115 protein-coding genes and 2 pseudogenes (2 of these 117 only partly in view) are annotated in these 111273 nt (G+C 71.1%); 70 read left to right on the top strand and 47 right to left on the bottom strand.

The features are described from left to right. From NNW99_RS17980 to NNW99_RS17970, 3 genes are all read right to left on the bottom strand, one after another. Window positions 1-197, bottom strand: the 5' end (the start) of a protein-coding gene (locus NNW99_RS17980) for a glycoside hydrolase family 97 protein (protein ID WP_215120161.1). The gene continues 1768 nt to the left of window position 1, outside the view; 197 of the gene's 1965 nt are visible here — the first part of the coding sequence; the start codon lies at window positions 195-197; its stop codon lies off the left edge, out of view. A gap of 206 nt (window positions 198-403) precedes the next feature. Continuing rightward, window positions 404-2062 carry an alpha/beta hydrolase gene (locus NNW99_RS17975; RefSeq protein WP_215120160.1) on the bottom strand — a complete coding sequence of 553 codons (1659 nt, stop codon included), beginning with the start codon at window positions 2060-2062 and terminating at the stop codon, window positions 404-406. A 169-nt stretch (window positions 2063-2231) separates the two neighbouring features. Then, on the bottom strand, window positions 2232-3164 hold the full coding sequence (locus NNW99_RS17970; protein WP_215120159.1) for an amidohydrolase family protein: 933 nt from the start codon (window positions 3162-3164) through the stop codon (window positions 2232-2234). 166 nt (window positions 3165-3330) lie between these two features. Here NNW99_RS17970 and NNW99_RS17965 point away from each other — a divergent pair, with 166 nt between their 5' ends. Both NNW99_RS17965 and NNW99_RS17960 read left to right on the top strand, forming a co-directional pair. Beyond that, the gene (locus NNW99_RS17965; protein WP_215120158.1) at window positions 3331-3489 is read left to right on the top strand and encodes a hypothetical protein; all 159 of its coding nucleotides are present in this window, start codon (window positions 3331-3333) and stop codon (window positions 3487-3489) included. A gap of 105 nt (window positions 3490-3594) precedes the next feature. Beyond that, window positions 3595-3927 carry a hypothetical protein gene (locus tag NNW99_RS17960; RefSeq protein WP_215120157.1) on the top strand — a complete coding sequence of 111 codons (333 nt, stop codon included), beginning with the start codon at window positions 3595-3597 and terminating at the stop codon, window positions 3925-3927. A gap of 113 nt (window positions 3928-4040) precedes the next feature. Here NNW99_RS17960 and NNW99_RS17955 read toward each other — a convergent pair whose 3' ends face one another. From NNW99_RS17955 to NNW99_RS17945, 3 genes and pseudogenes are all read right to left on the bottom strand, one after another. After that, the gene (locus NNW99_RS17955) at window positions 4041-4613 is read right to left on the bottom strand and encodes a S1 RNA-binding domain-containing protein (protein ID WP_215120156.1); all 573 of its coding nucleotides are present in this window, start codon (window positions 4611-4613) and stop codon (window positions 4041-4043) included. 46 nt (window positions 4614-4659) lie between these two features. Beyond that, window positions 4660-5117: pseudogene (locus NNW99_RS17950) on the bottom strand (hypothetical protein); the annotation flags it as partial. 210 nt (window positions 5118-5327) lie between these two features. Further along, window positions 5328-5513 (bottom strand): hypothetical protein, encoded by a 186-nt coding sequence (locus NNW99_RS17945; protein ID WP_251057848.1) that lies wholly within the window; start codon window positions 5511-5513, stop codon window positions 5328-5330. Between the two features lie 317 nt (window positions 5514-5830). Here NNW99_RS17945 and NNW99_RS17940 point away from each other — a divergent pair, with 317 nt between their 5' ends. Further along, the gene (locus tag NNW99_RS17940; RefSeq protein ID WP_215120155.1) at window positions 5831-6379 is read left to right on the top strand and encodes a DUF1062 domain-containing protein; all 549 of its coding nucleotides are present in this window, start codon (window positions 5831-5833) and stop codon (window positions 6377-6379) included. Between the two features lie 742 nt (window positions 6380-7121). After that, complete coding sequence (locus NNW99_RS17930) at window positions 7122-7829, top strand: AAA family ATPase (RefSeq protein ID WP_215120154.1); 708 nt, start codon at window positions 7122-7124, stop codon at window positions 7827-7829. On the opposite strand, the gene NNW99_RS17925 is transcribed toward NNW99_RS17930, so the two are convergent. Then, on the bottom strand, window positions 7819-8991 hold the full coding sequence (locus NNW99_RS17925) for an epoxide hydrolase family protein (RefSeq protein ID WP_215120153.1): 1173 nt from the start codon (window positions 8989-8991) through the stop codon (window positions 7819-7821). The two genes, NNW99_RS17930 and NNW99_RS17925, sit on opposite strands and share 11 nt — an antisense overlap. Before the next feature lie 82 nt (window positions 8992-9073). On the opposite strand from NNW99_RS17925, the gene NNW99_RS17920 reads away from it, so the two are divergent. The 3 genes and pseudogenes from NNW99_RS17920 to NNW99_RS17910 form a co-directional block, all read left to right on the top strand. After that, window positions 9074-9649: an ABATE domain-containing protein gene (locus NNW99_RS17920; RefSeq protein WP_215120152.1), complete on the top strand. Its 576-nt coding sequence runs from the start codon at window positions 9074-9076 to the stop codon at window positions 9647-9649. Window positions 9650-9718: 69 nt separating this feature from the next. Continuing rightward, window positions 9719-11062, top strand: a complete 1344-nt coding sequence (locus tag NNW99_RS17915; RefSeq protein ID WP_215120151.1) for a BTAD domain-containing putative transcriptional regulator — start codon at window positions 9719-9721, stop codon at window positions 11060-11062. Between the two features lie 486 nt (window positions 11063-11548). Further along, window positions 11549-11644, top strand: a pseudogene (locus NNW99_RS17910) (transcriptional regulator); the annotation flags it as partial. Window positions 11645-11703: 59 nt separating this feature from the next. Here the strand turns inward: NNW99_RS17910 and NNW99_RS17905 are convergent. After that, entirely contained in the window at window positions 11704-12192 is a 489-nt protein-coding gene (locus NNW99_RS17905) for an Lrp/AsnC family transcriptional regulator (protein WP_215120150.1), read from the bottom strand. Window positions 12193-12358: 166 nt separating this feature from the next. On the opposite strand from NNW99_RS17905, the gene NNW99_RS17900 reads away from it, so the two are divergent. The 4 genes from NNW99_RS17900 (at window position 12359) to NNW99_RS17885 (ending at window position 16420) form a co-directional block, all read left to right on the top strand. Continuing rightward, a complete protein-coding gene (locus NNW99_RS17900) occupies window positions 12359-13798 on the top strand; it encodes an aminotransferase class V-fold PLP-dependent enzyme (protein ID WP_215120149.1) in 1440 nt (479 codons plus the stop codon). Window positions 13799-13859: 61 nt separating this feature from the next. After that, window positions 13860-14708, top strand: a complete 849-nt coding sequence (locus NNW99_RS17895) for an SDR family oxidoreductase (protein ID WP_215120148.1) — start codon at window positions 13860-13862, stop codon at window positions 14706-14708. Window positions 14709-14813: 105 nt separating this feature from the next. Further along, window positions 14814-15425, top strand: a complete 612-nt coding sequence (locus tag NNW99_RS17890; RefSeq protein WP_215120147.1) for a TetR/AcrR family transcriptional regulator — start codon at window positions 14814-14816, stop codon at window positions 15423-15425. Then, window positions 15422-16420 (top strand): DMT family transporter, encoded by a 999-nt coding sequence (locus tag NNW99_RS17885; RefSeq protein WP_255961288.1) that lies wholly within the window; start codon window positions 15422-15424, stop codon window positions 16418-16420. The genes NNW99_RS17890 and NNW99_RS17885 overlap by 4 nt, the downstream gene beginning before the upstream one ends. A gap of 89 nt (window positions 16421-16509) precedes the next feature. Here NNW99_RS17885 and NNW99_RS17880 read toward each other — a convergent pair whose 3' ends face one another. After that, on the bottom strand, window positions 16510-17496 hold the full coding sequence (locus NNW99_RS17880) for a LacI family DNA-binding transcriptional regulator (RefSeq protein ID WP_215124331.1): 987 nt from the start codon (window positions 17494-17496) through the stop codon (window positions 16510-16512). Between the two features lie 290 nt (window positions 17497-17786). Between NNW99_RS17880 and NNW99_RS17875 the strand changes: the two genes are divergently transcribed. Both NNW99_RS17875 and NNW99_RS17870 read left to right on the top strand, forming a co-directional pair. After that, window positions 17787-19844, top strand: coding sequence for a glycoside hydrolase (locus NNW99_RS17875; RefSeq protein ID WP_215120146.1), 2058 nt, complete (start codon window positions 17787-17789; stop codon window positions 19842-19844). Window positions 19845-20054: 210 nt separating this feature from the next. After that, window positions 20055-20921 (top strand): LLM class flavin-dependent oxidoreductase, encoded by an 867-nt coding sequence (locus NNW99_RS17870; protein WP_215120145.1) that lies wholly within the window; start codon window positions 20055-20057, stop codon window positions 20919-20921. A gap of 129 nt (window positions 20922-21050) precedes the next feature. On the opposite strand, the gene NNW99_RS17865 is transcribed toward NNW99_RS17870, so the two are convergent. Next, window positions 21051-21671, bottom strand: a complete 621-nt coding sequence (locus NNW99_RS17865) for a TetR/AcrR family transcriptional regulator (protein WP_215120144.1) — start codon at window positions 21669-21671, stop codon at window positions 21051-21053. Between the two features lie 157 nt (window positions 21672-21828). On the opposite strand from NNW99_RS17865, the gene NNW99_RS17860 reads away from it, so the two are divergent. From NNW99_RS17860 to NNW99_RS17850, 3 genes are read left to right on the top strand one after another with little or no spacing between them, the layout of a single operon-like run. After that, complete coding sequence (locus NNW99_RS17860) at window positions 21829-22599, top strand: SDR family NAD(P)-dependent oxidoreductase (protein WP_215120143.1); 771 nt, start codon at window positions 21829-21831, stop codon at window positions 22597-22599. Window positions 22600-22646: 47 nt separating this feature from the next. Continuing rightward, window positions 22647-24452 (top strand): NAD(P)/FAD-dependent oxidoreductase, encoded by a 1806-nt coding sequence (locus tag NNW99_RS17855; protein ID WP_215120142.1) that lies wholly within the window; start codon window positions 22647-22649, stop codon window positions 24450-24452. Then, window positions 24449-26068 carry a hypothetical protein gene (locus NNW99_RS17850; protein ID WP_251057847.1) on the top strand — a complete coding sequence of 540 codons (1620 nt, stop codon included), beginning with the start codon at window positions 24449-24451 and terminating at the stop codon, window positions 26066-26068. The genes NNW99_RS17855 and NNW99_RS17850 overlap by 4 nt, the downstream gene beginning before the upstream one ends. Before the next feature lie 185 nt (window positions 26069-26253). On the opposite strand, the gene NNW99_RS17845 is transcribed toward NNW99_RS17850, so the two are convergent. Continuing rightward, on the bottom strand, window positions 26254-27693 hold the full coding sequence (locus NNW99_RS17845) for a DEAD/DEAH box helicase (RefSeq protein WP_215120141.1): 1440 nt from the start codon (window positions 27691-27693) through the stop codon (window positions 26254-26256). A 162-nt stretch (window positions 27694-27855) separates the two neighbouring features. Beyond that, window positions 27856-28059 carry a cold-shock protein gene (locus tag NNW99_RS17840; RefSeq protein ID WP_003991681.1) on the bottom strand — a complete coding sequence of 68 codons (204 nt, stop codon included), beginning with the start codon at window positions 28057-28059 and terminating at the stop codon, window positions 27856-27858. Window positions 28060-28408: 349 nt separating this feature from the next. On the opposite strand from NNW99_RS17840, the gene NNW99_RS17835 reads away from it, so the two are divergent. The 3 genes from NNW99_RS17835 (at window position 28409) to NNW99_RS17825 (ending at window position 32640) form a co-directional block, all read left to right on the top strand. Beyond that, entirely contained in the window at window positions 28409-30619 is a 2211-nt protein-coding gene (locus tag NNW99_RS17835; protein WP_215120140.1) for an MMPL family transporter, read from the top strand. Between the two features lie 108 nt (window positions 30620-30727). After that, the gene (locus NNW99_RS17830) at window positions 30728-31963 is read left to right on the top strand and encodes a sensor histidine kinase (protein WP_215120139.1); all 1236 of its coding nucleotides are present in this window, start codon (window positions 30728-30730) and stop codon (window positions 31961-31963) included. Beyond that, entirely contained in the window at window positions 31960-32640 is a 681-nt protein-coding gene (locus NNW99_RS17825) for a response regulator transcription factor (protein WP_215120138.1), read from the top strand. Before NNW99_RS17830 ends, NNW99_RS17825 begins: the two co-directional genes overlap by 4 nt. A gap of 11 nt (window positions 32641-32651) precedes the next feature. Here the strand turns inward: NNW99_RS17825 and NNW99_RS17820 are convergent, their stop codons facing one another. The 5 genes from NNW99_RS17820 to NNW99_RS17800 all read right to left on the bottom strand — a co-directional run bounded on the left by NNW99_RS17820 (window position 32652) and on the right by NNW99_RS17800 (window position 36832). Then, window positions 32652-33821: a serine hydrolase gene (locus NNW99_RS17820; RefSeq protein ID WP_215120137.1), complete on the bottom strand. Its 1170-nt coding sequence runs from the start codon at window positions 33819-33821 to the stop codon at window positions 32652-32654. A gap of 96 nt (window positions 33822-33917) precedes the next feature. Continuing rightward, window positions 33918-34631, bottom strand: coding sequence for a response regulator transcription factor (locus NNW99_RS17815; protein ID WP_215120136.1), 714 nt, complete (start codon window positions 34629-34631; stop codon window positions 33918-33920). Continuing rightward, a complete protein-coding gene (locus NNW99_RS17810; protein ID WP_215120135.1) occupies window positions 34628-35794 on the bottom strand; it encodes a sensor histidine kinase in 1167 nt (388 codons plus the stop codon). The genes NNW99_RS17815 and NNW99_RS17810 overlap by 4 nt, the downstream gene beginning before the upstream one ends. Window positions 35795-35826: 32 nt before the next feature. Beyond that, window positions 35827-36147, bottom strand: coding sequence for a GYD domain-containing protein (locus NNW99_RS17805; protein ID WP_215120134.1), 321 nt, complete (start codon window positions 36145-36147; stop codon window positions 35827-35829). Between the two features lie 52 nt (window positions 36148-36199). Beyond that, a complete protein-coding gene (locus NNW99_RS17800) occupies window positions 36200-36832 on the bottom strand; it encodes a MerR family transcriptional regulator (protein WP_215120133.1) in 633 nt (210 codons plus the stop codon). A gap of 234 nt (window positions 36833-37066) precedes the next feature. On the opposite strand from NNW99_RS17800, the gene NNW99_RS17795 reads away from it, so the two are divergent. Both NNW99_RS17795 and NNW99_RS17790 read left to right on the top strand, forming a co-directional pair. Beyond that, window positions 37067-37978 carry a hypothetical protein gene (locus NNW99_RS17795; protein WP_215124329.1) on the top strand — a complete coding sequence of 304 codons (912 nt, stop codon included), beginning with the start codon at window positions 37067-37069 and terminating at the stop codon, window positions 37976-37978. After that, window positions 37975-38460, top strand: coding sequence for an ABA4-like family protein (locus tag NNW99_RS17790; protein WP_215120132.1), 486 nt, complete (start codon window positions 37975-37977; stop codon window positions 38458-38460). Before NNW99_RS17795 ends, NNW99_RS17790 begins: the two co-directional genes overlap by 4 nt. On the opposite strand, the gene NNW99_RS17785 is transcribed toward NNW99_RS17790, so the two are convergent. Next, window positions 38445-39104 (bottom strand): response regulator transcription factor, encoded by a 660-nt coding sequence (locus NNW99_RS17785; RefSeq protein WP_215120131.1) that lies wholly within the window; start codon window positions 39102-39104, stop codon window positions 38445-38447. The two genes, NNW99_RS17790 and NNW99_RS17785, sit on opposite strands and share 16 nt — an antisense overlap. Next, window positions 39083-40210, bottom strand: a complete 1128-nt coding sequence (locus NNW99_RS17780) for a sensor histidine kinase (RefSeq protein ID WP_251058110.1) — start codon at window positions 40208-40210, stop codon at window positions 39083-39085. Before NNW99_RS17780 ends, NNW99_RS17785 begins: the two co-directional genes overlap by 22 nt. A gap of 157 nt (window positions 40211-40367) precedes the next feature. Between NNW99_RS17780 and NNW99_RS17775 the strand changes: the two genes are divergently transcribed. After that, on the top strand, window positions 40368-41141 hold the full coding sequence (locus NNW99_RS17775; protein ID WP_215120129.1) for an ABC transporter ATP-binding protein: 774 nt from the start codon (window positions 40368-40370) through the stop codon (window positions 41139-41141). Further along, window positions 41138-43519 carry an ABC transporter permease gene (locus tag NNW99_RS17770; protein WP_215120128.1) on the top strand — a complete coding sequence of 794 codons (2382 nt, stop codon included), beginning with the start codon at window positions 41138-41140 and terminating at the stop codon, window positions 43517-43519. Before NNW99_RS17775 ends, NNW99_RS17770 begins: the two co-directional genes overlap by 4 nt. Before the next feature lie 31 nt (window positions 43520-43550). Here NNW99_RS17770 and NNW99_RS17765 read toward each other — a convergent pair whose 3' ends face one another. Beyond that, complete coding sequence (locus NNW99_RS17765) at window positions 43551-44465, bottom strand: hypothetical protein (RefSeq protein WP_215120127.1); 915 nt, start codon at window positions 44463-44465, stop codon at window positions 43551-43553. Between the two features lie 95 nt (window positions 44466-44560). Then, on the bottom strand, window positions 44561-44923 hold the full coding sequence (locus tag NNW99_RS17760) for a helix-turn-helix transcriptional regulator (RefSeq protein WP_215120126.1): 363 nt from the start codon (window positions 44921-44923) through the stop codon (window positions 44561-44563). Window positions 44924-45019: 96 nt separating this feature from the next. On the opposite strand from NNW99_RS17760, the gene NNW99_RS17755 reads away from it, so the two are divergent. The 4 genes from NNW99_RS17755 to NNW99_RS17740 all read left to right on the top strand — a co-directional run bounded on the left by NNW99_RS17755 (window position 45020) and on the right by NNW99_RS17740 (window position 50859). Next, window positions 45020-46243: an MFS transporter gene (locus NNW99_RS17755; protein WP_215120125.1), complete on the top strand. Its 1224-nt coding sequence runs from the start codon at window positions 45020-45022 to the stop codon at window positions 46241-46243. Between the two features lie 172 nt (window positions 46244-46415). Further along, window positions 46416-48455, top strand: a complete 2040-nt coding sequence (locus NNW99_RS17750; RefSeq protein ID WP_215120124.1) for an FAD-dependent oxidoreductase — start codon at window positions 46416-46418, stop codon at window positions 48453-48455. After that, window positions 48452-50326 (top strand): thiamine pyrophosphate-binding protein, encoded by a 1875-nt coding sequence (locus NNW99_RS17745; RefSeq protein ID WP_215120123.1) that lies wholly within the window; start codon window positions 48452-48454, stop codon window positions 50324-50326. The genes NNW99_RS17750 and NNW99_RS17745 overlap by 4 nt, the downstream gene beginning before the upstream one ends. Window positions 50327-50349: 23 nt before the next feature. After that, a complete protein-coding gene (locus NNW99_RS17740; protein WP_215120122.1) occupies window positions 50350-50859 on the top strand; it encodes an inclusion body family protein in 510 nt (169 codons plus the stop codon). A gap of 15 nt (window positions 50860-50874) precedes the next feature. Here the strand turns inward: NNW99_RS17740 and NNW99_RS17735 are convergent, their stop codons facing one another. Beyond that, window positions 50875-51894, bottom strand: a complete 1020-nt coding sequence (locus NNW99_RS17735; protein WP_215120121.1) for an aldo/keto reductase — start codon at window positions 51892-51894, stop codon at window positions 50875-50877. 94 nt (window positions 51895-51988) lie between these two features. On the opposite strand from NNW99_RS17735, the gene NNW99_RS17730 reads away from it, so the two are divergent. Continuing rightward, window positions 51989-52594 (top strand): TetR/AcrR family transcriptional regulator, encoded by a 606-nt coding sequence (locus NNW99_RS17730; protein WP_215120120.1) that lies wholly within the window; start codon window positions 51989-51991, stop codon window positions 52592-52594. A 16-nt stretch (window positions 52595-52610) separates the two neighbouring features. Here the strand turns inward: NNW99_RS17730 and NNW99_RS17725 are convergent, their stop codons facing one another. Continuing rightward, on the bottom strand, window positions 52611-52799 hold the full coding sequence (locus tag NNW99_RS17725) for a hypothetical protein (RefSeq protein ID WP_215120119.1): 189 nt from the start codon (window positions 52797-52799) through the stop codon (window positions 52611-52613). Between the two features lie 188 nt (window positions 52800-52987). On the opposite strand from NNW99_RS17725, the gene NNW99_RS17720 reads away from it, so the two are divergent. Beyond that, window positions 52988-53422, top strand: a complete 435-nt coding sequence (locus NNW99_RS17720; protein WP_215120118.1) for a hypothetical protein — start codon at window positions 52988-52990, stop codon at window positions 53420-53422. Here the strand turns inward: NNW99_RS17720 and NNW99_RS17715 are convergent. After that, window positions 53419-54078, bottom strand: a complete 660-nt coding sequence (locus tag NNW99_RS17715; protein ID WP_215120117.1) for a TetR/AcrR family transcriptional regulator — start codon at window positions 54076-54078, stop codon at window positions 53419-53421. The two genes, NNW99_RS17720 and NNW99_RS17715, sit on opposite strands and share 4 nt — an antisense overlap. Window positions 54079-54178: 100 nt before the next feature. Between NNW99_RS17715 and NNW99_RS17710 the strand changes: the two genes are divergently transcribed. Further along, window positions 54179-54817: an SRPBCC family protein gene (locus NNW99_RS17710; protein ID WP_215120116.1), complete on the top strand. Its 639-nt coding sequence runs from the start codon at window positions 54179-54181 to the stop codon at window positions 54815-54817. 17 nt (window positions 54818-54834) lie between these two features. Here the strand turns inward: NNW99_RS17710 and NNW99_RS17705 are convergent, their stop codons facing one another. Continuing rightward, on the bottom strand, window positions 54835-55782 hold the full coding sequence (locus tag NNW99_RS17705) for a LysR family transcriptional regulator (protein ID WP_215120115.1): 948 nt from the start codon (window positions 55780-55782) through the stop codon (window positions 54835-54837). A gap of 154 nt (window positions 55783-55936) precedes the next feature. Between NNW99_RS17705 and NNW99_RS17700 the strand changes: the two genes are divergently transcribed. The 7 genes from NNW99_RS17700 to NNW99_RS17670 all read left to right on the top strand — a co-directional run bounded on the left by NNW99_RS17700 (window position 55937) and on the right by NNW99_RS17670 (window position 60335). Beyond that, window positions 55937-56632 carry a type 1 glutamine amidotransferase domain-containing protein gene (locus NNW99_RS17700; protein ID WP_215120114.1) on the top strand — a complete coding sequence of 232 codons (696 nt, stop codon included), beginning with the start codon at window positions 55937-55939 and terminating at the stop codon, window positions 56630-56632. A 46-nt stretch (window positions 56633-56678) separates the two neighbouring features. After that, window positions 56679-57194, top strand: coding sequence for an SRPBCC domain-containing protein (locus tag NNW99_RS17695; protein ID WP_215120113.1), 516 nt, complete (start codon window positions 56679-56681; stop codon window positions 57192-57194). A 167-nt stretch (window positions 57195-57361) separates the two neighbouring features. Then, on the top strand, window positions 57362-58039 hold the full coding sequence (locus NNW99_RS17690) for a hypothetical protein (RefSeq protein WP_215120112.1): 678 nt from the start codon (window positions 57362-57364) through the stop codon (window positions 58037-58039). A gap of 451 nt (window positions 58040-58490) precedes the next feature. Continuing rightward, window positions 58491-58889, top strand: coding sequence for a DUF5994 family protein (locus NNW99_RS17685; RefSeq protein ID WP_215120111.1), 399 nt, complete (start codon window positions 58491-58493; stop codon window positions 58887-58889). A gap of 23 nt (window positions 58890-58912) precedes the next feature. Next, entirely contained in the window at window positions 58913-59380 is a 468-nt protein-coding gene (locus NNW99_RS17680) for a DUF5994 family protein (RefSeq protein WP_215120110.1), read from the top strand. Window positions 59381-59529: 149 nt separating this feature from the next. Next, complete coding sequence (locus NNW99_RS17675) at window positions 59530-60099, top strand: DUF5994 family protein (protein WP_215120109.1); 570 nt, start codon at window positions 59530-59532, stop codon at window positions 60097-60099. 5 nt (window positions 60100-60104) lie between these two features. Next, complete coding sequence (locus NNW99_RS17670; protein WP_215120108.1) at window positions 60105-60335, top strand: hypothetical protein; 231 nt, start codon at window positions 60105-60107, stop codon at window positions 60333-60335. Between the two features lie 24 nt (window positions 60336-60359). Here NNW99_RS17670 and NNW99_RS17665 read toward each other — a convergent pair whose 3' ends face one another. Continuing rightward, window positions 60360-61286 (bottom strand): helix-turn-helix transcriptional regulator, encoded by a 927-nt coding sequence (locus NNW99_RS17665; protein WP_215120107.1) that lies wholly within the window; start codon window positions 61284-61286, stop codon window positions 60360-60362. Between the two features lie 298 nt (window positions 61287-61584). On the opposite strand from NNW99_RS17665, the gene NNW99_RS17660 reads away from it, so the two are divergent. Next, on the top strand, window positions 61585-62433 hold the full coding sequence (locus NNW99_RS17660; protein ID WP_215120106.1) for an aldo/keto reductase: 849 nt from the start codon (window positions 61585-61587) through the stop codon (window positions 62431-62433). 8 nt (window positions 62434-62441) lie between these two features. Here NNW99_RS17660 and NNW99_RS17655 read toward each other — a convergent pair whose 3' ends face one another. After that, window positions 62442-64415: a protein-arginine deiminase domain-containing protein gene (locus NNW99_RS17655; protein ID WP_251057846.1), complete on the bottom strand. Its 1974-nt coding sequence runs from the start codon at window positions 64413-64415 to the stop codon at window positions 62442-62444. A gap of 64 nt (window positions 64416-64479) precedes the next feature. Between NNW99_RS17655 and NNW99_RS17650 the strand changes: the two genes are divergently transcribed. Then, window positions 64480-65931, top strand: coding sequence for an MFS transporter (locus NNW99_RS17650; RefSeq protein WP_251058109.1), 1452 nt, complete (start codon window positions 64480-64482; stop codon window positions 65929-65931). Between the two features lie 25 nt (window positions 65932-65956). Here NNW99_RS17650 and NNW99_RS17645 read toward each other — a convergent pair whose 3' ends face one another. Together NNW99_RS17645 and NNW99_RS17640 are read right to left on the bottom strand one after the other, a co-directional pair. Continuing rightward, entirely contained in the window at window positions 65957-68098 is a 2142-nt protein-coding gene (locus NNW99_RS17645) for a regulator (protein ID WP_215120104.1), read from the bottom strand. A 128-nt stretch (window positions 68099-68226) separates the two neighbouring features. After that, window positions 68227-68895, bottom strand: coding sequence for an alpha/beta hydrolase (locus NNW99_RS17640; protein ID WP_215120103.1), 669 nt, complete (start codon window positions 68893-68895; stop codon window positions 68227-68229). A 223-nt stretch (window positions 68896-69118) separates the two neighbouring features. Here NNW99_RS17640 and NNW99_RS17635 point away from each other — a divergent pair, with 223 nt between their 5' ends. Together NNW99_RS17635 and NNW99_RS17630 are read left to right on the top strand one after the other, a co-directional pair. Beyond that, on the top strand, window positions 69119-69703 hold the full coding sequence (locus NNW99_RS17635; RefSeq protein ID WP_215120102.1) for a sigma-70 family RNA polymerase sigma factor: 585 nt from the start codon (window positions 69119-69121) through the stop codon (window positions 69701-69703). Beyond that, window positions 69700-70452, top strand: coding sequence for an anti-sigma factor domain-containing protein (locus NNW99_RS17630; protein ID WP_215120101.1), 753 nt, complete (start codon window positions 69700-69702; stop codon window positions 70450-70452). Before NNW99_RS17635 ends, NNW99_RS17630 begins: the two co-directional genes overlap by 4 nt. 3 nt (window positions 70453-70455) lie before the next feature. On the opposite strand, the gene NNW99_RS17625 is transcribed toward NNW99_RS17630, so the two are convergent. The 5 genes from NNW99_RS17625 to NNW99_RS17605 form a co-directional block, all read right to left on the bottom strand. After that, window positions 70456-71253 (bottom strand): DUF1295 domain-containing protein, encoded by a 798-nt coding sequence (locus tag NNW99_RS17625; protein ID WP_215120100.1) that lies wholly within the window; start codon window positions 71251-71253, stop codon window positions 70456-70458. After that, window positions 71250-72563, bottom strand: a complete 1314-nt coding sequence (locus NNW99_RS17620) for a cyclopropane-fatty-acyl-phospholipid synthase family protein (RefSeq protein WP_215120099.1) — start codon at window positions 72561-72563, stop codon at window positions 71250-71252. The genes NNW99_RS17625 and NNW99_RS17620 overlap by 4 nt, the downstream gene beginning before the upstream one ends. After that, window positions 72560-73831, bottom strand: a complete 1272-nt coding sequence (locus NNW99_RS17615) for a class I SAM-dependent methyltransferase (protein WP_215124327.1) — start codon at window positions 73829-73831, stop codon at window positions 72560-72562. The genes NNW99_RS17620 and NNW99_RS17615 overlap by 4 nt, the downstream gene beginning before the upstream one ends. A 503-nt stretch (window positions 73832-74334) precedes the next feature. Beyond that, window positions 74335-75105, bottom strand: a complete 771-nt coding sequence (locus tag NNW99_RS17610; protein ID WP_215120098.1) for a DUF1365 domain-containing protein — start codon at window positions 75103-75105, stop codon at window positions 74335-74337. After that, window positions 75099-76391, bottom strand: a complete 1293-nt coding sequence (locus tag NNW99_RS17605; RefSeq protein WP_215120097.1) for an NAD(P)/FAD-dependent oxidoreductase — start codon at window positions 76389-76391, stop codon at window positions 75099-75101. Before NNW99_RS17605 ends, NNW99_RS17610 begins: the two co-directional genes overlap by 7 nt. Before the next feature lie 462 nt (window positions 76392-76853). On the opposite strand from NNW99_RS17605, the gene NNW99_RS17600 reads away from it, so the two are divergent. From NNW99_RS17600 to NNW99_RS17590, 3 genes are all read left to right on the top strand, one after another. Beyond that, on the top strand, window positions 76854-77513 hold the full coding sequence (locus NNW99_RS17600) for a fasciclin domain-containing protein (protein ID WP_215120096.1): 660 nt from the start codon (window positions 76854-76856) through the stop codon (window positions 77511-77513). 155 nt (window positions 77514-77668) lie between these two features. Next, window positions 77669-78595: a YihY/virulence factor BrkB family protein gene (locus NNW99_RS17595; RefSeq protein WP_215120095.1), complete on the top strand. Its 927-nt coding sequence runs from the start codon at window positions 77669-77671 to the stop codon at window positions 78593-78595. Window positions 78596-78770: 175 nt separating this feature from the next. Further along, window positions 78771-79427, top strand: a complete 657-nt coding sequence (locus NNW99_RS17590) for a DUF4232 domain-containing protein (RefSeq protein ID WP_215120094.1) — start codon at window positions 78771-78773, stop codon at window positions 79425-79427. Between the two features lie 83 nt (window positions 79428-79510). On the opposite strand, the gene NNW99_RS17585 is transcribed toward NNW99_RS17590, so the two are convergent. Both NNW99_RS17585 and NNW99_RS17580 read right to left on the bottom strand, forming a co-directional pair. Further along, window positions 79511-79687 (bottom strand): hypothetical protein, encoded by a 177-nt coding sequence (locus NNW99_RS17585; RefSeq protein WP_251057845.1) that lies wholly within the window; start codon window positions 79685-79687, stop codon window positions 79511-79513. A 179-nt stretch (window positions 79688-79866) separates the two neighbouring features. Next, complete coding sequence (locus NNW99_RS17580) at window positions 79867-80145, bottom strand: glutaredoxin domain-containing protein (RefSeq protein WP_215120092.1); 279 nt, start codon at window positions 80143-80145, stop codon at window positions 79867-79869. 208 nt (window positions 80146-80353) lie between these two features. Between NNW99_RS17580 and NNW99_RS17575 the strand changes: the two genes are divergently transcribed. From NNW99_RS17575 to NNW99_RS17565, 3 genes are all read left to right on the top strand, one after another. Then, complete coding sequence (locus tag NNW99_RS17575; RefSeq protein ID WP_215120091.1) at window positions 80354-80614, top strand: CopG family transcriptional regulator; 261 nt, start codon at window positions 80354-80356, stop codon at window positions 80612-80614. Next, a complete protein-coding gene (locus NNW99_RS17570; RefSeq protein ID WP_215120090.1) occupies window positions 80611-81054 on the top strand; it encodes a PIN domain-containing protein in 444 nt (147 codons plus the stop codon). The genes NNW99_RS17575 and NNW99_RS17570 overlap by 4 nt, the downstream gene beginning before the upstream one ends. 81 nt (window positions 81055-81135) lie before the next feature. Continuing rightward, window positions 81136-81783, top strand: coding sequence for a GntR family transcriptional regulator (locus tag NNW99_RS17565; RefSeq protein WP_251057844.1), 648 nt, complete (start codon window positions 81136-81138; stop codon window positions 81781-81783). On the opposite strand, the gene NNW99_RS17560 is transcribed toward NNW99_RS17565, so the two are convergent. The 3 genes from NNW99_RS17560 to NNW99_RS17550 are packed head-to-tail and all read right to left on the bottom strand — an operon-like array spanning window position 81780 to window position 84296. Continuing rightward, window positions 81780-82127, bottom strand: coding sequence for a cupin domain-containing protein (locus NNW99_RS17560; RefSeq protein WP_215120089.1), 348 nt, complete (start codon window positions 82125-82127; stop codon window positions 81780-81782). The genes NNW99_RS17565 and NNW99_RS17560 overlap by 4 nt on opposite strands. Continuing rightward, entirely contained in the window at window positions 82124-82921 is a 798-nt protein-coding gene (locus tag NNW99_RS17555) for a carbon-nitrogen hydrolase family protein (protein WP_215120088.1), read from the bottom strand. Before NNW99_RS17555 ends, NNW99_RS17560 begins: the two co-directional genes overlap by 4 nt. Before the next feature lie 13 nt (window positions 82922-82934). Then, window positions 82935-84296: an MFS transporter gene (locus NNW99_RS17550; protein WP_215120087.1), complete on the bottom strand. Its 1362-nt coding sequence runs from the start codon at window positions 84294-84296 to the stop codon at window positions 82935-82937. A gap of 162 nt (window positions 84297-84458) precedes the next feature. Between NNW99_RS17550 and NNW99_RS17545 the strand changes: the two genes are divergently transcribed. After that, on the top strand, window positions 84459-85145 hold the full coding sequence (locus tag NNW99_RS17545) for a DUF2848 domain-containing protein (RefSeq protein ID WP_215120086.1): 687 nt from the start codon (window positions 84459-84461) through the stop codon (window positions 85143-85145). Between the two features lie 12 nt (window positions 85146-85157). On the opposite strand, the gene NNW99_RS17540 is transcribed toward NNW99_RS17545, so the two are convergent. From NNW99_RS17540 to NNW99_RS17530, 3 genes are all read right to left on the bottom strand, one after another. After that, on the bottom strand, window positions 85158-86858 hold the full coding sequence (locus NNW99_RS17540; protein ID WP_215120085.1) for a methyltransferase: 1701 nt from the start codon (window positions 86856-86858) through the stop codon (window positions 85158-85160). Between the two features lie 79 nt (window positions 86859-86937). After that, window positions 86938-88140 carry a 4-hydroxybenzoate 3-monooxygenase gene (locus NNW99_RS17535; RefSeq protein ID WP_251057843.1) on the bottom strand — a complete coding sequence of 401 codons (1203 nt, stop codon included), beginning with the start codon at window positions 88138-88140 and terminating at the stop codon, window positions 86938-86940. 116 nt (window positions 88141-88256) lie between these two features. After that, window positions 88257-89030, bottom strand: coding sequence for a polysaccharide deacetylase family protein (locus NNW99_RS17530; RefSeq protein ID WP_215120084.1), 774 nt, complete (start codon window positions 89028-89030; stop codon window positions 88257-88259). Window positions 89031-89283: 253 nt separating this feature from the next. On the opposite strand from NNW99_RS17530, the gene NNW99_RS17525 reads away from it, so the two are divergent. From NNW99_RS17525 to NNW99_RS17515, 3 genes are all read left to right on the top strand, one after another. Beyond that, window positions 89284-90267 carry a helix-turn-helix domain-containing protein gene (locus NNW99_RS17525; protein WP_215120083.1) on the top strand — a complete coding sequence of 328 codons (984 nt, stop codon included), beginning with the start codon at window positions 89284-89286 and terminating at the stop codon, window positions 90265-90267. 302 nt (window positions 90268-90569) lie between these two features. Next, entirely contained in the window at window positions 90570-91412 is an 843-nt protein-coding gene (locus tag NNW99_RS17520) for an RNA polymerase sigma factor SigF (RefSeq protein ID WP_215120082.1), read from the top strand. 59 nt (window positions 91413-91471) lie between these two features. Further along, window positions 91472-91900: an ATP-binding protein gene (locus NNW99_RS17515; RefSeq protein ID WP_251057842.1), complete on the top strand. Its 429-nt coding sequence runs from the start codon at window positions 91472-91474 to the stop codon at window positions 91898-91900. Between the two features lie 86 nt (window positions 91901-91986). Here NNW99_RS17515 and NNW99_RS17510 read toward each other — a convergent pair whose 3' ends face one another. Then, complete coding sequence (locus NNW99_RS17510) at window positions 91987-92610, bottom strand: hypothetical protein (protein WP_215120081.1); 624 nt, start codon at window positions 92608-92610, stop codon at window positions 91987-91989. A gap of 425 nt (window positions 92611-93035) precedes the next feature. Here NNW99_RS17510 and NNW99_RS17505 point away from each other — a divergent pair, with 425 nt between their 5' ends. After that, on the top strand, window positions 93036-93680 hold the full coding sequence (locus tag NNW99_RS17505) for a LysE family translocator (protein WP_215120080.1): 645 nt from the start codon (window positions 93036-93038) through the stop codon (window positions 93678-93680). A 314-nt stretch (window positions 93681-93994) separates the two neighbouring features. Here NNW99_RS17505 and NNW99_RS17500 read toward each other — a convergent pair whose 3' ends face one another. Beyond that, a complete protein-coding gene (locus tag NNW99_RS17500) occupies window positions 93995-94768 on the bottom strand; it encodes an SDR family NAD(P)-dependent oxidoreductase (RefSeq protein ID WP_215120079.1) in 774 nt (257 codons plus the stop codon). A 43-nt stretch (window positions 94769-94811) separates the two neighbouring features. Here NNW99_RS17500 and NNW99_RS17495 point away from each other — a divergent pair, with 43 nt between their 5' ends. Both NNW99_RS17495 and NNW99_RS17490 read left to right on the top strand, forming a co-directional pair. Further along, a complete protein-coding gene (locus tag NNW99_RS17495; RefSeq protein ID WP_215120078.1) occupies window positions 94812-95477 on the top strand; it encodes a TetR/AcrR family transcriptional regulator in 666 nt (221 codons plus the stop codon). Window positions 95478-95511: 34 nt separating this feature from the next. Further along, a complete protein-coding gene (locus NNW99_RS17490) occupies window positions 95512-95802 on the top strand; it encodes a hypothetical protein (protein ID WP_215120077.1) in 291 nt (96 codons plus the stop codon). Window positions 95803-95837: 35 nt separating this feature from the next. Here NNW99_RS17490 and NNW99_RS17485 read toward each other — a convergent pair whose 3' ends face one another. Beyond that, window positions 95838-97244, bottom strand: coding sequence for a hypothetical protein (locus NNW99_RS17485; RefSeq protein WP_215120076.1), 1407 nt, complete (start codon window positions 97242-97244; stop codon window positions 95838-95840). A 1150-nt stretch (window positions 97245-98394) separates the two neighbouring features. Between NNW99_RS17485 and NNW99_RS17480 the strand changes: the two genes are divergently transcribed. Genes NNW99_RS17480 through NNW99_RS17470 form a run of 3 tightly spaced genes read left to right on the top strand, consistent with a single transcriptional unit; the run spans window position 98395 to window position 101503 of the window. Next, a complete protein-coding gene (locus tag NNW99_RS17480) occupies window positions 98395-99666 on the top strand; it encodes a DNA methyltransferase (protein ID WP_215120075.1) in 1272 nt (423 codons plus the stop codon). Then, entirely contained in the window at window positions 99663-100808 is a 1146-nt protein-coding gene (locus tag NNW99_RS17475) for a DUF262 domain-containing protein (protein ID WP_215120074.1), read from the top strand. The genes NNW99_RS17480 and NNW99_RS17475 overlap by 4 nt, the downstream gene beginning before the upstream one ends. A gap of 11 nt (window positions 100809-100819) precedes the next feature. Continuing rightward, entirely contained in the window at window positions 100820-101503 is a 684-nt protein-coding gene (locus NNW99_RS17470; RefSeq protein ID WP_215120073.1) for an MAE_28990/MAE_18760 family HEPN-like nuclease, read from the top strand. 349 nt (window positions 101504-101852) lie between these two features. On the opposite strand, the gene NNW99_RS17465 is transcribed toward NNW99_RS17470, so the two are convergent. Then, window positions 101853-102950 (bottom strand): DUF1152 domain-containing protein, encoded by a 1098-nt coding sequence (locus NNW99_RS17465; RefSeq protein ID WP_215120072.1) that lies wholly within the window; start codon window positions 102948-102950, stop codon window positions 101853-101855. Window positions 102951-103093: 143 nt separating this feature from the next. On the opposite strand from NNW99_RS17465, the gene NNW99_RS17460 reads away from it, so the two are divergent. The 3 genes from NNW99_RS17460 (at window position 103094) to NNW99_RS17450 (ending at window position 105378) form a co-directional block, all read left to right on the top strand. Beyond that, on the top strand, window positions 103094-103834 hold the full coding sequence (locus tag NNW99_RS17460; protein ID WP_215120071.1) for a GntR family transcriptional regulator: 741 nt from the start codon (window positions 103094-103096) through the stop codon (window positions 103832-103834). Between the two features lie 288 nt (window positions 103835-104122). Then, window positions 104123-104587 (top strand): ATP-binding protein, encoded by a 465-nt coding sequence (locus NNW99_RS17455; RefSeq protein WP_215120070.1) that lies wholly within the window; start codon window positions 104123-104125, stop codon window positions 104585-104587. 62 nt (window positions 104588-104649) lie between these two features. Further along, complete coding sequence (locus tag NNW99_RS17450) at window positions 104650-105378, top strand: GntR family transcriptional regulator (protein WP_215120069.1); 729 nt, start codon at window positions 104650-104652, stop codon at window positions 105376-105378. Window positions 105379-105400: 22 nt separating this feature from the next. Here the strand turns inward: NNW99_RS17450 and NNW99_RS17445 are convergent, their stop codons facing one another. Beyond that, window positions 105401-105622, bottom strand: coding sequence for a hypothetical protein (locus NNW99_RS17445; protein ID WP_251057841.1), 222 nt, complete (start codon window positions 105620-105622; stop codon window positions 105401-105403). Window positions 105623-105989: 367 nt separating this feature from the next. Between NNW99_RS17445 and NNW99_RS17440 the strand changes: the two genes are divergently transcribed. The 10 genes from NNW99_RS17440 to NNW99_RS17395 all read left to right on the top strand — a co-directional run. Then, on the top strand, window positions 105990-106340 hold the full coding sequence (locus tag NNW99_RS17440; RefSeq protein WP_215120067.1) for a hypothetical protein: 351 nt from the start codon (window positions 105990-105992) through the stop codon (window positions 106338-106340). A 5-nt stretch (window positions 106341-106345) separates the two neighbouring features. Continuing rightward, on the top strand, window positions 106346-107719 hold the full coding sequence (locus NNW99_RS17435) for an FtsK/SpoIIIE domain-containing protein (RefSeq protein WP_215120066.1): 1374 nt from the start codon (window positions 106346-106348) through the stop codon (window positions 107717-107719). An 84-nt stretch (window positions 107720-107803) separates the two neighbouring features. After that, window positions 107804-108442 carry a DUF2637 domain-containing protein gene (locus tag NNW99_RS17430; protein ID WP_215120065.1) on the top strand — a complete coding sequence of 213 codons (639 nt, stop codon included), beginning with the start codon at window positions 107804-107806 and terminating at the stop codon, window positions 108440-108442. 18 nt (window positions 108443-108460) lie between these two features. Beyond that, a complete protein-coding gene (locus tag NNW99_RS17425) occupies window positions 108461-108652 on the top strand; it encodes a hypothetical protein (RefSeq protein ID WP_104783024.1) in 192 nt (63 codons plus the stop codon). Further along, a complete protein-coding gene (locus NNW99_RS17420) occupies window positions 108652-108843 on the top strand; it encodes a mobile element transfer protein (protein WP_215120064.1) in 192 nt (63 codons plus the stop codon). The genes NNW99_RS17425 and NNW99_RS17420 overlap by 1 nt, the downstream gene beginning before the upstream one ends. A gap of 9 nt (window positions 108844-108852) precedes the next feature. Continuing rightward, window positions 108853-109047 carry a hypothetical protein gene (locus NNW99_RS17415; RefSeq protein ID WP_215120063.1) on the top strand — a complete coding sequence of 65 codons (195 nt, stop codon included), beginning with the start codon at window positions 108853-108855 and terminating at the stop codon, window positions 109045-109047. Window positions 109048-109073: 26 nt separating this feature from the next. After that, window positions 109074-109370, top strand: coding sequence for a SpdD protein (locus NNW99_RS17410; RefSeq protein WP_251057840.1), 297 nt, complete (start codon window positions 109074-109076; stop codon window positions 109368-109370). Between the two features lie 62 nt (window positions 109371-109432). Continuing rightward, window positions 109433-110737, top strand: coding sequence for a replication initiator (locus NNW99_RS17405; RefSeq protein WP_215124323.1), 1305 nt, complete (start codon window positions 109433-109435; stop codon window positions 110735-110737). Continuing rightward, window positions 110734-110946 (top strand): excisionase family DNA-binding protein, encoded by a 213-nt coding sequence (locus NNW99_RS17400; protein ID WP_215120062.1) that lies wholly within the window; start codon window positions 110734-110736, stop codon window positions 110944-110946. Before NNW99_RS17405 ends, NNW99_RS17400 begins: the two co-directional genes overlap by 4 nt. Then, window positions 110946-111273: the beginning of a site-specific integrase gene (locus NNW99_RS17395; protein ID WP_215120061.1), read on the top strand. Its footprint extends 842 nt past the window's final position; the window shows 328 of its 1170 coding nt (coding positions 1-328); the start codon lies at window positions 110946-110948; its stop codon lies off the right edge, out of view. The genes NNW99_RS17400 and NNW99_RS17395 overlap by 1 nt, the downstream gene beginning before the upstream one ends.

The following is a 111273-nucleotide window of genomic DNA, read 5'->3' as shown; positions in this document are numbered from 1 at the left end:
GTGCTGACCGACAGGGTGACGGAGGTGCCGCCCATGCGGGCGGTCACGCTCTCCGGGCGGTGGGGGCGGCCTTGGGGGCTGTCGGCGTCGGCGGCGTACGCGGGGCGCGTGGTGACGATCCCCGCCGCGGCCAGCCCGGCACCGGCGGCCGCGCCCTTGAGCACGTCCCGGCGGGCCCGTTCTCCCGAAGCTCTCATCGTGAGGGACCTTTCCCTTGCGGTAAGTGGTGCGCGGCGGTAAGTGGTAGTAACCGGTTTCTGTCAGTAGCGAGAGCAGTTGTACGCGCCGCCGCGAAGGCGGGTCAAGAGGCCGGAGCCACCGGGATACGCGAACACCCCGGGTGCCGGGCCTGGTGCGGCCCGGGCACCCGGGGTGCCGTCGTGCACGGTCTTGCGGGGGTCGGTCAGCGCAGGGCGCCGATGCGGTCGAGCCGCTCGTTGACGCCGTTGCGGAGTTCGCCGAGGGTCGTGCCGGGCGGGGCCACCTTCGGTGTGGAGGACGGCGGCTGGGTCTCGTCCGCGCAGGTCGTACCGCGCGCCGGGACCTTCAGATCCACCAGATATCCGGTCACGGCGTCGGTCGCGCAGGCGCTGCGCCCGAAGGCGGTGTGCCCCTCGGCCTTGAAGGTGAGCAGCCGGCCGTTGTCCAGCTCCCGGGACAGGGCCACCGCGTCCTGGTACGGGGTGTCCGGGTCGCCGGTGTTGCCGACGACCAGGATCGGGGCGGAACCCTTCGCGCGGAAGGAACCGTCGTAGCGGCTGACCTGTTCGCCCTTCCACTGGACGCAGGCGGTGGCGTGCTGGTGGTCGTAGAGCGGCGGGCCGTAGGCGAGGGCCGGGCCGAGGAGCGGCGCGGCCTTGGCGAAGCCGGTCACCTTCCGCTTCAAGAGGGCCGTGTCGCGCGGGTAGGCCTTGTCGGTGCACTCGACGACGACGTTCGGGTTGAGGAAGTCGTAGCTGGCGGCGGACGGCGGCCGGAGCAGGAACGAGGTGTTGTCGCGCTGCTGGGCCTTGCGCAGGGCCTCGCCGAGGGAGGGCCAGATGACCTTGCCCTCGTTGATGTTGAACAGGATGCGGTAGACGAGGGTGTAGCCGCCCGCCTGCCCGCCGTTCGCGGTCGGTACGGGGCTGGCGTCGAGGTCGGCCTTGAGCTTCTCGAACGCGCCCCGGGGGTCGCCGTCGCCGAACCCGCAGGTGGCCTGGTCCGCCTTGCACCAGTCGAGGAAGCGGCCCATCGCGCCGTCCAGGGCCAGGTACTGGGGCCGGTCGTAGGCGTACGGCTGGTTCGCGTAGTGCTCGGGGTCGTAGGCGCCGTCGAGCGCGAGGGCGCGCACCCGGTCGGGGAACAGGGCTGCGTAGACGGTGCCTATGTAGGACCCGAACGACCGCCCGTAGTAAGTCAGTTGGTCTTCGCCGAGAGCCTGGCGCAGCAGGTCGATGTCCCGGGCGACGTACTCCGTCCCGACGTACGGCAGCAGATCGCCGGCGTTGTCCTGGCAGGCCTGGTCGAACTCGGCGGCCTGGCGCACGGCGGGCTCGTAGGCGTCCGGGCCGGGGACGCCCTTCGCCGAGGTGATGGCCCGGGTGTACGTCGGGTCGTCCCAGCACTGGACCTGCGAACTGCGCCCGACGCCGCGTACGTCGTACCCGAACACGTCGAAGGAGTCGCGCAGGGCGGCGGGCAGCTCGGCGTAGTTCCCGCGCACGAAGTCCACGCCGGAGTTGCCGGGGCCGCCGGGCTGGAGGAAGAGGGTGCCCTTCTTCTCGGCCTGGTCCGGGGCCTTCTTGCGGATGACCGCCAGGGTGATGGTCCTGCCCTGCGGGTCGCGGTAGTCCAGCGGTACGTCGGCGTTCGCGCACTCGAAGCCGTCCTGGCAGTCGGACCAGGCGAGGGACGGCACGGCCGGCTGCTTCCCGGCGTCGTCCGGCTGGGCCGCCATCACCTGGGCGGCGGTCCCGGCGACGGCGAAGGAGACGGCGGCGGCGAGGGCGATCTTCAGACGCGGGAGGCGTCTGCGTGCGCGGGAGCCGGACCGGCCGGATCCGTGGTCTCGTGTGGTCACTGTTTCCCCTCGGGGGCGAGTACCGCTGCGCACCCCTTGGTGCGGCCAGCTTCATTGAAGTTTCTAGCTCACCCGGGAGGGGAAGGGGAGCGGGAGTGGTGCGGTGGGCCCTGTTGTGGGGGCCTTGTCACGGAATCTCTCCCGTACCCGCCGGTAGTTGCGCCGCCGTTCACCTCAACTCTGGGCCGTTCAGGCCAAAGAGCTCTGCCCCGTTGTCATGGCACACGGCCCGCAGCCACTCCTCCCCGAGGCCCAGCCGCTCCAGTGCGTGGAGCTGGTGCGCGTACGGATAGGGAATGTTGGGGAAGTCGGAGCCGAGCAGGATGCGGTCGCCGAGCGCGGCCAGCCGGGGCAGGGCGCGGCGGGGGAACGGCATGAATCCCTCGCTGAAGTCGGTGAACGCCATCGTGGTGTCCAGCCGCACCTCCCCGTACCGCTCGGCGAGGTCGAGGAACTCCTCGTACTCGGGCATCCCCATGTGCGCGACGATCAGCCGCAGCCGGGGGTGGTCGGCCAGCACCCGGGCGATCGGCCCGGGCCCGGTGTGCTTGCCGGGCGCGGGCCCGGAGCCGCAGTGGATCACCACGGGGATCCCGGCGTCGGCCAGCACTCCCCACGCCGGCCGCAGCAGTTCGTCGGCCGGGTCGTACGCCCCCACCTGCACATGCGCCTTGAACACCCGCGCCCCCGCCGCCACGGCCTCCCCGACATACGCCTCCACCCCCGGCTCGGGGAAGAGCGTCGCGGTGTGCAGACAGTCGGGCGTACGCCGCGCGAAGTCCACCGCCCAGTCGTTCAGCCAGGCGGCCATGCCGGGCTTGTGCGGATAGAGCATCGCGGTGAACGCCCTCACCCCGAACTCCCTCAAGATCCGCGCCCGTTCCGCCTCCTCCTCCCGATAGGCGATCGGCCACTCCATCCCCCCGGTGAGCGGCCCCAGCCCGTCGAAGTACTCCCACACCTTCCGCAGCACCCGCTCGGGCATGAAATGCGTGTGCACGTCGACGAGCCCGGGCAGCCCGAGGCGGCTCCAGAAGCGGCGGATCTCGTCGGGCTCGTGGGGCCCGTGGGGCCCGTGGGGCGCGTCACCGTGATCGTCCATGGAGCCCACGATCGGGGCGGGCGGGGTGGCGGGGCCAGTGCCTTGCACGAAGGGTCGGTGAGGGATCGATCACGCGTGGTCCTCGGTCCTCCGTGCCACGGGCCCTGGCTCGTTCGGCCGTTCCCGACCGTCGTCGCCGACGTGCGCGACAGCCAAGATGACGGCCATGGCGGTGTCCCCGGCGATCCGGCAGTTGTGCGACGCCAGGTTCTCGCGCGACGAGACCGCGGGTGTCCTGGAACTCCTTGACTTGTACGCGGGCGCGGAGCGTGAACGAGTACACCAGGCCCTGGTCGACATACGTGCGGAGCTCCGAGGCGAGTGACGGTCTCCGAGGTGCTCCTCAGCCCGTTGCAGCGGACGCGACGGGTATCGGCGTCGATGACGGATTTCTGCGAAGCTTCGGTGTCCGAGGCCGAAGGAGGGGGTCATGGGGATTGAACTGGAGCTGCACTCGGGGCGGCCCTCCCGCAAGAGGGCGTCCCGGGAGACCTTGCTGCGGGGGTCTTACGGGCACGGTGAGGCGTTGGCGAGGGCGCTGAGCACGCTGGACCGGCACGGCTCGGGCAAGCTCGGCTGGGTGGATCCCTATGGCGACACGCTGTTCAACGAGCAGGAAGCTCAAGTCGCCCGTCAGGAAGTCGTCGCCCTGACGCAGCGGTGTACTGACGAGCAGCAGAAGGCGGCCCTGCTGGACCTTGCCGAGTTGCTTGAAGCGTGTGCCGCGACGCCGGGCAGCTATCTGTGGTTCATGGGCGACTAGTGCTCTGACCGCATAGGTTCACCGGGTTCGGGTGGTGCTTCCCTTGCGTCGAGCGGGCGTTCAGGCGCTCAGGAACGCTCCCGCGACGGTTCCCTCGCGCGAGCGTAGAGGAGTCATCGGTGGTCGGAGGGGCTTTGTCGTCGAGAGAGAACCAGCCTGCGTTGTTCCCGGTCGATCTCAGTGACGACGACCGTGACCTCGTCCCCGGCCTGGACGACATCTGACGGGCTCTCCACGGGCGTCGGTGTGAGCTCTCGCAGGTGGACCAGTCCCTCGACCCCGTCGGTGACCTGCACGAAGACGCCGAACGGGATCAGCTTGGTGACCCGCCCGTGCAGTTTCTGCCCCACTGCAGTGTGGTCGGCGAATGCTTGGAAGGGGTCCGGCTGCGTCGCCCGCAAGGAAAGTCTGGCCTCCAGGTTCCATGTGTCGAACTGAAGGAACTCGGCTGAGACACGCTGTCCGACCTGCACAACGTCGAAGGCGGCTTCGATGCGCCGCCAGGACAGTTCGGGGATCGTGATGAACCCGACGCCAGGGAAGACCGGGTGGGCGGGACCGTCGTCCAGCGCCACGAATACGCCGAACCGTTCGATCGCTGTGACGGTGCCGGAAAGGATCTCGCCGCAGTGCAGTGATTCCAGGAACGCCCAGAGTTCTGGGTTCTCGGACGGTCCGCCCATCATGCTCCCAGCCTTTCACAAGGAGCTGCGCACTCGGCGGGAAGTGCGCTCACGCTGCAGCCTTGAGGGGACGTCCGCCCCAGCGGACGCCTCTCTCGCTGCGGATGGGGGCGCGTTCCTTGCGTTCGGCGGCCAGGACGTCGCGGTGGCGGGCGTTGGCGTTGCGCCAGCGCGCCTTTGTGGGCGGACAGGTTGTCCAGGATGACGTAGATCGGTGCGCCATCGGAAGCGGTCCAGGACCTCTTCGATCCGGTCCAGCTTCGCCTCGCGGTCCGGGTCGGGGGACTCCTTCCATGTATTGGTGCGCTGGAAGGTGACACCGCGGCGGGCGAGCAGGCTGCGTAAGGTCTCACGGCCGATGCGGATGATCCGGCCGTGGACTTTCCGCAGATAGGCGACCAGTTTGCGGAGTGACCAGCGGGCGAATGGCTGGCCGAGCTTGGCGGGGCGGGTGGTGGCCGTCTGGATGACGAAGTCCTCGTCGTCGGGAGTGAGCTGACGGGCGCGGTGCGTTGAAGCAGCCGGCGGGCGAGGTCGTTGTTTTCGGAAGCTGCCTAGGCCGCCGTACTGCCCCGATCGTCGCTGCCGGCATCTGCAGGGTGTGGTCACCGAAGTCGGCAACCAGGTCCAGCCTGCTGCCGAGTGCCTCTACGTAGCGTGCGATGACATCGAGAGTCGCGCCCTCGCCGTGCTCGATCTGGGACACGCGAGCGACGCTCACCCCATGCGGGCGGCCACGTCCCTCTGAGCCAAGCCGTACTGTTCGCGCGCATCGGCGAGTTGATGCCCCTGGGCTTCTGCCAGCAGACGGCGCGAACCGGCTTTCACCTCGTCGGGATCCACCCCCGCCGAGTAGAGCTCCTGCTCCAGGCTCTCCCAGTCCTGGGGGGTCTTCTTGGGCATGCCTACTCCTCAGTACTACCGACCCCGGAACCCAGCCTCAGTTTCTTGAGGTGATGAAGGTCCGACCCTTTCAGCCGACATGAGGGGACGTCCCAGAGTGGGGCCGGCCTCACGCGACGTGAGGGGCAAGCCGGACGAAAACCAGTGGAGCGGCGCCGCTGTGCGCCCTTACCGTGCTGCCGACCCGAGTCGTCTGAGCGAGGACGTGCCGTTGTACACCGTGTGAGACCTCCCGAGAGCTGATCTGTCGCGCGTCGCGTCTGTGTGCGCCGCGCTGCTTCTTGCTGCGGACTTCTCACTGAAACCGGTGTACTTCTGTGTCCGAACACTGGGTGGTCATGCCCACCTGCCTGCCGCTCGTCCTCCGCCGTTGCCACTCCTGCGCCTCCGAACGCTTCCGGGCGAACGGCAAGTTCCGCGTCAACGCCCACCACAAGCTCATCGACGCCTGGTTCCTCGTCCTGTGCACCGGGTGCGGGGAGACGGCGAAGCTCACGGTCCTGGAGCGGAGGAATGTGCGCTCCGTACGACCTGAGCTGCTGGACCGGCTGCACGACAACGACCCCGGCCTGGCAGCCGAACTGCTCCGGGATCCGGTCCTGCGGCGCCGCAATCGCATCGCCCTCGACTGGGACGACGCCTGGCGCCTCGACACCGGCGGCTCGGAGCATCTGGGCCGCGAGGTGATCGACGTATCGGTCCGCTTCGCGGCGCGGATACCGGTCCGGCCGGTGCGACTGATCGCTGAAGGGTGCGGTCTGTCACGGGCCGAGGTCGAGCGGCTGATCGCGGAGGGGAAGGTCGTCTCGGCGGTCCGGCTGAGCGGCAAGCTCTCCGGCGACTTCACCTTCACGCTCAAGCGCTGAGCCCGGAGGGTTAGGGAGGCTGTCCGGGCCAGAGGCCTGTCCGGCACGAACCGCCGGACAGGCCCTGGTCCCCGGTCTCCCCGGATCAGTCAATACGGGCGCACAGGTCGTCCGTAGTCCCCCGAACGAGATGTACGGCCTTGTATCCAGTGGCGCTGATGTCCATCCCGTACACCCCGTCCACGATGTACAGCCCACGCGGCAGGTTGCCCTGCCCCTCTCCCACGCCGACGAGCACCGGGCCGCGCACGGCCCAGAGTTGTGAACCGTCGGCCGGTACTCGACGACGGCCGAGCCACTCGCGTCGGCGTCGTGGGCGGCACCGGACTCGGTGTTCGTGACGCGGATGACCAGGTCACCCTTGTAGGCGACCCGGCGTGCGGAACCGTCGGGGTGGGTGCTCAGGACGCGCCGCACCACCTCGTCGACGACGGGCTCGCCGTGCACGGGGAAGTCGCAGCGCACGCCGGCGGCGACGTCCCAGGGGGTGGAGGGCGCCGGCTCCCAGCCCCCTGCTTCCGTCGCGGCCGTCGCAGCCGTCGCGGGCTGCGTCCCGAGCAGTGCGGCGGCAAGTGTGAGCATCGCGAGGGCGGTTCGGCGCATGGTTCTCCCTGGTCAGAGGGGCGGAGGAAGGGCTCGCCGCGAGGGCGTGCGCCAGTCTCGCCCCGGCCTCTGACCAAAGCCTCACCATCCCCGGCGTGGGCACCGAGCCGCCTTCCGCCTCCTGCGCGACACTGTTCGAGTGATTGTCGAACGCGCGTACGCCCACCTCTCCTCGTACGACGAGGACACCTGGCCCTGGTCGGTGCCCTGCGTCCGGCAGCTTCTCGACGAGGGGCTGCGCTTCACCGCACCGGTGACCTTCCTGGTCGGTGAGAACGGCTCGGGCAAGTCGACGCTGGTCGAGGCGCTGGCGGAGGGGTTCGGGCTGGATTCCTACGGCGGCTCCCACGACTGGCGCTACGCCTCGCCGCGCGCCAAGTCGGAGCTGGGCGAGCGGATCAAGTTCGACGCGGCCTCGCGCGGGCGCCGTATGGTCACCAACTGGTCGGCCCGCAAGGGCTTCTTCCTGCGGGCCGAGACCGCGCTGGACGCGCTGAACAGGGAGGGCTTCGCGCCGGACTCGGTCAGCCATGGCGAGGGCTTCCTCGCGGCGTTCCGCGGGAAGTTCCTGCACGCCGGGCTCTACGTCCTCGACGAGCCGGAGGCCGCGCTCTCCTTCTCCTCCTGCCTCGAACTGATCGGGCACATCGACCGGTTGGCCAAGGAGGGCGGCCAGGTCATCTGCGCCACGCACTCCCCGCTCCTGACCGCACTGCCGGGCGCGGACATCGTCGAGGTCGGCGAACACGGGCTGCGCAGAGTCGCCTGGCGGGAACTCGGTGTCGTGGATCACTGGCGCCGCTATCTCGCCGACCCGCACGCCTATCTGCGGCACATCATCGCTTAGCGGCCAGCACGGCCGCGAGGCCCTCGCGCAGATCCTTGACGAAATACTCGGGGACTTCCAGCGAGGGGAAATGTCCCCCGGTCTCGGGCGACCTCCATCGGACGATCTTCCGGTACCGCTCCTGTGCCCAGGGGCGCGGGCACCGCTCGATATCGCGGGGATACATGGTGATCGCCGACGGGACGTCGACCCGGAGTTCGGGGTCGAGTGAGTTGTGGCTCTCGTAGTAGATGCGGGCCGCCGATGCGCCGGTCCGTGTCAGCCAATACAGGGTGACGTTGTCAAGAACGCGGTCCAGGGAGATCGTCTCGAACGGGCTGTCCTCGGTGTCCGACCATTCGGCGAACTTGTCGAGGATCCAGGCGAGAAGGCCGACCGGTGAGTCGACGAGCGAGTAGCCGATGGTCTGCGGCCGGGTCGCCTGCTGCTTCGCGTACGCCGCCCGGTGGCGCCAGAAGTGGCGGGTTTCCTCGGCCCATGCGCGCTCGACCGCCGTCAGACCGTCCGTGCTCATCCCGGGCGGTCCCTCCGCGAAGGTGGTGTGGATGCCGAGAACGTGCGCCGGGAACCTGCCGCCGAGAACCGTGGTGATATTGCCTCCCCAGTCACCACCGTGGGCCGCGAATTCGCTGTAGCCGAGCCTTCCCATCAGTTCCACCCACGCGGCCGCGACCTTTTCGGTCCCCCATCCGGTCGTGGCCGGTTTGTCGCTGTAGCCGAATCCCGGCAGCGACGGGACCACGACATGGAACGCCGGCGCGTTCGCGTCTTTCGGATCCGCCAGTTCGTCCACCACATCGATGAACCGGACGATGCTGTCCGGCCAGCCGTGCGTCAAGAGCAGAGGGGTGGCATCCGCGCGCTCGGACCGGCGGTGCAGGAAATGAATGCCCAGTCCGTCGATGGTCGTACGGAATTGGCCGATGTGGTTCAGGCGCTCTTCGAAGGGCCGCCAGTCGTACCCGGTGCGCCAGTAGTCCACGACATCGACGAGGTCGGCGAGCGGAACGCCCTGTTCCCATCGGCGCGGGTCGGGCGCTGCGCGCTGGACCGTCTCGGCCTCCGGCAGTCGCGCCGCGGCCAGTCGCGCGCGCAGATCGTCGAGGTCGGTGTCCGTCGCGTGGGCTTCGAAAGCGTGTACGTCGCTCGTCGGGCGGGGCATGAGACCTCCTGGCCATCGCAGAACCGGCTAAGACGGTTCTAACAGGCTCCCGAGCCGGGCCGCAACCGTCTAAGGTGGTTCCATGCCTGCTGGATTCCCTGACTTCCGCCTCGGCAGCGTGCTGGCGACGAGCTTCACGGGGACTCTCTCGGAGCGTCATGGCGACGCCGTGGAGCGCATTCCCACGCCGCGGCGACTCGTCGACTGGCTCGCGGTGTACGGCCTCGCCGTGGACTCCTGCACCCCTGCCCAGCTCGACCTCGCCCGGGAACTGCGGGAGTCGATCCACGCCGTCGCGACAGCGGCCGCGCTCCAGGACGCCCTCCCCGCGCCCGCTGTCCACGTCATCAACGACCGCAGCGCTCAGGGCCGGGCCGCGGCGATCCTCACGCCCGAGGGCGAGCGGCGCTGGCGGCTCGGCTCGGCTTCCCCCGTGGAGGACGCCCTCGGCGTGATCGCCGCCGACGCGATCAGCATCGTCGCAGGCGAACGAGACGGAAAACTGGCCCTGTGCGCGTCACCGACCTGCCAGGCCGCCTTCTTCGACACCAGCCAGAGCCGCACCCGCAAATGGTGCGACATGAACACGTGCGGGAATCGGCAGAAGAAAGCGCGCTTCCACGCCAAGCAGCGCGAGGACCCCGGATCAGCGGAGTGATCGTCACCCCGGCACATCCGAGCAGGCCCGGCACTCCGAAGGAGACGACGCTCTAGGCTGCCGGTAGCCATGGATTTCCAGCTGCTCGGTCCGTTCGCCGCCCACCACGAGGGGCGGCCGGTGCCGGTGGGCAGCCGCCGCCAGGAGCGGTGCCTGCTGGCGGTCCTGCTGCTGCACGCGGGGCGGGTCGTCGCGACCGAACGCCTCATCGACCTGCTGTGGGACGACACCCCGCCCGCCTCCGCCCGCGCCACCGTCCACACCTACGTCGGCCGGTTGCGCGCCGCGCTCAAGCCGTACGGGGTGATTATCGCGAGCAAGCACGACGGCTACGCCGTAGAGCACGGCCAACACCGTATCGACGCACAGGAGTTCACGTCCCTCGCCGGACGGGCGGCCACCGCCGCCGACCCGGCCGAGCGGACACGCCTCTACGACGATGCCCTCGGGCTGTGGCGCGGGGAGCCGCTCGCGGACGTGGCCGACGAGCGGCTGCGGACACGGCTGGGCGGCACCCTCGCCGAACTGCGGCTGTCCGCCGTGGAACAGCGGGCCGAGGCGCAGCTCGCCCTGGGGCTGCACGACCGGGTCGCGGCGGACCTGACACCCCTGCTCGACGAGCACCCCACGCGTGAACGGCTGGTCGCGGCCCGGATGACCGCCCTGTACCGGTCCGGCCGCCAGGCCGACGCACTCCGCCTGTACGACGGCACGCGCACCCTCCTCGCGACCGAACTCGGCATCGAACCCAACCGCGACCTGCGCACCCTGCACGACCGCATGCTGCACGGCGACCCCCGGCTGGACCGGCCGCCCGGGCCCGTCTACGCGGTACGGGTCGACGACCAGTGGCTGCCGTGGAGTACGAGCGGACACCCCGCGCTGGAGTTCTGCAACACCTACGCCGGGTGGGGCGGGGACCCGCTGCCCGGGTCGGAGTGGCTGCGGGGCTATGCCGCGTTCGCCGTATGGGCCGGGCATCTGGACCTGATCGAGGAGCGGACGGTCACCCGGCTGCGCGACCAGGCGGTACGGCAGCCGGCCGAGGCAGCCGCCGCGCTCGACGAGGCCCGCCGGTTCCGTACGGACCTCTACACCTGCCTGACCGATCCGCAGGACGGCCGGGCCTTCAAGGCCGTGGCCGGAGTGGTGGAGGACGCCGCGCGGCTCTCGGTGTTCACCCGGGGCGAGGACGGCCTGGCCCGCTGGCGCCCGTCCCCCTCCACCGGTCTGCGCCTGCCCCTGTACGCGGTGGCGCGCAACGCGGCCGAACTCCTCGCCGACGCCCGCCGCTTCACCATCCGCACCTGCTCCAGCCCGGACTGCGGCTGGCTGTTCCTCGACGAGAGCGGGCGACGGAGGTGGTGCAGTCTGGCGACGTGCGGGGCGAAGCGGATGCCGGAGGGGTGTTGAGGGGTGTTGGTGTCAGGGCGTGGGCGTGGGCGTGAGCGGGGGCGGGAGTCCGGGTGGGTGGAGCCGGTCGTCCGTGGACGGGCGTCGGTGTCAGCGCGTGCGCGCGTTTCCGGCCGGGCGGAAGCGGTCCGTTGACGGTTGTCGGTGTCAGCGCGTGCGCGGGTTCCCGACCGGTGGGCGACCTGATCCACGACGAGGTCGCCGACCGGCGCGGCTTCGTCACGGATGTGCGCGGCGGCACTGTCTGGGTGCTGCGGCCGGAGTGCGGACCGGGGCAGTGGACTTCCCGGCAGCCGGAGCGCCTGGTCGTAGTGAAACCCCGCGAAGAGGGAGGGCCGCGGCCCCGTGCGCGTGGAGGAGCGGAATCCGCCGGAAACAGTCAGGGACGCTGAGTGTGAACGGTCGGCTCACGCCGCCTGCTGATGGAAGACCGGAACACCGAAGTAAGGGTCGAATAGCGGGTGGCCGATCACCTATCGGGAGGCCCTGCGGCATCAGATCTGTGGCGCCGACGAGATGACTGCCCAGCTGGGGTACTTGCTCACCGCAGGGGCACTGCCCCAGGTGTCCCTCGGCTTACTGCTTCATCTTCGGGCCGGGAATCGCGGTGTTTCTCTAGCGGATGAAGCCGTGTCGTCCGGTCACGCCCGCGGGGCAGGCCAGGAATTGAGGGGCAGCGGGCCGCGGTCGATGACGGTGCGGATGCAGAAGGTGCTGCGGGCGTCGCGAACGGGGCCGATGGCCAGGATCTGGTCGGTGAGCACCTTTTCGAAGGTGCGCAGGTCCGGCACGGCGAGTTCGACGAAGAAGTCGGCGTCGCCGGAGACCACGTGGCAGGCGACCACGTGCTCGATCGCCTTGAGTGCCTCTTCGACCACTTGGGAGGTGGTGCGGGAGTGCTCGACCTTGAGGGAGAGGAACACCGTCAGCCCGAGGCCGAGGCGCTCGCGGTCCAGATCGGCCCGGTAACCGGCCAGGACCCCGTCCTCCTCCAGCGCCTTGGTGCGGCGCAGGCAGGACGAGGGTGACAGGCGTACGGCGTCGGCGAGGTCGACGTTGGGGGTGCGTCCGTGGCGCTGGAGGTGGTCCAGGATCGCCCGGTCGATACGGTCGTACAAGGGTCGTGGCATGAAATGCAGCGTATCGGCCGCATCGACGAATAATCCTGCGCCACAGTGCCGTACGGGCATTGCGTACGCCATCGCATGCCGGGCTTGGTGACGCATCCTGGTCACGCTCCGGCCGGTACGCCGGACCGCCGCCCTCGTACCCCTCTCACGCACACCGGACTGCCTCATGCACCCCTTCCCCCTGGAACCCGATCGCGCCGCGATGGCCGAAATGGGCCGTCTCGTCCTGGATCGTGTCGTCGACCGCACCGACCAGCTCGCGGCACGCCCCGCGACCAGCCCTCTGTCGCCGCGGGCCGAGGCCGACCTGGTGGAGTCCTTCCTGGTACCCCCGCCCGATCGGGGCGGTGACCTGAAGGATCTTCTCGCGCGTCTGGACGAGGCTGCCGACTGCGCTCTGGAGACCGCCGGGCCGGGACACCTGGCGTACATCCCGGGCAGTGGTCTGTACTCGGCCGCGCTCGCCGAGTTCTACAACCGTGCCGTCAACCGCTACGGCGGTCTGGCCTCGGTGGCTCCGGCCCTCGCCGCGCTGGAGGAGAGCGTGATCCGCTGGATGGCCCGCGATGTGTGCGGCCTTCCGGAGGGCAGCGGCGGCCTGCTGACCAGCGGCGGCTCGATGGCCACGTTCTCCGCGACGGTCGCCGCCCGGCACGACAAGCTCGGCGAAGATCTCGCCGGCGGCACCGTCTATACCACCGCCTTCGCCCACCACTCCGTCGCCAAGGCCGCCCGCCTCGCCGGCATCCGCGCGGCTCACATACGGACCGTGCCGCACACCCCGGACCTGCGGATGGACCCGGAGGCCGTCGCCGCGATGATCCGCGCCGACCGGGACGCCGGGCTGCGGCCGTTCCTGCTGGTGGCCACCGCCGGCACCACCGACACCGGCACCGTCGACCCGCTGCCGCAGCTGGCCGACCTGGCTCGCCGCGAGGACGTGTGGTTCCACATCGACGCGGCCTACGGCGGCTTCTTCCGTCTCACCGCACGCGGCGCAGCGTGCCTCGCCGGTTTCGAGGAGGCCGACTCGATCACCCTGGACCCGCACAAGACCCTGTTCATGCCGTTCGGCACCGGCGCCCTGGTCGTCCGCGACCTCGCCGCCCTGCACGCCGCGCACGACGGCACCGGCAGCTACCTCCAGGACATGGAGGCGGCGGGGAGCGTCCCGGACTCCGGCCGGCTCGGGCCCGAATTGACCCACGAGATCCGTGGGCTGCGGGCCTGGCTTCCCCTGCACCTGCACGGGGTGGACGCCTTCCGTACGGCCCTGGACGAGAAGCTCGACCTGGCCGAACACGTCCACGCCACGCTGTCCGGCGTCGCGGAGCTGGAGGTCCCGCAGCGCCCGGACCTGTCCACCGTCATCTTCCGCATCCGCCCCGCCGACGGCAGCCGGGCCGCCGCCGAGCGGGCGGACGAAGCCGGCCGCCGACTGCTGGAGCGGATCAACGGCCACCGGCGCATCGTGCTCTCCAGCACGGTGGTCGACGGCCGCTACACCCTGCGCGTGTGCGTGGTCTCCCACCGCACCCACCACGACCGCATCGCCGAGGCCCTGCAGATCATCACTGCCGAAATCGAGCGCCACACCACCGCGTAGTCGAATCACGAAAACGTCGAATCACGAAATACGGCGAATCGCGAAATACAAGGAGGACTTCATGACGATCCATCCCGAATCCCTTCCCGCCAGGGGAACAGCCATCGTGACCGGTGCCTCCTCGGGCATCGGTGCGGCCTACGCACGTCGCCTCGCCGCGGCTGGTCACGATCTGGTGCTGGTGGCGCGTCGCGCAGAGCGTCTGCGCGCACTCGCCGCAGAGCTGACCGGGCGGCACGACGTACGAGTGGAAACCGTCGTCGCGGATCTGGGCGATGCCGGTGACCTGGACCGGGTTGCCCGGCGAACCGCCGAGGACGACGTCGAGCTGCTGGTGAACAACGCGGGCATCAACGGCTACGGCCCCTTCGCCGAGACCGACACGGCACTGCTGGAGAAGGTGATGGCCGTGAACGTGGTGGCGCTCACCCGGCTCGCTCGCGCGGCCGTGCCGGGCATGCTGGAACGTGGCCGCGGCACCGTGGTGAACGTGGCTTCCACCCTCGCCTTCGCCGGTTCGCTTCCGCCGGACCCGCTGCCGGTGCGGGCGGTCTACGGAGGGACCAAGGGGTACGTAGTCACCTTCAGCCGAACCCTCGCCGCAGAGTTGGACGGTGCGCCGGTCCGTGTCCAGGTGCTGTGCCCCGGGCTGACGGCAACCGAGTTCCATCTCACCCAGGGCCAGGATCCGGTAGCCGGTGATGCAGCGCGAGTGCACGACGACGGAGGCATGCCCGTCGAGGACGTGGTGACCGCTTCGCTCAGGGCCCTGGAAACCGGCGAGGTCGTGTGCGTGCCCGGACTGGTCGACGGCGAGGCGGTGGATCGCATCGCCGCGGCGGAATTCGGGCTCCGCTCCTCGTCCACCAGCACACTCGCCCCGCGATACCAGAACCCCGCCCAGCAGTGAGTCCCCAGAGTCCTGGCCATGGACACGAACACACAGCCGGTGCGGTTGAGGTGCTCCGACGATCCTCTACTATGGGTAGACCGACCTACCTAGTTTTGGATGGCGATGAGCGAGACCGACGCGAATACGGCAGGCAGCGGGCGGGGCCGTCCCCGTCCCGCCCGGCGGCGGATTCTGGAGGCGGCGGCCCGTCGCTTCTACGCCGACGGTGTGGCCGCGACCGGCATCGACACGATCACCGCCGAGGCGGGCGTGGCGAAGATGAGTCTGTACAACAACTTCTCCTCCAAGTCCGACCTGGTCCGTTCCTACCTCGATGCCCGGCACGAGGAGTGGCTCGGCCTCTACCGGGCGCGCCTGGAGCACGCGGACGGCGCTCGTGAGGGCGTTCTCGCGGTGTTCGACGCGTACGCCGACCACGCCGCCTTCGCCTACACGCACGGGTTCCGCGGCTGCGGGCTGCTCAACGCCGCCGCCGAGCTCCCGGCCGGGGACGAGGGTCGGAGCGTGGTCCGAGCGCACAAGGAGGAGGTCGAGCTGCTGATCGCCGGCCACCTGGAGGAGCTGCTGCCCGACCGCCCCGACGAGGCGCGGACCACGGCCGAGCACCTCGCCTTCCTCCTGGAGGGCGCGATGGCCCGCGCCGGGCTGGAGGGCGACGGCGAGCGCCTCTCGCATGCCCGCGCGATGGCCGCGGCCCTGCTGGACCGGCTGTGAACGGCGCCGACCGCGAGCGGGCCCACGCCCGCTCCGCGGGCATCGGGGCCCTGTGCGTGCTCGCCGCCTCCGTCCTGTGGGGGACGACGGGCACGGCCGCCACCTTCGCCCCGGGCGTGGGCCCGCTCGCGATCGGCGCCGTCGCCATGGGCGTCGGCGGACTGCTCCAGGCCCTCATGGCGGCCCCCCGGATCAGCCACCACGCGTCCCGGCTGCGCGAGCGACGCGGCACGGTCCTGCTCGGCGCCGTCTCCGTGGCGGTCTACCCCCTGGCGTTCTACAGCTCCATGCACCTGGCCGGAGTCGCCGTGGGCACCGTCGTGTCGATCGGCACCGCCCCGCTCGCCTCCGCGCTGATCGAACGGGTCGTGGACGGCCGCCGCCTCACCCGCCGCTGGATGCTCGCGGCCTCCCTCGGCCTGCTCGGCACCGTCCTGCTGTGCGTCGCCGAAGCCGCCCACGCCTCCGGCGGCTCGGGGCAGACGTCCGCGACGACCACGCTGCTCGGGATCGCCCTCGGTCTCGTCGCCGCCGCCACGTACGCCCTCTACTCCTGGGCGGCCCACCGGCTCATCACCCACCGGATCCCCTCCCGGGCCGCGATGGGTGCCGTCTTCGGCCTCGGCGGCCTGCTCCTGCTGCCCGTCCTGGCCGTCACCGGCGCCCCGCTCGTCGCCTCCTGGTCCAACGCCGCCGTCGGCATCTACATGGCGCTGATCCCCATGTTCGCCGGGTACGTCCTGTTCGGCTGGGGGCTCGCCCACGTCCCCGCCAGCACCGCCACCACCCTGTCCCTGCTCGAACCGGCCGTCGCGGCCGTCCTCGCCGTCCTGGTCGTCGGCGAACGCCTGCCCGCCGCCGGCTGGACGGGCATCGCCCTCGTCATCGCCTGCCTCGCCGTACTCACCGCCCCCGCGCGACGCGGCTCCCGACGGCCGTCCCCCGACACCGTGCCTTCCTCCGCCCGGCCCGTGGAGCAGACACCGGGCCGGTGAGCACGGGAACCCCTCGTGGAGCAGGCACCGGGCCGGTGATCACGGTGGTCACGGGAACACCCCGAGGAACAGCCGGCCCGCCACCACCCCTACCGCCGCCGCACCCCCGTACTCTCCCGCCGCACCAACCGCGTAGGCACCAACGTCGTCCCGAACTCCGCCCCGTCCTCCCGCAGTTTGCCGAGCACCCCCTCCACGCACAGCCGCCCCACCTCCGCGAAGTCCTGGTGGATCGTGGTCAGGGGCGGGAGGAAGGACGCGGACTCGGGGATGTCGTCGAAGCCGATGACGCTGATGTCGTCGGGGACCCGGCGGCCGCGTTCGTTGAGGGCGCGCAGCAGGCCCAGGGCCATCTGGTCGTTGGCCGCGAACACCGCCGTGCAGTCCGGCTCGTCGGCCAGTCGGAGACCGGCCCGGTAGCCGGATTCGGCGGACCAGTCGCCGCGGACCAGGGGCGGTGTCGCCCGGCCCGCGGCGCGCAGCGTGTCGCTCCAGGCGTTGGCGCGGCGCTGGGCCGCGAAGGAGCCCTCGGGGCCGGCGAGGTGCCAGACCGTGTCGTGGCCGAGGTCGAGGAGATGCCGTACGGCGTCCCGCGCGCCGCCCGCCTGGTCGGTGTCGACGACGGTGTAGCGGTCGCCGGCGTCCGAGTCGGCGACGACGACCTGCACACCGGGCGGGAGGGAGACCGTCGCCGCGTCCAGGAGGTGGATCTCCATGATGACGATGACGGCGTCCACGGCGAGTTCGCCGAGGCGGGAGAAGGCGCCGTTGACCTCGTCCTGGGTGGGGACGGCGACGGGCAGGAGCGTGACGGCGTAGCCGTGCTGGGCGGCGGAGGTGGCGATGGCCTCCAGGGTGCGGATGTTGCCCATGGTGGAGAGGGAGAAGGTGATCACGCCGAGGGTGCGGAACTCGCCCCGGCGCAGCGCCCGGGCCGCGCTGTTGGGGCGGTAGCCGAGCTCCCGCATGGCGGCCAGGACCTGCGCGCGGGTGTCCTCGGTGACGCCCGGGAAGCCGTTGGAGACTCGGGAGACGGTCTGGGAGGAGACGCCGGCGAGCTGGGCGACGTCGGCCATCGACGCGCCCTGGCGGGGCCGGGCCGTACGCCTTCTCGTACGGCTCGTACGGCTCGTACGGCTCGTGCCGCCGGTGCTCCCGGGTTCGCTCTCGCCGTCCACTGTGCCCACCTGCCCCTCGCTCCCCTCGCCGCCCGCCCTGGCGCGAAAAATTAGGTCCGGAACGACTCCTTGACCCCTGAGATTCGGACAGTGTAGACATCCCGCCAGTGGATGTTTACGTAAACATTGCCTAGCAGAAACCGTACGAGAAGGCGCCAAACCGCACCAGAAGCCCTGGAGTACTCGAGATGGCACACCGCACCCGTAAGAGAAGGCTCCTCGGCGCCATCGGCGTCACCGCCCTGGCGACCGGAACCGTCCTGGCCGCGACCACCCTGCCCGCCGCGCACGCCGAGACGACGTCTCAGGCCGCCGCGGCCGGGGTCACCGTCCGGCCCGACCCCTCCTACTCGGGGGAGAAGTTCGAGGGCTGGGGCACCAGCCTGGTCTGGTTCGCCAACGCCACCGGCGACTACCCGCCCGCGATCCGCGAGAAGCTCTACCAGCTGCTCTTCGGCGACGAGGGCCTCGCGCTGAACATCGCCCGCTACAACATCGGCGGCGGCAACGCCCCGGACGTCAAGGACTATCTGCGGGCCGGCGGGGCCGTCGAGGGCTGGTGGAAGGCGCCGGCGGGCACGACCCGCGAGGACGTCGACTGGTGGGACGCCGAGGACTCCGGCGACTGGAACAAGAACGCCGACAAGACGCAGCGCTGGTGGGTCGACCGCATCAAGAAGGACATCACCCACTGGGAGACCTTCAGCAACTCCCCGCCCTGGTTCATGACCGAGAGCGGCTACGTCTCCGGCAACTTCGACGCGGGCAAGGACCAGCTCAAGCCGGAGTCCGTCGAGGACTTCGCCGAGTACCTGGTGGGCGCGACCGAGCGGCTGGAGAAGGCGCACGGCATCGACGTCGACACGCTGGACCCGTTCAACGAGCCCAACACCGACTACTGGGGTACCAAGCTCGGCCCGGACGGCGAGCCGACCGGCGGACGCCAGGAGGGCGCCCACATAGGCCCCGAGATGCAGCAGAAGGTGCTGCGGGCGCTCGGACCCGTGCTGGACAAGTCCAGGTCGGACGCGAAGATCTCGGCGATGGACGAGACCAACCCGGGCACCTTCGCCACCAACTGGAACTCCTACCCGCAGGAGGTGCGCGACCTCGTCGACCAGATGAACGTGCACACCTACGGCACCGGGCAGCGTACGACCGTCCGCGACCTGGCCAAGGCCGCCGACAAGCCGCTGTGGATGAGCGAGGTCGAGGGCGACTGGGGCGACGGCCAGAGCTTCACGGACATGCGGCCCGGGCTGGGCCTCGCGCAGCGCATCGTCGACGATCTGCGTGAACTGGAGCCCAAGGCCTGGGTGTTCTGGCAGCCCGTCGAGGACTACGACAACATGAAGCCGGGCGGCGAGTCCGCGAAGGGCGGCAACTGGGGTGAGATCCAGCTCCCGTTCAGCTGCACGAAGACGGACACACTCAAGTCCTGCCCGGTCTACACGAACACCAAGTTCGACACGGCCCGCAACTTCACGCACTACATCAAGCCCGGCGACCGGCTGATCAAGACGAACGACACCTCCAGCACGGCGGCGGTCTCCCGCAAGGGCGACGCGGCGACGGTCGTCCACGTCAACAGCACGGCCGAGGCCCGTGAGGTCACCCTCGACCTGTCCAAGTTCGGCCGGGTCTCCTCCCGCGCCACTGTCACCCCCGTGGTGACGAGCGCCGACGGCAAGCTCGACCGGCAGAAGGCCGTCCGCGTCAACGGCAAGCAGGCCACGCTCAGCGTGCCCGCCCAGTCCGTGACGTCCTTCCTCGTCAAGGGCGTCTCCGGCACCGCCAAGGACGCGGCGGAACTGCGCAAGGGCCACACCTACCGCCTGACCGGCGCCCAGAGCGGCAAGGACCTCACCCTCGCCGACAACGGCACGGGCCTGGTCATCCGCAGCGCGAACGCCTCCGACCCGAGCGGTCAGGAGTGGAAGGTGGAGCAGATCCGCGGGAGCGACAACCGCAAGCGGTACGTCTTCACCGAGACCGCGTCCGACAAGCGCCTGGCCGTCCGGAACGGCGCCCTGGTCGCCGAGCCGGACGAGGGCCGCCGCGACAAGGCCACCGAGTGGATCATGTCCACCACCGGCGACGGCACCTGGACCCTCGTCAACGCCGCCACAGGTCAACTCCCGGACGTCTCCGGCCAGTCCACGAACGACGGCGCGTCCGTCGGCGTGTGGCAGCCCAACTCCGGGTCCAACCAGCGGTGGAAGCTGACGGATGTGACGGCCGACTAGCCCCGCCCCGCACATCCGCCACCGACGCCCCCGCCCGCCGCCACCACCCCTGGTGGCCGGGTCGGGGGCGTCGCGGCGAGGTGGGGGCGTGGGTCTGCCGCACGCTCCGCTGCTTGCCCTGCTCCGGCCGCCACAAGCCCCCCATGCGCCCTCCCGCACATGGCCTGTTGATCGCTTGTCCTCCCCGCCGCCCGGCAGCAGCATGCGGGCATGCGCTACTCGGTCAACATCCCGAACTTCGGTGACTTCGCCGACCCCCGGACCGTCGCGAAGGTCGCCGTGGCCGCCGAACAGGCGGGGTGGGACGGGCTGTTCGTCTGGGATCACGTGCTGCATCGCACGCACGCGGGCAGGCCGTTCGGGGACCCCTGGATGCTGCTGACGGCCGCCGCGCTCGCGACCTCGCGGATCAGGCTGGGCACGCTGGTCACCCCGGTCGCCCGGCGGCGTCCGCAGCAGCTTGCCCGGCAGGTGGCGACGCTGGACGCGGTGAGCGAGGGGCGGGTCACGTTCGCCGCGGGGCTGGGCGGGCCCATCGAGGACGAGTACGCCAGTTTCGGCGACGTCACGGACCCGAAGGTGCTGGCCGAGCGGCTGGACGAGGGCCTGGACCTGCTGCAGCGCTACTGGTCGGGTGAGCCGGTGAACCACGACGGGCGGCACTACCGGGTGCGGGACGTGACGCTGCTGCCCGCCACGGTGCAACGCCCCCGGCCGCCGGTCTGGGTCGCCGGTTTCTGGCCGAGCCGTCCGCCCATGCGCCGGGCCGCCCGCTGGGACGGAGCGGTCCCGCTGTTCCACGACGCCCGGCACGGTCATGTGCCCCCCGTCGAGCAGGTCCGGGACCTGGTCTCCTACCTCCGCGAGCAGCGCGAGGCCCGGCCGGACACGCCGTTCGAGATCGTCCTCGGCGGTGCGACGCCGGGCGACGACGCGGCCAAGGCGTGTGACCTCATCGGCCCGCTGGCCGAGGCGGGAGCCACCTGGTGGGACGAGCGGCAGATCCAGACCAGCGACGCGATCGACCGGCTCGAACCGGTGCTGCGCCGGGTCGAGCAGGGGCCGCCGCGGGTGTGACACATCGGCCGTGAGTGCTCACGGGAGTCAGCCGACCCGACCCGACCCGACCGCCGCGGGTGTGACACATCGGCCGAGAGTGCTCACGGGAGCCACCCCACCCCACCCCACCCGACCCGCCCCGCCCGATCAGCCCTGCTCCACCCCTTCCACCATCCGCAACGCCCGCCTGACCGTCTCCGCCAGCGACGGCCCCGCCGCCCTCTCGGACCGCAGCGCCCACTCCTCCACCGCGACGCGCAGCGCGGTGTTCAGTACGCCCGCTTCGACCCGGACCGCGAGATCGTCGACGGGCCGGCCCGTGCGGTCGGCGATCATCTCGGCGAACGTGGCCTCCGCGTCGTAGTGCGCCTCCAGCCACACCGCGCGCAGCCCGGGCTCGTCGCGGCACAGCAGGAGGAGGGCGCCCAGGGTTCGCAGGCGGGGGGTGGTGTCGTCGTCGTAGCGGACGCTCAGGATCGCCTCGGCGAGTGAGCCGGGCTCGTGGCGGCCCTCCCGCAGATGGTCCGTCAGCAGTTCGAGGCCCGTGGTGAGCAGGGGGCGTACGCACTCCTCCTTGGAGCGGAAGTACCGCCAGAGCGTGCGCGTCGACACCCCCGACGCGGAGGCGATGTCCTCCGCGGTCACGGCCGCCACGCCCTTGGCGGCGAAGAGGCGGACCGCCTCCTCGGCGATCTCCATCCGCGTCTCGGCGCGCCGCCGCTCCGTCAGCGGTGGCCGCCCCGTGGCACCACCTGCTCGTCCGGCCATGCGCCCTCCTCGACTTGCCCTGCTCACCCTATTTTACGTCGCGTCGAGTCTTACTGGCGTGAAACGACCTAGTGGCACGACGCGTCTTTATGTCGCACTGAGACAGAAACCATTACTGTGCCTCGCACCGGGTCAACGTCACGAGCAGAGGAACGCCATGGGAGCCACGGGTCTGTCGGGCAAGAGCGTCATCGTCACCGGAGCCGCCTCCGGTATCGGCCGTGCCACCGCGCTGCGGTTCGCCGAGGAGGGGGCGAAGGTGGTGGTCGCCGACCTGAACGAGGAGGGCGCCAAGGGCGTCGTCGCGGCCATCGAGTCCGAGGGCGGAACGGCCGTCGCCGTCACCGGCGATCTCAGCGACGGCGCGGTGGCCGACGCGGTCGTCGCCGCCGCGGTCGGCACCTTCGGGGGCGTCGACGTCCTGGTCAACAACGCGGGCGTCATGGACAGCATGTCCGCCGCCGCGGACGTCACCGACGCCGAGTGGGAGCGGGTGCTGCGGATCAATCTCACCGCGCCGTTCCTGCTGACCCGGGCCGTTCTGCCGCACATGATCGCCGCGGGCGGCGGAGCCATCGTCAACACCGCCTCCGAGGCGTCGCTGCGGGGCAGCGCGGCCGGGACGGCGTACACCGTCTCCAAGCACGGGGTCCTCGGCCTCACCCGCTCCCTCGCGGTGATGTACCGGGACCAAGGCATCCGCGCCAACGCCATAGCCCCGGGCGGCACGGCCACCGACATCACGGCCGATGTCCGCATCGACGCCGAGGCCCATGGACCGTCCGTCGTCGGCCGGCACTTCGTCAACATGGGCCGCATCTGCGCACCGGAGGAGCAGGCCGCCGCCATCGTCTATCTCGCCTCCGACGCGGCGAGCGGCGTCAACGGCGTCGTCCTGCCGGTGGACAACGCCTGGGCCGCCGTCTGACCTCACCCGACCCCTCACCCACGGCACCGCGAGAGGAAGAGGACTTCATGTCCACCCCCCACACCCCCGTGTCAGACCTGGACTTCGACCCGGACGCCCTGCGCGAGCGCTACCGCGCCGAGCGCGACCGGCGGATCCGCCCGGACGGCAACCGCCAGTACCGCCGTACCGCAGGCGAGTTCGGCCGCTTCGACGAGGACCCGCACGCCGAGCCCGGATTCACCCGGGAGCCCCTGCACGACCACGTCGAGGTGGTGGTCGTCGGCGGCGGATTCGGCGGACTGCTCGCCGCCGCGCGGCTGCGCCAGGCGGGCCTGCGGGACATCCGGATCATCGAGAAGGGCGCCGACGTCGGCGGCACCTGGTACTGGAACCGGTACCCGGGGATCCACTGCGACATCGAGTCGTACGTCTACCTGCCCCTGCTGGAGGAGCTCGGCTACGTCCCGAAGTGGAAGTACGCGCCGGGCGAGGAGATCCGGGAGCACGCCGAGGCCATCGCACGGCACTTCGACCTCTACCGCGACGCCTGTCTGCGGACGCAGGTGAGCGAACTGCGCTGGGACGACGCCGAGTCCGTGTGGGTCGTCGCCACCGACCGCGGCGACCGGATGACCGCGCGGCACGTCGTCGTGGCGACCGGCCTGCTCAGCCAGCCCAAACTGCCCGGCATCGAAGGCATCGAGACCTTCAAGGGGCACATGTTCCACACCAGCCGCTGGGACTACGACTACACCGGCGGCGACGCGAACGGCGGTCTGACCGGGCTCGCCGACAAGCGCGTGGCCCTCATCGGTACGGGCGCCACGGCCATCCAGGTCGTCCCGCACCTCGGCCGGGACGCGCGGCAGCTCTACGTGTTCCAGCGCACCCCGTCCTCCGTGGACGTACGCGGACAGCGCCCCACGGACCCCGAGTGGGCCGGCTCGCTGAAGCCCGGCTGGGCCCGGGAGCGCAGGGACAACTTCCTCGCGGTCGTCACGGGCGGCCGGGCCGAGCAGGACCTGGTCGCCGACGGCTGGACCAGCAGCGCCCGCCTCCAGCAGAAGCTCATCCCGACCAACAACTACGACGCCCTCACGCCCGAGGAGCGCGAGCGTCTGGAGGAGATCGCCGACTTCCAGAAGATGAACGAGCTGCGGGCCCGGGTGGAGAGCGTCGTCGAGGACCCGGCGACGGCCGAGAAGCTCAAGCCCTGGTACCGCTACATGTGCAAGCGGCCCACCTTCAGCGACCTGTACCTGGAGACCTTCAACCGGCCGAACGTCACCCTCGTCGACACGGCCGACCACGGCGGCGTCGAGCGCTTCACCGAGCACTCCGTCGTGGTGGGCGGGGTGGAGTACGAGGTCGACTGCGTCGTCTTCGGCACCGGCTTCGAGGTCGGCGTCTCCGGGCTGCTGTCCGGGCAGCTCCCCGCGTACGGCAGGGACGGCACCGCCCTGCTGGACTCCTGGCGGAAGACCGGCCCGCGCACCCTGCACGGCTTCTACAGCCGGGGTTTCCCCAACCTGTTCATGCTCGGCTCCGTGCAGAGCGCCAGCTCCGTGAACTACGTGCACGTCCTGGACGAACAGGCCACCCATGTCGCCGAGGTGATCGCCGAGGCGGTGAAGCGCCAGGCGCCGTGCGTGGAGCCGTCGGCCGAGGCGGAGGCCGACTGGGGCGACACGATCCGGCAGAAGTCGGCGGACCTGTACGCCTTCCAGTCCGAGTGCACCCCCGGCTACTACAACGCCGAGGGCATGCCCAGGCCGCGCAGCGAGTCCTACGGCGACGGCCCGGTTGCGTTCTACGAGCTGATCAGACGCTGGCGCGCGGAGGGCGGCATGGACGAGGTGCTGGGGTCGTGACGGGCGGTCCGAGCAGGTACGACGCGAGTGAGCTGCGCAGTCCCGGCCGACAGGCCACGCGCCTCAACTCACCGAACCCGCTGTGGGGTTCCAACGGCGTGGCGTTCGGCCCGGACGGGCGGCTGTACGTCGCCCAGTTCCTCGCCGGGAAGATCAGCGCCGTGGACCCGGCGACCGGGGACGTCGAGGTCGTCGTCCCGATGGACAGCCCCGTCGAGTCGCCCGACGACCTGGCCTTCGGGGCGGACGGCTCGATGTACATCGCCGACCTGGTCCCCGGCCGGGTCTGGCGCCGCGGCCCGGAGGGGGAGTACAGCCTCGTCTCCGAGGAGGTGCAGGTCCCCAACGGCATCACCTGCGTCGGCGACCGGCTCTTCGTCAACGAGATGAAGATGAACGGCCGGCTGCTGGAGCTCTTCCCCGACGGCGGCGACCCGGTCGTCCTCACCGACGGGCTGGCCTTCGGCAACGCGATGCAGCTCGGCCCGGACGGCTGCCTCTACTACCCGCACATGATCAGCAGACAGGTCTGGCGCATCCCCCCGGACGGCGGGGTGCCCGAGGTGGTCGCCGAGGACGTCCACGACCCGGTTGCGGTCCGCTTCGACCTGGGCGGCGTCCTCCACGTCCTCTCGCGCGGCCCCGAGGGCATCGTCACCCGCGTCGACCTGCACGGCACGGGCACGCGCTCGCTGGTCACCAGCGGGGTGACGGGCCTGGACAACGCCGCGTTCGACGCGGAGAACCGTATGTTCGTCTCCAGCTTCGCCAGCGGCGGCATCACGGAACTGGAGCCTGACGGCCGTACCCGCCCGATCGTGCCCCGGGGCCTGGACGGGCCCTACGGCGTGACGATCGACCTCGGCGGCAGGGTGTACGCGGCCGACCACTACCGGCTGGCCCGCCCGGACCACCCCGACGAGAGCGGCTCGGGCGATGTCGCCACGGAGATCCTCCAGCCCTTCTTCCACGGCATCACGGCCGACGGCGAACTCCTGCACACCACCTCGCAGTTCGGCACCGTCCAGACCTACGACCCCGCCACCGGCACGACCCGACTCCGCGCGAACGGCCTGAACCAGCCCCAGGGCATCGCGACCCGGGCCGACGGCGCCCTGGTCGTCGCCGAGACGGGCGCGGGCCGGGTCCTCGCCATCGACGCGACCGACACGGTCGCCGTCCTCGCCGAGGGCCTCGACCACCCCGTGGACGTGACCTTCGACGCCGAGCAGCGCTGCTACGTCAGCGACGACCGGAGGGGAGCGGTCCTGCGCCTCGACGAGGACGGTGAGGCGGTTCCGGTTGCTGAGAACCTCGGCGCCCCGCAGGGCCTCGCCTTCCACGCCGGCGAACTCTTCACCGTGGACACCGAACACCGCCGCCTGTGGTCGATCTCCCCGACGACGGGCACGGCTCGCGTCGAGGCCGAATCCCTCCCGGTCGGCCTCCCGCCGGGCACCGCCCCCCGCTCGACCCCCGCCCTCTTCACCCACCAACTCCCGGGCCTGGCCCACCGCTTCGCGGGCCTCGCCGCCGCCCCGGACGGTTCCCTGCTGCTGTCCGCGAACGGGGAGGGGACGGTGGTGCGGTTGTCTCCGGTGCGGGGCGACGCATAGGGCCCGTCGAGGCGTGTCCGCCCCGGGCGAGTGGAGCGACTGGGCGTGCCCGAGGGCGTCCGGCCCGGCGGTCGCGGGCCCGACCGCTCCACTCGCCCGGCGCGCAGCGACCCGTAGCGACACGTGGACACACGAACGGGGCGGCCCGGAGCGCGGATCGCGCTCCGGGCCGCCCCGTCGGTGGTTCAGCGGCGGCGCCCCCGGGAGGGCCTGTTGCGCCGGGCGCGCGAGGCCGTGCCCGTGCGGGCGGGGCGGTTCTCGGCGGGCGGCGGGGCGAGGACGACCGGTACGCCCGACGGCGCCTGGGCGCCGGTGATGCGGTTCAGTTCGGCCGCGCCCGAGCGGACCCGGGTGACCTGCGGCGTGATGCCGGCGTCAGCCATCAGCCGGGCCGTCTCGCGCCGCTGGTGCGGCAGGACCAGCGTGACGACGGTGCCCGACTCGCCGGCCCGGGCGGTACGGCCGCCCCGGTGCAGATAGTCCTTGTGGTCGCCGGGCGGGTCCACGTTGACGACGAGGTCGAGGTTGTCGACGTGGATGCCGCGGGCGGCGACGTTGGTGGCCACCAGGACCGTGACCTCGCCGTCCTTGAACCGGGCCAGGGTCCGGGTCCGCTGGGACTGGGACTTCCCGCCGTGCAGGGCCGAGGCGCGCACCCCGACGGCGAGCAGCTTCTTGGCCAGCCGGTCGGCGGCGTGCTTGGTGTCCAGGAACATGATCACGCGCCCGTCGCGGGCGGCGATCTCCGTCGTGGTGGCGTGCTTGTCGTCGTCCTCCACGTGCAGCAGGTGATGCTCCATCGTGGTGACCGCGCCCGCGGACGGGTCGACCGAGTGGACCACCGGGTCGTGGAGGTACGTCCGCACCAGACGGTCGACATTGCGGTCCAGCGTGGCCGAGAACAGCAGCCGCTGCCCGTCGGGACGCACCTGGTCGAGCAGGGCCGTCACCTGCGGCATGAAGCCCATGTCGGTCATCTGGTCGGCCTCGTCCAGGACGGTGACCGAGACCCGGTCCAGCCGGCAGTCGCCACGGTCTATGAGGTCCTTGAGCCGCCCGGGCGTCGCGACGACGACCTCGGCACCGGCGCGCAGCGCGCTCGCCTGCCGGCCGATCGACATCCCGCCGACCACCGTGGCGAGCCGCAGCCGCAGCGCGCGGGCGTAGGGCGTGAGCGCGTCGGTGACCTGCTGGGCCAGTTCCCTGGTGGGCACGAGGACGAGTGCCACCGGCTGCTTGGGCTCGGCGCGCTGTCCGTCGATACGGGCCAGCACGGCGAGGCCGAAGGCGAGGGTCTTGCCCGACCCCGTGCGCCCGCGGCCCAGGACGTCACGTCCGGCCAGCGAGTTCGGCAGCGTCGCCGCCTGGATGGGGAACGGCTCCATCACGCCCTCGCCCTTCAGCGCGGCCAGCAGCCGCTCGGGCAGGTCGAGGTCGGCGAACGCCTCGACGGCGGGCAGGGCCGGGGTGACGGTGGCGGGCGGCGCGAATTCGCCGCCGGGCGCCGGGCGGCGCCGGTTGCCGCCGCGGCCCGCTCCCGCCGAACGGGAGGAATTGTTCCGGCCGCCGCCCCCCGCCCTGCGGGAGTGGGACGAACCGTTGTTCTTGCGAGCGGTGCGATCCAAGGGGATCCTTCCTCGATGCGGCACGTATCGGGGAATTCCGGAGGTCAGACAGCCTCTGTGGGGCCGCACCAGGATTCGCAAGACTGAGCCGGGTATGAAATGAAACGTGCCAGGGCCCGCACCACAAGGGTGCGGGCCCCGGTCACGTCGAACGCGTCAGCGTCAGGCGGGAACGATGTTCTCGGCCTGCGGGCCCTTCTGGCCCTGCGTGACGTCGAAGGTCACCTTCTGGCCTTCCTGAAGCTCACGGAAGCCGGAGGTGGCGATGTTCGAGTAGTGGGCGAAGACGTCCGGGCCGCCACCCTCCTGCTCGATGAAGCCGAAGCCCTTTTCCGAGTTGAACCACTTCACGGTGCCGGTTGCCATGATGAATCTCCCTATGAGGGGCAGTACCCGAGATCCGCACTTTACGGACTCGGAGTCGCCGAAATGATCACCCTCGGAGAGATCCGAAAACCCTCGGAAACTAAAAAGAGTGCTCGTCGACGAAGGTCGATAGAGCACTCGAAGTCTCTGGGAACCAAAACTGCAACGCCAGCCAAGGTAGCACAGGTCGACTCGCATGGCCCGGGAATGTCGTCCCCGAGGCGGACCCGTGGGCCCGGTGTACTGCGTTCTCAGTAGTCCGGATTGTCGGCAGCCGCACGACGACGCGGGGGCCTTGTCGCGGACACGCTTGGCGGACGATCGACACCGGATGTGGAGACCTGCTGCCGTGGCAACTTTCCTGTATCGAGTGGGCCGTCTGGCCTTCCGGCGACGCTGGTACGTCGCCCTGGTCTGGGCGGCCGTCCTGGCCGCCGTGGGGCTCGGCGCCCTCAAGGCACCGGGGGCGGTCGACGAGGAGTTCTCGATGCCCGGCATCGAGTCCCAGAAGGCGTTCGACCTCATGGAACAGCGCTTCCCGGGCGCCACCGCCGACGGGGCGACCGCCCGGGTCGTCTTCATCGCGCCGGGCGGCGAGAAGGTGACCGCCGCCGAGAACAAGGAGGCCATCGAGAAGGCCGTGACCGGCCTCGGCGACGGCACGCAGGTCGCGAGCGCCGTCGACCCCTTCCAGGCGAAGACGATCAGCAAGGACGGCACGACGGCCTTCGCGACCGTCACGTACAAGGTCAAGTCCACCGACCTCACCGACGCCAGCCGGACCCATCTGGAGCACACCGTCGAGGGGGCCCGGGATGCCGGGCTGACGGTGGAGGCGGGCGGCACCGCGCTGGCCGCCGAGACCGGTCCAGGCGGCATGGCCGAGGTGATCGGCGTCGCGATCGCCGCCGTCGTCCTGCTCGTCACCTTCGGCTCGCTGGCCGCCGCCGGGCTGCCCCTGCTGACCGCCGTGATCGGCGTCGGCGTCAGCATGGCCACGATCCTCGCCCTGGCGAGCGCCCTCGGCCTGTCCACCACCACCGGCACCCTGGCGATGATGCTGGGCCTGGCCGTAGGCATCGACTACGCCCTGTTCGTGGTGTCCCGCTACCGGGAGGAGCGCGCCAAGGGCGCAGCGCCGCAGGAGGCGGTCGGCATGGCCGTCGGCACGGCCGGGTCCGCGGTGGTCTTCGCCGGGCTCACCGTCGTCATCGCGCTGGCCGGGCTCGCCGTGGTCGGCATCCCGATGCTCACCAAGATGGGCCTGGCCGCGGCGGGCGCGGTCGTCGTCGCCGTACTGATCGCGCTGACCCTCGTCCCGGCGTTCCTCGGCTTCTGGCCGAACGCGGTGCTGCCCCGCAAGGCCCGCAAGAGCGGCCGGATCGAGCAGAGCACCGAGACCAACGGCGGCGCCCGCTGGGCCCGGTTCGTGCTGCGCCGCCCCCTACCCGTGCTGCTCCTCGGCGTCGTGGGCCTCGGCGCCCTCGCGCTGCCCGCGGCCGACCTCCAGCTGGGCATGCCCGGGGACGAGGCCAAGCCGACCTCCACCACCGAGCGCCGGGCCTACGACGCGCTCGCCGAGGGCTTCGGGCCGGGCTTCAACGGGCCGCTGACCGTCGTCGTGGACGGCAAGGGCGTCGCCGACCCCAAGGCGGCCGCGGGCTCGATCGCCAAGGAGATCGGCGCCACGAAGGGCGTCGTGTCCGTCTCCCCGGCGCGCTTCAACGACGCCGGCGACACCGCCGTCTTCTCCGTCGTGCCGTCCACCGCGCCGACCGACGAGAAGACCAAGACCCTGGTGACGACCATCCGGGACGAGCGGCCCGGCATCGAGTCCGGCACCGGCGCGAGCTACGAGGTCACCGGCACCACCGCGATGAACATCGACATCGCCGAGAAGGTGCAGGCCGCGCTGGTGCCGTATCTGATCGTCGTGGTCGGTCTGGCGATCGTGCTGCTGCTGGTGGTCTTCCGGTCGCTGCTCGTCCCGCTCAAGGCGGCCCTCGGCTTCCTGCTGTCGGTGCTGGCCTCGCTCGGCGCGGTCGTCGTGGTCTTCCAGCAGGGCCACGGCGCGGAGCTTCTCGGGGTGGAGCAGACCGGTCCGATCATGAGCCTGATGCCGATCTTCCTGGTGGGCATCGTCTTCGGTCTGGCGATGGACTACGAGGTGTTCCTCGTCTCCCGGATGCGGGAGGCCCATGTCCACGGCGAGTCGCCCGCGCAGGCGGTCACGTCCGGCTTCCGGCACAGCGCCCGGGTGGTCGCGGCGGCGGCCCTGATCATGATCGCGGTGTTCGCCGGGTTCGTCGGCGAGAGCGACTCCATGATCAAGATGATCGGCTTCGGGCTCGCCGCGGCCGTCCTCTTCGACGCCTTCGTCGTACGGATGGCGATCGTGCCCGCCGTGCTCGCCCTGCTCGGCGACAAGGCGTGGTGGCTGCCGAAGTGGCTGGACCGGGTGCTGCCCCGCGTGGACGTGGAGGGCGAGGCGCTCAGCCGCCGGCCCGGGTCGGAGCCGGCCCCGGACGGCGCCCCCGATCTGGAACCGGCGCGGACCTGACCCACCCCCCACCAGGGCCGCCCGTGGCGAAGGACACGGGCGGCCCCTCGGGCGTTCCCGCCCGGAGTCGACCACGATGGTCCCCAGCCCCACCCACCGGAGAGCCCGATGAGTATCAGCCTGGACCGGCGCTACGCGGACCGCCTGGAGGAGTTCTCCTCCCGCCACCCCTTCCTCATCGACCTGGCGATGGTCCTGGCCCTGCTCGGCTGCACGGCCCTCGGCGGTTCGCTCACCATGCCGGGCGCCGCCCCACCGGACCAGGACATGACCGCCACCGCCCTGGCGGGCGTGGCCTGCCTCGTCCTGCTCAAGCACCGCACGCACCCGCGCGCCTGCGTCGTCGTCGCCGGGGGCTGCACGGTCGCCGCGATCGCGCTCGGCTACCTGGTCACACCCCTGCTGCTGGCGCCGATGATGGCGGCCCTCTACTGGCTGGCGGCGCTCACCGACCCGAAGTCCACCCGTGTCTACGGCCTCACCGTCGTGGTGGCCGTGACGCTCGCGGCCGTGTTCTCCGACTCCATGAACCACATCTCGCTGCTGCTGCGGACCATCGGCCCGATCTTCTGGCTGCTGCTGCCCCTCGCCGCCGGCAAGACGACCCAGCTGCGGCGCGCCTACCTCCAGTCGGTGCAGGCCCGGGCCGAACACGCCGAGCGCACCCGGGAGGAGGAGGCCCGGCTGCGCGTCACCGAGGAGCGGATGCGTATCGCCCGGGAGCTGCACGACGTGGTCGCCCACCACATGGCCCTGGCCAACGCCCAGGCCGGTACGGCCGCGCATCTCGCCCTCACCAACCCCGAGCAGACGCAGAGGATCCTCACCGACCTGACGGGCACCACGTCCTCGGCGCTGCGGGAGCTGAAGGCCACGCTCGGACTGCTGCGCGAGAACGACTCCGGCCCCGGCTCCGCCGCGCTGGAGCCCTCCCCGGGCCTGGGCCGGATGCCCGAGCTGGTCACGGCGTGCGAGTCGGCGGGCCTGCGCGTCACCGTCACGACGGAAGGGGAGCCGCAGCCGCTCTCGCCGGGCGTGGACCTGACGGCGTACCGGATCGTGCAGGAGGCCCTCACCAACGTCACCAAGCACGCCGCCGCCGAGGCCGCGCAGGTCCGCCTCGCCTACACCGGCTCCCGCCTGCTGATCACGGTCGTCAACGAAGGCCCCGGCAAGCCGGAGCCCGCCCGGGGCCGCGGCTTCGGCCTCGTGGGCATGCGCGAGCGCGCCCAGTCCATCGGCGGCGAGCTGTGCGCGGGCCCCCGGCCGCAGGGCGGTTTCGAGGTCACCACCGCGCTGCCGCTGCACGCCTCGCCCGACCTCGCGGAAGGAACCACGGCATGACCATCAGGGTGCTGCTCGCCGACGACCAGGCCCTGCTGCGGGCCACGTTCCGGATCCTCATCGACTCCTGCGCGGACATGGAGGTGGTCGCCGAGGCCTCCGACGGCGCGGAGGCGGTGGAGCTGACCCGCGCCCACCGCCCGGACATCGTCCTGATGGACATCCGGATGCCCGGCACCGACGGCCTCGCCGCCACCGCGAGCGTCTGCGCCGACCCGGAGCTGTCCGCCACCCGCGTCCTCATCCTGACCACCTTCGAGACCGAGGACTATGTCGCCGAGGCCCTGCGCGCCGGTGCCAGCGGCTTCCTCGGCAAGGACGTCACCGCCGACACCCTGCTGACCGGACTGCGCACGGTGGCCTCCGGCGAGTCCCTCCTCTCACCCGTCGCCACCCGCTCCCTCATCACCCGCTTCCTGCTGGCCCCCGCCCCCGGCACCCATCTGGCCCCGCCGGAGCGCCTCGCCGACCTCACGGTCCGCGAACGCGAGGTGATGGCCCTGGCCGCGGAGGGCCGGTCCAACACGGAGATCGCCGAGGACCTGACCCTCAGCCCGCTGACCGTGCGCACCCACATCCACCGGGCGATGACCAAGCTGGACGCCCGCGACCGGGCGCAACTGGTCGTCATCGCCTACCAGACGGGCCTCGTACGGGCGACGCCGCCGACGACGTAGGACGGGGAGGGCTACGGTCTGCCGTAGGCCGCCACCATGATGGCCTCGGCGACCTTGTTCATGCCCTGGCCCTTGGCGTCGGTGGAGTTGACGCTGTAGACGAGGGTGCGCGAGCCGTTGCGGGTGCTCGCGACGGCCGCGTTGTAGCCCCAGCGCCCGCCCGTCTTGCCCCACACCTCACGCCCGCCCAGCACCGTCATCGACAGGCCCGAGGAGTACGCGGCCTGCTTCCCGGTCTTGAGGTCGGTCACCTTCGGCAGGGCGAACATCTCCTCCAGCAGCGGCCCGCGCACGACCCGCCCTCCGAACAGGGCCCGGGTGAACCGCTCCAGGTCGGCGGTGGTCGACACGATGTCCCCGGCCGCCCACCCGTCCGTGACCCCCCACACGGACACGTCACGGAGCCCGACCGTGCCGTCGTCCAGCCGCATCCTCTGGTAGCCGCGGTTGTGCGGCCCGGTGATGCGCGGATTCTTCCCCGGGAAGTACGTGTCGCACAGCCCCAGCGGCTCGAGCACCCGCCGGGCGACCTGACGTTCGTACGTGTCACCGGTGACGCGCTCGACGATCAGACCGGCGATGGTGTAGCCGATGTTGAGGTAGTGCTGCCGCTCGCCCGGCGCGAACTCGGGCTTCTTCGACGTCGCCGAGCGGAGGATGTCCCGGGGGTCGTGGACCTGGAAGCGGTTCGCGTACCACTCCTCGACCGTGGTGCCGGGGAAGTCGGGGGCCGGGATGCCGTGCGTGTGGTTCAGCAACTGCCGTACGGTGACGCCCGCGTACGACGCCGGGATCAGCTCCGGCAGATACGAGCGGGCACCGCGGTCCAGGTCCAGCCGGCCCTCGGCGGCCAGTTGCAGGACGACAGCCGCGGTGAAGACCTTGGTCACGGACCCCGCGCGGAAGCGGGCGTCAGGATCGGCCGGCCGGTTGCTCCGCAGATCGTGCACGCCCGAACTGCCGCGCCAGCTTCCCTCGGAGCCTCCGACGCGTACGAGGGCCGCGGTCGCGTCGGCCGTGGGCAGACCGGCGAGGGCGGTGGCCAGGGCGGTGTCGGAGGACGGGGCGGACACCGCGGCGGTCGGGGCCGCCGGGCCGGACGCGGCGGCCGGGACCACCGACGGCCCCGCCACGACCACCCCGGCGACGAGCACGGCGGTGAGCAAACGGGTTCGGGTCATGGTCAACTCCGTTGATCGGAACCGGTGTTCGGGACGGCTCCCATCCTCCGGACCCGTGACGCCTTGCGGATCGCCCCGACGGGCGGTCCCGGCCGGTCAGTTCCTCGCCGACGCGGGGGAGGAACCGCCGAGGCCGCCTCCCCCGGGCGGGGGATCACCGGCCGCGATCAGCCCCGACTCGTACGCGCAGATCACGGCCTGGATCCGGTCCCGCAGCCCCAGCTTCGCCAGCACGTTGCCCACATGCGTCTTCACCGTGTGGTCGCTGACCACCAGCTCGGCGGCGATCTCGGCGTTCGACAGCCCCCGCGCGAGCAGCAGCAGCGTCTCCCGCTCCCGCCCGGTCAGCACGTCGAGCCGGGGATCGGGGCGGCGGGGCCGGGCGGCGGCGGGCCGGGTGTACTGCTCGACCAGCCGCCGGGCCACGGACGGCGCGAGCAGCGAATCGCCCCGGGCGACGACCCGTACGGCGTGCACGAGATCGTCCCGGCGTACGTCCTTGAGCAGGAAGCCGCTCGCGCCCGCGTGCAGTGCCTCGTAGACGTACTCGTCGGAGTCGAACGTCGTGAGCATCACGCTCCGGCAGTCGCCCGCCGAACTGATCGCGCGGCAGGCCTCGATCCCGTCCATGCGCGGCATCCTGATGTCGAGCAGCACCACATCGGGCGCGTGCCGCCGCACCGCGTCGACCGCCTCGGCCCCGTCGCCCGCCTCCGCGACGACCTCGATGTCCGGCTGGACGTCCAGGATCATCGCGAAGCCGCTGCGCACCAGCTCCTGGTCGTCGGCCACCACGACACGGATCGTCATCCCGCCACCTCCGCGGCGGCCGGTACGGGGAGGCTCACGCGCACCTCGAACCCCCGGCCGCCCGGGCCCGCCCCCGCCACGGCGGTACCACCGTGCGCCGCGGCCCGCTCGCGGACACCGATGAGCCCGTGCCCACCGCTGCGGGCCCCCTGGGGCCCGCGCCCGTCATCGGTCACCCTGACGACCAAGTCACCGCTCCTGTAGGTGAGTCGCACCGCGACGGTACGTGCCTCGGCGTGCCGGACGGTGTTGGTCAGGGACTCCTGGACGATCCGGAAGACGGTGGCGGCGACCGCCTCCGGCACGGGCCGGACGTCTCCCGCCGTCCCGTACGTGACGTCGAGGCCCCCGGCCCGCACCCGGTCGAGGAGCGCGGGCAGCTCCGTGAGCCCCGGCTGCGGCTCACGCGGGGCGGCGCCGTCGTCGTCGCCCTCCCGCAGCACGCCCAGCATCCGGCGCAGCTGGGTCATGGCGTCCCGCCCGGTCGCGGAGATCGCGTCGAAGGCGGCCTCCGCCCGCTCGGGCGCGGCACGCACCGCGACCGGTCCGGCCTCCGCCTGCACGATCATCAGGCTCACGGCGTGGGAGAGGATGTCGTGCATCTCCCGTGCGATCCGGGCGCGTTCGCGGGCGGCGGCCCGCTCGGCCTCGACGCGGTGCGCCCGCTGCCGGGCATCGGTGAGCCGCCCGAAGACATAGGCGGCCGTGAACACGATGAGGGTGAAGGTCAGTTCACGCACGGACCGGGTGTTGAGCCACACCCCCACCGGCACGGCCGCCAGCAGCACACCCGCGGTGAGGAGCCGCTTCCGCGCGGACGACAGCGCGGCGATCGTGTACACGACGACCAGCCCGGTGTACGGCAGCGGCTGCCCGGGCCCGTCCACGGACAGCCCGTAGAGCGCGCCCGCGGCCAGCACCGCGAAGAACACGGCGAGGGGAGCGCGCCGCCGCCAGACCAGGGGCAGCGCGGTGAGCGTGCTCAGCCCGTACGCGGCCCAGGTCGCGGGCGGCAGCCCGGCCGCGCGCGGCACGACGAACGGCATGGTCATCGCGCCCTGCACGAGCAGCGCGATACCGATGTCGACGACGAGCGGATTGGCGGCGGTCAGCGCCCGCGCCCGCTCCCACCACTCTCGCGGATCCCCGCGCAAGCCCCCCATGCCTCCACAAGGTATAGCGCCCCGAGGGCCGCCTACGCTCCTGGTGCGCGAAAGGCGACCTGCCGGCGGGTGGCCTCGTCGATCTCCTCGACGGTGAGCAGCGGGGTCGCCCGGGACTGGATGGCACCGCTGGCCTTGACGGTGAGACTCACGGCGGCCATGGAGACGGTGTCGGGGAAGTCCACGATCAGCACGAGGTCGTCCGCCCCGAAGGCGTAGTACATGGCCTCGACCCGCCCCCCGAGACCGGTGACGACTTGATCGACGACAGCCCGCCGCCCGCTGGCACCCTCCTCGAGCAGCCCTTTGGTGCCTTCGGCTGTGTACGTGGACTGGATCAGGAACTTCGGCATGGGGCATGCCTTCCCGGGGGCGCCTCGGCGGCTACCGGCTCGGCCGCCGCATTCACTCGCGCGCGCCATACAGCCTGGCCGAGGCGTCGACATGGGCCAGGCGGCGCAGCGAGCTGAAGACCGCCTCGCCCAGGACGGTGCCGATCACCACGCCCTCGACCTTCTCCTCGACCGCCATCTGCCGGTCCACGTACTCGAGGTCGGCGTGGGCGACCTGTTCGGCGGCGTCGGCGTAGGTGTCGAGGAGCTCGGCGAAGGCGCCGTGCCCCAGCCGGGCCAGGGCCGCGAGGGCCTCGGACAGGTCGGTGACGGCGGGGTTCGACGCGTGGGTGCGCCAGCCCCGCCGGGAGATGAGGTCGGTGACGGCGGCACGGGCCGCGGCCGACTCGGCGTCGTCGCGGGTGCCGTCCGACCTGCCCATGCGGTCAGCGGCGGAGCCGAGCACGCGGTGCAGCGGGCGATCGGTGTCGTCGACGGCCGCCAGTACGTCGGCGATCTCGGCCACCTTCATGCCGCCCACATCGGCCAGGGCGCGGATCAACTGGAGCCGGCGCTCGTGCGGTTCGCCGTAGCTGGCCTGGTTCCGGCTGGTCAGCTCGCCCGCGGGCAGCAGGCCTTCACGGACGTAGTACTTGATCGTCGGCACCGGCACCCCGGTCTTCCGGCTCAACTCTCCGATACGCAATGCCGGTTCACTCCTCGACTTTCGGCCTGCCCGCCGCGCCGGCCCTTGCCGACCAGGCCCCCATGATAGATAGTTCAGCTATCGGATAGTGGATAGTGCCGCTATCCATAACGGGGAGGGGTGGGCATGGAGATGTCCTCAGGCAGGTCGTCACATACGTCGTTACGCACCTGGTCGCGCACGTGGTCACGTATGTCGTCCTGGCACCGGCCGCTGGTGCTGTTCGCGGCCGTGATGGCGGTGACGGCGGTGGTGTCGGCGGTGGGGGTCCTGGTCGACGACCGGATCCTGGTGGGAGCGCCGATCTGGGCCAAGCCGTTCAAGTTCGCGGTGTCGTTCGTGGCGTACTGCCTCTCCCTCGCCTGGATGCTGTCGCTCCTGCCCCGCGGCAGGCGCGTGGCCTGGTGGGCGGGGACCGTCGTCGCGCTGGCCAGCCTGGTCGAGATGGTGATCATCGTCGGGCAGGTCGTGCGCGGTAAGCGCAGCCACTTCAACCAGGCGACGCCGTTCGACGAGGCGCTCTTCAGCGCGATGGGCGCCACGGTCGTCGTCCTCTGGGCCGGCACGCTCGTGGTCGCGGTGCTGCTGCTCCGGGCCCGTATCGCCGACCGGGCGTCCGCGTGGGCCGTGCGCTGCGGGATCCTCCTGGCGCTGACCGGGGCGGCCGTCGGCTTCCTGATGACCCGGCCGACGCCGGGCCAGCGGCGGGGCGTCTCCGAGGTGGTCGGCGCGCACAGCGTGGGTGTGCCGGACGGGGGCCCCTCGATGCCGCTGACCGGCTGGTCCACCACCGGCGGCGATCTGCGGATCCCGCACTTCTTCGGCATGCACGCCCTGCAACTCCTCCCGCTGCTCGTCATGGTGCTCGGCCTCCTGGCCCCGCGGTTCGCCCGCCTGTCCGACGACCGGGTGCGGCTGCGCCTCGTCCTGCTCGCCTCGGGGACGTACGCCGCCGTGTTCGCACTGCTCCTCTGGCAGGCCCTGCGCGGTCAGCCGCTGACCGGCCCGGACGCGGCGACGCTCGGGGCGGCGGGCGCGATCCTGCCGGCCGTCGCCCTCGGTACGTACGTCGCCCTACGGCCGTCCCCGCCGCCCGGGGCCACCGACCCGGCAGCCGCTCCCGCCCCGAAGGACCTCGTGCCATGACCGGATTCCTCTTCGAACTGTCCTTCCTGCTGGCCGCGCCCGTCTGGCTGCTCATGATCCTCGCGCCGGGGTGGGGGCCGACCGCCCGCATCGCCGCGTCACCGCTGACCGCGGTGCCGGTCCTGCTCGTCTATCTCGCCCTCGCGATCCCGGTCTTCCCCGACCTCTGGAACGCGGTCAGCAGCCCCGACCTCGACACCTTCCGCGACCTGACCGCCCTCCCCGACGGCGCCGGAGCCGTCTGGGCCCAGGTCATCGCCTGGGACCTGCTGATCGGCCAGTGGATGTACCGGGAGGGCCGACGCCTGGGCCTCTCCCCTCTGCTGATGGGGCCGCTGCTGGTCTTCACGGTGCTGCTGTCGCCGATCGGGTTTCTGGGCTTCCTGGGGGTGCGGGCGGTGCGGGAGCGGCGGACCGGGGGGAGGGGTTTGAGCGACGGGGTGGTGGCTGGTCAGGCCCTCCCTGGTCAGGCCCGGAGATAGGCCAGTACCGCCAGCACACGGCGGTGGTCGTCGGGGGCCGACGGGGGGAGGTCGAGTTTCTGGAGGATGCTCGCGATGTGCTTCGCGACGGCGGCGTCCGTGACGACGAGGCGGCGGGCGATCGCCGCGTTGGAGCGGCCCTCGGCCATGAGGGCGAGGACCTCGCGCTCGCGGGGCGTGAGCTGGTCCAGCGGATCGCGGCGGCGGGCGAGGAGCTGGCGTACGACGTCGGGGTCGACGACCGTCGCCCCGGCGGCCACGCGGGTGACGGCGTCGGCGAACTCCTCGACGTCACCGATGCGTTCCTTGAGGAGGTAGCCCGTCCCGACGCCGGCGCGGCGGTCGTCCAGGAGCTCGTCGGCGAAGGTCTGCTCCACGTACTGGCTGAGGACGAGGACCGCCAGGCCGGGCTGCTCGGCCTGGAGCAGCCGGGCCGAGCGCAGCCCTTCGTCCGTCTGGCCGGGTGGCATCCGCACGTCGGTGATCACCAGGTCCGGCCGGTGCTGCCGGGCGGCGGCGAGCAGTGCGGGGCCGTCGCCCACGGCGGCGAGGACGCGGTGGCCGAAGCGCTCCAGCAGATGGACGAGGCCTTCGCGCAGGAGGACGGCGTCCTCCGCGATGACTATGCGGAGGGATGGCCGCACGGGATCTCCGCCCTGAGGAGTGTGGGCCCGCCGGGCGGGCTGGACAGGAGCATTCTGCCGTCGGCGGCGGCGATGCGGTCGGCGAGACCGATGAGGCCCGTACCGCGGGCGGGGTCGGCGGCACCGGAGCCGTTGTCCTCGATGTCGAGGCGGAGCACACCGCCCTCGCAGCGGGCGGTGACGCGGCAGCGGTCGGCGCCGCTGTGCCGGGCGATGTTGGTGAGGGCCTCGGCGGTCACGTAGTACGCCGTCTGCTCGACGGTGGCCGGGAGGCGGCCGGGAAGGTCGAGGTCGAGGTCGGCGGGGACCGGGCAGCGTCCGGCGATGTCCCGTGCGGCGGCGGGCAGTCCACGTTCCGTGAGGATCTGCGGATGGATGCCCCGGATCAGTTCACGCAGCTCGGTGAGCGCCTCCTTGGCGAGGGCGTGGGCCTCGCCGACCTGTCGCGCCGCCGCGCTGCCGGGCGGCAGATCGAGGCCGGCGAGGCCCAGCTTCACGGTGAGGGCGACGAGGCGCTGCTGGGCACCGTCGTGCAGGTCACGCTCGATACGGCGGCGTTCGGTCTCGAAGGCGTCGACGAGACGGGCCCGGGACCGTACGACCTCGCGCAGTTCACGGTCCTGCGGGAAGAGCACGGCCCGGGACACGGCGGCGCGGACACCGGCCCACGCGGCGACGGGGTAGGCCGCCACGGGCAGCAGCAGCGCGCCCGCGACGGGACCGGCCACGGCCTGCCAGGACGTGGCGGTGGGCTGGAAGGGCGCGAGGAGCAGGAAGCCCGGGATGCCGAGCGAGACCAGGACGACACCGAGGTCCATCCAGCCGACCGCCAGGACCGACACGACGCCGTAGCCGACGGCCCGTGCACCGCCCGGGGCCTCCGGCCGTTCGCCCGCGTCGACGAGAGCGAGTCGGCGCCGCTCCAGGGGACCCGCGAGGGCGGCGGCGAAGAGCAGCACGGCCCCCGCGCAGAGCACCCTGGCGACCGTACCGAGGGGCGCGCCGAACAGTCCGCCGACGCCGACGTAGACGCCGGTCGCGAACACCCCGCCGGACAGCAGGAACCCCAGCGCGCGCCACGGCCAGGCGGTGCGGAGGAAGCCCAACGGGCTGCGGGTGAGGGCCTCCAGGACAGTTCGGGGGGTGGTCACGCGGTCGACCGTAGCGGCGGCTGGGCGGCGCGGGCAGTAGTGCCAGGTGGAGTATCGGCTCTCGCCCCTGCGGCAATGCGCCGGGCGGTGCGGCCGTCGTTGCCTTGACGGCATGACCACCACCGACACGACCACAAGACACGGCACTTCGACCGCGCCGCCCGTCCGGCTCCGGTCGCTGACCAAGCGCTACGGCACCGGTGAACGCGCCGTCACCGCGCTCGACGACGTGACCCTCGACTTCGCGGCCGGGACGATGACGGCCGTCATGGGCCCCTCCGGCTCCGGCAAGTCCACCCTGCTGCACTGCGCGGCGGGCATCGACCGGCCGAGCGCGGGAGAGGTGCTGATCGGCGGTACGGAACTGGGCGGGCTGGACGAGAACGCGCTGACGGTGCTGCGCCGGGAGCGGGTCGGTTTCGTCTTCCAGGCGTTCAACCTGGTGTCGGCCCTGACCGCCGCGCAGAACGTCGAACTGCCCCTGCGGCTGGCCGGTTCACGCCCGGCGGCGGACGAGGTGCGCGCGGCCCTCGCCGCCGTCGGGCTCGCGGACCGTCAGGGGCACCGGCCGAGCGAGTTGTCCGGGGGCCAGCAGCAGCGTGTCGCGATCGCGCGAGCGATGATCGCCCGGCCCGCGGTCCTCTTCGCGGACGAGCCGACCGGCGCGCTGGACAGCGGTGCCTCGCGGATCGTGCTGCGGCTGCTGCGGGACCTGGTGGACGGCCGTGGCCAGACGGTCGTGATGGTGACGCACGACCCGGCCGCGGCGGCGTACGCGGACCGGGTGCTGCTGCTGGCCGACGGCCGGCTCGCGGACGAACTGCCGGGCGCCGAGGGCGCCGAGGCCATCGCGGCGCGCACGGCCGCCCTGGAGGTGCGGCCGTGATCGGTCTGGCGACGGTGAGGGAGAGGTGGACCTCCTTCCTGGGGTCCTTCGTGGCCGTGGCGCTGGGCGTCGCGGTCGTCACCATGAGCGCGCTGGTCCTGCTGTCGGACGGCACGGGTGTGCCGAGGCGGCTCGCGGGGGCTCCGGTGCTGGTGCAGAGCCCGGCCGGGGAACAGCCCGGCGGGGTGTTCACGGAGAACCCGCCGTGGGCACCGGAGCGTGCCGAGGAGCTGCGGCGCAAGCTCGCCGAACTGCCGGGAGTGGCCCACGCGGTGGCCGACCGCTCCTTCTACGCGCAGACGCCGGACAGCGAGCAGCGCAAGGGGGAGCGGCAGGGCCACCCTTGGTCGACCGCGGCGCTCGCCTCGTACGGCCTGAGCGCGGGCAGGCCGCCGGCCACGGCGGGCGAGATCGTCCTGGACGCGGCCCTCGGGCACCGCCCGGGCGAGCCGGTCACGGTGCTGACGGCGCGCGGGCCGCAGCGCTTCTCGGTGTCCGGGACGATGGACGGCCCCGGCTACTACGTCACCGACGCCCAGGCCGCCGAACTGGCGGGCGGAGTACGGGCCGTCGGCCTGGTCCTCGAACCCCGCACCGACACCGCACGGGTCGCGGACGCCGCGCGGCGCGTCACCGGCGGCGACGGCACGGTCCTGACCGGTGCCGCCCGGGACGCGCTCGCGCCGCGGCAGGACGAGATGACCCGCTGGATCGGCGGGCAGGTGCTCACCGCGATGGCGCTGCTCTCCGCGTTCGTCACCGTCTTCAACGTGTCCTCGACGTTCGCGTTCGCCGTCGCCCAGCGGCGCCGCGAGTTCGGCCTGCTGCGCACCATCGGCGCCACACCCCGGCAGGTGCGGCGGCTGGTGTACGGGGAGGCCCTGGTGGTGGGCGTCGCGGGCGCCGGGGCGGGGGCGGTCGCGGGCGTCGCGCTCGCCCCCGCGATGACCGGGCTGCTGATCGACGCGGGCTTCCAGCCGGCGGGGTTCGAGGTGAGCGTCCGCTGGTGGGTACCGGTCGCCGCCTGGGTCCTGGGCGTGGCGGTGGCACTCACCGGGGCCGGGTCCGCCTCGCGGCGGGCGTCCCGGGTGAAGCCGCTGGAGGCGATGCGGGAGGCGGCGGTGGACGGCCGGCCGATGACCCGCCGTCGGTGGATCACGGGGCTGGCGGCGACCGGCCTGGGCGCGGTCTGCTCGGTGGCTACGGCCTTCGCGGGGGCCGATGCCATGGTGCTGCTGGCCCTGGGCGCCGCCATGGGCCTGACCGCCGGACTGACCCTGCTCCTGCCGGCGTTGGCCGGGCCCTTGACCGGGCTGCTCACCCGGCCGCTCGCCCGGCGTCCCGGTGCGACCGCCCTGCTCGTACGCGAGAACATGACCACCGCCGTGCGCCGCACATCCGCCACGATCGCCCCGGTGCTGGCGACCGTCGCCTTCGCCGTGCTGATCACCGGCGCCGTGCAGACGACGCAGAGCGCCGACACCACGCGGCAGGCCGCGGCCGTTCGGGCCGAGGCGGCGGTCGTGCCCCGGGGGACACCGGGTCTGTCGGACGCCGCGGCCGCCCGGGTCGAGGGCCCGGCGCCGCTGTCGACGACGGTCTACGGCGGCGCGGGCAGGTCGGCTTTGTCGGCGGCCGGGGTGACGCCTGATGCCGAGCGGGCGTACGCGGTGCGGGCGCCACGGGGGAACACCGTCGTCGTCACCGCCGCGGTGGCCGCCGCGCACGGCTGGCGGGAGGGCCGTACCGCCGTCCTCACCTTCGAGGACGGCCGGGTCGGGCGCCTGCGCGTGACCGCCGTGGTGGACGACGCGATGCCGTACCAGGTCCTCCTGCCGCGCGAACTGGTACGCGCCCACGACCCGTCGGCGCTGGCGGACGTCGCCTACCGCACGGGTCCCGCACCTACCCCGCTGCCCGCCGGACTCGGGGCCGAGGAGGTGTCGGTGGCGGCGTACGCGGCATCCGACGACGCCGAGGAGGAACGGCTGGTGTGGCGCTTCACCCTGATCCTCGTCACCATCACGGCGGGCTACACCATGATCTCCGTGGCCTCCACCCTGCTGGCGGCCACCGCCGGCCGGACACGGGACCTCCGCGTCCTGCGCCTGTCGGGTGCCACACCGCGCCAGGTGCTGCTGACGCTCACGGCCGAGACCTGCTGCGTCGTCACCCTGGGAGCCGCCCTGGGACTGGTCGTGGCCGCCCCCGCCCTGCTCGGCACCGCCCACGGACTGCGCGAGCAACTGGGCCTGCCGGTCGAGTTGGCGGTGTCCTGGCCCTGGGTCACGAGGGTCGTCACCGGCTGCCTGCTGGCCGCGACGACGGCCACCGTGCTCCCGGCGAGCGCCGTGCTGCGGCGCATGCGCCGGGCCTGAAGGCGCCCCGGAAGCCCCGACAGCCATTGCCTCAGGGCGTGCTGAACCTCAACACGGCACCGTTCCTGTCGTGCGCGACGATCGTCGCCTTCAACGCGTCGCCGAACCCGGCCTCGCCGCCCGTGCCGCCGAGTTGTATCACCGTGCCGTCCGTCCGGAAGGTGACGTGCTCGTCGGCGACGGTGACATGGACCTTCGTCCCGTTCGCGGTGATGTCGGCCGTGGAGGTCACCAGGACCTCGCAGGCGCCGTCGGAGCAGGCGGCGAAGTTCTTGCCGTCCGCCGCCTCGGGCAAGGGGCCGGAGGGGTCGGGTGTGGAAGGGTCCGTATCGCCGGGCTGCCAGCCAGGGGCGCACTGGTCGGCCTTCCGGTAGGCGGCCGCGAGCCGTGGGTCCTTCTCGGCGAGTTCGGGCAGGTCCGGCTTCGGCGGGGTGAGGGTCTGCACCTGCTTGTCGACGTCCTCGGCACTCTCCGGGGCATCCTCGAGACCCACGGCCGGTGACACGGCTTCCAGCTTCGCCGCGACACCGTTCACCTTCTTCCGCAGGGCATCGAGCATCCGGTCGGCCGCGCGAACGCCCGACGGGCCGAGATCCTCCAGGTCGCTCCGCACACGGTCCACCGCCGACGGCGTGCCGGAGAGATAGCCGAGCGCCGTGGCCCCGGCGAGGAGATCCCCCTCGTCCTCGCCGCGGATCTCCTTCAGATCCGCGGCGCTCTCCGTCCGCAGATCCTTGAGGGCGACGGTCGACTCGCAGACCTCGCCGGCCCACTTCACCAATTCCTCGGAGGGCGGCGAAACCGGCGTGGCCGAGGCCGATTTCCTCCCTGCCGGACCGGCCGAACCGGTCAGTCCGTCCGTGTCGTCACCACCGCCGCCACCGCATCCCCCGACGGCCAGCACCAGCCCGGCGACCACGACCGCGACGCTCCCGCTCCTGCCCATGCGATGACCCCTCTCCCTGCCTCGGATGTTCGGCCCTGCGGTCCACCGCCCTGGACAACGCGACGGACGGCCGTCGGTGGTGGCCCCGTGTCACCTCACGGTGCCTCGGGGGCCCACGCCGCCACCAGCGCCAGCAGGCCCGGGAAGCGCGTGTCGAGGTCGGCCACACGGACGTGGCTGCGGCGTTCCAGGCCGTACTGGCGCTGGCGGGTGATGCCGGCCTCGCGCAGGGCCTTGAAGTGGTGGGTGAGGGAGGACTTGGGGCGTTCCAGGCCGAACCAGCCGCAGGAGTGGTCGAACGCCTCCGACTCCAGGAGCAGTTTGCGCACGATCGTCAGACGCAGCGGGTCGCTGAGCGCGCCCAGCACCGTCTCCAGACGCAGTTCCTCCACGGCCGGCTCGGGCAGCGGCTCCGGCAGCACCTTGATGGCCGGCACGTCGTGAGCCGTCGCGGACATGGGCAGCTCCCTGGCATCCGAATCGCTTGTACGAGTTTCATCGTACTGCATGCTAAGTTCGAGAAAACTCGTACTGAGTAGCCGGAGGGATCCACCATGTCCGAGAGTCAGGCCGCACCCCGTACCCCCACCTGGTGGGTGTGGCTGGCGGCGTGGCCGGTCACCGCCGTCTTCGTGCTGTCCAACGCGGCGACCCCGCTGTATGTGCTGTGGCAGCGCGACATCGGGTTCTCCAAGGGCACCCTGACCGTCGTCTTCGCGTCCTACATCGTCGGGCTGCTCGGCTCGCTGCTCGTCTCGGGTGTGGTCTCCGACCGGCTGGGCCGCAAGCCCGTGCTGCTGCCCGCCCTCGCCCTGGCGCTCGCCGCCTGCGCGATCTTCGCGACCGCCACGACGGTGACCGCGCTGATCATCGCCCGGCTTTTCACGGGTATCGCCGTCGGAGCCGTCGTGTCGGCCGGGATGGCCGCCGTGACGGATGTCGCGGGACCGGAACGCAAGCGGCTGGCGGCGCTGCTGGCCTCCTGCGCGATGGTCTTCGGCGCCGGGCTGGGCCCGCTGCTCGCCGGTCTGCTCTCCGAGACGCTGCCGGCGCCCACCGTGACCGTCTTCGCCGTCGAGGCGGTCCTGCTGGTCACGGCCGTCCTAGCCGTGCTGCGTATGCCGGTACGCCGCCCCTCCGTACGAGGGAAGGGTGCCTGGGTGCGCGTGCCCGGTGTGCCGCACGGCAACGGCATCCATCTCGCCCTGGGTATCGCGGTGTTCGCGCCCGGCATCACCGCCACGTCCTTCGTGCTGTCGCTCGGCCCCACCCTGCTGACCGAACTGCTCGGCACCACCAGCAGGATCGTCGCCGGAGCCATGGCGTTCGCGATGTTCCTCGCCGCCACCGGCGTCCAGTTCGCCGTGCGGAAGCTGCCCCGGCGCGCCATCCTGACCGCCGGGGCCGGAAGCACCGCCCTGAGCATGGCCGCGCTGATCGTCGCCGTGCACACCTCGTCGGTGGCCCTGCTCGTCGCCTCCGCGCTGCTCGCCGGGGCCGGTCAGGGCATGGGGCAGCTCGGCGGCCTCTCGCTGCTCAACTCCAGCGTCCCGCCGCGGCGGCTCGCCGAGGCCAACGCCGCGCTGAACGTGGGCGGTTACCTCCCCGCCGGTCTGCTGCCGGTGTCCACCGGCTATCTCATGGACGCCGTGGGTCTGCCCACCGGGGCGACCCTCTTCGGAACGGTCCTGATGGGCTTGGCCGTCATCGGCGGTTCGGTCGTCCTGTCCGGCCACGGCAGGGGATCCCGGGCCGGGATTCAGATATTCCGCAAGTGAATTATCGATGGAATATCGAGCCCCCTTTCCCTTCCGTCTCTGGAGAATCCCCCGCCCTCGAAAGGGAATTCGAGCAAGGTGAAATCCCGTCAACAAAGGCGATCGGCGTTTTCCGGACTTTACCCGTCGGTAAAAACACTAAATCGTTTCGTCATATCTACGATCGCCAGTTATGACCGACACTTCTCGGGACAGCTCCGCCACCCGTGCCCGCTGGCAGACCTGTCTCCGGCTCGCCCGTGAGCTTCTGCTCGTCGGGCCGGACGGCAAGGACCTCAAACTCGACTATCTGCACACCCTGATCGACACGGGCCGTCTCGGCCCCACGCAGCACCCGCGTAAGAAGATCCTCGTCGTCGGGGCCGGAATCGCCGGGCTCGTCGCGGGGCGATTGCTCAAGGACGCCGGCCACGAGGTCACGATTCTGGAGGCCAATGGCAGCCGGGTCGGCGGGCGGGTGAAGACGTTCCGGGCCACCAAGCACCATCAGCCCTTCGACGACCCGGCCCAGTACGCCGAGGCCGGTGCCATGCGGCTGCCGGACTTCCATCCGCTCGTCCTCGCGCTGGTCGACAAACTCGGGCTCGGCCGCCGCCAGTTCTACAACGTGGACGTGGACCCCGGCACGGGCAGCGGCCCCGATGTCCCTGTGCCACCGGTGTCGTACTCCTCCTTCACCGGCCGGACCTGGTCCTACGGCGACGGCAGCCCCGACTTCCGCGAGCCCGACAAGCGCGGCAATTCCTGGATCCGTACGAACCGGGTCCAGGTGCGGCGGTCCGAGTACGCCGCCGGGCCGGAGCGTGTCAATGAGGGCTTCCATCTCACCGGGGACGAAGTCCGTTCTCCTGTGGTGAAGATGGTCGATGATGCGCTGGAGGCCGTGCGGGACTATTACTCCGACCTCGTCGACGGCCGGCGCGTCAACAAGCCGTTCGAGGAGTGGGTCGAGGGCTGGGCGCGGGTGATCCGTGATTTCGACGGCTACTCGATGGGCGGCTTCCTGCGCGATCACGCCGGGCTCAGCGACGAGGCGATCGAGGCCGTCGGAACCCTGGAGAACATGTCCTCGCGGCTGCATCTCTCCTTCTTCCACAGCTTCCTGAGCCGCAGCGACATCAACCCGGGCGTCCGCTACTGGGAGATACCCGGCGGCAGCTGGCGCCTGCCGCACACCCTCCACCAGGGCCTGCGCGACGAGGTGCGGCTCGGTCACCGCATGATCCGCCTCGAGTATCACGACCCCAGCCGCGACACCGACCCCGAGGGCACCGGCGTCGTCGGGCCCGACGGCTGGGGCGTGGCCGTGCAGACCGTCGCCGAGGACGATCCACAGGGCCCGCCCCGCCTGTGGGCGGCGGACCTGGCGATCGTCACCGTCCCGTTCTCCGCCCTGCGCTTCGTGGAGATCGTCCCCTCGATGTCGTACAAGAAGCGCCGCGCGATCATCGAGACCCACTACGACCAGGCCACCAAGGTGCTGCTGGAGTTCAGCCACCGCTGGTGGGAGTTCACCGAGGACGACTGGCGCGAGGAACTGGACCGGATCTCGCCGGGGCTGTACGAGTACTACCGGCAGGGCGGCCAGGACGGCACCGGTCTGACGGTCGTGTCCGCGGACTCCGGGCCCAGCCTTGCCTTCGCCGGGCTGCTCGGGGTCGCCGTCAAGGACAGCGGCGTCACCGAGGAGATGCGGCAGCTCGACCGCGCCCTGCCACTGCGCGGGCCCGCCGTCCGGCCCGCCACGCACTGCTTCGGCGGTGGCTCCGCCGCCGACAACCCCAACCGGTTCATGTACTACCCCTCGCACCGGATCGAGGGCAGTACCGGCGGCGTCGTCCTCGCCTCCTACTGCTGGTCCGACGACGCCGCCCGCTGGGACTCCATGCGCGGCGCCGAGCGCTACGTCTACGCCCTGCGCAACCTCCAGGCCCTGCACGGCCGCCGTATCGAGGTGTTCTTCACCGGGCGGGGCGCCACCAAGAGCTGGGCCCGCGACCCGTACGCCTTCGGCGAGGCCGCCATCTACACCGCGCACCAGATGACCAGCTTCCATCTGGACGTCTCGCGGCCCGAGGGCCCGGTGCACTTCGCCGGGGAGCACACCTCCCTCAAGCACGCCTGGATCGAGGGCGCCCTCGAGAGCGCCGTACGGGCCGCGCTCGCCGTTCATCAGGCTCCGCCGGTCACCGTCCCGGGGGAGGGGGCATGACCGCGATCGACCGCGGGTGCACGGTCGCCCGCTATCTCGCCCTGCGGCTCGCCGAGTTGGGCATCACCCATCTGTTCGGCGTCCCCGGCAACCACCTCGGCCCGTTCCTGACCACCCTGCGGGACGAGGACGACATCGAGTGGGTCGGTACCCCCACCGAGGGCGGCGCGGGCCAGGCCGCCGACGCCTACGCCCGTATCCACGGCGTGGGTGCGGTCGCCGTCACCTACAGCGTGGGCGCGTTCAACCTGCTCAACGCCTGTGGCGGCGCCTACGTCGAGCAGGTCCCGCTGGTCGCCGTCAACGCCTCGCCGCCGTACGAGCAGTGGCAGAACTACCGTGCCGTCGGCCTGCTCACCTCGCACATGAGCCCGCGTGCGGAGAGCAACCTGGACGTCTACCGGCAGGTCACCGTGGACGCGCAGGTCGTCTCCCACCCGGGTCTCGCCCCCGGCCAGATCGACGCCGCGCTCACCGCGTGCCTCTCCGAGCGCCGCCCGGTCTACCTGGAGATCATGGAGGACCTCTGGGACGAGCCCTGCCCCGCGCCCGAGATACCGATCGTGCCCCGGGAGCGGCCGTTCAGCGCGCGCAACCAGACGATGCTGGACCACGCCGTGCAGGCGGTCCTCACCCTGGTCGAGGAACATCCGGGCCCGGACGGCAGGCCCCGCCCGATCGTGTGGGCCGGTGAGGAGATCGACCGGTTCCGCCTCGGCGAGCAGCTCACCGGCCTGGTGGAGGCCACGGGCGTGCCGTTCTGCACGACCGTCGGAGCCAAGGCCGTCGTCGACGAGGACCTGCCGCAGTTCCACGGCGTCTACAACGGCCCGGCCAGCCACCCCGATGTGCACCGCGTGTTCAAGGACTGGGCGACCTGCCGGATCGGGCTCGGCGCCTGGTCGACGTCGAAGAACCTCGGCGGCGAGCAGTCCGTCGGCGGCGACTGGGTGATGGCCGCGCTCGGCGGCGTCAGCGTCGGCACCTCCTACTTCCCCGACGTCCAGCTCCGCCATCTGCTGCCCGCCCTCCAGGACGCCCTGGTGAAGGCCTACGGCTCCGAGTGCCTGGCCGCCGACTACTACGCCGAGTCCTACGACCACCACGGCTCACCGGGCGACCGCCCCGCGGCCCTCGCACACCGCACCGCGGCCCTCGCACACCGCCCCGCGGCCCTCGCACAGCACCGCGCCTCCCTCCGTACCGCTGACACGCGATCCCACCGGCCGGACGGGCAACACCTCACCTACGACGGCGTCTTCGACCGGATCAACCACTTCCTGAACCACGACACCGGCGAGGACTGGACGGTCGTCTCGGACGCCGCGTTCTCCCTCATCGGCTCGATGAACCTGTCCCTGCCGGCGGGCGGATTCCTCTCGCAGGTCAGCTGGCTGTCCATCGGCTGGTCGGTCGGCGCGGCCACCGGCGCCGCGCTCGCCCCCGAGCGGGAGGACGCCCGCCCGATGGTCTTCGTCGGCGACGGCGCCTTCCAGGAGACCTGCCAGGAACTCTCCACCCACACCCGGCTCGGACTGCGCTCGGTGGTCTTCGTCATGGACAACGGCCACTTCTACGGCATCGAACAGATGCTGGTGCACCCGGAGTTCTACGCGGACCGCGACGGGGCCGAACCGGACTTCTACAACGTCCTCCACCCCTGGCACTACGACCGGCTCCCGGCCGTCTTCGCCGGCGGGAGGACCCCGGCGAACGGCGTCAGCGTCAGCCACACCGCGGACCTGGACGACCTCCTGGCCCGCCTCACCGACCCGGCCGACCCGCTCAACGCCGGACCGCTCCTGGTGCGCGTCCGGCTGCACCGGCACGACTACCCGCGGGCGATGGCCTACAAGGTTCCGCACCCGTAGAAACCGACACAGGGAGAGAAGAAATGGCTGATCTCAACGTCCTGATCGCGTTCGACGCGGCCACCATCGTCGAACGGAACCCCAACGCCTCCCGCAACCCCGACGCACCGACCCAGGTCGACCAGAGCCTGATCTACATGACGACCCGCCACGACCACATCGTCGGCACGTCGGGCGCCGAGCTGAACCTGCGGGCCGAACCCGGCGACACCGTCAAGTGGCGCGAGACGACCGTCTCACTGGGCAGCGACTACAAGGCCCTGCTCTACCGCTACGTCAGCAGCGACAGCCAGCACCAGCTCATCCGCACACCGGAGATCGAGGTGATCGACGGCATCTACCCGCTGCCGAAGGAGGGCAGCGAGGGCCGCCCGGAGTTCGACACCCAGCGCTACCAGGACCACTACTGGCGGACGACCGTCAAGCGGTCCGGCAAGGTCACCTACCACTTCTCCTTCCAGATCCTGGACCGCCACCGCCAGTTGAAGGGGTACTTCCAGTGGGACCCCTTCATCACCATCGAGGACGCCTGACGCCTCCCCGCCCGGTCAGCGGCGCCGCAGTGACGGGTCGAGCAGCGCGGGCGGGGTGTCGTGCTTCTCGTGCGGGGCCAGGTCGGTGCCGGGCGGGACGATCGCGTCGATCGCGTCGAGGACGTCGGCGGTGAGCACGGTGTCGGCGGCGGCGAGCTGCGCGGTGACGTGCTCCGGGGTGCGGGGGCCGATGAGCGCGCTGGTCACACCGGGGTGCGCGGTCACGAAGCCGAGCGCCAGCTGGATCATGGTCAGGCCGGCCTCGTCGGCGACCCCGGCGAGCCGCTCGACGGCGTCGAGCCTGGCCCGGTTGTGGGGGAGGGAGGTGTCGAAGCGCTCCGGCATGAACGCCGAGCGGTTCGTGGTGATGTCCCGGCCCTCGCGGACGGCGCCCGTCAGCCAGCCCGAGGCGAGCGGGCTCCACACCAGCACCCCGAGCCCGTACTCCTGTGTGACGGGCAGGACATGGGTCTCTGTCCCGCGCTGGAGGACCGAGTAGCCGGGCTGTTCGGTGACGTAGCGGCTCAAGTGCCGTTCGCGGGCGGCCCACTGGGCCTGCACGATGCGGTACGCGGGGAAGGTCGAGGAACCGAAGTACCGGATCTTCCCCGCGCGTTGCAGGTCGGTCAGGGCCGACAGGGTCTCCTCGTCGCCGGTGCGCGGGTCCCACCGGTGGATCTGGAACAGGTCGACGTGGTCGACCCCGAGGCGGCGCAGGCTGTCGTCCAGCGCGGTGACCAGCCAGCGGCGCGAGGCGCCCTGGTGGTTGCGCTCGTCGCTCATCGGCATGCTCGCCTTCGTGGCCAGCACGATGTCGTCGCGGCGGCCCGCGATGGCCTTGCCGACCATCTCCTCGGACTCGCCGCCGCTGTACCTGTCGGCGGTGTCGATGAGGTTGATCCCCGCCTCCAGGGCGGCGTCGACGAGGGCGGTGGCCTCGTCCTGGGTGGTGCGTCCGATCCGGCCGAAGTTCATCGCGCCGAGCGCGAGGGAGCTGACCTGTACGCCGGTGCGGCCCAGGGTGCGGTACTGCATGACCGTGTCTCCTCTGGCATCATGAATGAAGCGGAACGCTGTTCCGCTTACGACGATACGGAACGCTGTTCCGTTTCGGCAAGTGTGAGTTCCGATGAGGAGTGACGCGGTGAACGGCAGTGGCGAGGACGAAGGGCGCGCGGCCCCGTCCCGGCGGAAGGACGCCCGGCGCAACAAGGCGACGCTGCTCGACGCGGCCGCCGCGGTCTTCGTCACCTCGGGCGTGGAGGCGCCGGTACGTGACATCGCGGCCAGGGCCGGGGTCGGGGTGGGCACGATCTACCGGCACTTCCCCAACCGGGCGGACCTCATCATCGCCGTGTACCGGCATCAGGTCGACGCCTGTGCCGAGGCCGGTCCGGCCCTGCTGGCGAGCGCCGCGACCCCGCACGCCGCACTGCGGCAGTGGATCGACCTCTTCGTCGACTTCCTGGTGACCAAGCACGGCCTCGCCGCCGCCCTGCACTCCGACGACGCCGGCTTCGACGCGCTGCACGCCTACTTCATCGACCGACTCGTGCCAGTCTGCGCCGAGTTGCTCACCGCCTCGGCCGACGCGGGCGAGATCGACTCCGTCATCGAGGCGTACGAGCTGATGCGCGGCGTGGGCAACCTCTGCATCGGCGCGGACCACGACCCCCGCTACGACGCCCGCCGCTTGGTCGGCCTCCTCGTCACGGGGCTGCGCCGTCCGCGCTGACCCGCGGGGCGAGCGTCTAGCGCTTCTGTGCCCGGTAGCGCTTCATCAGCGCGGTGATCCGGGCCTGGTCCGCCTGCCCGTTGAGCTCGGTCAGAAGATCGTCGGGACACAGCTCGTAGAGGTCGCCCCACCAGCGCCGGCCCCGGTTGTCCCAGACGCGATAGCCCCCGGGCACACCCCTGGCGACGTAACGCCTCCTGGCCACGGTCCCCCCACTCTCGCGACGTCTGCGACGCGACCGTACGCACCCCGGGGGCGCGGGGCGAGCCGATATCCGGGGTCGCGCCCTCGACTCCCCCTGGCCGACTGTCCGGATTCGGTGTTTCTCCGGGGTGGTGTTGATGGCACCCTGGCGAGCACTTCGGAACAGGCCGGCAGAGCGGAAGCGGCAGCATGATCAAGTGGATGCCTCTGGGCACCGGAGCCAGGCCCGTCCCGCGGCCGGTGGCGACCCCGTTGGTCTGGGCCGGGGCCTTCGCGGGGGCGTTGGCGCTGGTGGCGGGGCTCAACACCGTGGTGGGGCCCGGCCGTCCGGAACTGGCCCTGCCCGCCCTGTCCCTGCTGGCCGCCTTGCTCGGCCTTGGCGCGCGCTTCACGGCCGCCCCTGGTACGGCCCTGCTGTGCTGGCTGTTCCTCAACGGCTTCGTCATCCCGCCCGCCGGCACCCTCACCTGGGCCGGGCACCGTGACACCACCTGGCTCGCCTGTCTGCTCGCCGCGACCCTGCTGGGCACGGCCCTGGCCCGTCTGGCCCACGCCCGCGCCGCCTACCGCCGCCTCGGCCCCGGCAGGGCCCATAACGGCGGCGGGCCCGGCGGCAGGGTCTAGTCCGGGCGGGAGAGTTCGTCCAGTTCGGCGGCGAAGAGCTGTGCGGGATCGATCCCCATCCCCCGGAAGTGGCCCGCGAGTTCCAGGGACAGGACGCCGTGCAGCCGGGTCCAGAAGGCCAGGGCCCGGCGGAGGGCCACGGGCGGGGCGGGGTGGCCGGCCGCCCACTCGCGGTGGGCTTCGAGGTGCGCGTCGAGCGAGGTCGGCGGGGTCGCCGGGGTGTCCGGTGACAGCGTGGCGCAGGCGTCGAGCAGGGTTGCCAGGATCTCCGACGAGATCGCGGTGACGTCGTCGGGCGCGTGGTAGCCGGGGACCGGGGTGCCGTAGATCAGGAGGTACCGCTGCGGGTCCGCCAGGGCCCAGCCGCGCAGGGCGTGCCCCAGCGCGATGACATCGGGCCCGGCCTCGGAGGCCGCGCGGAAGGTGTCGGCGAGGCTTCGGTAGGCGTCGGTGACCAGCTCGGTGATCAGCTCGTCGCGCCCGGCGAAGTACCGGTACAGCGCGGGCCCGCTCATCCCCATCCGCTTGGCGATCGCGTTGAGGGACAGCGCGGACGCTCCGGCCGTGGCGATCTGCTCCCACGCGTGTTCCTTGACCTCCGTGCGCACCTGGGCGCGGTAGCGCTCGCGGGGGGTCTTCGCTCCTGCTTCAGTCACTGTTAGAGGTTATCACCAAAGTTATTGACACTCTCTCGGCTGGTGAGTTACAACTTCTAACGAACGAGAAGACAGATAACCGAAGATCGAGAGGGACACCATGGTCAGCATCAGCAACGCACGAGGCGGCGCCGTCACGGGCCTGGTCGCGCTCGCCGTCGCCGGCGTTCTCGCGAGCACCGTCCCCACCGCCCAGGCCACCCCGCAGGGCGGTCCGTCCCCGTCCCAGTGCCGCGGGCGCGGCGTCGACGGCGACGCCCTCATCCGCTACGAGGCCGACATCGTCATCAAGGCCCCGCTCAGCACCATCTGGAAGCTGCAGACCGACGTGGAGAGCTGGCCGTCCTGGCAGCCCCCGGTCACCACCATGGAGCGGCTCGACTCCGGCCGTCTGCGCAAGGGTTCGCGGTTCCGGTGGACGACCCCGGCACCCGCCACCCCGACCACCCCCGCCACCACACTGGAGATCACCTCCACCGTCCGGGAACTCCGCGACCGCGACTGCGTCCTGTGGAGCGGACCCGCGATCGGCGAGGGGCTGCGTATCGACGAGGGCGTCCACCTGTGGACGTACCGGAAGGTCAAGGGCGGCGTGCGCGTCCACACCGAGGAGACCTGGACCGGCGCCCAGGTCGAGGCCGACGTTCCCACCGCCACCAAGGCCCTCGGCTACGGTCTCGACGCGTGGCTGCGCGATCTGAAGGCAGCCGCCGAGTCCCGCGCCGGCGCCACCGGCTGATAGGGCACGGGGCGCGGCTACCAGGCGCGGGCAGCCGCCCGGAGCCGGTCGCGGACGCGGAGCACATCGGGGTTGGCCTCGGCGCCGGGCCGCTGGACGAGGAACAGGGTGTTCAACGGCGCCTCCTCCGGGTCGTGGAGGAGCGCGAGGCGGCCGGAGTCGAGGTACTCCTGGCACAGCGAACGCGGCAGCACGCTGACGCCCGCCCCGGCGTTGACCGCGGACAGCACGGCGTACAGGTTGGGCACCGTCACCGCGGCCCGGGTGGTGAGCTGCCTGCCGAAGACGGTCCGCCAGTAGCGCCGCACGATGGGCAGGTCCTCGGCGTAGGTGACCATCGGCACCTCGCGCAGGGCGGCGCACAGGTCGCCGTCGGCCCGGGGATCCGCAGCGATGCGCCGGGCCCAGCCCGGGGAGGCCACGAGCAGATACTCCTCGTCGGCGAGCGGGACGGACTCCAACGCCCGGCCGCGAGGGCGCCGGGTCGTGATGACGAGGTCGTGGCGGCCCGACCGCATCTCCTCCAGCAGGGGTTCCGGCAGCCCCTGGGTGACGCGGAGCTGGACGCCGTCGGCGACGAGGGGGACCAGGGCGGGCAGGACGCGTACGCACAGCAGTTCCGACGGTCCGGCGAGATGCACGGGCAGGGTGGGACCGCCCTCAGGGCCGCCGCCCTCCAGGGTGGCGAGGGTGTCGAGCGGGCCCTCGATCCGCGCGGCCAGTTCGTGAGCGACGGGCGTGGGTTCCACGCCGCGCGGCAGCCGCGTGAACAGCTCGCGGCCCGTCTGCTGCTCCAGGGCGCGGATCTGCGCGGTCACGGTGGGCTGGGACAGCCCGAGCGCGGGCGCGGCGGCGGTGAACGTCCCGGCGCGGTAGACGGCCAGGAAGGTGCGCAGCAGGTTCAGGTCGGCATGGGCGGGTAGCCGCCTGCCGGTACCGGTGGCCTCGGGCGTCCGGTTCTCCATGACGCCAGAGTAGCCGCCGGGACACATCGGAGTGTCGATGGCGGAAATCGGCTCTCCTATTGGTACTCCGATGGGCACCGGTTCTAGCGTCGGAGCCACGACGCGGCCGGACCATGCGGACCCACCACCCCGTCACCACCCGTAGGAGCACCTCATGGCGAAGATCCTTTTCCTGATGACCGGCGCCGACCACTGGACGCTGGCCGACGGCAGCAAGCACCCCACCGGCTTCTGGGCCGAAGAGGCGGTCGCCCCCTACGAGGCGTTCAGGGCCGCCGGTCACGAGATCACCGTGGCCACCCCGGGCGGCGTCGTCCCGCCGGTCGACCCGGGCAGCCTGGCCCCCGAGGCCGCGGGCGGCGCGGAGAACGCCGCGAAGATCAAGGCCGTGCTGGAGGGCGCCCCGGAGTTCCGCACCCCGCTGGCGCTGACCGACGTACGCCTCGACGACTTCGACGCGGTGTACGTCCCCGGCGGCCACGGCCCGATGGAGGACCTGGCCGTCGACACCGACTCCGGCGCTCTCCTCGCCCGGGCGGTGGGGTCCGGGCTGCCGGTCGGTGTGGTCTGCCACGGCCCGGCCGCGCTGCTGGCGGCGGTGAAGGAGGACGGCAGCAACGCCTACGCGGGCTACCGGATCACCGCCTTCACCAACACCGAGGAGCGGCTCGCCGGCAGCGCCGACCAGGCGAAGTGGCTGCTGGAGGACCGGCTGACCGAGGCCGGTCTGACGGTCGAGACCGGGGAGCCGTGGGCGCCGCACGTCCGGGTCGACCGCAATGTCGTCACCGGCCAGAACCCGGCCTCCTCCGCCCCGCTCGCCGCCGAACTGCTCAAGAAGCTCCCCTGACCACGCGCTGACGAGCAGCGCGCTCACCAGAAGGACACCCCGCACCATGACCACGCAGCACGCGATCGACTGGCCGCAGAAGTACCTGCCCGGCACCGGCGACAACTTCGTCTCCAACGAGGTGATCGTCCAGGGCATCACGGCCGCCGACGTCTGGCCCTTCCTCACCGACACCTCGACCTGGGAGGGCTACTACGACAACGTCGCGGACATCTCCTTCCCGGACGGGGGCGGCCCCGGGCTGAAGGACGGCCTCGCGTTCCGCTTCGGCACGTTCGGCTTCCCGCCGCTGGACGCCCGTGTCGTCCAGTTCCAGGCCCCGGCCGAGGGCGTCCCCGGCCGGCTGTCCTGGACGGCGAAGCAGGACGGTACGCCCGAGGAGCGGCTCGACGTGCTGCACGCCTGGCTGGTGGAGGACCTGCCGGGCGGCCGGGTGCGGATCCTGACCCAGGAGACCCAGATCGGCCGGCCCGCCGCCGCCCTGGCGGCCGAGCGGCCCAACCCGATGCTCAACGGCCACCAGGCCTGGCTGGACGGCCTCGTCGCCGCCGCGTCCAGGTAGCCGCACACCCCGGGCCTCCCGGCCGCGCACCCGGAGGCCGGGTGCGCGGCCGGGAGTACCGTGGGGGTACCGAGAGCCCTTCGCGCACCGGCCCCGACACCGGTGCCGCCCTCGGCGACCGACGACCCCGGGTCGGGTCCTTCCGTGCCCGGAGCAGGGCTTGCCTCATGACGGTGCACGTTCCGGTCGCGCCGACGACCGCAGAGCCTCCCGGGCGCCGTGCCGTCCCGGACCGGCACGGCACGCGCAGGCAGCCCCGGCCGAGGCCGGAGCGCGGCTCCTCGCCCCGCGAGGGCGCCCGGATCCGTGAGCTGCCCCGGTGTCAGGTCGCGGACCGGCTGGGGGAGCTGGGCGATCTGTACGCGGACACCTCCGGCGGCGGCCCATGGGCCTGGAACGAGGCCCGGGGCGCGTTCCTGCGCCGGCTGACGGCCGACGCGAGACGACCGGGGTTCTCGCTGCTGATCGCCGAGACCACCGCCCTGACCGGCTGCGCCTACGGCTTCCCCGTGCGCGGCGACGGGCCCTGGTGGGAGGGCTTCGACGGATACCTCCCGGGAAGCCTGCTCCGGTTCGCGGGCTCCGGGCGCCTCTTCGTGGTCTGCGAGATCCTCGTCCAGCCCTGGGTGCGCCGGCAGAACCAGGACCGCGCCTGGAACCTCGCCCGGCGCCTCCAGAGGCGGCTGCTCACCGACCACGGCGCCACCATCGGCGTCACGCTGGTGAGCCGCTCCGACGCCATCACCGTCGAGGCGCTCCGGTCCTGGGGGTGGCGGTGCCTCGACGGCGACACCCCGGGCACCACGCCGCCGGGTCCGTTCCGCGTCCTGGTCCTCGGGACCTGAATGGTCCTGGTTGTTACACGGCCGGAGTACGGTGGACACTACAAGCATTTCCGCATGCCGGAATCGACCGGCCCCGGACCGTCGCCTCGTCTCCGGCGAGTCCCACCCGAGCACCTTCCTCCCCGAGCACGTCACCCGTTCTCACTGGGGCAGCCCGTGACCCCGGCCGCGCCATCCGCATCCAGGCCGAGGAGCCCCGCATGCCGTCCGTTCCGGCCACGCCCACGATGAGCTTCCAGGGCGACGTCCCCGTACCGCCACGGCACCCGCCTGCGCGGGCTGCCGCACGCACACGTCGGCCGGCTGTTCCGCGACGACCGGACGCCGCCGACCTCCTTGCCGACCTCCACCACGCCGACCTCACCGGCCCCCGGCACGGCCGAGCGGGTCGCGGCCCGGCGCGCCTGACCTCGACCATTCGCTCTCTTACGGCAGTTGGCAGGAGCTCATCATGACCACCGCACTGCAACCCCAGATCCCCTCCCGGCCCGTCCTGCGGATGCGCCTCGCACCCCGCAGCGGCATGCCCCGGCCCATCGACGGGGCGTGGTGGCCCCGTTCGTACGACCTGCTCGCGGAGCTCCCGTCGCTGCTCGCGGGGCTGCCCCGCGCGTGGGGCCAGATCACCAGCGTCACCGTCAACGGGGCGATGTGGCCCGAGGTGCCCGGCCGCACGCTCGTCTTCAACGAGGTCGTACGACTGCACCGGGCCCTCGCCGCGTCCGCCCCGCACACCGCCGTCCTGCTCGCCCCCGGCCGGGGACGCTGGGACCTGATGGTGGTGCCCCCGGACACGACCGAGGCGGCGGCGGAACCGCTGATGGCGGCCGCCGCGAGCGATCAGGAGTGACGACAGGGAAGCAGGCGAGTGCGATGGCCGACTCCTCCGCCCCGCGCGTGACAAGGCTCCTGCCGGACGCCGTCCACCGGGCCGTCCGGCCCGGGACGGCTGTCGTACGGCTGGAGACGACGCACGACCGGCAGGGCGTGCTCGACGGGGCGTGGTGGCCGCGCTCCCGTGACATCGCCGCCGAACTGCCCGGCCTGATCGCCGCGCTGACCGAGTCCCTCGGGCCCGTGCTGCGGGTCGGTCTGGACGCCGGTGCCTGGGAAGGGCTGCCGACGCGGATGACCATCGACGGCCGTGTCGTCCACATCGACTCCTTCGCGGCGGGTGACGACACCGTCCTCATCACCCGGGGCGAGCAGGATCTCTTCTCCCTCCTCGTGGTCCCGCCGCACGCGACGCCCGACGCCGCGCGCGCGGCCATGTCCGAAGCCGTCCGCGCCGGCAGCGTGACACGGGCCGAACGGATCCTCCTCGACACCGGCAGCGCATAGGCCCTGGCTCCGCGCACGGTCCGTCGGGCCTGTTCGCGGAGTACGCTGAAACGACCGAGGACATTTCGAACACCGGCTGCCAGGCCCGTGTCGTTTTCGGCGATTCAATACGCGGGCCGGTCCCGACCGGCCCGGGGCAGGTCCGCGTCATGACTGCGACCATCTCCCACCCGCCGACGACCGAAGCCGAAGACCGGTTCTCCCCGGCCCCTCCGCGTCTGTCGCTGGCACCCGTCGGCTCCGCCCCGGCCCTGCTGGACGGCGCCTGGTGGCCTCGCTCCCGCGATCTCGCGGCGGAACTCCCGGCCCTGGCCGCCGTACTGGATCCGCTGTGGGGGCGGATCACCCGGGTCACCGTGAATCCCACCCAGTGGCCGGTCGTTCCCCGCAAGGTGCCCGTCGCCGGGCACGTGGTGAACGTGGGCTGGTTCCTGGAGGAGCAGGACCCGCACGAACTGCTGCTGCTCTCCTACCACCTGGGCCGCTGGAACCTCCTGGTCGTCCCACCGCAGTCCACTCCCGAGTCGGCCGCCTGGCTGATGGCCGCCGCGAGCGACCCACGCGGCGTGCTGGGCGCGAGCCGGCTGCTGGAGGAGGCGGCGGCGCGGCTGCGGACCCTGCGCGACGCCGACCGGGCCGTGGAGGCGGTCTGGGACTCCGAAGGCGGGCACGCGGCCCGCGACCCGGCAGCGATTCGCCCCGTCCCGACGGGAAGGTGAGGACAGTGGAGACCTTCGTGACCGTGGCCGCGATCCTGGGGATGATCGTGATCGGGGTCCTCCTCATCCGCCTGCTGAACTCCCAGCACGGCGACCGCATGGCCGCCGTCCACTACGGCCGCTCCGGGATCCCGGTCCAGGGACCGGCTCCGTCGGCCCGGCGCAAGGCGCACGGGCGACTCCGCCTCAGGCACCGCGACCGCGACCATGAGCGTGGGCAGGCGAAGCACGGCTGACCGTCGATCAGTTCGCCGGGCCCGTCAGGGCCCCGTACGCCGCTGCCGCCCGGCCTTCGTCTCCGGAGCCCCGGCCGTTTCGGGGGCGGTCAGGTCGAGGAGGAGCATGGCGTCGTGGTCGGGGGTGCCGGGGTCGGCGGTGTAGACGCCGAGGCGCTGGCCGGGGGTGCCTTCGAGCTGCATGCTCTGGCCGGCGAGGGTGAGGACGCCGACCTCGGGGTGGTGGAAGGTCTTCTGGAGCTTCTTGCGCCCGATGACGTCGTAGCGCTCCCACAGCCCGGCGAAGTCCGGGCTCTTGACGACGAGTTCCCCCACCAGCCGGGTGAGGTCGGGCGCGTCCGGGGCGGTGCCCGCCAGACTGCGGAGCCGGGCCACACAGCCGCGGACCTGCTCGTCCCAGTCGGGGAACAGACCGCGGGCATCGGGGTGCAGGAAGAGATACCGGGCGAGATTGCGCTGCCCCGCGGGCCAGTCGGCGATACCCGCGTACAGGGCGAGTCCGCCGGGGTTCCAGGCGAGCAGGTCCATGCTCCGGCTGATCACGTACGCCGGGCTCGGGCGGAGCGTCTCCAGGATCAGCTTCAGATGCGGACGCACGGTCCGGCTGGGCGGCGGCGAGGGCTCGGGGGCGTACCGGGCGGCCCGGGCCGCGAGTTCGCGCAGGTGCTGGTGCTCGGCGTCGTCCAGGCGCAGCGCCCGGGCGAGGGCGTCGAGCACGGCGGGGCTGGGGCGGGTCTCCTTGCCGCGTTCCAGACGGACGTAGTAGTCGATGCTCATCCCGGCGAGCGTCGCCAGCTCCTCACGGCGCAGGCCGGGCGTACGGCGCAGCCCGGGACCCACGGTGAGACCGACCTGCTCGGGAAGGGTCTGAGTACGCCGCGCCCGCAGAAATTGCCCCAGCTCCGTCCCACCCCCACCCCCACCCCCACCGCTGCTCTGCTCGGATGCCATACGGCCAGTGTCACACCGCCCCGCCCTGCCCGGCGGAGCCGTGGGGGGCCCTGCCATACCCCCTGAACAGCCCGCCCTGCCACCAGGACCGAAAACACGCGAGGCTCGACATCCGCAGCCGACCGACGGCGCTCGCCTGTGTTCGGCGGGTGTGTGTGGCTGCCCTGTCCGGTGTGGCCGATGGTGCCCGTCGGCTCCGGTGGTGCGCTGGCCGTGACGTCGATGACGGCGCTGCTGCTGGAGCGGGTACCCGCCGAGCGCCTCGTGATCGCCGCGAACGTCTGAAAGGACCCCCCCCATGCACCACGTCACCCTCAACAACGGCGTCGAGATGCCGATCCTCGGATTCGGCGTCTACCAGATTCCGCCCGAGCAGACCGAGCGGGCCGTCGCCGACGCCCTGGCCGCCGGCTACCGCTCCCTCGACACCGCCGCCGCCTACCGCAACGAGGAGGCCGTCGGCCGGGCGATCAAGGCCAGCGGTGTCCCGCGCGAGGAACTCTTCGTCACGACCAAGCTGTGGGTCCAGGACCCGGGCGAGGACAACACCAAGCGCGCGTTCGACGCCTCGCTGCGCAGGCTCGGCCTGGACCACCTGGACCTCTACCTGATCCACCAGCCCTACGGCGACGTCTACAGCGAGTGGCGCGCCCTGCAGGACCTCCACCGGGAGGGCCGCGTGCGCGCCATCGGCGTGTCCAACTTCTTCCCGGACCGGCTCATCGACCTGATCGACAACAACGACATCGCCCCCGCCGTCAACCAGATCGAGACCCACCCCTTCCACCAGCGCACCGCCGACCAGCGGTTCATGCGCGAGCACGGCGTCCAGATCGAGTCCTGGGGCCCCTTCGCCGAGGGCAGGAACAACCTCTTCACGCACGCCGCCCTGACCTCCGTCGCCGAGGCCCACGACAGGTCCGTCGCCCAGGTCGTGCTGCGCTGGCTCATCCAGCGCGACGTCGTCGTCATCCCCAAGTCCGTCCGCCCGGAGCGCATGGCGGAGAACCTCGACGTCTTCGACTTCACCCTCACCGAGGAGGAGATGGCCGGTATCGCGGCCCTCGACGCGGGCACGTCCCTGTTCTTCGACCACCGCGACCCCGCCATGGTCGGCAGGCTCGGACGGGTCCGCGTCGAGGACTGACTCACCCGCTACCGCACCGGCTGCCGCCACCACGCGCCCGACGCCTCGCGCAGGGTGTTGGTGCCGCAGTGCACCTCACCCATGCCGAGGTGGTACGTGTACCAGTCGTCGATGTACGACACCTTCATGCCGACCTTCGTGTAGACGGCGTTGACGGCCTCCGTGAAGATGTCCTTGCCGGCGATGACGGGCCCCCACTGGCGCGGGGCGAGGTAGCGGTCGCGGCCGAGGAGCACGCCGTTGACCGCGCCGGGCACGTACGCGCTGGTCTGCACCGTCGCCGGGGCGGCCGCCGCACGCGGGGCCGCCGGGTTCTCGGCGAGCCACTTCTGCTGGCCCCGGTCCCGGAGGCTGTCCACGAGGTCGGACGCGGCGCCCATGCGCGTCAGCCGCGGCACGGGAACGTCCTGGCCCTCGGCGGAGAAGGCCTCCGATTCACGGGTGTACAGCGCGGGCACCCGCACGATCTCCTCGTCGGTGACACCCGTCTCCCGCTTGAGGATCTCCAGGTTGGCCGCGATGCGCCGGGCCGCCATCTCGTTGTCGGACACCAGGTGCCGGGAGGCGAGCGCCTGGTTGATGGTCTCCTTGGGCGCGGGGCTGTCGCTGCGGCCCGGGACGGAGAACATCTTCGTCGCGCCGTGCCCGTCGCGCTTGGCGTCCCGCAGCAGCCGCAGCCCCGACTGCGGGTCGGCGACGCCGATGCGCCAGCCGCGGGGGGTGTCGGCGGGCAGGAACTGCACGAACTCGTCGACGTGCCCGACGCCCAGCCAGGAGGTGTCCAGCAGCAGCGGGTCCTGCATGCCCTGCGACTTGAGCATCGTCCGCATCACCTTCGACGGACGTGCCCCGCTGTCCTTGCGCTCGCCCATGATGATGCGCCCGGCCGGGAAGGAGCGCCCGCCGTGCGCGTAGGGCGGGATGGTCTCCAGGTTGCCGAAGGAGTTGAGCGACCAGTCGTCGGGCTCCGCCGGGTCCTTCACCTGCACGACGCCGATGTCCCGGCCGCGGACCTTCTCGAACAGCTCGCGGCCCGCGTCCCGGTCCGGCTGGGCAGAGCGCAGCATCACACGCATCACCTGCGGCTGCCCGCCAGGACCGCTCATGTTGACGTAGGCCGGTTCGACGAAGTCCTGCGCCCAGGGGTCGGCGTACTTCGTGAACTTGACCAGCGGCGTGGTGACCCCGGCCTTCTTGACCTCCTTGCCGAGTTCGGCGACGAACTTCTGCTGGAGGCGGCTGTACTCGCCCTGGCCCTGGACCTCGGTCACCATCACCTGCTGGGTGTTCTGCAGATGATGGTGGGTCAGCAGCGGTGCGACGCGCAGGGTCACGGCGTCGGAGGTGGTCTTCTGCCCGGCGGTCACCGTCAGCCGGACCACCGCACGGCCGTCCCACTTCGCGGCGTCCCGGACGATGTCGGTGCCCTCGACGCCGAACTCCACCCCGGAACGCAGTTCGGCGGCGGTCAGCCGGGTCGCCGGCGTCACCAGGACCCACTTGCCGTCCCGCTTGAGGAACAGATGGGCGTGCTTGCCGCCCGTGGTGAGCTTCAGGCTGCCCTTGGCGTTCGAGGCCAGGCCGGGCAGGGGCACGGAACGGACCCGGGCGAGGTCGGCGGCGTCCGCGGCGCCGTTGACCTTGGTGTCGGTGCCGTCGTTGCACGCGGCCAGCTTGGCGTCGGACAGGGGTCTGCCGCCCGGCCCCGTGACGGGACACCGCTTGGTGTCGTCGTCGATGTTGGGCAGGTAGACGGCCCCGCGCCCGACCGACCAGGTGTCCTCACCGGTCTTGTCGCTGCCGCCGGTGACATCGACCCGCCCGTCGCGGTTCACATCGGCGCGCAGATCGGCCCGGCCGGCCGTCTCGGCGGCGAACGCGGAGCCGGCCGGCCCGGCCAGCACGGACCCGGCCGCGGCGAGGGCCAGAACCAGCGACCCGGCCGGAATCAGACGTGGACGTATGGGAGTACGTGAACGCACAGCGCGGTCCTCTCGATTGGGGGTGGCGCTGTGCAAGAGGCGGAAGAAGGCCTGTGCGTTGCTTGTGAAGGGGCGGTTGGCGCTCGGCCCGCTCCCGCCGGAGAGCGTGTTCGGACGGCCGGGGCGGGCGCTGCGTCCGTACGACGGGTCCGCGCTCCCGGCACCGGCGAGGTTCGGCGGGCGGGCGGAGACCCTCGACGAGAGTGGCCGGATGCGGTATATGCGGCGTATGGCCGGTGAACGACCGTCCATGCTGACGCGCGTGGTGCTGGCGACGACCATCGGCACCGCGCTGGAGTGGTACGGCTTCATCCTCTTCAGCACCATGAGCGCGCTCGTCCTGAACCGGCTGTTCTTCCCGCCCGGCGACCCGGTCGCGGCGACCCTGGCCTCCTTCGCCACGTTCGCCGTCGGGTTCGCCGTCCGGCCGCTCGGCGCGCTGGTCATCGGGCACTACGGGGACCGGCTGGGCCGCAGACGGATGCTGGTGATCACGCTGGTCACGGTCGGCCTGGCCAGTGCGCTGATGGGCGCGCTGCCGACGTACGAGACCGCCGGGGCGTGGGCGCCCGCGCTGCTCGTGGTGCTGCGGATGATCCAGGGGTTCGGCGCGGGCGCCGAGTACGCGGGCGCCTCCCTCACCCTGGCCGAGTTCGCCACGCCGGAGCGTCGCGGGCGGTACGCCGCGATCCCCCCGGCGGGTGCGGCGGTCGGCGCGCTGCTCTCGGCCGGGGCCGTCGCCGCCGTGGCGGCCCTGCCCCCGGACGACTTCCTCGACTGGGGCTGGCGCATCCCCTTCCTGGTCACCCTCCTCGTCACGGCGACCGGCTTCTACATCCGCGTCAGTGTGGCCGAGAGCCCGATGTTCGAGCAGGTCAAGCGGGAGCGGGGAGTCGCGCGTGCGCCTGCGGTGGAGCTGGCCCGCGGCGCTCCGCGGACCCTCTTCCTCGGGGTGGTCAGCAGCATCGGGCCGAACGTCGCCGCCTACATCCCGGTGGTGTTCGCGCTCGCCTATCTCACCGAGCAGCTCAAGGTCTCCCGTACGGTCACCCTCGTCGGGGCGCTGATCTACTTCGCGTGCAGCGCGGCGGTGACACCGGTGGCGGGGGCGCTGGGTGACGTGCTCGGCCGCCGGGTCGTGCTCGGCTGGGCCATGGTGGCCGCGGCGGCGTTCGCGTTTCCCTTCTTCTGGCTGCTGGACACCGGGGAGGCCGGGTACGTGTCGTTCGCGTTCGGCCTGAGCGGGCTGCTGCTGGGGGCCCAGCTCGGCGCCCAGGCGGGTTTCCTGGCGGACCTGTTCACGACCAGGACCCGGTTCAGCGGAGTCGCCCTCAGCCGCGAGGTCGCGGCGGCGCTGGCGGGCGGCACCGCACCCCTCATCGCGGCCGCGCTGCTGGAGGCGGCCGGGGGAGAGCCCTGGCCGGTGGTCCTGTACATGAGCGTGCTGCTGCTGATCAGCGCGCTGGCGGTGGCGCTGATCCACGGCTTCGGAGGGCACGGGCAGCGGGGAGAGTGAGCCGGCCCGCCGGACGCCGGGTCTCTCACCGGCTCCGGCCCGAGCCGTCCAGGAGATCCCGCAGGACGGACTCGGGGTCGCGCAGTGCCGCCCGGCGCAGCACCTCGTCGTAGCCGCTGTCGCCGAGGAGGCGCCGGGCGGTCAGCTCGCCGCGGTCGCGCACATGCCGCATCTCCGGAGTGCCCCGCTGGGGATGGCCGACGGCACTCCAGTACGCCTCGCCGGCCCCGAGCGCCGTGACGGCCGACTCGGCCGCGCCCTGGGCGGCCAGCACCGAGGCCAGCAGATCGAGGCCGAGGGCGACGCCGAAGCTGTCCCCGAGACGCCGCTTGCCCTCCAGCATGCTCCTCGTGTGCGCCGCCGCCTCCTCCGTGCGGCCCTCGAACACGGAGATCAGGGCCAGTTGATAGGCGGCGTACGAGCGGGTCCACCACTCGCCGTGCGCCACGCACTGCGCGTACAGCTCCTCGGCCTCACGGCGGGAGTGCTCCAGCCGCCCCTCCGCCGTCAGGGCGAAGATCCGGACCAGCCGGCACATGATCCGGCCCTGCGAGGCGAACGCCGGTCCCTGCGCGAGGTCCAGCACCCCGTCGACCAGCCAGCGGGCGGTCAGCGGCCGGCCGCGCAGCAGGTGGATCAGGCCCTCCAGATAGGAGATCCGCAGCAGGCCCTCGACGTCCTGGCGGCCCGCCGCCTCCGCACGGCCCGCCGCCACCAGGCCGCCCGCCGCCTCGTACTCGCCCCGCAGGACGTGCGCCACGCCCAGGGCCCACCGGGCGCGGATCCGGGCGGTGCCGGGCTCCCGGGCCGCACGCAGGGCGGCTTCCACATAGTGCGCTGCCTCGCGGAGATGCCCGCAGCAGCTCCAGAAGAAGGCGACCAGCCCGCTCAAGTCCAGGGCGGCCCCGGGGCGCGTGGCGAGGAGATGGTCGAGGGCGGCGCACAGATCGGCGTGGACGCGGCCGATCTCCCGGTACCGGGACGCCTGCCGCGGCCCGGGCCAGTCGTCGTGCGCGTCCCGGGCGAGCCGCAGGAAGTGCTCGGCGTGGCGGTCGGCGATCTCCGGCGTCGCACCGGCCTCGTCCAGCCACATGCGCCCGTACTCGCGCACGGTGTCCAGCATCCGGTAGCCCTCCGCCCCGAGCGACAGCACGGACTTCGCGACCAGACCCGACAGCGCCGCCTCCAGACCGGCCCCGTCGAGCGGTCCGCCGCCGCACACGGCACGCACCGCCTCGTGGCCCACCACGCCGCGAAACACGGACAGCCGCGCCCACAACAACCGCTCCACGGGCACGCACAGTTCGTGACTCCATCCGATGGTGGTACGCATCGTCAGGTGCCGCGCGGGCCCGACGACCCGGCCGTCGGTGCCTCGGCCTTCGGCGATCCGGTCCTCGGCGCCCCGGCCCCCGGCGCCCCGGCCCCCGGCGCCCCGCCCCTCGGAGACCCGGCCCGTGGCATCCAGACCCACGGCGTTCAGAGCCAAGCGCGAACGCAGTGTGCGCTCGACCTCGGCGATGGTGATGGTGCGCTGCCCCAGATGGCCCGCGACCAGTTCCAGCGCCAGCGGGATGCCCTCCAGCCACGCGCACAGCCTGCCTGCCGTCTCGAGGTCGGCCGGGTCCGTCAGCGGTGCTCCGGCGGCGGCCGCGCGGCGGCGGAGCAGCGTGGTGCCGTCGGTCGCGGCGGGCAGCGGCCCGACGGTGACGAGGAGTTCGCCGGGTACCTCCAGCGGTGCCCGGCTGGTCGCCAGCACGGTCAGCGAGGGGCAGGTCATCAGCAGATGCGCGACCAGGTGCCGGCACGAACTCAGCAGGTGCTCGCAGGAGTCGAGCACGAGGACGGCGTCCTTGTCCCCGAGCCAGACGCAGAGCGCGTCCAGCGGCATGCCCGCCGTGTGGTCGGCGAAGCCGGCGGCGTCCGCGACCGTCGCGGTCAGCAGACGGTCGTCCCGCAGCGGCCACAGCGCCGCCCAGATCACCTCGCGGCGCCGGTCGCCCCGGACCGCGTGCGCGGCGTGCAGGGCCAGCCGGCTCTTCCCCACCCCGCCCACCCCGGTGAGGGTGACCAGGCGACGGCGGCGTTCCAACGCGTCGGCGAGGCGGTCCAGTTCGGCCCCGCGGCCGATGAACTCGTCGGGGATGTCGGGAAGATCGCTCAGCACCCTGGCAGTGTCGCCGCCACACGGCCCCGCCCCGGGGCCCGTTCACCCTTCGGGGTGAAGCGCCCTGCCAGGCCGTGAAGCGCCCCGTCAGGCTGGGGAAGCCACCCACCAGGCCGTGAAGCCCCCCGTCACGCCGGCAGCATCCCCACCGCAGTCGAGGCCGCGAGGCGGTGCCAGTTCGTCTCGCCCCGGAGCATCGCGTGGTCGCCGCCCGGCACGAGGCGTACGTCCGCCCGGGCCCCGGCCGCGCGGGCCCGGGCCACGAACGCCACCGACGCGCCCGGCTCGGTGACACGGTCGCGGTCCCCGTGCAGCACGACGACGTCCTTGTCCCGGAGCTGGGTCACCGGCTCGCCGTCCGGGCACCAGGGCGCCAGCGCCAGCACCGCCCGGACCTGCGGGGAGCCCGCCGCGCGCAGGGCCGCGCGACCCCCCATCGAGTGACCCACGAGAACCACCGGGACGTCACCGGCCCGGCGGGCGAGCTCGTCGAGGGCCCGCCGGACGTCCCGCAGGGCGTCTCCCTCGTCGCCGGCCCCGCCGTTCCAGCCGCGCACGCGATAGCGCACCTCGCCCAGGAAGACCTCGTCGTCCGGCAGCGCCGACGCGACGGCCCACACGAAGGGCCTCATCCGCAGGGCCGCCAGATGCCAGGGCCGCGACGGGGCCCGGCCCTCGGACCGGCCGCCGTGCAGGAACAGCACGGCGGCACGCGGCGCCCCGGGAACCCGGCGCGCCACCAGCGCCCCGGGCGCCCCGGACGCCCTGGGGGTGTCCTCCCGTTCGTGCACCGTCATCCGCGCTCCTCACGTGTCCCCTTCCGGGGATTCCCTTCACGGGTCATCCGTAGCCGGCCCGGCGGACGGATTGGTGGGCCGGGGGGCACGTCATCGTCCCCGATTCCCCGCCCCGTGCCCATACCGTTCGGCCCCACCTGCGTTTTCCATGGGAGCCAGACCAATCCGCCGCCCTCCGGGGACCGGATTACGTCCGGAGACGTCCCGACCACGGAGGACCCCCGTGAAAGAAGCCGTGCACATCGGCGCGAACCCGTCCGCCGAGCCGGATCTGCAAGAACTGGTGGGCCTCGTCGCCCTGGGCGACGAGGACGCGTTCGCCTCGGTGTACGACCTCGTGGCGAGCCCGGTCCTCGGCGTCGTGCGCGCCGTCCTGCGCGACCAGGCGCAGTCGGAGGAGGTGGCCCAGGAGGTCCTGGTGGAGGTGTGGCGCACCGCCCCCCGCTACCGCTCCGACCGCGGTACGGCGATCAACTGGATCCTCACCCTCGCGCACCGCCGGGCCGTCGACCGGGTGCGCTCGGTCGAGGCCGCCGCGGCCCGCGACCACAAGGCCGCCCTGCTGGACCGCACGCCCGAGTACGACGAGGTGACCGAGCAGGTCGAGGCGCGGCTGGAGCGGGAGCAGGTGCGGCGCTGTCTGCGCACGCTGACCGAGATCCAGCGCCAGGCCGTCACCCTCGCCTACTACCGGGGGCTGACCTACCGGCAGGTGGCGGAAGCGCTGACGCTTCCCCTGGGCACCGTCAAGACCCGCCTGCGCGACGGACTCATCCGGCTCCGCGACTGCCTGGGGGTGACCGCGTGACCACCGCCGACCTGCACACCCTGACCGGCGCCTACGCCCTGCACGCCCTGTCCGACGAGGAGCGGCGGGCCTTCCGGCGGCATCTCGCGGCCTGCGAGCCGTGCGCCGAGGAGACCGCCGAACTGACGGCCGTCGCCGCCCGCCTGGGGCTCGCCGCCTCGCTGACGCCCCGCCCGGTGCTGCGCGAGCAGGTGCTGCGCCGGATCACCGCCGTCCGCCAGGACCCGCCCGGCGAGCCGCCCTCGCCCCGCCGAGGCCGTACGGCCTCCTGGGGGCGCCCGCTCTCGCGCTGGGCCCTGGCGGCGTGCCTCGCGGCGGCCACCGCGCTCGGCGGTACGGCGGTGTGGCAGCACCAGCGTGCCGAGGACGCCTTCGACCAGGCCCGGCAGGCCGAACAGGCCACGGACCGGATCGCCGCCGTGCTCGCGGCACCGGACGCCAGGACCAGCACCGCGAAGCTGGCCGACGGGGCCACCGGCACCGTCGTCGTCTCCGAGGGCCGGGACCGGGCCGTGTTCGTCGTCTCCGGGATGGCGGAGCCGCCGCGCGGCAAGGTCTACCAGCTGTGGTTCGACGACGGCGGCACCATGCGCTCCGCCGGGCTCATGGACCCCGGCCGCGCCGACCAGGCCGTCCTGATGCGGGGTGCCGTGGACGGGGCGTCGGGCATGGGGATCACCGTCGAGCCGGCGGGCGGGTCCGAGCAGCCGACCTCGGCCCCGGTGGCCGCGATGGCCTTCCCCGCCTGAGGCTCACTTGGGAGGCAGTGGGAAGAAGCCGCTGGTCCGGGCCGCGTACGCGGCATACCCCGGACGTTCGGCCATGTGCCGCTCCAGCAGCCGCTTCCCGCTGCCCTTGGTCAGCAGCAGGCTCATCACCACCGGCGACACGAGCACGGCCGCCGCGGCGGCGGGCGCGTCGCAGGCGATGAGGAACAGGCCCCACCACACGCAGAAGTCTCCGAAGTAGTTGGGATGGCGGGTCCAGCTCCACAGCCCCCGGTCCATGATCCGGCCCTTGTTCCCCGGATCGGCCTTGAACCGGGCGAGCTGGGCGTCCCCGACCGCCTCGAAGAACATCCCGACCGCCCACAGAAAGGCGCCCGCCGCGGCGAACGCCGTCATCGGCCCGGTGATGTACTGCGCGGCCTGCACGGGCAGCGACACCAGCCACACCAGGGCGCCCTGGAGCAGATACACGACTCGCAGCGCGTACAGGTTCCGGTTGCCGGGCGCCTTCGCCAGCATCTTCTCGTAGCGCGGGTCCTCGCCGTGCCCGCGCCCGCGCCGGGCGATGTGCAGGGCCAGACGCAGCCCCCACACCGCCGTCAGCACGGTGACCAGGATCCGCCGCCCCGGGTCACCGGTGCCCGCCGACGCCACGAAGGACGCCACGGCCACGGCGGTGAATCCGAGCCCCCAGGCCACGTCGACGATCCGGTGCAGGCCCTTGCGCACGGCGACGGCGAAGGTCGCCAGCATCACGGCGAGAGCGGCCCCCGCCGACCAGGCGAGGCCGGTCGCGAAGGCGCCCCAGGCGAACCCGTTCACGGCCCCTCCAGCCCGGTGTACCAGTCCTCGGGCGTCGGGGACATCCCACCGCACCCCTCAGCCGTCGGCCGTACGCACAGCACCTGGTCCACTCCCATACGCCGCTCCTCGAAGGCCAGCGCCCCGCCGACCAGGTACAGCCGCCACACCCGGGCGGTCTCCTCTCCGACGAGCGCCACGACATCGCCCCAGCGTTCCTCCAGGGTCCGGTGCCAGGCGCTGATCGTCCGCACGTAGTGCTCGCGCAGCGACTCCACGGACCGCACCTCCAGCCCGGCCCCCTCCAGCAGCCCGACCGTCTCGCCCACGGGCCGCATGTGCATGTCGGGCGCGATGTACGCCTCGATGAAGGCACCGCCCCCGGGCGCGTTCCGCCCGCGCGACATCTGCTGCACCAGCACCCGGCCCAGCGGCCGCACCAGCCGGTGCAGGGCGGCGGCGAACGCCGGGTACTCGGCGTCCCCGACGTGCTCGCCCATCTCGACGGTGGCGACCGCGTCGTAGCCGCCGCCCGTGATGTCCCGGTAGTCCTGGCACACCACCTCCACCCGGTCCTGAAGACCCCGCTCGCGCACCTGCTCACGGACGTACGCCGCCTGCTCCCGGGCCAGGGTCACGGCGGTGACGCGCGCCTCGTGCCGCTCGGCGGCGTACAGGGTGAGCGAGCCCCAGCCGCAGCCGACGTCGAGCAGCCGGGCGCCGGGCACCAGGCCGAGCTTGCGGCAGATCAGCTCCAGCTTGGCGCGCTGGGAGTCGGCCGGGGTGAAGCCGGGGGCCTCGCTCGCCCAATAGCCGCACGAGTAGGCCATCGTCTCGTCGAGGAGCAGCCGGTAGAAGGCGTTGGACAGGTCGTAGTGGTGGCTGATGGCGGCCCGGTCGCGGGCCCTGCTGTGCAGACCGCCGCGCAGCCGCGCCTGGGAGGCCGGCGGGGCGGGCGGCGGGCCGACGGCACCGAGGCTCAGGGCGGTGCCGGCCGCCCGCGCGCGGTCGGCGGCGCTCAGCCGGGGCGTGTGCCGTCCGCGTTCCCGCGCGGCGGCCCACAGACGGCGCAGCCCGTCCCCGAGGTCGCCCTCGATGTCGAGCTCTCCCGTGACGTACGCCTGGGCCAGGCCCAGTTCGCCGGGCTGCCAGAGCAGGCGGCGCAGGGCGCGCCGGGACCGTACGACGACCACCGGGCCGCCGTCCGGCCCTGCCTCGCTGCCGTCCCAGGTGCGGACCCGCACCGGGAGGGGGCCGCCGAGCGCGGTCTCGGCGGCGGAGACGAGGCGGTGGGCGGCGCCGGGCCGGGTGAGGGTGGCGGGGGGAGTCATCGGGGCGTGGCCTCCTTGGTGAGCAGGTACTGCTGCACGTCCAGGTAGCCGGAGCGGAATCCGGCCTCGGAGTAGGCGAGGTAGAACGTCCACAGCCGGCGGAACGTCTCGTCGAAGCCGAGCGCGGCGACCTCGTCCGCGCGCCCGGTGAAACGCTCGCGCCACAGGCGCAGGGTCTCGGCGTAGTGGGCGCCGTAGGCGTCCCGGCGGGTGACGCTCAGCTGGGTGTGGTCGCGCACGGTCTCGGCGACGGCCTCCACGGAGGGGATCAGGCCGCCGGGGAAGACGTACTTGGAGATCCAGGTGAAGGTGTCCCGGGCGGCGAGCATCCGCTCGTGGGGCATGGTGATGGCCTGGAGTGCGGCGCGTCCGCCCGGGGCGAGCCGTTCGTCGAGGACGCGGAAGTAGACCGGCCAGAACTCCGCGCCGACGGCCTCGACCATCTCCACGCTCAGGACGGCGTCGTAGGTGCCGCGGGCCTCGCGGTAGTCGCACAGCTCCACCGAGACCCGCTCGGCGACACCGGCCGCCGCGGCGCGCTCCCGGGCCAGGGCGGCCTGTTCACGGGAGAGGGTGAGCGAGGTGACGTGCGCGCCGCGCGCGGCGGCGCGTATGGCCAGCTCGCCCCACCCGGTGCCGATCTCCAGCACCCGGGTGCCCTCCCGTACGTCGGCGAGATCCAGCAGCCGGTCGATCTTGCGGTGCTGGGCGGCGGCGAGCAGGTCCCAGTCGGCGGGGAAGCCGCGGAAGAGGGCCGAGGAGTAGCTGAGGGTGTCGTCGAGGAACAGCGCGAAGAGGTCGTTGGACAGGTCGTAGTGGCTGCTGATGTTGGTGCGGGAGCCGCCCGGGGTGTTGCGCTGGGCGTCCGGGCGGCGCTGCGCCCACACCCCGCGCAGCCGTTGCAGCGGGGCGGGGATCAGCTCGCCCATGCGCGCCGCGAGCACGGTGAGCGCGGCGACCAGGTCGGGCGCGTCCCACTCGCCGGCCATGTACGACTCTCCGAAGCCGACCAGGCCCTGGCTGCCCACACGGGCGTGGAAGGCCCGCGGGTCGCGCAGGTCCAGTACGGGGCCGCCCTTCCCCAGCGAGGTGCCGTCGGGGAAGCGGACGTGCAGCGGCAGGTCCCGCAGGGCCCGTCGTACGACGGCTGCCGTGATCGCGGTCCGGGCCCGGGAGGCCTTCGGCGGCCGGGCCACGTCGGGCCAGCGGGCCGCGTCCACGGCCACGGCACCGGCCTCGGCGGCCACGGCACCGGCTTCGGCGGGCACGGCACCGGCTTCGGCGGGGACGGCACCGGCTTCGGCGTCCACGGCACCGGCTTCGGCGTCCACGGCTTCGGCATCGCCGGGCACGGCACCGGCCTCGGCGGGCACGGCTTCGGCTTCGGCATCGCCGGGCACGGCACCGGCTTCGGCATCGCCGGGCACGGCACCGGCTTCGGCGGGCACGGCACCGGCTTCGGCGGGCACGGCACCGGCTTCGGCGGGGACGGCACCGGCTTCGGCGGGGACGGCACCGGCTTCGGCGGGGACGGCACCGGCTTTGGCGGGGACGGCACCGGCTTTGGCGGGGACGGCACCGGCTTCGGCGGGGACGGCACCGGCTTCGGCGGGCACGGCTTCGGCATCGCCGGGCACGGCACCGGCTTCGCCGGGCACGGCACCGGCTTCGCCGGGCACGGCACCGGCTTCGGCGGGCACGGCTTCGGTATCGGCCTTGCGGGGCACGGCCGTGGTCCGGCCCGTGTCGCCGGGTCGGAGCTCGGCTGTCGTCATGCTGCGTTCTCCCTGTGGTTCGGGGTCCGGTGTTCGGGTCGGGGCCGGACGGGCAGTCCGCGCAGATACAGGCGGATGCCGTGCAGACGGATGGCGGCGGACACGGCGAGCGTGGACCAGGGCCGGCGCAGGGCCAGCCGCAGCAGCGTTCCCGTACGGGCTTCGTGACGCGCCCCGCGCACGGTCGCGGTGAAGGGTCTGCCGCCCTCCCGTTCCAGGTGCACGGTGAGGTCGAGCCGCTCCCCGGGGGCGGGCAGGCGCATGCGGTAGCGGCCGTCGACGGGGAAGAACGGCGAGACGTAGAACTCCTTGCCCACCTCCGCCGTCCCCGAGGCGTCGGGGCGCAGCAGATAGCAGTGGCGTTCGCCGTAGGTGTTGTGGACCTCGGCGACCACACAGCGCACGGTGCCGTCGGGCCCGTGGCACCAGTAGACGGTGAGCGGATTGAAGACGTATCCGAAGACCCGTGCGTGGGTGAGCATCACGACCCGGCCGCCGTCCAGCCGCACCCCGTGGCCGGCCAGGAAGGCGTCCAGTCCCGCGCGGACGGTGGGGTGCTCGCCGGAGAAGTGGTCGCGCGGATCGAAGCGCGCCAACGGGCGCAGCGCACGCGGAAGTTCGGGGAGCCGGTCGGGGTCGACGAGCCACATGTAGGTGCGGTGGCGCAGGGCGTACCGCAGGGGCGCGGTGCGCACATGGGCGATCGCGCAGCGGTAGAGGGCGGGGGCGAGCGTGGGTGCGGGCGTGGATATGGGCGTCGTCACCATCGCACCCCCAGCGCCGCCGCGGCCGCCACCCCGGACCGGCAGCCGTCCTCGTGGAAACCCCAGCCGTGGTAGGCGCCCGCGAACGCCGTGACGGGGCCCGCCAGTTCGGGCAGCCGCTGCTGCGCGGCCACCGACTCCGGGGTGTAGACGGGGTGTTCGTAGACCATGCGGGCGCGCACCAGCCCGGGATCGACACGGTCCTCGCCGCCGAGGGTGACGACGAACGTCTCGGGGGCGTCGAGCCGTTGCAGCCGGTTCATGTCGTAGCTGACCCGCACCCGGTCGGCGCCCGCCCCGCACGAGGGCATCAGGTAGTTCCACGACGCCCGCGCCCCGCGCGCACGCGGCAGCAGCCGGGTGTCGGTGTGCAGGAGCGTGCTGTTGCGGGAGTACGAGAAGGCGCCGAGCACCTCCTTCTCCTCCGGCGTGGCATCGGCCAGCAGCCGCAGGGCCTGGTCGGGGTGGGTCGCGAGGACCACCGAGTCGTACGACCGTGTGGTGCCGTCGCCCGTGGTGAGGCTGACGCCGTCGGGATGCCGCCGCAGGGCCCGGACCGGAGCCGCCATGCACACCTCGTCCAGCCGCTCCGCCACCCGCTCGACGTACGTGCGGGAGCCGCCGGTCACGGTGCGCCACGTCGGAGAGCCGCTCACCGAGAGCAGCCCGTGGTGCTCCAGGAAACGGAACAGATAGGCGGCCGGGTAGCGCAGGGCGATGCCGGCGTCGCAGGACCACACCGCCGACACGAGCGGGGTCATGAAGTGCGTGCGGAAGTACGGCGAGAAGCCCTCCGCGTCCAGGAACTCCCCGAGGGTGAGGGCCTGCTCCGCCTCTCGCGCGAGATGCCGCCGGGCGGCCCGGTGGAAGGCGGGCACCTCGGTGAGCATCCGCAGATAGGCCCCGCGCAGGGCGTTGCGGGGCCGGGCGAACAGTCCGGCGGGGCCACGGGCACCGGCGTACTCCAGACCGCAGCCCTCGCACCGCACCGACATGCTCATCTCCGACTCCTGCGTGGCGACGCCGAGTTCGTCGAAGAGGCGCAGGAGGTTCGGGTAGGTGCGGCGGTTGTGCACGATGAAGCCGGAGTCGACGCGGTACGTCGCGCCGCCGCCGGTCGAGGTCAGTTCGTGGGTGTGGGCGTGCCCGCCGAGCCGGTCGTCGGCCTCGAACAGCGTGACGTGATGCGCCCGGGCGAGCACGTACGCGGCGGTCAGCCCCGCCACCCCACTCCCGATCACGGCCGTGCGGCGCCGCTCCCGGGCGGCGTTTCCCGGCTCCTGTGACATCGCCTCTCCTCCTGGTCGGACCTGGACACGGACCCGGACTCCGACATGGGTCCCGCGCGTAATCCGGAGCCGCCGCGCGAGCGGATTGGACCCGCCCGCTACCAGGTACTTCCGGGCGCGGACGCCGTACGGATGCCGGGTCGGCCGTGGAATACGGAGCGGATCCGCCCCCGGATTGGTCGCGAGGACGACTTCATCCGAACGAGCGGTCCGACCAATCCGCCCCCTTCCCGGGGCCGGATTCCCCACGTGACGCAGGACGAGAAGAAGCCGCGCGACGTCGTGCCGAAGGTGGACGCGACGCGATGCCGGCCGCGCATCCACGGCCGGGACGCCTTCCTCGCCCGCCCCGCCCTCCCCGTCCTCGGCGCGGCCCCTGGCAGGCCGCCGAGGGCGGTCGCCCCCAGCCCCCGCCCCCTCCGTCAACCCACCCGCACGCCCCCCACCACCAGGAGAAACACCATGAACACCCGTATCCGCCGTGTCGCCGTGACCGTGGCCGCGGCCGCCTTCCTCCCCCTCGCCCTGACCGCCTGTTCCGGCAGCGGCGGCGACAGCGGCGACTCGGCGAAGGCGGACTCCTCCGCCAAGGCGTCGGCCCCGGCGTCCGCCGCCGGCATGGACGGCTCCGGCGCCGCCTCCTCCGACGAGCCCTTCGGCCCGGCCTGCTCATCGGTGCCCGCGGACGGCGCCGGCTCCTTCGACGGCATGGCCAAGGACCCGGTGGCCACCGCCGCGTCCAACAACCCGGCCCTGTCCACCCTGGTGACGGCGGTGAAGAAGGCCGGACTGGTCGACACCCTCAACAACGCCGAGAACATCACCGTGTTCGCGCCCACGAACGACGCCTTCGCGAAGATCCCCAAGGCGACCCTGGACCAGGTCCTCAACGACAAGGCCGAGCTGACGAAGATCCTCACCTACCACGTGGTCGGCCAGAAGCTCACGCCGAAGGACCTGGAGAACGGCTCCTTCGACACGCTGGAGAAGTCGAAGCTGACCACGTCGGGCTCGGGGGAGTCGTACACCGTGAACGACTCCGCGAAGGTCGTGTGCGGCCATGTGAAGACCGCCAACGCGAACGTCTACATCATCGACACCGTCCTGATGCCGGGCAGCTGACGGCCCACGCGGACACGGCGGGGCACCGTACCGACGGTGCCCCGCCGACCCCGTGAGAGCAGCCGCCCCCGAGGCACGACGTCACCCGGTCGCACCGGCCGCCTACAGTGTCGGTACCCACGTCCGCCTCAGCACGTCCGCACGTCAGGCCCCCCATGTCCGCTGAACCGCACTCCCCGGCAGCCCACGGCCCCGCCGCGGGCACCGCCGCCGGCACCGCCTCCCGGCCGGGCGACCCGCCCGCCCGGCTCTGGGCCGCCGCCCTGCGCCGCACCCCGGTGTCGATGTGGCACGACGACGTGTCGGACTTCGCCGCGGCCCTCACCTACTACGCCATCCTGGCCGTGCTGCCCGCCCTGCTCGTCACGGCCGTCGCGTTCGGCCGGATCAGCCCGGGCACGGCCGAGGCCTTCATCGCGCATGTCACCGCCTACGCGCCCGGCCAGTCGGGCGCGCCCCTGCACGACGTGCTGTCCCGTACCCTGCACGACGGTTCGGCCGTCTGGACCCTGCTGTTCGGCGGCATCGTGAGCGCGCTGTGGTCCGCCTCCAGCTACCTCGCCGTCTTCCGCCGGGCCCTGCACCGTATGCACCGGGTGGCCGACAGCCGCTCGCCCTGGCGCAAGGCGCACCGCATCCTGCTCACCGCGCTCGCCCTGCTCGGTCTGCTCGTCGTCGGTTCCCTCGTCCTGCTGCTGAGCGGCCCGGCCGCCGAGAGCATCGGCCGCTATCTGGGCCTCGGCACGATGGCCGCCTGGACGTGGAGCCTGCTGCGCTGGCCCGTCCTGCTGTGCGTGGTGGCCCTGCTGGTCGTCATCGTCTTCCACACCGGCCCCAGGGAGGCCCGCACCCGCGGCCACAGCCTCCCCGGCGGAGCCCTCGCCGCCGCCCTGTGGCTCACCGTCTCCGCGGGCTTCGCCTTCTACGCCTCCGCGCTGAGCACCTACAGCAAGCTCTACGGCTCCCTCGCCGGCGTCGTGGTCTTCCTCGTCTGGCTGTGGCTGTCCAACCTGGCGCTGCTGGCGGGCGCGCAGTTCACCGCCGAACTGAGGGAGCCGGAGTCCGAACGCCGCCCCGTCTGAGGCTGTGTCACAGGCACGTGACGGCGATGTCCGGGACGTGAGACGGCGTGAACCGGTGCCCGGGAGCGACCGTCTTGATGATCGTAAACGCGAGACATCAATCGCTACCGATCGCCACCGATCCTTACCGATCGCTTGGTGTCCCGCACTTGTCGTCCCTTGGAGGATTTCCGCGATGAACCGTCGTCTGCGCACCGCCCTCGCCGTCACCGCCGTGATCGGCTCGGGCCTGCTGATGACCGCGTGCGGGGGCGGTGACGAGTCGTCGGCGTCGGATTCCCCGGCGGCATCCTCCAGCCAGGCAAGCCCGACGGCGTCGGGCGGCAGCGACAGCGGCGACTCGGGCACATCGAAGTCCACCGGCGGCGGCTCGTCGTCGGACAAGTCCGCTACGGCCGACGGCGACTCCTCCGGCGACAAGAAGGGCTACGGCCAGAGCTGCGGCACCAACGACATCTCCTGGAGCGTGAGCTCCGAGGACCAGGCCGGTGGCTACTTCCTGATCAAGGCCACGGCCAAGTCCGGCATCACCTGCGTCCTCCCCGCCGAACTGCCGGTCGTCGCCTTCGGCTCGGACGGCACGGAGGCCGAACCGGCGGAACAGTCGGCGGGTCAGCCCATCACCCTGCGCGAGGGCGTCACCGCCTACGCCGGCGTCAACCCCAAGACCACCAACGGCGACACCGGCAAGGAACTCGACAGCCTCATCGTCTCCGTCGCCAACGACGACCCGAACCCGGAGTCCCTGAAGGTCGATTCCTTCGTCGTCGACAAGCCGATCGTCACCAGCTGGCACACGTCCCCCACCGACGCGGTTCCCTTCTCGGGCTGACACCGGGGACAACCAGGCGAAAGGGCCGGACCACTGGGTGGTCCGGCCCTTTCCTCCGGCGGGGATTCCAGCCCGGCCCGTTCTCAGACGGTCATCTGCCGCCGGGGCGCCGACACGGCCCGCACCGCCGAGCCCGATACGAGCACTGCCGACAGAGCGATCAGACCGGTCAGCACGTCCTGGATCTGCGCCGCCGGCCCATAGACGATCACGATGACGATGAGCAGGGCCGCCCAGCTCCTCGGGCGAGCGATGGACACTACAGAGCGAGTTGGAGCCACAGTCATTGCGGTACCTCCTGGTGCTCGTTGCTGCTTGCACTCATAGTGGCCCTCTCCGCCGCCGGCAGGGCCGTTGAGCACCCCGGTCAAGGTCAACGGTCCCTCTAACGGGTGACTGTGGAGGTGAGTTGCCCGCAACTCGCCCACCGCCGAGGCGATCAGCCGTTCTCGCGCAACAGATGCGGCGCGTAGGCCTCGACCGCCTCCAGAAGCTCCCGCTTCGAGGGATTCACCATGGCCCGCCCGGCCACGGTCACCGTGGGCACCTTCTCGTTCCCCCCGGCGACCGACCGCACGAACGCCGCCGCGTCCGGGTTCCGCCAGATGTTGACCTTGGTGTATCGGAGCCGGGTGAAGCGGAGTTGCGTCAGCAGCTTCATGCAGTACGTACACAGGGGACGCCAGTAGATGACGACCCCACCAGTCTCCTCGGACACAAGTCTCTCCCTCGCTCCCGGACATCCTGCACGACGGCCTCGCACCCCTGCCGGCCCGTCGCGATCTTCGTACGACCGCCGAACGACCCCCTGCCGTCTCCGCTGTTGCGATACAGGGCGCCGACGCCATCGCCGTTGGGGTCGCCGGCCCCGACGACCTTCTTGTACGACTTCCAGCCGTCGGCCCAACATGGACTAACCTTGGTACATGTCCATGAAGCGCACGAACGTCTACGCCGACCCCGAGGACCTGGCGATCATCAAGGAGGCGGCCAAGCGGCGGGGCATAAGCGAGGCCGAGATCATCCGCCAGGGCATCCATCTCGCGGCCATGGCGAACCGCGTCTGGGACGAGCCGCTGTTCTCGCGCACCTTCGAGGGCTCGGGGCGTACATCGTCCAGGACCGAGGTCCGCGACGCGGTCGCCGACGCGGTCCGCAGTGAGACGGACTCCGGAACCGCCACGTGATCATCGTCATCGCGGACACCTCCGGGCTCCTGGCCGCACTCGACTCGACGCACCCCGAGCACGGGGCGGCCAACGAGGCGATCATGGCGGCCGGTCTTCTGGTCATGTCCCCCCTCCTGCTGGCGGAATTCGACCACGTGGCCACGCGCGAGCTCGGCAGACAGGCCGCCGTCAGCGCTGTCGACGATCTCCGACGCTGGATGAGCCGGGGCCGCGTCGTCCTGCCCGAGATCACGGAGGATCACCTGGGCGCCGCCCAATCCGTTCGAGGCCGCTACGGAGCGCTCGACCTGGACCTCGCCGACGCGGTGAACGTGGCTCTCGCCGCCGACTACGACACCGACGCGATCCTCACCCTCGACCGCTGTCACTTCCGGGCCGTACGGCCCTTGGGCCGGCACAAGACGTTCCGCGTCCTTCCCGACGACCTCCCGCTCTGACACGAGATCCTCCACAGCGGACGCTTTCTCGCCGGAGACTCCCCCGCGCAAGCCCCGTGGTAGCGTCCGTATACAAGGTGTATGCGAGAGCTGGGGGCTGCCGTGAAGTCCGGTCGGGAGAAGGCGTACGCGTATCTCAAGGACACGGTGCTGACGAATCCCGGGATGCAGGGTGCGTTTCTGTCGGAGCAGGAGCTGGCGGACCGGATCGGTGTCTCGCGGACGCCCATCAGGGAAGCGCTGCTGCAGCTCGCCGCCGAGGATCTCGTCGAGCTGGTGCCCAAGCGGGGTGCCCGCGTGTCCCCGCTCACGGGGCGGGAGATCCGTGAGCTGATGGAGCTGCGGGGCATCGTCGAGCGGTACGCCGCCCAGGAGCTGGTCTCCGGTGGGGGAGCGCCGGTGGCCGAGCTGCGGTCGCTGCTGGAGCGGCAGCGTGAGCTCACCGGTGCCGACCAGGCCAAGGAGTTCATCGACGTGGACCACCGCTTCCACGCGGCCCTGGTCTCCGCCGTCGGCAACGCCCTCCTCGACCGGCACTACGAGGGCCTGCGCAGCCGCCAGGTCCGTACCGGAGTCGTCGCCCTCTTCAACCAGCAGGGACGCCAGGAAGCGGTGCTGGGGGAGCACGAGGCGATCCTCGACGCCCTGGAGGCGGGTGACGCGCAGGCCGCCTGTGCCGCCATCGACCACCACCTGGAGTCGACGCTGAAGGTGCTGCTCGCGGGCTAGGGCGAGTCCGGGTAGGTGATCACCAGCATGGTGACCCCGTCCGGGGACGTCCACGGCCCGTGCGGCATCCCGGGCGGGCGGCAGGCGTACATGCCCGCCGTGAAGGTCCGGCCGAGCGTCAGGTCGTGCAGCGCTCCCTCGACGAGGTAGACCTCCTCCCAGAAGTCGTGGCGGGCCACGCCGTCCGCCGAGGTGTCCGTGCCCGGCGCCCAGCGGACGAGCGCCGTACGGGATCCGTGCTCCGGGTCGTCGGCCAGCACCCGCTCCTCGACCCCCGGCCCGGCACCGGCCGGGGCCCGCCAGGGACCGTCGGGGAGGTGGAACTCCAGCTCGGGCTTGCTCATCCCCACAGCTCCGGGCGCCGGTTCGCCAGCACGGAGATCCGCTGCCGCACCGCGGCGACCTCGTCGGCGTCCAGGTCCGCCACCAGCAGCTCCGGCTCGGCGCCCAGCGCGTGCCGTACGGTCCCGTCGGGTCCGGCGACGAGGCTGTGCCCGATCCCCGTGGGCGCGGAACCCGGGGCGGAACCGGGGCCCGGCTCGGCCTGGTCGACGGCGGCGAGCCACACGGTCGCGTCCAGCGCCCGGGCCCGCACCAGCAGCTCCCACTGATCCACCTTCCCCGGCCCCGCGCCCCAGGAGGCGGTCAGCAGGGTCGCGACGGCTCCCGCGTCGGCGTGCGCCCGGAACAGCTCCGGGAAGCGGACGTCGTAGCAGGTGGCCAGGCCCAGCCGTACGCCGTCCACGTCGATGACCGTCGGGGCCGAGCCCGCGGCGACGGTGTCGGACTCACGGAAGCCGAAGGCGTCGTAGAGGTGGATCTTGTCGTACGACGCCTCCACCCCGGGCCCGGTGGCGAGCAGGGTGTTGACCACCCGGTCCCCTGCCGCCGGGGTGAACATGCCGGCCACGACGACCGTGCCGGTGTCGCGGGCGATCCGGCGTACGCCGTCGGCCCACGGTCCGTCCAGGGGCTCGGCGAGCGGTGCCAGTGGGGTGCCGAAGCAGGCCATCGACGCCTCCGGGAAGACGACGACACGGGCTCCCGCGTCCGCCGCCCGCCGGGTCCACTCCTCGATGAGCAGGAGGTTCTTCTCCGGGTCGGGGCCGGTGGTGAGCTGGCTCAGGGCGATGCGCACGATCTGTTCCTCCTCAGAGACGGGTGGCGTCGGCCGGCTGCGGCGTCTTCGGCGCGGCGAGCGCGGCGTCCTCGTCGACGGCGGCCTCCGGGTCGCGCCCCAGCCAGACGCCGACGAGGGAGATGCCCGACGCGAGGGCGATGTACACGGCCAGCGGCCCCCAGGTGCCGTAGGCGCTCAGCAGGCTGGTGAACAGCAGTGGGGCGATGGCGCCGCCGATGATCCCGGCCAGGGTGTAGGCCAGGGACGAGCCGGTGGAGCGCAGCCGGGGCTCGAACTGCTCGGTGATGAAGGCGGCCTGCGGGCCGTACAGGCAACAGTGGATCACCAGGCCCACGACGACCCCCGTGGCGAGCGGCAGCCAGGTGCCGCCGCCGATCATCGGGAAGAACACGAAGGGCCACACCCCGGCGGCCACCGAGGCGGCGCCGTACAGCAGCCGCCGGTTGACCCGGTCGGACAGGGCGCCGGCCAGTGGCATCAGGAAGACCTGGATCGAGGAGCCGATGAGCACGGCCGCGAGGGCGGAGCCCTGGGACATGCCGAGTTCCTTGGTGGCGTACGTCAGGACGAAGACGGTGAACATCGCGTACAGCACGTCGGGGCCGACGCGGCACAGGATCGCGGCCAGCAGGGCGCGGGGCTGGGTGGTGAACACCTCGCGGATCGGCGCCTCGGGCCGGGAGTGCTCGGCCTCCATCGCCTTGAACACCGGGGTCTCCTCCAGCTTCGCCCGGATCCACAGCCCGAACCCGACGAGGACGCCGGAGAACAGGAACGCCACACGCCAGCCCCACGACTCGAACTGCGCCTCGGTGAGCAGCGCCCCGAGGGCGGCGAGGACGCCGTTGGCCAGCAGGTTTCCGGCGGGCGGGCCGACCTGGGCGGCGGAGGCGTAGAAGCCGCGGCGGCGTGGATCCCCGAACTCGCTGGACAGCAGTACGGCACCGCCCCACTCGCCGCCGACGCCGACGCCCTGCGCGAAGCGCAGCACGACCAGGGCGATCGGGGCGACGACACCGGCCGTCGCGTAGGTGGGCAGGACGCCGATCAGGAACGTCGCCGCGCCGATGAGCACAAGTGTGGCGATCAGCACCTTCTTGCGGCCGATCACATCACCGAGGCGGCCGAAGACGAACCCGCCGAGCGGGCGGGACACATAGCCGACCGCGTAGGTGGAGAAGGCCAGGAGCGTGCCGGTGAGCGGGTCCTCCGAAGGGAAGAACAGGTCGCCGAAGACCAGGGCGGCCGCGGCGGAGTAGACGGCGAAGTCGTACCACTCCAGCGCGGTGCCGGTGAGGCTCGCGACGAAGGCCCGGCGGACGCCGGAGTGCCGAGCGGACGCCTTCGCGACGTCCTTCGGGGTGTCGGACATGGTTCCCATCCTTGCTCGGGGACTGCTCGGGGACTGCTCGGGGGCGTCGGGGGACATCGACCTTCCGGCATACTTCTTGTATACAGGTCGTATGCGCAACCCCCGCGCGACGAGAACTTCACCTCGTACCCGATCTGCGGACCCGATCTCTGGGAGTGCCCCATGGCCGTGCTGACCTTCGAACTGCCCGACGGATCGACGCGCGAGGTCGACGTCGTCCAGGTCCTCAACGCCGGATACGCCGGACGCAGCCAGGAGGACGTCGCCGCCCACGTCGCGGAACTCGCCGAGCTGGGCGTGCCCGGCCCGTCCGTGACGCCCGCCCTCTACCCCGTCTCCCCCTACCTCGCCCAGCAGACCGACCGGGTCCACGCGCAGCACGCGCGCACCTCAGGCGAGGCGGAGTGGGCGCTCGTCGTGGCGGACGGCGGGGAGCTGCTGCTGACCGCCGCCTGCGACCACACTGACCGTGACCTGGAGGTGCACGGCGTGGCCTGGAGCAAGAACGCGGGACCCGATGTCCTCGCCCGCCGGGCCTGGCGGCTGGCCGACGTGGAGTCCCGCCTCGACGATCTCACCCTGCGCGCCTGGGTCACCCACGGCGATCAGCCGACGGAGATCCAGCACGGCACCCTCGCCGAGCTCCTCGCCCCCGCCTACTGGGTCGACGTCCTGCGCTCACGCGACGCGCTCACGCCCGGCACCGTCCTGATCTCCGGCACCATCCCCATGACCCCCGGCGTCGACCAGTTCGCCGAGGGCTGGAGCGTGGAGCTCGCCGACCCCGCCACCGGAGACACGATCCGCCTCGACTACGACGTCCAGCCGATGCCGGCCCCCATCGGCTGAAGCTCTTTGCCGTCACCCCGCCGAGGTGGGCCGGGCCTTCCTGACGTGCAGCACATTGCCGTCCAGGGGCAGCGGGGCCCGGCCCACCAGGGCCAGCCCCGCGTCGGCGAAAAGACGGCCGTAGTGACCGGCCTGCCGTTCGCGCCCGCCGACGTTGCACATCATGTGGACGTCCCAGGCGGTCGCCAGCGACACCGAGCCGTCGGAGGGCAGGACACGCTCGACGACGAGCAGATCGGCGTGCTCGGGCATCGCGCGGGCGCAGTGCCGCAGGATCTCGCGGCAGCGCTCGTCGTCCCAGTCGTGCAGGACGCGGGACAGGACGTAGACGTCACCGCCCGCGGGCACGTCGGCGAAGTCGCCGGTCACAAAGGCGCACCGCGTACCGTGACCGGCCTCCTCCAGCCGCAGGCGGGCGGCTTCGACGGCGTGCGGACGCTCCAGCAGGACCCCGTGCAGACGCGGGTGCGCGGCGAGGACGCGGCCGAGCAGCTCCCCGTTGCCGCCCGCGATGTCCACGACCGTGCCCCCGGCGGGTGCCTCGGCCGCGGCGGTGAGCGCCGGATGCGTGGGGAGCGGGTCGAACATGGCGGACCCGGCGGCCATGGACTGGTCGAAGAGTTCGGCGAGTTCGGGGTCGCGGGCGAAATGGTCGAAGTGGTTCTCGCCGAAGACGTGCTCGAAGGCGACCTCTCCCGTGCGTACGGTGTGCCCGAGCGCGGCGAAGGACTCGTAGAACGGGCCGCCGTACATCAGCGCCAGCGCCCGCATCGACCCCGGGACGCCGTCACGCAGCAGCGCGCCCGGCTCGGTGAGCCGGAAACCGTCATGCCCCTCCTCCACCGCGCCCAGCATCGCGAGATAGCGCAGCAGCGTCGCCAGCTTCCCCGGCCGCGCGCCGACGGTCCGCGCCAGTTCCTCGACACCGACGGCTCGCTCGCCGTCCATGGCGTCGGGCACCCGGAGCTGAGCGAACGTGGCCAGCGCCTGGGTCGTCCACGCCCCGGTCAGCAGCCGCAGGAGCGTTTCGGCGGGCTGCCGTGCGCGATGCCCGTCGAGGTGGTCGGCGAGCAGGTCGCGGTGGTCGCCGGGGACGTACAGCTCCAGGCGCCGGTACCCGGCCTTGGCCTCGGCGGACGCGCCGAAGTAGAAGACCGTGCCGTTCTCGTGCGGGTTGTAGCCGCCGCCGTCCGGGACGGCACCGTAGCGCGCGAACGTCGAGGCGAGGCCGCGCAGCACCAGCGGATCGGGCGCCACGACCTCGAAGGCGACATGCGCCTCGTGCTGCCGCTCCCGCTCGCACGCGGCGATCTCCTCCAGCCCCGACCCCGGCGGCACGGTCAGCGCGAACACCTCGACCGTACGGTGCTCCCCGTCCGCCCCGGCCACATCGGGCCGCAGGATCCCGACGTCCAGCTCGGCGGCGGGCCGCCGATGCCGTACGGCCAGTCGCTCGCGTACGACGACACTCGGCCGCCCCGGCAGGTCCGCGACGAGCCCGCAGTCGGCGAGCATGGCGCGCAACTCCGTCTCGTCCGAAGGAAAGACGAGCAGCGCGGCATGGGAGAAGCGGCAGTGCTCCACGAGCGACCGCAGCTCCGGACCGTCGAGCCCGGGGAACAGGAGCGGGAGCAGGGCGGCGGTGTCCTGCTCCTTGACGAAGTCGACCGTCGCGAGCAGGCGGGACGTGTCGCCCGACAACGTCGTGATCATTGCGGGGATCCTCATTCAGATCGCGGGGGAGGGAAGAAGGGGTGGGAACGGGGGGAAACGGGGGGAACGGGGAGGGACCTCAGACACCGACGTAGTGCTCGGCGAACCAGTCCTGGTGGCTGCGCGACGTACGCAGCGAGGCGATGCGGGAGCGCCGCAGCGAGTCATGGAACGGCGAGGGGCCCTCCGGCGCACCGGACGGACTGTGCAGCAACCGGATCATCCAGTCCGAGAACTCCTGCGCACGCCAGATGTGGGCCAGGCACCGCGCGGAGTAGGCGTCGAGCCCCGCGGAGTCGCCGTGGAGGAGATCGTCGACCAGGGCGTCGGCGAGGATCTCGGCCTCCAGGACCGCGAGATTGGCGCCCTTGGCCGCGCAGGGGCTGATGAGACCGGCGGCGTCGCCGGCGAGGAACAGCGCACCGTGCCGCAGTGGTTCGAGGACATCGGACTCCAGGTCGACGACGCCCCGCCGCGCGATCCGGCCCCGCCGCAGCGGACCGTACTCCGCGCCCCGCATCCGCAGCTCCAGCTCGTCCCAGATCCGCTCCTCGGACCAGGCGTCGGCCGCCGTACCGCGCTCGCACTGCAGGTAGTACCGGGTGATCTCGCTGGTCCGCGCCATGTGCCCGGCGAATCCCCGCTCGTGCACGGCGTACCCGACCGCGTCGAGACTGGGCGGCGCCTCGGCGAGCAGTCCGAGCCAGCTCACGCCGTGGTCGCAGTGGTACCGGCGCACCGAGCCGTCCGGCAGCGACCGCCGGGCCGCGCCGTACCGCCCGTCACACCCCGCCACGTACCGCGCCCGCCACCGCCCGGGCCGCCCTTCCGCCTCGCGCACGCTCACGGAGGGCCGCTCGGTGTCGGCGTCGCATACGGCCACGGCCTCGGTGCCGAACTCGACACGTCCACCGCCGACGAGGAACCGCGTCAACAGATCGGTGACGAGCTGCTGTTGGGGATAGACGGTGTGCCGCTCCCCGAGCCCGAGCCCCCCGTAGTCCAGCCGGAACCGGCCGTCCGCGCTGCGGAACTCACACACACTGTGCGCCCGCCCCCGCCGCCGCAGCCCCTCGGCCAGCCCGTGCCGCTCCAGGATCCGCACGGTGTTGGCCGCCAGGAACCCGGCACGCGCCCGCGTCTGGACGTGACCCCGCTCGGCGCGCTCCAGGACGACGCAGTCGACCCCTCGCTCCTGAAGAAGATTCCCGAGCACGAGCCCGGCCGGTCCGGCCCCGAGGACGACCACGTCGGCCGTGCTCCGGGTCTGCCTGTCTGTCACGAGACGGGATAGTAGATCCCGTGAAGTGGCTTACTTGACGAAAATCACCTGAACGAGGAAGGTCGCGCTCGCATTACCCATTTCGGGTGCATTCCTGGTGGTCGGGGCCATGGTCCTCAGCGCACCGGGAAGCCGCAGGAGTAGCCCTGCTCCTTGAGCCAGGGGAGGATCCGGCGCAGGGCCTCGACGGTCTGGGAGCGTTCGCCGCCCGCGTCGTGGAAGAGGATCGTCGGCCCGTTGGACAACTCCCGCTCGACGGTGGCGACCATGGCGTCCGTGCCCGGCCGCTCGAAGTCCTTGGAGTCGACGTTCCAGCCCAGCGGGCGCATGCCCCGGGAGGCGGCCAGCTTGCGGCTGTAGGGGGTGAAGGCCCCGCCGGGCGCCCGGTAGTACATCGGCCGTACGCCCCCGGACGCCTTGGTGATCATGCGTTCGGCGTCGAGGATCTGCCGCGACTGGTAGGCCTCGGACTTCTTGTCCATGGTGGTGTCGTGCGACACCGAGTGGTCGCACAGCCGGTGCCCGGCCGCGACGACCTTCTTCACCAGGTCCGGGTGGGCCTGTGCCTGCGTCCCCACCATGCAGAACGTGGCCTTCACCCCGTACTCCCGCAGCACGTCGAGCACTTCGGGGGTCCACACAGGGTCGGGGCCGTCGTCGATGGTGATGTTGACACCGCGCGCTCCCTTGTCCGAGGCGTGCGCGATGCCCGCCGCGACCGGCTCGACGTCACCGCCGGGGGCGGCCGATGCGCTCGCATTCGGCGCCGAGCCGCCCGTGGCACCGGCCTGCGCGGTCCACACCGACGCACCGGTGGCGAGCATCGTCACCCCGAGCGCCGCCCCGACCACCTTGCCGTACCAGCCCCGCCCGCCGCCGTGCCGCGCCATGTCCGCCCCGCTCTCCCGCAGTTCCTCACCGATGCTGCCCGGTCACCGTGCGACCACCTGGCATGACGAGAAGCGGCGGCCGGGGGATCCCTCCGTTACCGAGCACGGACAATCTCGGGGGAGAGCGGGGACAACTCGGCGGGGCCACCCCCTGAGCGCCGGCTTCGGAACAGCACGCGCCGCTGACCTACCTTTCCTCGGGGAGGGGTAGGAGGCACCCCGGGCCAGGACCCATGAGGCGGCGAGGAGGGACATGCTGAACGAGACGGTGTTCCGGAGCGACGACGTGCCGGCGGCGGACCGGTTCGACTGCTGGCGCGAGTTGGTCAGCCGGACCCATGCTCCGCTCGAATTGCGCAGCGACCACCGGGCGGACTTCCGGGCCTCTCAACGTGTGCTGGACCTCGGTGCCGTGTCCGTGTGGCCCACCACGTTCCAGCCGGTGTGCTTCCGGCGCTCGCCGAAGCTGATCCGGCAGTCCGACCCCGAGGGCCTGCACGTGTCGCTGCCGTTGAGCGGGGCGCTGCGCACCGTGCGGGACGAGGAGGAGTCCGAGTACGGCCCCGACAGCCTGTGCGTCGTCGACACGTCGCGCACCGTCGACGTCCACGGCGGCGACGGCTCGCTCCCCCATACGGGAGTAGGCCTTGAGGTCCCGAAGGCGCTGCTGCCCCTGCCACGGAACCGGCTGAACCACGTGACCGGTCTGCACCTGTCGGTCCGGGAAGGATTCGGCTCCCTGCTGAGACAACTCCTCACACAGCTCGCACGAGGCACCGACGCCTACCAGCCCTCCGACGGACCGCGGCTCGGGTCCGTGGCGGTCGACCTGCTGTCGGCGCTCTTCGCCCAAGCCCTCGAAACGGAGAACGCCCTCCCACCGGAAACCCGACAGCAGACACTCGTCCTGCGCATCCGTGCCTTCGTACGGGACCACCTCCACGACCCGAACCTGAACCCCGCCGCCATCGCCGCCGCGCACCACATATCCCGCAGCTACCTGTACCGACTCTTCGCGCACGAAGAGCAGTCCATCGCCGCCTGGATCCGCACACAACGCCTGGACCACGCCCGCCGCGACCTCGCGGACCCCGCCCTCGCCACCACCCCCATCCACGCCATCGCCGCCCGCTGGGGCTTCCCCCGCCCCGCCGACTTCACCCGCGCCTTCCGCTCCGCCTACGGCATCCCCCCGAGGGACTACCGCCAGAAAACCCACCTGCGCCTCCCCGAGTAGACGCCATGCCAATCAGCTGTGGACTGCCCGCTATCGAAAGCCCGTCGAGCACCCGGCACCCTGTTGATGTCGGTCACCCGGATCCGATCCGGGAGGGAGCTGCCCAAGCGCCCTGCGCCCTCAGCGCGATCACTCAGTCCCACGGGGGTGGACTGCGAAGTCACGCGAGACCCGAGACGGCATGGGCAGCTTCTCCGCCGACCGGCATGCTCCGGGAGAGTGCGCCGCGAAAAACGGGGTAGACGCGGCTTCGTCGGCCCGAGCCGACGATCGCAGAGGTCGGCCGACTGGGAGAACAGATCATGACGACAACCGTGCACGCTGTCGCTGAGACCGCCACCGGCCTGCCGGAGATAGCGGACCCCTCGAAGGTGGCGCCCAAGGACGCACGGGAGTTGTCGAAGCTGTTCTTCGACCAGCTCGCCGTACTGGAGGAGGGCACTCCCGAGTACCAGTACGCGCGCAACACGCTGATCGAGATGAACATGTCCCTCGTCCGCTACGCGGCCGGCCGGTTCCGCAGCCGCGGTCCGGGCGAGATGGAGGACATCGTCCAGGTCGGCATGATCGGCCTGATCAAGGCCATCGACCGGTTCGAGCTGACCCGCGAGGTCGAGTTCACCTCCTTCGCCGTGCCGTACATCGTCGGCGAGATCAAGCGGTTCTTCCGCGACACCTCCTGGGCCGTGCACGTGCCCCGGCGTCTGCAGGAGGCGCGTGCCCAGCTGACCCGCGCCACCGAGGAACTCCGCAGCAGGCTGGGCCGCACGCCGACCACCAAGGAACTGGCCGAGCTGATGTGCCTGCCGGAGGAGGAGGTCCGCGAGGCCCGGCTGGCCTCCAACGGCTACAACTCCTCCTCCCTGGACGCGGCCATCAACACCGGCCAGGACGGTGAAACGGTCCTGGCCGACTTCATCGGCGCCGAGGACACCGCCCTCGAACTGGTCGAGGACTTCCACGCCCTGGCCCCGATGATCGCCGAACTCGACGAACGCGACCGGCAGATCCTGCACTGGCGCTTTGTCGAGGAACTCACCCAGAAGGAGATCGGCGAACGCCTCGGCTACTCGCAGATGCACGTCTCGCGTCTGGTCTCCCGCCTGCTGGCCCGCCTGCGCGAAGGCATGCTCACCGACGCGTGAGCCTGGTTGAGACCCCGCGCGTGCGCGGCACAGCGGCATCCTGGCAAGGAGGAGACGCAGTGGACCAAGCGTCAGTACGGGCGGTGGGCTGGGCCCGCTCGATCCCGATGAGCAGCGGTCCCAAGGCGGCACGCGACTGGGCGCGCGAGCATCTGGAAACCCTCGCCTGGTCCCGCAGCACCTCACGCACGGTGGACGATGTCCTGCTGGCCATCTCGGAGCTGGTGACCAACGCCCATGTGCACGCCCACTCCAGCGCCCGGCTCGTGATGACCTGGGACGGCCAGTGCCTGCACACCACCGTGCACGACGACGACACCGCCCTGCCCACCCCCCGCGAACCCAGCCGCGACCGCCTCGGCGGCCGGGGCATGTTCCTCGTCGAGGCCCTCGCGGACGACTGGGAGGCCCGCCCCTGCCCCTACGGAAAGTCGGTCACAGCCTGCTTCCGCCTGCCGCCGCCGGCCGGGGAGACAACGACCGCCTAGGGTCTGCGGGGGCCTGGGGCCTGGGGCCTGGGGCCTGGGGCCTGGCGGGCCTGGCGGGCCTGGGGGGGCGTTTGCCGGACGCTGCCTCAACCGATCTCGTACTCATTCCGACCGGAGAGCGGGGCACGCAGCTCCACGCGGAGCCGGACCGACGTGTCGACAGGCAATCCCGTGCTGGAGTAACGAAGATCCTTCGAGTAGCGAGCGATGCGATCAAGATCCTGCAGCTGCCGCTGAAGCTCGAAACCCAGCGCTTCGTCCGGGTCAGGAACCTCGTTCTCTTCTTGCCCGGCCAGGTACTCCAGATACTGGTCGACAGCCTCCACGGCCCGCCGGCTGGTCCATACGGCGAAATCCCGGCACCCGAACAGATAGGCATGCGCGGCATACAACACTGCCGCCCCGGCGGGCTCGTCCGCATCGTCAGGCCCGTCCTGACCGTCGTTGTGGCAGAACTCGCTGAGCATGTACTCGGCCACGCCGCGCTTCACCGCCGAGAAGACCGTCGAATCACCAAGAACGCCCTCCCACACGGAATTCAGCAGCGGCCGCAGGCTCACAGTGAACGGCGCCTGCTCCTCCACGGGCAGCGCCTCGTGCCGACTCATCAGCCGTTCCGCGACCCCGGCCGCGAACACGCCCCGTTCACCGGCCGACACCGCTTCCAACCGCTCCTCCACCCGCGCGGAAAGCTCCCGCCACACGCCCATTCCAGCCCCCCGGAGTCAAGACATCAGCGCGGCCCTCGCCGACCACGGCGATCATCGCACCCGCCAGTGACAACACCGCGGCCATGCCCTGCTGACACGGCGTCGCCCAGGCTCATCAGCCACCGGGCCGACGGCGACCCCTACTTGGTCGTGTGCGTGGGATAGACCTGAACATCGGTGTAGGCGCCCTTGATCTCTCCCGCGCCCGCAGGCCACTTCAGGCCACGGCACCCACACCGCCGTACTCACCGCCGCCGACCGCCTCCAGCCCCCCACATCCGTCGCGATCTACGACGACAAGGGAGCAGCATGGCCGTATTGTGCAGCAGGCGAGGCAGACGCTGCTGATGCGTTGCTGCCGTGCTTTGCAGCCGGGCGACCCCCATCCCTATCGGGTACCCGACGAACGACCAGGAGGCTGACCGGTGATCACTCTGACCGCAGTCGGAGGAGTGGCCCTGGTCGAACTGGGCATGGCCCTGACCCCGGGACCGAACATGATCCACCTCGCCTCCCGCGCGATCACCCAGGGCCGCAGGGCGGGCCTGGTCAGCCTCAGTGGGACCGCCCTGGGGTTTGTGTGCTATCTGCTGGCCGCGGCTGCGGGCCTGTCCGCGTTGTTCGCCGCCGTGCCGGTGGCGTTCACGGTGGTCAAGCTCGCCGGGGCCGCCTACCTGGCCTACCTCGCCTGGGGAATGCTCAAGCCCGGCGGCCGCTCGCCCTTCGCCCCGGCCCAGGACCTGCCTCCGGTCTCCGACGCCCGCCTGTTCTCGATGGGGCTGCTGACCAACCTGCTCAACCCCAAGATCGCTCTGATGTATGCCGCCCTCCTGCCCCAGTTCCTGGACCCGCAGGCAGGTCCGGCCTGGGGGCAACTGCTCCAGCTCGGTGGTGTGCAGATCATCGTGGGGATCTCCGTCAACGCCCTGATCATGCTGGGCGCGGCACGGGTGTCGGGGTTCCTGGCCGCCCGCCCCCGCGCCATGACCGCCCAACGGTTCACGGCAGGCGGCCTGCTCGGCGCCTTCGTCCTGCGCACCGCCCTGTCCCGCACTCCTGTCTCCACCTGACCCAGGCCCGCGGGCCCGTGACACCAACCCTGCCCTGAGCGCCGATACAGGGACGGTGACGGCACCCGCGGGTGCAGATCACTCACCCCCGCCAAGCCCACCACACTCGCCACGAACCGGCCGACACTCGGGCATCGCCGGCCGGCAGCTGGGCGGTGGCATGACGAACCCCAGCCGCTCGTACAGGCTGATCGCCTGAGCCGGGTTTCGACGATGTGGCCCACGTGGTGGATGCGGGCAGGGTCGGGTCCCATAGCCGTGACCGTAAGAAAAAAAGGGGGCGATCACTCCGGTCGTCGCGTCGCCGTCGTCGGTCAGACGCGTGGACCGAGGAACAGGCCGCCGCTCGCGTCGATGACCTGGCCGGTGATCCAGCGAGCGGCGTCGGATGCGAGGAAGGCGACGACATCGGCGACGTCGTCGGGCCCGCCCAGCCGGTCGAGTGCCGTCAAAGCCGTGATCTGTTCGGCGAGGCCCGGCACGTCGAAGACGGCTCCGTTGGCCGCTGTCCTGGTGGCTCCGGGAGCGACAGCGTTCACCGTGATCCCCCGGGGCCCGAGTTGGTTGGCCAGGGTCCTGCTCATCGTCTCGACCGCGGCCTTCGTCATGGCGAAGGACGTCTGGGCCGAGTTGGCCATCCGGGTCGCCACCGATGAGATCGTGATGATCCGGCCGCCGTCACGCAGCAGGGGCAATGCGCGCTCGACGATGAAATACGGCGCTCGCACGTTGACCGCGAAGAGGCGGTCGAACTCCGCCCGGGTCGTCGCGCCGAGCGGACCGGCCGGTGCGGCCGCGGCGTTGTTGACGAGGATGTCGAGCGGTCTACCGGACAAGCAGTCCTCGACACCGGCGAAGAGCGTCTCGACATCGCCGTCCACGCCCAGTTCGGCCCGGACGGCGCGGGCGGCCCCACCAGCCCGTTCCACTGCCTCGACCGTGGCCGCCGCCCCGCTCTCGTCCGTGCCGAAGTGCACGATGACCATGCCCCCTTCCGCCGCGAGCCGGGCTGCGATCGCTTGGCCGATGCCACGCGACGCACCCGTCACCAAAGCCGTCCTGCCGACCTGACCACTCACACCGTCCACCCCACCGAATGTTAGTTACTAACATTGCGATAGTGTCTACCACATGACGGAGCGAAAGCCCACCCTGAGGGAACGGCAGCGAGCCGGGACGCGGCGCGTGATCCAGGAGCACGCCGTACGGCTGTTCACCGACCGCGGCTACGACACGGTGACGGTGGCCGAAGTCGCCGAGGCCGCCGGTGTCTCGGCGATGACCGTGTACCGGCACTTCCCCACCAAGGAGGACCTCGTCCTCATCGACCAGCCCGCCCGGCTCATCACCGAGAAGGTCGCCGCCTCGCCCGCGACCCAGCCCGTGGTGCGCCGCGTCGGTAGCGCACTCGTCGATGCGGCCACGGTGCTGACCGGTGACGAGGGGAACGAGCCGGCAGTGAGCGAGCGGTTCCTGCTGGACTGCCTCCGGCTGATGGTCTCGACGCCCGCACTGCGGGCCCGGCATCTGGACAGCCAGTACGCGCTCCAGCAGGCCATCGTCGACGCCCTCGGCCCGGACGACGCGACGACCCATGACGCCGCGTTCCGCGCCCAGGCGGCGACCAGCGCATGCCTGGCCGCGATGCACACGGCCTTGACGCGCTGGGCCGAGGACGACGGACAGACGGAACTGCCCGACCTCATCGCGCGAGCACTCGCCGCGTCCTTCGGGGACGCCATCACCACCGGCCACAAGGACCGAGGCGGCCACAACCCGCCGCCAGAACAGGACTGATCTGGCTCTTGCGCACCGGCTGCACGAACTGGGCTTGACCACCGAATGGCAGTACCGAACCCACTGCGTGGAACTAGGCCGTCTCGGCTACCGCAAGTCGGAGCCTCGGAGCGGCGTTGCCCGCGAGGCCTCCCAGGTGCTGGGCAAGGTGTTCACTGCCCTACGCAGCGAGGGAACGCGGCCTGCGGACGTGGCCCGCGAGCTTCACCTCCGGCCCGCCGATCTCAACGACCTGATCTTCGGGCTCGTTGTCACCGCGCAAGAGGGCGAGGTCCAAAGGCACGGCGGCACGGACAACCGGACCCGGCTGTCCGTCGTCCGCTGACAATGGGCTAGACAGTCTGTGGACCCAGCGACCTGCTATTTCTCGTCCAAATCGAGGGCTGTTCGCTCGACTGCGAGGTAGGTATCTGTGGTTGCGGCCTCCAGGTATCCATCCTCGCTGGGGAGCGCAAGCTCGGGGCTGACGTCGATGAGCTGCTCCCACGTCCTGTTGCCCCCGGCTGAAAAGCCGCGACGAACGGCTACGAGGTATTCGCTCCTCTGGTCAGCCCTGAGGTGCTGCACCAGGCTTCGAGCCTCGAATGCCTGCCGTGCGTATTGCCGATCGCTCACCTGCTGATCTCGGTCGTCCGTCATTGGGGGAATAGCGGTCAGCGGTACATCGAGATCTCGTGCCGACGGCATCTCGCTTACGTACGGTGTGTATTCGGGGCGCATCTCGCGTGCCTGGTCAGCGATGCGACGTTCCATCCCGGCGAGTTCACGGCACGCACCGTACAGCCGACGAGACATGCCGAGGACGAGGTCTGTTCCTGGAATCCTGCCGATCAGCATGTCCAGGCCGTCATGGTTGCGGATCGTTCGCTCAGGGGCGGATCGGCGGACCCGTCGGCGCAGGCCATCCGTGGCGGAGTCGTGCTCCAGCAGGCGCAAGGGGTCGGAGTGCTGCAGACCCTGTCCGATCTCGGGTCTCCCGACGGGGGTGACCCTCAGCAGGTTGGGCGGCAGCGATGCCAAGGCGAAGTACGTCATCATGCGGGCTCGCGCGAGTTCCAGCAGCGTCTCGCCGCTGTCCTGATCCTGGTCGTCGGCAGCGGCCGTAGTGGCCGGCCCGGAGTCCTCGCCGCCGTTGTCCACCTTCTCGACGTCGATCATCATGAAGAGGCGCCCCTCAAGGCTCGTGCCACACAGCACTTTGTGGTGTGGCACGGGGAGCAGGGCACCCACATCCAGCTGCTTTGCTCCCTTCTTGCGGGAGGGCATGTGCAGCCGACGACTTCCCTTCGCCTCGACCAACCAGACTCCCGAATTCGTCGGGTGCGTGCCGAACAGGTCGGGCAGGCTACGGGTCTTGGCCCAACCTGGAGCAGCTCCAAGCGGTGCTGCACTTTCCGCATGCGTCGTCGGGCCGAGCCCCATGAGACTGCGGCAGGCCCACTCGGCCATCGTCATGCCGATGTGATAGCCGAACGCAGTGCGAGTCGAGTTTTCTGTGCCGTGGGAGTAGACGGCACTAGGGATCACCTTCCGTCCCGGCCGGAGTCCTTGGTCGGTCTGCACGCTGTCGCGAACCAGATAGGCCGACAGGGGATACCGTCGGGCCATGATCTCGCGGCGGGCCAGCCGGGGGACGGACGCGACCCACGGAGTGATGTCGCGGCCGACGGTGGTGGTGGCGTCGAGGAGGGCGCGCCACGTGGTGGTGACGAGGTAGTCCCCGTCCGGAGGGATGCTGCGCGAAGCCGGCCAGCGCTTCCGGGCCATCTCTACCTCTGGGCGCGACGGCCGTTCTGCGGGGCTCAGGGGGGAACTGCGTCTGACGAATACAGGTACGTCGAAAGCATCGGGCGCAGACATCGTGATGTCGCTCGCCCCAGGCGGAGGAAGCATCCACCCACTTTGCCATCGGGCAGAGACGCCCGGTTGCGGGTCAGGCTGGTGTGGGAGGCAGACGGGGTGGTGGCGCTCCCCATCGCCCGGGGTCGGGCTACTGGTCGGTGATGGACTCCTGAGCGCGACGACTGCGTGAGCAGCGGCACTGAGGCACCTGACAACTGCTGCTTTGCTTAAGCGACTTGGTTGGCCTTTGTGCACCTTGTGGCCCAGGTCACTGAGAGGGCGTCTCGCGATTTGAGATCATTCGGCGGCGTGGTGCCTGAAGTGGCGCCAGAAGGTCCTTCTGAACGTCACTCGCCCTCGATTTAGGGCACGCGAAGGGCACGCCACCCTCAAATTGGACTAGACAATAAACAACCCCCGGGTCTCTGACCTGGGGGTTCGTGGTGGAGCGGGTGACGAGAATCGAACTCGCGCTCTCAGCTTGGGAAGCTGGGGTTCTCTGTTGGTGAGAACATGACTGACCTGCGGCGGAGCGGCGTTGGTGTCCGGTGGGCGAGTGGCTGGTTCCCCGGTGTTCCCCGCACCATCTGGCACGTGTCTGGCACGTCGTTAGCGCTGGTAGCTTCCAGCACCCGTGTCGGGCTGCGAAGGGCTAGCGGACGCCGAGGGGGCACGAGAGCGCGTCGAGAGCCGGTACTCGCCCAGCAACCCGCGTCGCGCGGGCCGTAGACGGGGACGAGCTGCGCGGCAGGCTCCGTAGTGCCTCCGCTCGGGGACCTCGTGGGCACAGATCCAGGCGACCTACGTTCTCTGGCTCCGAAACCAACCAGAGTGCCGAACGCCCAACATGTCTGGCGGCTGTGGTTTGCCGGCACCCACATCGACCGTGCCTGATGGTGCCCGCAAAGCGGCCTGGCCGCACGTATTGACCGCTGGCCCTGGCGACCAGCGTCTACTGCCGCTTCGCGAGCCGTCCAGGTTGGAGAGCTTGCCTACCGGATACCCGCCCTGTCCAGCGTTGTGAGCGTGCGTTAAAGTGGAGCGGCCCGATACCACGTAACTCGAGAGAAGGAAAGTGGACGTCCGAGCCGAAGGCCAGGAAGCACACTACGTTCAGGAGCCGATTCCTGGCGAGGCGGATCTGGATGTACCTGGTCGTCTGGTCCGCGGCGCTCTCACGCCCAAGCGGCCTGCAACGGAAACCGCTGGCATGGCCGATGCGTTTCCTTACTATGCAGGTTTCTCTTTTGAGTGGGCACGCGGAAAGATCTCTGAACACCATCTATCGAGTGACGCTGTCGTCTTGGATCCATGGAACGGCAGTGGAACAACGACGCTGGCCGCGAACAGTCTCGGACTCCGCTCCATTGGAATCGATCGGAATCCCGTAGCTAATACCGTAGCCCGTCTGCGGTGTAGTGGAAATCCGGATACTCCTCCGATCCTAACTCCCAATTCCTCCGGAGCGTATGAGGGCAGCGAACCACTGGAATCTTGGTTCAATCCGCGGACCGCGAAAAGGTTTCGAGAGTGGGCGCAGACATTTTCCGCCGCGTCGGCTTCGAGCGCTGGCACAGTCGCACTGTTCCGAGTTGTCCGCGCAACCACCAAGTCTTTCGAGGGAAGTAACCCTACTTGGGTTAAGCGAGCCAAGTCAGACGCGGAACGGATCGATATTGGGCGCTCTGAAATTGACGAACTAATCGTGAGAGAACAGCGGTTCTTGGCTGAGCGCCTTGGCTCAGTCTCCCGAACGACCGCGCCCAGCGGGATCCTAACGGCGGATTCCGCGTATCTGCCACTGGCAGACCAATCAGTCGATCTAGTACTTACATCGCCGCCCTACCTGACGCGCATTGACTATGCCATTGCTTATGCGCGCGAACTTGCAGTTCTCGGGATCGATATCTTCGCGGAGAAGGACCTCCGGTATGCCCTTATGGGCACCACATTGACTCGTACGCAACAGCCTGCTCTCAGCCTGGGTTCTGCCGCTACAGAACTTCTCGCAAAGGTAGCGCGCCACGATAGTAAGGCTTCCTCGGGATATTACCTGAAGCAGGTTCAACAATACATGCGCGACTTGTCGTCGGGCATGGATGAGGTCTCACGGGTGGCCAAATCGACTGCAGAGATGCACCTCGTAGTACAAGATTCGTATTACAAAGACATCCCTGTTCCGTTGGCTCAGATGTGCATTGAAGAAGCTGAGAGGCGATCATGGCGCTTCGTTAAGAGCAAACCGTATGCGGTGCGCAGGCTGCTCACCTCGCTAAATAGGTCCGCCCAGGCCTACAAAAAAGGTGAGGTATCGGAGACGGTCATCACTTTCAGGAGGACTCAGTGACCGATGAAGCTCCACTAGCATCTCCCGATGAGCTCATCCAGTCGGTAGATTACAAAATCACCTCCGTTCGCACCCAGAGTATCGACTTCTCTTTCAATGAGCTTGCCAGCATGCATGCAGATGGCGAGCTTGTTATTGACCCTGAATTTCAGCGGATGTTCCGGTGGACGGATGGAGCGCAAGCCCGCTTCATCGAGTCGCTGCTTCTTGAACTCCCTATCCCGCCGATCTTCCTCATTGAACGTGATGACCGGGTCTACGAACTCATCGATGGATTGCAACGAATCTCTTCCTACCTGCACTTCCGCGGGCAGTTGGTAGTAGAAGACAAGAAGCTTGAGCCCTTGGTTCTGGACGACTGTGACATCGTCCCGCAGCTCAATGGCATGACGTATGACACGCTCCCCCGTGCGCTCGGAATCAAGCTTAAGAGGAGCTTTGTCAGGGCCGAGATTCTTCGCAAGGAGAGCGATCCGCGCCTCCGCTACTACATGTTCAAACGCCTTAACACAGGTGGTGAGCGGCTAGCGGAACAGGAAGTCCGCAACGCGACTATTCGGCTCCTGTCGAATGATTTCAATCAGTACTTGATTAACCTCAGTCGAAATGAGGACTTCAAGTTCTGCATTGATGCCATTACAGAGAATGCCGGCAAGAGGAAGTTCGACCAAGAGCTCGTCCTTCGGTTCTTCGCCTTCAAGAACGTCCGTCACATTTATAGGCACGACATTGCCGACTTCCTGACGGACTATCTGGAAGCTGTGTCGGATCCGTCGAATTCTGAGTCATTTGACTATGAATCCGAGTCTGCGATATTCCGCAAGACCTTCGAGGCGATTCGCCGTATCGCTGAAATTCTTGATTACGGCGCAAGGATTTTCGGCACAATCGGCCCGAATGGAGAACCTCGCAATCAATTTTCCGTCTACCACTACGAAGGCATTGTTCTAGGCCTTCAGGAAGTCCTTGATCGTGTCGATTTCGACAACCCTGGACAGATGGGGCGGCTCGCCGAAGTCGTGCGTGCCGGAAAGTCAGATCAGATGTTCCTCAAGGCGACTGGCGGAGGAAAGAACGACAGGATTCAACTGCGCGATCGGATCGGCTATTTCGCTGAGAGGTTTGCGGGAGTGCTGGATTGAACCTTGCGGAGATGCGGGCGCAGCTTGAAGAGGATCTAGCTTGGCGTCTTGATGAGCTGAGGCATCTTAGGAATCAGCTTCTAGGTGACAGCAAGCGGGAGTCGTGGACTGCTGCTGCGATGCGGACAATTCTGGTCATGCAGTACGCACACTTAGAGGGCTTCACTCGTAACTCATTTCACGTCTATGTGACGGCAATCAATGAAGCTAGTCTCAATGCATCAGAATTGCAGCCTCAGTTGCTTGCTTCCGCTTTGGCGTCGGAGTTCACAGCCCTCCGCCGCAATGTCGGAGCTGATGACGATAAAGACGATGAGGGTCGACTAACGCGACGTGCTCAGAATGAGGTTGCTTTCACTTCAAAGCTACTTGACGTAATGGCCGTACCGTTGACCCTTACTGCCGAAGAGGCGGTCTCCATGGAGATGAATATGGGTCGTGATGTTCTTCGGCGCTGCCTTTACTTGCTTGCTATACCTGGCGATAAAGTAAACAAGCATCAATACAATGCCATCGAGTTCGTTAAGAATGCCCGCAATGATATTGCCCATGGGAGCCGAAAAGAGCGTTTTTCCCCTGCGCTCTTTGAAGCCCATCGGGAGAAGTGTGAGCAATTCATGCGTGACCTGATGCGCGTTATTACGCTTGCGGCAACTGAGCAGTGGTACAAACGACAAGTGAGCGCTGGCGAGTAACCAAATCGCGCGGGCGGTGGAGCGGCTTTGGGCTGGAGCTGCTTTGGCGCGAGTGATCATGGCCCCGTAAGCTTCCGGCGCGTCGGGCAGTCTGTGGACCTGCCCGCTAAAGCACGACGTTGGGGCCATGATCTTCGAGGCTCGCGCCAAAGTGGCTGCCTAAAGCCGTGGAGCCGACCGCCCCAGCCACGACGTACCCCCTCTCTGGCATCAGGTGGCTGATTGCTCTGTGCGCGGCCCGGGCGCCGGCCGGGCTGGAGCGGGGCGGAGACAGGAGCGCAGGCCCGGCCGGGGGCCGGGCCGCGCGCGGTGAGCGGAGCGAGCCGCCTTGAACCCGTGAAGAAGGTTGTTACTCAGGAGTGGTTGTGATGCGCCACAAGGGTGCGTCGTACTGCTCCGGACGGCTGTTGATGAGCAACTGGCGCAGGTCTTCGCGGAGGGAGCCGTTGAGGTTCAGGGCCTCGGTGATGCGGCGGAACGTCGTGTGAGTGACTCCGCGGAGCTGGGCCTCGGCTTCGAACTGGTCGAGCTCGGACAGTACGGTCTCCGGCACGAGCTGCGCCGGTGGCTGGTCCTTGAGCCATGCGGCCTTGTTGCGCTCGTAGTCGATTTCCGAGTAGCCGCAGATCTCACGGCTGTGTGCCTCTGCCTCGTCCAGGGTGGCGGTGGTCAGGATGGCGCGGGCCAGCTGGTTGCGGTTCAGCGCCTCGTCCAGGTCGACCTCGTGGACAGTTGGGCCTTCGTCGGTGAGGGGAACTGGGAGTCCGGCGTCTCGCATCTCGCATGTGCCGCGTATGCCCCGGGCTGTCGCTGCCAGCATTCCGGTTGCCTCGGACGGGTGCCACTCCAGGACTGAGCCGATCGGCTCGACTTCCTTCGTGGTGAAGGTGTGGACGAGCGGGCCGAGCACGCTGCGTAGGTCATCGAGGGGCAGTTCACCGTCCAGACCTGGGCCTGCCACCAGGAGGCGGATAGTTGCGTTCACCTGGCAGCACGCAGCGAGCGTGACGGCGTCGGCAAGGGGGCTCTTCAGCGTCGGCTCGTCGCCTCGGGCGAGGATGTCGCCGCCCACGTCCAGGAGGTCGATCGACTCGGGAGCCAAGTGTTCTACCAACTCTTCGAGTTGGTGTGTGATGCCCTCGACCCCGTGGTGCGGGTCGATCAGCGCGATGGTGTGCGGGAGCTCCGCCGCGAGCCGGGGGAGGGTGGAGCCTGCCGGAGCTATCGGGCGAGCCTCGGCCGGCACTGCCCGGACAGTTGAGGTGAGCGGCTTGAGGCCAGTGAAGTTGTCCGTGCCCCGGGGGCCCGGCACTGGATCGACCAACAGGCGGTCCCACGCGTACGTGAGGATCACCGCCTGGTCCTCGGCGCCGTAAAGGGCGGCGTGAAGCATTGCGGCGGCGACGGCGTCGCCCCCTCCTCCTGCTGCGACGATCAACCGCGTCATGCGGTTCAGCCTACGGGGTACGGGGTTGACCACTCACCCTATAGTGGCTAGAGGCCATAGCCACTTGTATCGAGAATCGGCCTCAGGCCGGTAGCGGGGTTCCCCACTACTCACCTGGAGCCCACGTTGGGTGAGGAGGACTGATGCCGCAGATCGAGGAGGCTCAGCCGAAGTATCTCCAGATCGCGCACTACATCCGTGATCAGATTCTTCGGGGCGACCTGCGACCGGGCGACGAGGTCCCGTCCGAGCGGCAGTTGGCGGCGGACTGGAAGGTGTCCCGTCCCACGGCCGCGCGGTCGTTGGAGGCGCTGAGCCATCAAGGGCTCGTTGAGAAGCGCCAGGGATCGGGCACGTACGTGCGGAGCCTGGAAGTCAACCGGCGGGCGCGGGAGTTGTACGGGCGGGCCCGGCAGACGGGGAAGATCTACACGCCCGGTGAGTACGCGGTGATTACCTCGACCGGTTGGATGGAGGCGCCGGCTCACGTCGCTGAGGGTTTGGGCCTGGTCAAGGACCGTCGGGCTGTGCATCGGCGGCGCGTGACGAACAACCAGGACGGGCCGATCACGCTGTCCACTTCGTGGTTCGCTCCGGATGTCGGCCACCGGGCGCCGAGGCTGCTTGAGCCGGAGCGCATCCAAGAGGGAACGCTCATGTACGTCGAGAACATGACCGGGCGGCAGGGCAGTTACGCGGAAGATCGCATGTGTGCCCGGGGTGCCACGGAGGAGGAGGCCGTTGACCTTCAACTGGATCCCGGCTCGGCCGTCCTGATCGTCCACCACGTCGTCTTCGACCTCCAGGACCGGCCGTTGGAGTTCGCCGAAGCCACGTACCCGCCGCATCGCTGGGCCTTCGAGCAGGGCTACCCGCTCACCTGATGGGGCGTTGAGGTCCCGCGAGTTGCGGCGAACGGGTTGCGGAGCCGAAGTGGCTAACGCCACTATCCAGGAAGTGGCTAAGGCCACTTGATTCGGAAGGGGGCACGGGTGACGAGTCGGCGGCCGGACGAGGACGCGCACTTAACTTGCCGGGGTTGTCGCGGGCGCGGCTGGAAGCGCGTTGGCTCCCGTACGGCTGTGGCGCTCTCCACGGCCAACGACCGCCACCGTGCCACATCGAAACGGCGCTGCCTCGACTGTGACGGCAGCGGCAAGGAGTGAGCGCGGATGGCCTACACGATCGACCGCTTTCCTTCTGAGGAATGGCCGCGACTCGGTGCCATGACTTTGCACCCCGTCGCGGAGTCCGTGCCTCGGGCCCGGCACTGGTTCCGGAAGTTCCTCGCCCCGTACAACCCGGCCTGCTCGATCGACGACTGCGCGCTGATGATCTCGGAGCTCGTGACCAACGCGATTCTCTATGGGCGGGCGGATGAGTCCTGGGTGGTGCGCGTCGAGTGGTTTCGGGTGGCGACGTCGCTTCGGATCGAGGTGCACAACCCGGGCTTCCCTGCGAATGTCCAGATGCGGCGACCAGAGGCCGACGACGCCCACGGTCGCGGCCTGCTGTTGGTCGACTCCATTGCCGAGTCGTGGCACTCCGGGCCCAGCCGCTTCGGGGGGACGATGGTCTCCTGCGACGTGGCCGGCGCCTGGCCGTCCAGCGAGGGCTTCACTCCGCTCCTGTTCTGACGCTCCAGTTGTCGCTAGTCTGGTTGACCAGTTGACTTGGCTAATCCCGACAGGCGGCATTCATGGCGTATGAAGTGGCGGCACCGAAGTACGTGCGCCTAGCTCAGACGATCCAGAGCCGCATCGAGGACGGCACGTACCCGCCCGGCACGCGGGTGCCCAGCGAGAACCAGTTGGTGCAAGCCTTCGGGATGTCCCGCCCGACCGTTGTTCGGGCGCTGGAGCTGCTGAAGCGTGACGGTTGGCTTGAGTCCCGGCAGGGGTACGGCACGATCGTTCGGGGTCGGCCGGAGGTTGTCGAGCAGAGGGGGCGGCGGGGGCGAGAGGCTCTGGAGCGCGACGAGTCGCAGATCGCAGGACGTCTCGTCGAAGTTGCTGAAGTCCCCGTTCCGGTGCGGGTCGCATCTGCGCTCGGGCTGCCGAAGCGAGCCAAGGTGCTCATGCGCCGCTTCCTGGTTGAGGAGGATGGCGAAGCCGTCGAGCTGGTCTCGTCGTACTTCCCCGCGGGCCTGGCCGAGGACACCGAGCTGGCGAGTGCTGAGACCTTGGCCGGAGGTGTGCGCGCACACCTGGAAGCCAGGAAGAAGATCCGTTTCGACCATGTCACGGAACGGGTCTCCGCTCGACTTCCTGAGGCGGATGAAGCGGGACTCTTGGGCCTGCCGGACGGCGTGCCAGTGCTGAGCGTCCTCGTCATCGCATGCGACGCATCCGGGCAGGCGCTGCAAGTCTCTGACGTGCTACTTCCGGCTGACCGGCAGGAACTTGAGGACACCTACCGGCTGGGCTGATGAGTGAACCGGTGAATGTGCCTCAGTCCCGGGGTCGTCGGCTGGCAAGCCTGTAGATCAGATATGTGAGGGCCAGGATGAAGTCGACGGCTACCCAGAGCCCGATTATCAGGCCCACGCCGATCGTGGTTCCAACATCGCCGGCGTCCTCGCACACCTCCAGATCGTTTCCTGTCAGGCCCCTGCACTCGTCGGGGGTTCCGCTGCCGCTCGCGGCTCCCGCTATGACCCAGGCCAGGAACAAGATCTGTACGGCGAGAAAGACCCACAGGAAGACACGGCGCCGCTTCCTCGGCGGGGGTGCCGTACTGCCCTGATACGGCGGTTGCATTGGGGGTGACCCCTGCTGCGGTGGTCCTGGCCAGGAGGCCGGCGGTGGTGCTGCTCCTTGGGGGTTGCGCGGGCCCCAAGACTGTGGGTCCGGAGCGCGGTCTTGCTTGCTCATGTCGCGCCCTCCCTGTGCTGCTAACTCCATAGTGCGCTCGGGGTAGTAGGGCTGCTCGGCGACCGCAATGAAGACACTTGACAAGTCAACCTGGCATCCGTAGCTTCAAACTTGCTAAGTCAACTTGTCAGGTGGCGAGTTGATCGACTCAGAAGGAGAAATCTCTGTGCGTGTGATCCGCATTGACGCCTCGACCGCGACGATCCTGCTCACCGAAGCTCCGGCGCCGAAGGTGCGTGACCGGCAGACCGGTGAGGTCGCCAAGGACGCCGTGAGCGGTGAGGCCCTGATGACCATCGGCGTTGTCTACATCGAGGAGGGGGAGTCGTCGCTGATCAAGGTCACGGTTCCTGAGAGCGGTGTCGCCGAGGGGCTGACGCTCGGGGCGCCGGTCGCCCTGCCGGGGCTGATTGCCCGGCCGTGGGAGTCCGTCTTCAACGGCCAGCAGCGGCACGGCATCGCCTACCGGGCCACCGCCGTGGCTCCGGGTGCCTTCCCGATGGCTGAGGCGGGCTGATCGACGTGACCGACCTGGTGACGTGGGCCGAGCTGGGCGGGTCGCTCGCTGCGATAGGCGGCGCGGCCTACGCCCGGCACGCTCACCCGGCGGCGTATTGGTCCACGGTCGGACTGCCGGTCTCGGTGGCCCGACTACTGGCCTCGTACTCCTCCACCATGGATGCGTGCGGCCTGACGGTCGAACCGTCCCGGTGGCGGGCACTGGCCGTCAAGGCGACCACTCGGCGAGAGGTCCGGCCTGTGCCCCCTCGCCGGGGCATGATCCGGCCCACCTCGACCGGCCTCCGGCTCCGGCTGCGGCTCGCCCCGGGGCAGGAACCTGCCGACGTGGCGGCCTCTGCCGAACGGCTGCGGCACGCCTGGGGCGTTCACGCCGTGTACGTCCGAGAAGTCAAGCCTGGGGTCGTGGAACTGCGGCTCGTTGGGTTCGACGTCCTGCGAAAGGTGCGAATGCCTCGCCGGATGGACGTCGGCCTGCTTCAGGTGCCGGTGGCTCTGAAGGAGGACGCAACCGCGTTCGTGCGGGACTACCGAGCCGTACCGCATCAACTCGTGCTCGGCGCCACGTTGTCGGGCAAGTCCATGTTCCTGCGGAACCTGATCACTGGGCTGGCCACTCAGCCGGTGGTCCTGGTGGGAATCGACTGCAAGCGCGGTGTCGAGCTGGCGCCGTTCGCGCCCCGGCTCTCCGCGTTGGCCACCGATCCGGAACAGGCAGCCGAACTGCTGCCCGTGCTCGTGAAGGAAATGGAGGACCGCTACGACCTGATCAAGGCCCGGCAGGGCATCGCTCCCGGCACTCCGGATGAAGAGATCACCTCGGACATCTGGGGGCTGCCGGAGAACGAACGGCCGGCGCCCGTCGTGCTGTTCATCGATGAGGTGGCCGAACTCTTCCTCATCGCCACGAGGAAGGAGGAAGAGCGGCGGGACGAGATGGTCACCCAGCTCATCCGGCTCGCCCAGCTCGGCCGTGCGGCCGGCATCTACCTGGAGGTCTGCGGACAGCGCTTCGGGGCCGAGCTGGGTAAGGGCGCCACCATGCTGCGGGCCCAACTGACCGGCCGTGTCTGCCATCGTGTGAACGACGAAGCGTCCGCCAAGATGGCTCTCGGTGACATCGCGTCTGAGGCGGTCTATGCGGCTTGCGCCGTTGCTGCCGAGCTGCCCGGCCTCGCCGTCGTCGGTGACACGTCCGGCGGCTGGTCCCGCATCCGTACCCCACCCCTGTCCCTTGCCGACGCTGCGGCCACCTGCCGCGAGACGGCACACCTCGCCCCGGACGTACCGGCGCTCACGCCTTTCCGGCCGTACGCCCCGCCCATGCCTGTGAAGGCGTCCGGGCCCGTGGCCGCCCCTCGGCCGGTCACCGACTAGAGCCGAAGCGCTCCAACGGTCGGCGCGGCCGTCCCGCGCCAAGTCCCTACCCCATCCATGCCTGGAACCGGAAGGAGTCGCGCCGTGCGCACTCTGCCCGTCCGCGTTGACGCCGTGCTCGTTCAAGCGCTGATCGCCGCCGCACTGTCCTTCGCCCACCTGCACGACCTGGCTTCGGCTGCCGGACAGGACGGTTGGAAGGCGTGGGCCTACCCGGTTTCCGTCGACTTGCTGTTGGTGGCCGCCTGGCGGCGGCTCCGCTCCGGTGAGGCGAAAACGGCCGGGTGGTGCTGGTTCCTCGTCGCGCTGATCGCGTCGCTCGGAGCCAACGTCGCCACGGCCGGATTGCTTGACCTGGACGACGTCCCGGCCTGGCTGCGCATCCTCGTCGCGGGCTGGCCCGCGGTGGCCTTCCTGGGCGGCACGCTCCTCGCTCACGGATCGCCGAAGCCCGTAGAGGCTCCGGCGGCGGCACCCGAGCCGCCTTCGACGGCCACAGCACCCGAACCCACTACTGCGGCATCGACCGAACTGCCCACCGTCGGCAAGGAGCCGGCTTCGCCGTCGCCGTCCCCGGTACCGCCCGCGCTCGTCGCCATGGCGCACAAGGTCGCCGACGAACACCGCGCCCGGACCGGGACTGACATCGACACCTCGACCCTTCGCGCCCGGCTCGGTGTCCCGATGCCGCTCGCCGAAACCATCGCCACTCAACTCCCCTGACCTGGAGGACTTTCCACCTTGCGTCCGTCCACGCTCCGCGCGCTGAAGCGTGCCGCCGAGCTGACCCGACAGAACCGCCTCACCGAAGCCGTGCTGATCGCCGAGCCGGTGATCCTCGCCGCCGACAGCTACGAGGGCGACGAGATCTTGCGCTGGCTGGCCGACCACGTCACCGACTTCACCGGCGAGACCGACAAGGAGATGCCCTGATGTCCGCCAACCGCCGTTTCCGCCGCGTCGTCCGCATCGGCCCCGTCCAGGTCGGCACCTACTACGACAGCCGGGGCCGCGAGAAGCACACCGCCGCCTGTACGGCTCCGCGTTGCGGCTTCTCCACGGACTACGACAGCCGCGCCGCCGCCGAGCTGGCCGCGCGCACCCACCGCTGCCGCGTCCGCTGAGGAGCGCCCATGACTGTCTCGCTGCCGCTCGTCTTCGTCCTGGGCGTCGTCGCCTGGGCCGCGATCAAGTTCCTCGGCATCCGGCTCTGGGTCGCCGTCGTAATCGCACTGTTCGGCTTCTGGCTCTCGTACACCTTCCTCGCCCCGGCCATCGAGTCCGGCACCCGCTCCGGGGTCGACGTCGTCAACGGCACCCACGAATGACACCCCGACTGACAAGGAGTCCCGCGATGTTCCGCCCCAAGCTGCCCGACACCCCGCACGTCCCGAGCATCACCACTCACATCCCGCAGGACCATGCCCCGGCTCCCTCCGCCGGCCACTCGGTCGCACCGTTCGTGGGGGTCGGCGCCGGTGCGGTGGCCGCCGTTGTCGTCGTCGGCGTCGTCCTCACCGCGCTCCTGGCGGCGGTCGCCGTCTCGGCCGTGTCCGTGGCCATCGCCGCTGTGGTCCTGCCGACCGGCCACCGGGGCGGCAAACGCCGCCAAGCATCCCGCCGCCCCGGGGCCGTCCCTCCCAACCGCTGAAACAGCCGAAAGGAATGCCCATCATCACCCGGCAGACTCCGCCCCCGCTGGCGGAACTCTCCATGCTGGCCTCGTGCGGCACCATGCCCGAGCTGGCCCGCCAACTCTCCGGCCTGGGCGGCTGCACCCACCCCGTACGCCTCGACGGCCACCGCACCGAGTACGAGGTCAACACGGCAACCGGCGAGATCGGCAACGTCCTGCACCACTTGGACTCTGCCAACCTCCCCGCCGGCCAGCTCCTCGTCCGCTGCAACAACCGCCGTGCGACCCGCTGCGCCGCCTGCGCCGAGACCTACCGCCGCGATACCTACCACCTGATCACCGCCGGACTGCGGGGTGGCAAAGGCACCCCCGAGCAGGTCGGCACGCACCCGCGCGTCTTCGCCACCTTCACCGCCCCGAGCTTCGGCTCGGTCCACAACCGACCGTCCAGCGGCCTGAACTGCCGCTGCGGCACGCGCCACTCCGAGTCGGACTCCGCCCTGGGCACACCGCTCGACCCCGAGAGGTACGACTACGAAGCGGCCGTGCTCTGGAACGCCCACGCAGGGGCCATCTGGCGCCGGTTCTCCATCTACCTCCGCCGTGAGGTCGCCAAGTGCGCCGGGCTCACCCAACGCGCCTTCGCTGACCACGCGCGCATCTCCTTCGCCAAGGTCGCCGAGTACCAGAAGCGCGGCGCCGTCCACTTCCACGCGGTCATCCGCCTCGACGGCCCGGAAGGCGGCGACACATCACCTCCGGCCTGGGCGACGGCCGAGCTGCTGACGGATGCCATCCGCGCCGCTACCACCGCCGCACGCGTCACCGGACCGGAGATCGACGGCCGATCTCACACCTTCACCTTCGGCCGCCAGCTCGACGTCCGCACGATCCGCTCCGCCGACTTCGACGACGGCCAGGAGCTGACCGAACGCGCGGTGGCCGCATACATCGCCAAGTACGCCACCAAAGGCGCCGAAACCGCGACTGGCACTCTGGACCGCCCGCTCCGCTTCCTCGCCGAGTTGGCTCAGTCCCGGCTCACCGACCACGCCCGCCGCATGATCCGCACCGCCTGGACCCTCGGCGCACGCCCCGAGCTGGCAGACCTCCGGCTGCGGGCCTGGGCCCACATGCTCGGCTTCCGCGGCCACTTCTCCACCAAGTCCCGCCGCTACTCCACAACCCTCGGCGCCCTCCGCGACGCCCGCGCCGAATGGCGCCGCGCCCAAGCGGCTCCGGTCACCACCCCGCAGGACGGGGAAACGACGCTCGTCCTTGCTCACTGGGTCTTCGCCGGAACCGGCCTCAGCACCGGCGAACAGTGGCTGACCGCATCCCTCGAACCCGCCGCCGGAACGGAAGGAGAGCCCACCACATGAACGACCGCTACCTGTCCGTCGACCAGGTCGCCGAGCTGCTCGGCACGACCACTCGCTTCCCCCGGCGGCTCGTCGAGGAACGGCGCATCCGCTACGTGAAGGTCGGCCGGCATGTGCGCATCCCGGAGAGCGCGGTTGAGGAGTTCATCCGGTCTCGCACGGTGGAGCCGCTGAGGCGGCCTCGCCCACGCTACGGAAGGGCTGCCTGATGGCCAACAGCAGGGGCAGGCGCCGCCGCTTCGGCGCGATCAGACGGCTTCCCTCCGGGCGGTACCAGGCGCGCTATCCGGGGCCAGACGGCGTGATGCGTCCGGCTCCCTTCACGTTCGAGACGACGGCCGACGCGGATGACTGGCTCGCCGAAAGGCAGACGGAGATTCGTCGTGGCGACTGGCGTGACCCCGATGCGGGCGCGGTGGGCTTCCGGGCCTACGCGGAGAAGTGGGTGGAGGAACGGGAGCTCGCGCCGCTTACGCAGGACCTCTACCGGTATCTCCTCGACAAGCACCTGTTCGCGTTAGCCGACCTGGACTTGG

This window comes from Streptomyces sp. CRCS-T-1, from assembly GCF_024442335.1.
Lineage (GTDB): Bacteria > Actinomycetota > Actinomycetes > Streptomycetales > Streptomycetaceae > Streptomyces > Streptomyces koelreuteriae.
The sequence above is the reverse complement of the archived record's forward strand: the minus strand, read 5'-3'. Positions and strand labels throughout refer to the sequence as shown.

Excerpts from the sequence above, each read along its gene's own strand:
- NNW99_RS17705 (WP_215120115.1), bottom strand. The coding sequence starts at position 55,782 with ATGGAGAACCGGACGCCCGAGGCCACCGGTACCGGCAGGCGGCTACCC.
- NNW99_RS17820 (WP_215120137.1), bottom strand. The coding sequence starts at position 33,821 with ATGACCCGAACCCGTTTGCTCACCGCCGTGCTCGTCGCCGGGGTGGTC.
- NNW99_RS17870 (WP_215120145.1), top strand. The coding sequence starts at position 20,055 with ATGCGCTACTCGGTCAACATCCCGAACTTCGGTGACTTCGCCGACCCC.
- NNW99_RS17760 (WP_215120126.1), bottom strand. The coding sequence starts at position 44,923 with ATGTCCGCGACGGCTCACGACGTGCCGGCCATCAAGGTGCTGCCGGAG.
- NNW99_RS17620 (WP_215120099.1), bottom strand. The coding sequence starts at position 72,563 with ATGACTCCCCCCGCCACCCTCACCCGGCCCGGCGCCGCCCACCGCCTC.
- NNW99_RS17860 (WP_215120143.1), top strand. The coding sequence starts at position 21,829 with ATGGGAGCCACGGGTCTGTCGGGCAAGAGCGTCATCGTCACCGGAGCC.
- NNW99_RS17460 (WP_215120071.1), top strand. The coding sequence starts at position 103,094 with ATGCCGCAGATCGAGGAGGCTCAGCCGAAGTATCTCCAGATCGCGCAC.
- NNW99_RS17855 (WP_215120142.1), top strand. The coding sequence starts at position 22,647 with ATGTCCACCCCCCACACCCCCGTGTCAGACCTGGACTTCGACCCGGAC.
- NNW99_RS17710 (WP_215120116.1), top strand. The coding sequence starts at position 54,179 with ATGGTCAGCATCAGCAACGCACGAGGCGGCGCCGTCACGGGCCTGGTC.
- NNW99_RS17895 (WP_215120148.1), top strand. The coding sequence starts at position 13,860 with ATGACGATCCATCCCGAATCCCTTCCCGCCAGGGGAACAGCCATCGTG.
- NNW99_RS17575 (WP_215120091.1), top strand. The coding sequence starts at position 80,354 with ATGTCCATGAAGCGCACGAACGTCTACGCCGACCCCGAGGACCTGGCG.
- NNW99_RS17520 (WP_215120082.1), top strand. The coding sequence starts at position 90,570 with ATGACGACAACCGTGCACGCTGTCGCTGAGACCGCCACCGGCCTGCCG.
- NNW99_RS17730 (WP_215120120.1), top strand. The coding sequence starts at position 51,989 with ATGAGGAGTGACGCGGTGAACGGCAGTGGCGAGGACGAAGGGCGCGCG.
- NNW99_RS17915 (WP_215120151.1), top strand. The coding sequence starts at position 9,719 with ATGGATTTCCAGCTGCTCGGTCCGTTCGCCGCCCACCACGAGGGGCGG.
- NNW99_RS17720 (WP_215120118.1), top strand. The coding sequence starts at position 52,988 with ATGATCAAGTGGATGCCTCTGGGCACCGGAGCCAGGCCCGTCCCGCGG.
- NNW99_RS17735 (WP_215120121.1), bottom strand. The coding sequence starts at position 51,894 with ATGCAGTACCGCACCCTGGGCCGCACCGGCGTACAGGTCAGCTCCCTC.
- NNW99_RS17530 (WP_215120084.1), bottom strand. The coding sequence starts at position 89,030 with ATGGCGCGGCACGGCGGCGGGCGGGGCTGGTACGGCAAGGTGGTCGGG.
- NNW99_RS17540 (WP_215120085.1), bottom strand. The coding sequence starts at position 86,858 with ATGATCACGACGTTGTCGGGCGACACGTCCCGCCTGCTCGCGACGGTC.
- NNW99_RS17965 (WP_215120158.1), top strand. The coding sequence starts at position 3,331 with ATGGCGGTGTCCCCGGCGATCCGGCAGTTGTGCGACGCCAGGTTCTCG.
- NNW99_RS17955 (WP_215120156.1), bottom strand. The coding sequence starts at position 4,613 with ATGATGGGCGGACCGTCCGAGAACCCAGAACTCTGGGCGTTCCTGGAA.
- NNW99_RS17415 (WP_215120063.1), top strand. The coding sequence starts at position 108,853 with ATGACTGTCTCGCTGCCGCTCGTCTTCGTCCTGGGCGTCGTCGCCTGG.
- NNW99_RS17405 (WP_215124323.1), top strand. The coding sequence starts at position 109,433 with ATGCTGGCCTCGTGCGGCACCATGCCCGAGCTGGCCCGCCAACTCTCC.
- NNW99_RS17685 (WP_215120111.1), top strand. The coding sequence starts at position 58,491 with ATGACCACCGCACTGCAACCCCAGATCCCCTCCCGGCCCGTCCTGCGG.
- NNW99_RS17890 (WP_215120147.1), top strand. The coding sequence starts at position 14,814 with ATGAGCGAGACCGACGCGAATACGGCAGGCAGCGGGCGGGGCCGTCCC.
- NNW99_RS17905 (WP_215120150.1), bottom strand. The coding sequence starts at position 12,192 with ATGCCACGACCCTTGTACGACCGTATCGACCGGGCGATCCTGGACCAC.
- NNW99_RS17495 (WP_215120078.1), top strand. The coding sequence starts at position 94,812 with ATGACGGAGCGAAAGCCCACCCTGAGGGAACGGCAGCGAGCCGGGACG.
- NNW99_RS17400 (WP_215120062.1), top strand. The coding sequence starts at position 110,734 with ATGAACGACCGCTACCTGTCCGTCGACCAGGTCGCCGAGCTGCTCGGC.
- NNW99_RS17795 (WP_215124329.1), top strand. The coding sequence starts at position 37,067 with ATGGCGGTGACGGCGGTGGTGTCGGCGGTGGGGGTCCTGGTCGACGAC.
- NNW99_RS17665 (WP_215120107.1), bottom strand. The coding sequence starts at position 61,286 with ATGGCATCCGAGCAGAGCAGCGGTGGGGGTGGGGGTGGGGGTGGGACG.
- NNW99_RS17545 (WP_215120086.1), top strand. The coding sequence starts at position 84,459 with ATGGCCGTGCTGACCTTCGAACTGCCCGACGGATCGACGCGCGAGGTC.
- NNW99_RS17465 (WP_215120072.1), bottom strand. The coding sequence starts at position 102,950 with ATGACGCGGTTGATCGTCGCAGCAGGAGGAGGGGGCGACGCCGTCGCC.
- NNW99_RS17610 (WP_215120098.1), bottom strand. The coding sequence starts at position 75,105 with ATGGTGACGACGCCCATATCCACGCCCGCACCCACGCTCGCCCCCGCC.
- NNW99_RS17680 (WP_215120110.1), top strand. The coding sequence starts at position 58,913 with ATGGCCGACTCCTCCGCCCCGCGCGTGACAAGGCTCCTGCCGGACGCC.
- NNW99_RS17750 (WP_215120124.1), top strand. The coding sequence starts at position 46,416 with ATGACCGACACTTCTCGGGACAGCTCCGCCACCCGTGCCCGCTGGCAG.
- NNW99_RS17660 (WP_215120106.1), top strand. The coding sequence starts at position 61,585 with ATGCACCACGTCACCCTCAACAACGGCGTCGAGATGCCGATCCTCGGA.
- NNW99_RS17945 (WP_251057848.1), bottom strand. The coding sequence starts at position 5,513 with ATGCCCAAGAAGACCCCCCAGGACTGGGAGAGCCTGGAGCAGGAGCTC.
- NNW99_RS17595 (WP_215120095.1), top strand. The coding sequence starts at position 77,669 with ATGTCCGCTGAACCGCACTCCCCGGCAGCCCACGGCCCCGCCGCGGGC.
- NNW99_RS17470 (WP_215120073.1), top strand. The coding sequence starts at position 100,820 with ATGCGGGCGCAGCTTGAAGAGGATCTAGCTTGGCGTCTTGATGAGCTG.
- NNW99_RS17970 (WP_215120159.1), bottom strand. The coding sequence starts at position 3,164 with ATGGACGATCACGGTGACGCGCCCCACGGGCCCCACGGGCCCCACGAG.
- NNW99_RS17865 (WP_215120144.1), bottom strand. The coding sequence starts at position 21,671 with ATGGCCGGACGAGCAGGTGGTGCCACGGGGCGGCCACCGCTGACGGAG.
- NNW99_RS17600 (WP_215120096.1), top strand. The coding sequence starts at position 76,854 with ATGAACACCCGTATCCGCCGTGTCGCCGTGACCGTGGCCGCGGCCGCC.
- NNW99_RS17920 (WP_215120152.1), top strand. The coding sequence starts at position 9,074 with ATGCCTGCTGGATTCCCTGACTTCCGCCTCGGCAGCGTGCTGGCGACG.
- NNW99_RS17755 (WP_215120125.1), top strand. The coding sequence starts at position 45,020 with ATGTCCGAGAGTCAGGCCGCACCCCGTACCCCCACCTGGTGGGTGTGG.
- NNW99_RS17805 (WP_215120134.1), bottom strand. The coding sequence starts at position 36,147 with ATGCCGAAGTTCCTGATCCAGTCCACGTACACAGCCGAAGGCACCAAA.
- NNW99_RS17675 (WP_215120109.1), top strand. The coding sequence starts at position 59,530 with ATGACTGCGACCATCTCCCACCCGCCGACGACCGAAGCCGAAGACCGG.
- NNW99_RS17880 (WP_215124331.1), bottom strand. The coding sequence starts at position 17,496 with ATGGCCGACGTCGCCCAGCTCGCCGGCGTCTCCTCCCAGACCGTCTCC.
- NNW99_RS17485 (WP_215120076.1), bottom strand. The coding sequence starts at position 97,244 with ATGGCCCGGAAGCGCTGGCCGGCTTCGCGCAGCATCCCTCCGGACGGG.
- NNW99_RS17875 (WP_215120146.1), top strand. The coding sequence starts at position 17,787 with ATGGCACACCGCACCCGTAAGAGAAGGCTCCTCGGCGCCATCGGCGTC.
- NNW99_RS17565 (WP_251057844.1), top strand. The coding sequence starts at position 81,136 with ATGCGAGAGCTGGGGGCTGCCGTGAAGTCCGGTCGGGAGAAGGCGTAC.
- NNW99_RS17525 (WP_215120083.1), top strand. The coding sequence starts at position 89,284 with ATGCTGAACGAGACGGTGTTCCGGAGCGACGACGTGCCGGCGGCGGAC.
- NNW99_RS17810 (WP_215120135.1), bottom strand. The coding sequence starts at position 35,794 with ATGGGGGGCTTGCGCGGGGATCCGCGAGAGTGGTGGGAGCGGGCGCGG.
- NNW99_RS17450 (WP_215120069.1), top strand. The coding sequence starts at position 104,650 with ATGGCGTATGAAGTGGCGGCACCGAAGTACGTGCGCCTAGCTCAGACG.
- NNW99_RS17560 (WP_215120089.1), bottom strand. The coding sequence starts at position 82,127 with ATGAGCAAGCCCGAGCTGGAGTTCCACCTCCCCGACGGTCCCTGGCGG.
- NNW99_RS17825 (WP_215120138.1), top strand. The coding sequence starts at position 31,960 with ATGACCATCAGGGTGCTGCTCGCCGACGACCAGGCCCTGCTGCGGGCC.
- NNW99_RS17455 (WP_215120070.1), top strand. The coding sequence starts at position 104,123 with ATGGCCTACACGATCGACCGCTTTCCTTCTGAGGAATGGCCGCGACTC.
- NNW99_RS17765 (WP_215120127.1), bottom strand. The coding sequence starts at position 44,465 with ATGGGCAGGAGCGGGAGCGTCGCGGTCGTGGTCGCCGGGCTGGTGCTG.
- NNW99_RS17510 (WP_215120081.1), bottom strand. The coding sequence starts at position 92,610 with ATGGGCGTGTGGCGGGAGCTTTCCGCGCGGGTGGAGGAGCGGTTGGAA.
- NNW99_RS17605 (WP_215120097.1), bottom strand. The coding sequence starts at position 76,391 with ATGTCACAGGAGCCGGGAAACGCCGCCCGGGAGCGGCGCCGCACGGCC.
- NNW99_RS17590 (WP_215120094.1), top strand. The coding sequence starts at position 78,771 with ATGAACCGTCGTCTGCGCACCGCCCTCGCCGTCACCGCCGTGATCGGC.
- NNW99_RS17550 (WP_215120087.1), bottom strand. The coding sequence starts at position 84,296 with ATGTCCGACACCCCGAAGGACGTCGCGAAGGCGTCCGCTCGGCACTCC.
- NNW99_RS17410 (WP_251057840.1), top strand. The coding sequence starts at position 109,074 with ATGTTCCGCCCCAAGCTGCCCGACACCCCGCACGTCCCGAGCATCACC.
- NNW99_RS17745 (WP_215120123.1), top strand. The coding sequence starts at position 48,452 with ATGACCGCGATCGACCGCGGGTGCACGGTCGCCCGCTATCTCGCCCTG.
- NNW99_RS17420 (WP_215120064.1), top strand. The coding sequence starts at position 108,652 with ATGTCCGCCAACCGCCGTTTCCGCCGCGTCGTCCGCATCGGCCCCGTC.
- NNW99_RS17790 (WP_215120132.1), top strand. The coding sequence starts at position 37,975 with ATGACCGGATTCCTCTTCGAACTGTCCTTCCTGCTGGCCGCGCCCGTC.
- NNW99_RS17815 (WP_215120136.1), bottom strand. The coding sequence starts at position 34,631 with ATGACGATCCGTGTCGTGGTGGCCGACGACCAGGAGCTGGTGCGCAGC.
- NNW99_RS17695 (WP_215120113.1), top strand. The coding sequence starts at position 56,679 with ATGACCACGCAGCACGCGATCGACTGGCCGCAGAAGTACCTGCCCGGC.
- NNW99_RS17775 (WP_215120129.1), top strand. The coding sequence starts at position 40,368 with ATGACCACCACCGACACGACCACAAGACACGGCACTTCGACCGCGCCG.
- NNW99_RS17900 (WP_215120149.1), top strand. The coding sequence starts at position 12,359 with ATGCACCCCTTCCCCCTGGAACCCGATCGCGCCGCGATGGCCGAAATG.
- NNW99_RS17700 (WP_215120114.1), top strand. The coding sequence starts at position 55,937 with ATGGCGAAGATCCTTTTCCTGATGACCGGCGCCGACCACTGGACGCTG.
- NNW99_RS17925 (WP_215120153.1), bottom strand. The coding sequence starts at position 8,991 with ATGCCCCGCCCGACGAGCGACGTACACGCTTTCGAAGCCCACGCGACG.
- NNW99_RS17960 (WP_215120157.1), top strand. The coding sequence starts at position 3,595 with ATGGGGATTGAACTGGAGCTGCACTCGGGGCGGCCCTCCCGCAAGAGG.
- NNW99_RS17740 (WP_215120122.1), top strand. The coding sequence starts at position 50,350 with ATGGCTGATCTCAACGTCCTGATCGCGTTCGACGCGGCCACCATCGTC.
- NNW99_RS17690 (WP_215120112.1), top strand. The coding sequence starts at position 57,362 with ATGACGGTGCACGTTCCGGTCGCGCCGACGACCGCAGAGCCTCCCGGG.
- NNW99_RS17640 (WP_215120103.1), bottom strand. The coding sequence starts at position 68,895 with ATGACGGTGCACGAACGGGAGGACACCCCCAGGGCGTCCGGGGCGCCC.
- NNW99_RS17830 (WP_215120139.1), top strand. The coding sequence starts at position 30,728 with ATGAGTATCAGCCTGGACCGGCGCTACGCGGACCGCCTGGAGGAGTTC.
- NNW99_RS17840 (WP_003991681.1), bottom strand. The coding sequence starts at position 28,059 with ATGGCAACCGGCACCGTGAAGTGGTTCAACTCGGAAAAGGGCTTCGGC.